The following is a 115,343-nucleotide window of genomic DNA, read 5'->3' on the forward strand; positions in this document are numbered from 1 at the left end:
AGCCTGTTCCGGCCTCTTCACTGGTACCATTGGTAGACAAATTTCCGGAAAGAGAAAAAATCCCTTTTTGCTTGGCTTGTTGTATGCCAATTCCTGTATCCTTAACATGTATAAATACGTTATCGTCTTCAATTGAGGAATAGCATTTAACCTCCCCTCCAATATTGGTAAACTTTATACCATTGTGAACCAAATTACGTATCACAAATTCTAACATATCCTTATCCAGAGTGAGGGCAATATCTTTGTTGATCCCGTTAACCAATTCAATTTTTTTCTTATTTGCCAGCATAGACATTTGCCCCATAACCTTCTCAACCAGCTCATAGAGGTTTAGGGAAACCAAAACCGGGGAAAGCTGTCCAAGCTGGGATTTGGACCATGTAAGCAGATCATCAAGTAGTTTGTACGTTTTTTCGGACACATCCGTAATCTGAGCCGACATATCCTTGAGTTCTTCAATGGAACTATTGCCCATCCCGTCATTAAGCAGTGTGGCAAAACCAATAATAGCCTGAAAAGGACTCCGCAGATCATGAGCAATAATACTGAAAATTTTATCTTTGGTTTCATTTAACTCCCGCAAATGAGCTTCACTTTTCTTCAGTTTTCTCTCCATCTCCAGCTGAGAACTGATATCACTGGCTAACAAACAATATTGACTGGTTCCCAGGCTAAACAACTTGAACTCAATTATTTTATCTTTAAGAACACTATTCCACTCAAAAACCAACTCCCCCTGCTGAATGGTTTTATGTTGTTGCAGAATACGCCGGATATTAATATTCCCAAGAATAAAGGATAGGTTGCAATCAATAAAAGAAATTCGGTTGAAAATAACGGAAGACCTCAAATTGGCACGTTTTATCTGGAAGTCATATATTTCATTTTCAGACTCCAACGCTTCCATTACAAAAATTCCCACCGGGGAATTTTCAAAAAGCTTCTCAAATAATTGCTCTTTGGCCTCCAGTTGTTCCTTGAGACGTTTTTTCTCGGAGATATTATGTTTGACTGCAACATATCCGGTAATTTTGTCCTCATCATCGGAAAAAATTGGTGAAATTGAGGCCTTTTCCACAATAAGTTCTCCGCTTCGGGAACGATTTATTAAATCCCCATTCCAACTCTTCCCGGAGGAAATTGTTGCCCACAAGTCTTGATAAAAAGCTTTAGAATGAAAGCCGCTTTTTAATATAGAGGGCCTTTTACCTGTAACTTCATCCCTAGTGTAGCCATATATTTTTTCGAAGGTTTTATTGACAAATAAAATGTGTCCTTCAGAATCAGTTATCACGATTATACCCTCCGAATTATCCAGGGCCTTTACCAGTTGCTGCTCTTTAATCATCTTTCCTTTTTTGCTTTGTTTTTGTTAATACGCCCGAAATCGTTAATAAGATTTCAAAATCGCCATGGTTTTGACGATCATACCATTTTCGAACGATAACCGACCTAAAAAAAAGGATGTATGATCAGGTATTAACCTCTTATATCCCCTCCCTTTTCCCCGAATTAGCCTTATCTTGTTAAAAATAAAAAGGTCTAAATTAAAAAGCAATCCTTATTTACGGTGTATAATGGAAATTACCATTCTTTGATTTTTTTTATCAACCATTATAATTCCAAAAACGGTGGCAACAATAATTCATAATACGAAGCAGTTAAACTTTTTTTTATTTATCAGAACAGCTCGGTTATTTCCCTTTCACTGCTTTTTCATTATTTTAGCAGAATAATGTATGCAAATGGCGATGGGTGACTTTTGCAGTAATTTAAAAGATTACTTTATTACTATAGATCGTTAGAATTTTAGATATCTGCCTGACGGCAGACAGGTAAGATGTAAGATGATTTGTAAAATATTTATATTCTGTATTTTAACAAATAAACGCCTGCAAATACAAATCACTGGCTTGCAGTGCATTACCAAAGTTTAACGGAGTATTGTTATAAAAAATTTGACATCGTCTGCGTTTATGTCTTACAATCCTAAGAAGGTCATTTTTTCCGGGAACAGTGATGTTCATATAGAAACAGGTTTAAGTCCCGGCAAAGACACATAAATAATTCTTAATGTACAAAAACATCAGAAGAACATATAACTCCTATGAAATACATTTTATTCATTTTTATTAGCCTGATTTCTTTTAACCTTCCAGAAATCGTTAATGCCCAAAACGATAATCTTAACGATTATACAAAAAGGGAAAACTTTGTTTTTCCGGGAAAACAATTCTCCGGCATTGAAGTAAACAACGAGCATGGCAATATTACGATATCTGCAAACACTGCAGACACGTTCCAGGTAAAAATTCTTATTTCTGTAAAGGGGACAGAAGAGGAATTTGCTTCTGAAATTTTGGACAAAATAAATATCAGAAAAAGCGAACGTGGCCAGAATCTATACTTAAGGACTGATTTTGGAGATAGTTTTCAACCAAACCACCCTTTCAGCATTCACTATGACATCCAAATGCCTGCTCAAAAAGCTTTGGATATAAAAAACCGGTTTGGCGACATCTCTATTAATTCAATTTCCGGAAATCAAACCATAAAATTGGAATACGGCCAGTTAGTGCAAAAAGGCATTGCAACCATTGACAGTTTAAATTGCGATCTTTCCTTTGTTGATGCTGAGTTTGTAAATATCAGAAATGCAAAATTGGATCTATACAATGTCAATGCCCAAACTAAATCTATCATTGACGGAGAAATATCCGGAAAATATTGTCAAATTGACCTTCTCAATGCGGGGAAAATTAAAATCAAAACCAGCACATCACGTTTTAGTATTGGCAGTATCAAAAGATTATCTTTAAAAGGGGATTTCTGTTTCACCTCCATAAAAAACCTGTCTGATACCGGTGATATTGAAATTGCAAATGGCCTTTTAATTATTTCATCTGTATCTTCAACCCTCAAAGAATTATCAATTTTCAACAACAATGCTCCAATTAATCTGTCCTTGCCAAATAATCTCTCTTACACGCTTCACGGTGAAGTAACTAACGGGCAGTTCAGGCACTATGCCGCCAAAAACTTCAGGATAATCCGGGAACTTGATAAAATTTCATTTTCCGGTACGATCAACAATGAACAAAGTGAAGCCTCAATAGTGTTATTTAATGAAAACGCAGAAATAATAATCGAAGAATAAAAAAATTAAGATATGCCAGACTATTCAGAGCGAATACAGGAATTACGTACTAAAATGGCCTCTGAAGGGATTGATGTTTGTATCATTCCCGGAAGTGATGCTCACATAAGTGAATATCTATCTGATCATTGGAAAGTCAGGGATTATTTATGCGGATTTACAGGTTCTGCCGGCACCCTTATTGTGGGGGGAGATGGAGCTTATTTATGGACAGATTCCAGATATTACCTCCAGGCAGAAGAACAACTTGCAGGAACAGGAGTAAAACTCGTTAAAGAAGGCTTACCGGATGTTCCGGATTATATTGAATGGATTACCGCTCAACTATCTCCCGGAAGCAAAGTAGCTATTAACGGGACTTGCTTTTCGGCCCAAAAAGTAAGGTCTATGAGCCGGACCCTGCGTCAAAAGCAAATTCAACTGGAAACCCGTTACTCACTTCCCGAAGATGTCTGGAATACTCAACCCGGAATTCCTGATAATCCTGTATTGGATTTTCCTGCTACTCTGGCAGGAAAAACCCGGAAAGAAAAAATTGAAACAGTCAGAAACAATCTTCGAGTAAAAAACGCAACACATTATGTAACCGGGGCGCTGGATGAAATTGCCTGGGTAATGAACCTTAGAGGAACCGACATTTCCTACAATCCTGTATTCCATGCATACCTTATTATCTCTCAAGATTATGTTTCGCTTTTTATCAACCCCAATAAACTAACTACCTCAATCGGGAAACAGTTGTCCAACGACAACATCCGGGTTAATTTGTACAACGATGTCTATTCTCATTTAAAGGAGTTACCAGATCACGCCACTGTATATATTGATCCAAACCGCAACAATTGGGCCCTTTTTTCAGCTATTCCATCTTCAATACCCAAAGTTGAAGGAACAGGAATCATTACCCATCTGAAGTCGATAAAAAATAACACCGAGGTTGCAAATATCAAGAAAACCATGATTAATGATGGTGTGGCCATGGTCAAATTTCTTAAATGGCTGGAGGAGGAAGTTCCCAAAGGCAATGTAAGTGAATTGTCGGCTGCCAAAAGGCTATATGATTTCCGAAATGAAAATCCGGATTTTAAAGGTGAATCTTTCAGCACAATTTCAGGGTATGGCGCACATGGTGCAATTGTTCACTACAATGTTTCACCCGAATCTGACACCCCTCTCAAACCCAAAGGGATTTATCTGGTTGATTCCGGGGGGCAATATCCAACAGGAACCACAGACCTGACAAGAACAATTGCATTAGGCCCTGTCAGGGATCAGGTAATGAAAGACTACACCCTGGTTTTAAAAGGTCATATAGCACTGGCCAAAGCTGTTTTCCCATCAGGCACAAGAGGCGTACATTTAGATGCACTGGCACGTCAGCCTTTATGGAATGAAAGGCTCAATTTCGGACATGGAACCGGACATGGAATCGGATATTTCCTCAATGTACATGAGGGCCCTCAAAGCATTAGGCCCCAAGACAATGGAGTCCTTATGGAAAAAGGAATGATTACTTCAAATGAACCAGGATTATACCGCCCAATGGAATACGGAATTCGCATCGAAAACCTGGTTTTAACCAAAGAAGCAGGAGATTCTGATTTCGGCACATTTTTTGAATTTGAGACATTGACGCTTTGTCCCATAGATGTTTCTTTAATAAAAAGTGAAATACTTAATTCGGAAGAAAAAGCATGGATTAACGATTATCATAAAAAAGTCTGTGAAAAATTATCTCCTGCACTTAACGAGGAAGAAAGGACATGGCTTGAATCGAAAACAGCCACGGTATAAATTTTTTCGAAATTGTAAAAAACAGAACCGAATGATAATACTCCGTTAAACTTTTGTAGAATACTATAAATCTAATTCTTGGAATTACACACATGGTTACTTCAAAGCTTTGGTTATTAGTATAACATGGTTCCTCTTAAATCTTGTATCTAAAAATCTAACGATCTATTGTAATGAGAAATATATTTTTATTTAGTCTGCTTTGCTTCCTTTTATCCTTTGCAAATAATTTGGTTGCCCAGGAAAATCAACAGACTAAAGGTTATAACATTGAGATAACGATTGATGCCCTGAAGGATACTTCTCTGATTCTGGGGCATTACTTTAATCAGCGCATGTATGTTGATGACACGACTCAAATTAATGATAATGGCAGGGCTGTATTTGAAGGAGAAGAACCTCTTCCCGAAGGTATTTATGTGGTTTACCTTCCAAGCAAAAATTACTTTGACCTGCTTATCGGGGATGACCAGCAATTCACTGTATCGGCCGAAACCGCAAATTTAGTAAGATCAATGTCTGTACAGGGAGCTGAACAAACCAAAAAATTCAACGAATACCAAAAATTCATCATGGCTCGTCAGGATGAGGCCAAATCCCTTCAGCAGAAACTGCAGGAAGCAGGTCCTAAAACTTCGGAAGGGAAGCAATTACAGGCTCAACTTCAGGACATAAATGAAAAAGTGAAAGAAAAATGGGAGCAACTCATTGGAGAAAACCCCGAAACAATGCTTGCAGTCTTTCTTAAGGGCATCCAGGAAGTCGAAATACCAGAGTTTGAAGCTCCGGAAAGTATGACAAATTCAGATTCCGTTATTAGAATAAAAAAATACAATTATTACAAAAATCATTACTTCGAGAATTTGGACTTATCGGACAACAGGTTTTTAAGAACCCCGTTTTTTGCGCGTAAGCTGGAGAATTATTTTTCCTCCGTTTTACCTCAAATTCCGGATACACTGCTCAAAGAAAGTATTGAAATCATTGAGCAATCAAGACCCGATGATGAGATGTTTCGTTTTCTTGTTTCCTACCTCTTTAATTTTGCTAACGACAGCCAAATCATGGGAATGGATAGGTTACTGGTTGGCCTGGCGGAAAAGTATTATTTATCAGGAGAGGCTGACTGGGCGGATGAAGAGTTTCTGGAAAAACTTGAAACCCGTGTAAAAGAGATCAAACCAACGTTATTAGGAAATAAAGCCCATGATCTTAAAATGCAGGATTACAAAGGACAATTTCACCGTTTGCACGAAATTGTGGCACCTGCAACAGTACTTGTCTTTTGGGAGACCGATTGCGGGCATTGCAAGAAAGCCATCCCCAAATTAAATGATATATACCATGAAAAGCTCATGGATAAAGGTGTTGAAGTATTTGCCATATATACACAAGGAAACCAGCCCGAATGGGGAAAATTCATTGAAGAACATGAGTTGTATGACTTCATTAATGTTTGGGATCCATATCGGCACACTGAATTCAGGGAATACTATGACATTAAAAGCACCCCAATGATTTATGTTCTGGGAGAAGACAAAAAAATAGTAGGAAAACGGATCGCTGTAGAAGACCTGCCCGGTTTCATAGACCATTATCTAAAAAGTCAAAAATAGCAACTGCCATGAGTTAATTTCATTGTAGTTTTTATCAAAACCATCCTAGTTTAGCAAATCTATGTTCAAAACAATACTTAAAGGCAATGGTCTTTCATCTATTGGAAAAATATTGGCTTTTTCAGTAGTTTTTGGAGCCTGTTCAGATCAGAAAAAGAATATTCCACCCCCTGAAATATTTCTGGCAGGAGAAGGAAATGAAATTGAAGTTAGTCTTGGCGATACTATAAAACTGGAACCCAGAATAACTTATAATTTTGATGCTTCTTACCAATGGGAAAAGAATGGTGAAATTTTAAACACCAATGAACAATTTCTTTTGGACTCAGCCACTCAACTTGGGTCGATTGAGTATTTATTCAGAGTAACCACCCCAAATGGAGCAGATTCAATGACCATTCCGGTGGATGTGATTGTTCTCGCTGATTTTGAAAACTTACAGCTAACAGAGAAAACAGATACTTTTTGGATTGGAGAAACGGCCATTGATGGTTTTACACACAGAGAGGTTTTCTTTCCAAATAATTATCAGAATAATGAAACCTGGCAGGGATTTGGCTACAGCAACATACAAAGTAATTCATCTGAACCGGAGTCCATTCAGGTATTTAGCACATACAATGGAGTAAACAGTGATAACATCTTTGGATTGATAAGTCAGCCAAACGACGCCGCTGAATTCATCCCAACCATGCAATTTTCGGACGATGATGACCATGAGCTAAAATCACTGGAAATCAACAATACTAATTTGGCCTATTATATGCTGAGGTTCGGTACTGATGATTTCGAGAGAATGGGTGGAAGCACAAGCTCAGATCCTGATTGGTGTAAAGTTACATTAACAGGGATAAATTCAGTTGGAAACATTACAGGGAAGATACAATTTTATCTTGCAGATTATCGCTTTGAGAATAACAAAAGAGACTATATTGTAAAGGAGTGGACAGAAATCGACCTTAGTGAACTCAATGCTGTAAATAAGGTTCAGTTTTCCATTTCTTCAAGCAGGAACAATCAAGATGGAGAAATGATCACACCTGAAATGTTTTGCATTGATAATATCAAAATTTTGAACTAATTTCTTTCACATTCATCTAAAAGCACAACAAATTCACAAACAAAACGCCCAAATTTGGCCTGAAGCACACCAAATTTGGGCGTTTTTATATCAATCCAATACTAGTGTCAAGTCAAGCATAGTCTGACGGCCCAAGCCTTGCTCTTTCTACCTTGTGCTTCTCAAAAAAAGACTCACGTAGCTACAGCTATGCTTACTTTTTTGTTGATTTGCACAAGGTGAAAAATAGCGGCGGCTTACCCGACATTCTACACTTGACTTGACACTTGGAGTCCTTTTCAAAAGATCACCACAAAAACGCTCCTGTTGGCTTACCAAATAAACTTCTTCACAACTTTCTCGCCTTCGATTTCAAGCTGAAGAAAGTAAACCCCGCGCATCAAAGAATGCTCAAATTCAAGTACGCCTCTGTTGTTAAAGATTCCAACGTAGCTTGAAAATATTTTGCGCCCGGCAAGATCGAAAACTGAAACGAGTCCTTCCCCATCCCGGTGATAACGAAAATTGATTAAATTAGATACTGGATTGGGCCCCAAAACCAGTTCTAAAGAAGAAAAATCGATGTCACTTGAATCGGTGAAAACGATTTCTCCAACAAGGGGTTCCATCCATAAAATAGCGGAACCATTGCCAGTCAAGTCTTCATAACTCTGCCAACCTGTAGCAGGATCATTTAAGAACAATGAATTATCACCCTCCGAAATTGGTGCCTGATAAACCGCAAAGTCATCCACAGGAGCTGTATTATCTATTTCGTAACCAACAAAAAACGGACCCGAAAACCTTACCGGTTCATCAAACAAGACCAGGACTTCCTTATCGGTACTTCCCTGAATTACGACACCTGATTTCTCTTCAATAAGAAGCTGGGGACTATCAACACCTGACCATATTTTGATAGTCACGTGGCCACTTCCGTTAACAATATTTTCTCCCGGCATTAAAAAAACACCATAAATCACTCCCGAAGCTAATTCATTATATCTTTCAGCAACATCTGTAATTTGGAGAGAATTTGGACCGGTATATTTCCCATATCCCCCATTTACAGAAACCAATTGAGGAATACCGCCATTCGGGAAATGGGAAAACCGTAATAAGGTGGCATTGTTTGGATCGTAACCTGCCTGGATGGAACGCCCATCACCGGAAGGGTTTAGCCAAACATCGACCCTGGCAGTATCATATGGCAAAAAATCCCATATCTTATTTAACCGCACAAAGTAATCATTAACCGGATTACTGCATGTGGCAGAACCGCCGGATAACAAACCGATTGTTTGGCCATCTTCATCAAACAGTCCGCATCCCGACGAGCCTCCTTCAGTGGTTCCCTCATTCCATTCAGCTATACGCCAATGTGAATTGGGCTCAAATGAATTTCCAAATACTGAATTGGCATTAAAAGTTGCATTTTCCGGATTAGAAAGAGATACCGCCAGTTTTTTGACATCGCCACTGGGGTGATGAATAGAATGTGCAATAGAGGAATGCGTTTCATTTATATCCCATCCCGAATAATAAGCACGGAAATACTCCGGTGGATAATCTGACATTTCAAGAAGAGCAAAGTCCAGTTGGTCTGCAAAAGCACGCAAATAAGACCCGGAAATACTTTGTGACATTGAACCCTGTATTTGGGTTTGACAAGATGGAACCTCATAGTTAAAGATGAATACAACAGATTCCGGCGACAGTTGAGATCCCAAGCAATGTCCTGCGGTTAAGACATAAGGAATTCCATCATTGTTACTGTTATTCATAAGGGTACCGGAACAATACTCTGTACCTCCCACAATTACCTGGCAAACTGATCTTCCATTCAGGACATAAGTGCCATTTTCGGAGCATGTTAAATCTGAATGACATGATCCACTGGCTCCAAACTCCCCTATTCCCGCATTCAGATATTTGTAAATATTGAGATAATCATGATTCACAGCACCTATCATAATACGGGTCCCCTCACGCAAAGAATTTGTTCCACGCCACTCAACAATCACTTCATCTCCTGGCACAGGAGCAGTCGCAAGTCCACCCCACTTCTTATTGTTTTGGTGTGTAAGGGCACCTATAACAAAGTCACCGGAAGGATTGTAAATAAAGACCGAGTCACCGCGGGAAAGAAAGAATTCATCAAATATCAGATTTATGGAATAAGCTCCTTCAGATTTAATCCTAAGCTGCCACAGAAGCCTTCCATCGTCCATGACTGTCGTTTCGCCTGAATTATGGGGTGAGAGTTTTACAAAATTAGGAAAAGCAAACTGAAGTGGCCTTCCTTTTTCATCACGATAACTATTCTCGGCAATTACCGAAGCCGGAGGCGGGGCAAAATCTACTCTGCCCTTTTCAGTCATGATCAGACTATTATATTGCCCTTGTAAACCCGAGGGTATACCTCCGTGCCCAATCTGCCCTGAAACCTCAAGACCGAAACAAATAAAAATTGCAAAAAAGAAAAGCCTGTTCATTCAATATCAGTTAAATTGCCTTAGTAAAAAACGGAAAAGCATAAAAAAGTTACCCCGCGATAAAACAAATTATGGCAGGATAACCCTATTTATGCAAAAAAGTTTTCATTTCGGTTCAATATACTTTGCATTCCCTCTCTCCACTTAATACCTCCAAAGCATTCATGGCAAGAGCTGACATTTCATCTTCCCCAGGATATATTTTTATATTACCAATCCAGTCGACATACCGACGAATATAACCTACTACTGTGTTATTCTGAGCCATTCCGCCAGTGATTAATACCGCATCCACTTCACCCTGCAGAACTGCCAGACAACCTCCAATCGTTTTACCTACCTGATAAGCCATGGCATGTAAAACAAGATCTGCCTTTTTATCTCCCTTAAGCGCCATTTCCTCCACTTCATGCGCCTGATTGGTACCCAGATGTGCCATCAAGCCACCTTTACCGGTCACCATTTTTCGCATCTCATCGTGGGTGTATCTGCCGCTAAAACACATGTCCACGAGACCTCCGGATGGCAGAGTTCCGGCTCTTTCGGGCGAAAACGGTCCGTATCCATCCAGTGCATTGTTTACGTCTATCACATTCCCTTTCTTATGAGTTCCAACGGAGATACCGCCTCCCAAATGCGCTACAATAAGATTCAAGTCCTCATATTTCTTTTCAGCAGAGCGAGCATAGTTACGGGCAACCGCTTTTTGATTCAAGGCATGAAAAATTGATTGCCGTGGCAAATCGGGGTGACCGGTAATTCTGGCGACATCCTGAAGTTCATCTACAACTACAGGATCTGCAATAAAAGCCCTTGCATCAGGCAAACTCCGGGCAATATCATCTGCAATTAGTCCTCCCAGATTACTGGCATGCTGCTGCTTACCACTCCGGTTTTTCAGGTCGTTTTTCATATTTTCATTGACTTCATAAACCCCTGATGGGATGGGCCTGAGAAGTCCACCTCGACCAACCACTGCGTTAATCTTATCGATTTCAATATCGGCGGCCATCAGTTCATTTAAAATAGCTTCTTTGCGAAACTCATACTGGCTGGGAATATCCGGAAACCTTGAAATTTCTTCTGAGGAGTGCCGTAGTGTTTTTAGGAGAATTGATTTAATATTCTCATAAACTGCAATTTTGGTCGAAGTTGAACCGGGATTAATTACAAGAATTCTAAACTTGTCCATTCGTAGATAGATTTTTTGTTTGGATTTGACTTATTATATGGATCTATAGACCTAACAAAGCTGATTAACAAAAACCGGCAATACCCTGCAAATTACATTAAGCCAGAGCCGCCAGTAAAATGCTGTTAAATTTACTTTCTTCAGTATCACTTCGTGAAGTCAGCACGATAGGTGCAGATGCACCCAAAATAACAGAAGCAACTTTAGCATTGGCAAAAAATACCAGGCTTTTATAAAGCACATTACCCACCTCAATATCAGGCATTAAAAGCAAATCAGTATCACCAGCCACTTCACTTTTTATGTTTTTGTGGTGAGCACTTTCAAAACTTACAGCATTGTCAAATGCCAAAGGACCATCCACAAGACAGTTTTTTATCTGGTCGCGCTGATTCATTTTACTAAGGAGAGCCGCATCTGTAGTAGCCTGCATACTTTCATTGACCATTTCAATAGCACCTAAAACAGCAACCTTGGGCTTTTCAATCCCAAGGGTATTGAGATATTTTACCGAGTTATTAAGAATCCCGATCTTATCTTTGAGGTTAGGTGCAATATTCATGGCCACATCAGTGACGGCAATTAGTTTATGGTAAGTGGCCACCTCAAAATATGCAAAGTGTGACAATAATTGCCCGGTACGCAACCCCCATTCTTTATTTAAAACTCCTTTCAACAAAACAGGTGTAGGCACTTTGCCTTTCATCAAGATGTCTGCCTCTCCGTCATTAACCATTCTGACGGCTATTTCGACACACTTTTCAGGATTTTTCTCATCAATGAATTTAACCCCATCAAAATCGTAACCTTTCTCATTGATTATGCTGAAGGTTTCCTCTCTGTCCCCAATCAGAATGGGCTGAACAAAACCCGCTTTAAAGGCTTTATGAAGAGCATTAAGAGAAAAAATATCCTGTGAGACTGCCAAAACCAGTTTTTTAGGTGGTCTGGCAGGATCTATCAAAGTTTGAAGATCCGAAAGGTGTTTAAACATACCTGCTTGTGTTAAAATATTTTTGTCGAATAAAATCTACGTACCAGGCAACCAAATATTAAAGATTGGCTAAACCTTCAACAATACCCTTTGTATCCTGAGCAATCACTAATTCCTCATTTGTAGGAACTACCATCACCCTTACTTTGCTTCCGGAAGTACTGATGTCCATCTCCTTACCTCTGAGATTGTCATTTTTGGAGTGATTAATCTCAATACCCAGAAATTCCAGATCTTCACAAACACCTTTACGCGTAACATCACCATTTTCACCTATTCCTCCTGTGAAAATCAGGATATCAACACCTCCCATGGCAGCTGCATATGCACCGATGTATTTCTTAATACGATAGTCATACATTTTCATCCCCAGCATGGCATTGTCATCACCCTTATCAGCGGCTTCTTCAATCTCCCTCATGTCCGATGAAATACCGGTAATTCCTAACATTCCACTGTGCTTATTGAAGAGTGTAGAGGCAGATCTTGTACCGATGGTTTCTTTGTCCATAATGTAAGTCACTGCACCAACATCAAGGTCGCCACAACGGGTTCCCATCATAAGGCCTTCGATTGGCGTAAATCCCATGGAAGTATCGACTGATTTCCCGTTTTTAATGGCAGCAACTGAGGCACCATTACCAAGGTGACAGCTAATAATTCGCTGAGTATTGTAATCCCTGTCCAAAATTTCACAGGCCCGACCAGTAACAAACCTGTGGCTTGTACCATGAAAACCATATCGGCGGATACCATATTTTTTATACAATGCCTGAGGTAAACCATACATGTAGGCATGTTTTGGCATGGTTTGGTGGAAAGCAGTATCAAAAACACCAACCTGGGGAACATCAGGTAAAAGTGAAGAAATAGCACCAATACCTTTCAAATTAGGGGGATTATGCAATGGAGCAAGATCAATGCATTCCTCCATATTCTTAATCACTTCATCGGTGATAAACACACTGGAGTTAAACATTTCACCACCATGAACCACACGGTGACCTACTGCATCAATCTCATTCAAATCTTTGAGACAACCATGACGTTCACTGTTCAAAACGCCAAGAATATAATCAATTCCGGTTTGATGATCGAGAATTTCCCCTTCAAGTAATACTTTCTCACCTGATGGTTTCTCATGCTTTAAAAAAGAGCCTTTGAGACCGACTTTTTCAACACCACCTTTGGCCAATACATCCCATTCGGAGTCGACCATACTAAACAACTGATATTTAATTGACGAGCTACCGCAATTAAGTACTAAAATTTTCATAAGTATATTATTGTTTTAAGCTGCAACTATAAATGGCAGCATCAACTTATTTTTGAAAAAAATCATTACGCTTCTTTCGAAGAACTTTCACTTATCTTATCCCCGTTTGCATCATATTTAAAGAAGCCATGTCCGGTAGAAACACCTAAACGCTTAGCACGAACAAGTCTTTTTATGAGCGGCGAAGGTTTGTATTTAGGACCACCAAATTCTTCATACAGATTTTCCATCCACTTTTCAACTTTATTGAGTCCAACAATATCAGCCATCTGAAATGGTCCGAAACGCATTCCCATACCGATAATGGTGGTTTTATCGATATTTTCAGCAGTTGCAACCCCCTCCATCAATGCCTCGCAAGCCTCATTCAAAAGGGTTACAAAAAGACGAATGCTCACAAGGCCGGCACTCTCTTCAACAGGGATAACCTCACGGTTAATCAGTTTAACGAAGGTGCAAACTTTTTTATAAACATCTTCTGTGGTATAAAGTCCTTTAACAACTTCAATAATGCGAGCCTCTGGAGAGGTAACGAAAAAGTGAAGGCTGACACAACGATCGGGATATTGTAACTCACTGGCAAGTTCAGTAATGATAATAGTTGTGGCATTAGTAGCAATAATGGCTTCTCGATCTACCACCTGCTCAATCTTGTTAAACACATCTTTACGAGCATCAATACTTCTGACACCTGTCTTTTCATCGGCCCTGACAGCCTCAATTACAAAATCACAACCAGCAAGATCTTTAAAGTCAAGTGATCCTTTTATACGGCCCATGATAGCCCTTTTCTCACCGGGAGTAAGTCCCCAGCTTTCAATCCGGTTATCGAGTTCTCTGCTGATATTATCCAAAGAATTCTGGATCTTTTCTTCACTGAGTTCAATAAAAACCACTTCTATGCCATGCCATGCCGCAATACGAACAATGTTCTGTCCTTCGTTACCACATCCTACAACCCCAATTCTGGAAAATAGCGTTTTTACGCGGTTTTTAGCACTTAGTGCGTATCTTTCAATAGGTTCAACAACAATTTCTGCCATTTTATATTTATGTTTTGTTTTTCTCTAAACTACAATCAAGTTTCAAACAACAACCTGATTCAAATAAAATTCAATTTTTCTTTCTGATGCTATGACGGGCTGCTCAGGGAATTTTATTGTACAAAAAAAGCCGGAAAACCCGGCCATTAAAATATTATCCAATAGCCTGATTAGCTGTAATAGCAACCAAACCTACTATATCGCTAACAGAACAACCGCGCGACAAATCATTTATTGGAGCTGCCATGCCCTGCAAGACGGGACCAATAGCTTCGGCATGAGCAAGCCTCTGAACCAATTTATATGCAATGTTTCCTGTTTCCAAAGTGGGAAAAATAAACACATTGGCATGACCGGCGATTTGGCTGTCGGGTGCTTTCTTGGACGCAATCTCAGGAATAATTGCAGCATCCACCTGCAATTCTCCATCAATTTTAAGGTCAGGATCCTTCTCTTTGGCAAGTTTAGTGGCATTTACCACTTTGTCTACCATCTCATGTTTAGCAGATCCCTTGGTGGAAAAGCTCAGCATGGCAACGCGAGGTTCTATTCCCAAAATTTTACGGGTAGTCTGGCCGGTAGAAACAGCTATTTCAGCAAGTTCTTCGGTTGTTGGATTGGGATGCACTGCTCCATCAGCAAAAACGATAATGCCATCCTCGCCAAACTCCTTGTCTTTAAGCGCCATGATAAAGGCACCTGAAACAACGCTGATACCAGGTTCAGTTTTCACAATCTGAAAAGCCGGGCGCAAAACATCCCCGGTAGCATTATCAGCTCCGGCAACTTCTCCATCGGCATCGCCGTTTTTAATCATCAAAACGGAAAGATAAAGAGGATTTTCAACCAACTCGGCAGCCTGCTCACGGCTCATGCCTTTATGCTTGCGGATATCGTGCAGAAGATCGGTATAAGCTTCTTTCTTCTCATGATTCTTCGGATCTACGATTGTCGCCTTTGAAATATTTTTTAAAACATGTCGACGACTTTCATCGGCAATTTCATCCGGATTGCCAATCAGGATAATATCTGCAAAACCTTCTTCTAAAATCACATCTGCAGCTCTAAGTGTGCGCTCCTCAACACCTTCGGGAAGCACAATGCGTTTTTTATTATCAGCAGCTTTTTTTTTGAGTTTTTCAAGAAAATCCATAGGAAGTTGATTTTTATTTTAATTTACTGCAAAATTAGCAGATTTAGCCCGATTTCAACTGCTTTTTATCATTATTTAAGATGTTTAATAACAGTTACAACCATATACTAAAAACAGCCATATGTTATCTTAGCCCTAAGGGGATTAACTTCTTTTAACACAAACCATCTTCACCCCCAATCGAGAAGAATAGTTTAACAATTTATCAGCCATAGTTGTTAACTTTGTCAAAAAATTGAAGGTTGTATATGAGTGGATATCCTCCATTGGCAGAACGCATGCGCCCCCGCGAACTTGATCAATACATTGGCCAAAAGCATTTGGTTGGTAAGGGTGCGGTATTGCATCAAATGGTCACTTCAGGAAGAATATCATCCATTATTTTGTGGGGCCCGCCGGGAGTAGGAAAAACAACTTTGGCTAAAATAATCGCCAATCAACTGGAAAGGCCTTTTTACGTTCTCTCAGCCATCAACTCGGGGGTAAAAGATGTAAGAGAAGCCATTGAAAAAGCCAGAAAATCAAGATTCTTCAATGCTGCTTCGCCAATTCTTTTTATTGATGAAATTCACAGATTCAGTAAATCGCAACAAGACAGCTTACTGGGTGCTGTAGAAGAAGGTGTTATCACCCTGGTTGGTGCCACAACTGAGAACCCCTCATTTGAGGTAATATCGCCTCTTTTATCACGATGCCAGGTCTATGTCTTAGAACCTCTTAACAAAGAAGATTTAATGGTTCTGTATAACCGCATAATGAAAGAAGACCCGGTACTAAAAAACAGAGAAGTTGAGCTAAAAGAGGAGGAAGCACTTATGCGCTTTGCGGGTGGTGATGCCAGAAAATTCCTAAACATCATTGAATTAATAACCAATTCTTTCAAGGATGATGAAAAGATAATTATCACAAATGATAATGTTACACGGCATCTTCAACAAAACCCTGCCCAATATGACAAAAACGGAGAGATGCACTATGACATCATCTCTGCCTTTATTAAGTCGATAAGAGGAAGTGACCCTGATGCCGCTGTGTATTGGCTGGCACGTATGGTTGAAGGAGGAGAAGATCCAAAATTTATTGCAAGAAGGTTGATCATTTCAGCGTCGGAAGACATTGGGCTGGCCAACCCAAATGCTCTGCTCCTCGCAACCAATGGTTTTGAGGCCATCAAAATGGTGGGATGGCCTGAAGCCCGGATCATTTTGAGTGAAGTAACCATTTATCTGGCAACAAGCCCCAAAAGCAACTCAGCATATATGGCCATCAATGAGGCCCAGGAACTCGTTAAAAAGACCGGCAATTTACCTGTTCCCCTGCATTTGAGAAATGCACCAACCAAGTTAATGAAAAGCATGGATTATGGAAAAGCTTATAAATATGCCCATAGCTATGAGAACAACTTTGTAATTCAGGACTATATGCCTGAGCAAGTAAAAAACCAGACACTTTTCACAGCTCAGAATAATCCGCAGGAATTAAAGATAGCAGAGCGAATGACCAGATTATGGAAAGGGAAAAGATAGCATTGCTTTAGGCAATTTAGATAAAGGAGATATTCAGATTAAGAAACTGAAAGGTTTCCAACCAATAACTGGATGTTTTTGAAATTAACAAATGCAATATAATTATCTTACATTGTCAAACCTGAACTTCTACCTCTTTTGAAAACGAAAACACAGATTCACAACATATTATTTAAAATAAAATCATGCAAATCAACACCATTCCACAAATAAAAAATTCCGATAGTGGCCAATTCTTTCTTTTTGCAGGTCCCTGCGCTATTGAAGGAGAAGATATGGCTTTAAAAATTGCGGAAAAAACAGCTAAAATCACTGAAGATTTAAAAATCCCCTATGTCTTTAAAGGCTCTTACCGCAAAGCAAACCGATCACGCATTGATTCTTTTACGGGAATTGGGGATGAAAAAGCATTGAAAGTCCTTCGGAAGGTTTCCGAGACGTTCAATCTTCCCACCATCACAGACATCCATTCTGCGCAGGAAGCAGAAATAGCTGCCGAATATGTTGATGTTTTACAAATACCTGCTTTTTTATGCAGACAGACAGACATTCTGGTTGCAGCCGCGAAAACAGGAAAATTAGTCAACATCAAAAAAGGTCAGTTTTTGGCTCCTGAAGCTATGATTTTTGCCATCAATAAAGTAAAGGATAGTGGAAATGACCAGGTAATGGTCACCGATCGCGGAACAACTTTTGGTTATCAGGATTTAATTGTGGATTACAGAGGCATTCCGACAATGCGCGAAATGGATGTTCCGGTTGTATTAGATATTACCCATTCTCTGCAGCAGCCCAATCAAACTTCGGGCGTAACAGGTGGCAAGCCTGAATTAATAGAAACGGTAGCTAAAGCAGGTATTGCTGTTGGTTGTGACGGCATCTTCCTGGAAACACATTTCGATCCTCAGAATGCCAAAAGTGATGGAGCTAACATGCTTCACCTGGACCATCTAAAAAACTTGTTGGAGAAGCTGGCAGCTATACGTGCTACCGTTAATAATTTTTAACCTGCCTATTAATGCAATAGATCGTTAGACTTTTAGATTTAAGAGATATCGTAAAATGCTGACAATGGGCATTTTAACACAATCAATCCTAGATTTTCAAATAACTGATTAAAAGCATATTGCAAAAGATCAACGGAGTATTGTTAATGTATTCCACAAAAAAAACGCTGGCAGTTCCGATTCTGTCAGCGTTTTCTTGTTTTATTTCAGTTCTTCCGGTAATATTTCATAGCCTCAGGCATAAACTCTCTCAAATTATTTATCCTGGTCTCATCAGAAGGGTGCGTACTCATAAATTCTGGAGGCTTTTGCCCTCCCTGATCAGCCATCCTTTTCCAGAAATCAACAGATTCTTGAGGATTATAGCCCGCCATTGCCATAAATATAAGGCCAAGTTTATCTGCTTCACTTTCATGCGTGCGAGAATAAGGCAACATGTACCCCAATTGGCTTCCAAGGCCGTAGGCAGCCATAAAAATATTTTGAGTTTTTTCAGGTTTCTCATCAATGGCTACAGAAAGGGCGGCTCCCCCCAATTGGACAGTCATTTGCTGACTCATTCTTTCATTTCCGTGTCGCGCCACTGCATGGGCTATTTCGTGTCCCATTACAACCGCTAAACCTGTTTCATCTTTGGTGATGGGTAATATTCCGGTATAAATAACGACCTTTCCACCAGGCATACACCAGGCATTCGGAGTATCATCTTTAACAAGATTAAATTCCCAATAAAAGTGCTCCAATCTCTTTTTCATTCCATGGTTGGAAAAATATTTCTCTACGGCAATAGAAATTTTCTCCCCTACCCTTTTTACCATTGCACTTTGAGAATCATTTTTGGCAACTTCATTATTCTCCAGAAACTTGTTGTATTGAGTGAGACTCATTGCTACCATATCCGACTCGGGATATAGATTCAGCTGCTTACGACCTGTAATAGGTACCGTAGCACATGAAATGGCTATAGTCTGAATTAAAGCCATAGCTACAAATATTTTCAAAAATCTTTTTTTCATTTCCTTACAAGTTTAATGGTTTTGATAGTATACAGAAGTCAAGCATATTAATAAATACCTAACAAACCTTATGCCTTTAGAGTTTTATCTTATAAAAATAGAAATAAAACCAGACTTAGCCTTCTTTAAAGATTAAATATCAGAAGACCAGTTACACGCATAGAGGGTTTTGGTAGTTAATCAGTAAAATATATCTTTGCAGCCTTCTTTTTGAATAGCCAAAATACTTTACCACTTACTGATTTATGGAAAGCTTTGGTAATTCTGTTTCTATAAATACCAGGACTTTTAAGATTAATCATCATTCATGACATTAATTTTTAATTAAATATTACGAATCATTATGAAAAAAAGAAATTGTAGAAACTCTATCACTGTTTTTGCAGCGCTGGCATTCATGTTAATCTCAGGTTGTAATAAAAAAAAGGAGGAAGTAACCCTGTATTATGCCAACTGGGCAGAAACAGTTGCAATGACTAAAATCACAGAACTGGCACTTGAAGATGTTGGAATTCCGGCAAAATCTATGCTTTTATCACCTGGCCCTGTATTTACCGCTTTGGCCCAGGGCGATGGAGATATATTTCTGGAAGCCTGGCTTCCGCAAACACATGCTCATTACTGGGAGAGATTTGGAGATAAAATAGATAAAGTCGGAGTTTGCCTGGATTATGCCTCTACAGGCTTGGTTGTTCCTAAATACGTGGAGATTGATTCTATTACACAACTCAATGAATATAAGGAAAAATTTAACGGAGAAATTGTAGGCATCGGGAGTGGTTCCGGCGTTTACAAGGACACAGAGCATGCCATTGAAGCTTATGGGCTGGAATTTGATCAGCTAACATCAAGTGGTCCGGCGATGGTAGCCAGCATAAAAAATGCCGCAGCAAGAGAAAAATGGATCGTTGTTACTGGTTGGAAACCTCACTATAAATGGGCAAAGTATGATTTAAAATACTTGAAAGACCCTAAAGGAATTTATCCTTCAGAGAAAGGTTATATTGTCACCAGACAAGGTTTCACAGATGAACGGCCTGGTTTCAAAAAGTTTCTTGGGAATTTTTATTTCAACGAGAAGCAAATGTCTGAACTAATGCTTCTGTTTGAGGAAGAAAATAACGATGATGCTGCCGCAAAAAAATGGTATAAAGAAAATAAAGATTTGATTCAATCATGGATGCCGGAAGAGTGGCTTAAATAAGCAAAGAATCTCCATTGCCTCTGAGGTAATGGAGATTTCATTATATCTTATAGGGTTATTGATGACGCAATGCTGAAAGGCACTATTTTTATATCCACAGCTTCTAACCTCCCCTCAACAGATTACAAAAATCAGGCTATTGGATGATTCTCGAATTAATTCCAAAGTTGCATAAGATCATCAACCAATAAAGTAAATAGAGGCTTTTGATTAGCCATTTTCATATAATCAAGTGCAAAGAAATCCGAATGTGATGTTTAATAGCCTTGAACTTAAGTGTTTGTTGATGTGATTATAAATTTTTCAGCAAATGAAATGTGCATTCTCCAGAGCCCCTAAATACGTGTATTTCAACACCCTCAGCAAGTATTTTTTTTACAAATCTTTTAACAATTGATTTTCAGGTAAACCAGAGAGTACCTGTTCGTAGTGATCGATTTTCTTTCTTACAAGGTTAGCTTCATCAGTTTTTTCAAGAATAGTTTCAGAGTACCCGGTATGCTCAATGCGATGCATCACATCTACAACGTTCATTTTATTGATATCATAGGCAGGCAATAAAATAATGTCATCTTTACTGTCGTTATCTACTTCTGCAAGAATTCCGGCTTCAAAAAGACTATAGACCAAATCGGTAACCAAACGAATGGGTAAGCGTAGTCTTTCTGCAATTTCAGATACGGAAAGATGAGCTTTCCCCTTTTCAAATTCCTTAACCACTTCCCTTACAATTAAAATGCTAACAAGCTTATGAGTATAAACACTCATATTGCGGGTATCAACTTCAAACTCAAAACTTTTTTCATTTTGATGGGCAAAGGCAAGCTCTGCACCAAAAAGCACAATCATCCAACTTGCCTGCATCCAGATAAGGAAAAGTGGTAATGCGGCAAAACTACCATATATCGCATTGTAGCGTGATACCCCAACCTGAAAATAGATATACCCATATTGGGTCGCAAGAAAGAGAGTTCCGGCAATTATACCCCCAAAAACAGCAGATATTGGCTTCACCTTGGTATTGGGCATAATCATAAAGAGCAAAGAAAAAACCAGCCACATCATTAAGTACGGTGCAACCCACATTAAAATACTACTGGCAAAGCTAACAACTTGAATGTCCCTAAGACTGTTGGCAACAAAAACAACCAACCCACCTGAGGTAGCCAAAAGAACAATTGCCACCATCATCATGGATACATAATCGCTGAATTTGCGGATAAAAGAGCGGGACCGTTTAACATCCCATATATCATTGAAAGACTCTTCAATGCCATTCATCAGCCGCATAACGGCAAATAAAACTACCACTAATGAAATCCCGGCGATCATTCCTCCTTTAGTATTATCAAGGTATTCAAGAGCAAAGTCCTGGATCCACTTAACAACCTCTTCATGTCCTATTAAACGCTTTTGAAGCTCCTCCTCCAGTGTTTCACGGAAACCAAACCCCTTAGCTATCCCAAAAGCCATAGCAGCAATTGGTACAACCGAGAGCAATGAAAAAAATGTAAGTGCCGATGCTTTAGTTGGCCCCTGATCAATAATAAAGCGACGAATGGCAAGCGAAGAAATTCGCAGGAACCGGATTAACCAAAAACGACTTTTGGTAATTTCATCCTTCCGCATTCTCCATATATCTTCAAGAAGAAATACTTTTATTTTATTTATTAGTGGCAACATGCTAAAAAGTATCAGAAAGTAAAAAAACAGCAAGCCTGTAAGCCGGATTCTGTCCCTGATAAAAAGGGGCTTGTCATTGATCTGCGGAACCAGTTACCTAATCCCTTTAGCGACCTACCCTTCGCGGCATCTGTAAAAAGAACCGGAACGAGCCATTCCGTACTCAAATGAGTACCGCGATATACATGGTCTTGCAACCTGCGGGGTGTACGGCACCTCATGTCACCACAAGATCCGGTGGGCTCTTACCCCACCTTTTCACCCTTACCTCTAAAGGCGGTAATTTTCTGCTACACCTTCGTGACTTTACAGCCACCTTCCCGTTAAGAAGCGCAGTGCTCTGTGTTGTCCGGACTTTCCTCCCCTTTGGGCGACAAGCCGGCCTGCTGTTAATACAAATGTAAAGAAAAATTATTCAATCTGAGAAGAGGAATATTTATCAAAAAGCACTAAATGCGCTTGAGGATATCCCATGGATTTAATCCTTTCAAGTTGTTCTTTGGCTTCATCCCCTCTGAATTTTCCGACGGTATAACGATAAATTCGATCATCCATATAGAATTCCATAACATCATCGAATTCTTTAAAATGGCTAACATAAACCGGATATCTGAAAGCGGCAAGTTGCACCGTATAAAATGCATTGTCATCCAGGGAAAATTGTTCGTTTCTGTAATTGCTGCCATTTAAGTTGTATTCTCTTAAATCAACAACAAAACACTCGGAATAGCCTTTTGCCTTTATTTCCGGGATTTTCTCCCGGGCAGACTCAGCGGAACTAAATTCTCCTATGGTATATCTTACATAGCCATCAGCACAATCAAACTCCCGGGCTTGATTGATGTTCTTAAAGTACCCCGGAAATTGAGGTGATTCCTGCAATGCCAATATCTGAATGGCAAAATATGGAGCCGTGATTTCCTTCACGGGAACAATCTTTTTAGTCGTTCGCAGATGGGCTAATTTATCAGCAATTGCATCAAATAACAACGATTGTGTAATTACAATAGCACCTAATAAAGAATATTTTATAATTTTCTTCATTGCTTTTGAGTCTATATTTTAAGTAAGGGTGGATTTCTACTGATTCAACATCTTCCACACAACAACTTCAATACGTCTGTTTTCCATATGTTTATTCTCATCGCATAATTTACCACGTTGGCAGTTATTGACAAGATAGCGCTCTCCATATCCCCTGGGAATCATATTTTGACCATCAATACCTTTGGTCATTAAAAATTCTTCAGCCTTCTCGGCTACTTTCTGAGAAGTCAGCAGGTTATTATATTTATTTCCACGAGCTTCGGTATGGGCGTTCAATTTTACAACAACATTGGGATTATTATTCAGATAAACAGCCAATTTATCCAATATTTTTCTTCCTTCATCCGTAATGGTTTCACCCCGATATGGAATGACCATTGTTCCTATATCATCCAATACCACATCATCAAAGACAGGTGTCAGAGCTACCCCGTTTTGAGAAATTTGCTCAAGTTCCATAATATCAACGATCATGCTCTTTCCTTTAAAATCATCTCCTTTGTTAATGGAAATTTCAAAAGTCTGGCCCTCTTTACGATACTCATCAGGAATAATCAAATGAATCTTACCATTTCGGCCCGTTGTTCCCTGAACAACGATTTGTCCATTGCTATTATCTTTGACAACGATTCTTGCATTTTCAATGGGGGTTCCATTAAAGGTACTATTAACCACTGTAGAAAATGCATCAGGAAACTGTGATAAATCAACCTCTGGTTCGGGTTCAGAATCCGGTTCAGTCTGTTCCTTTTCCTGAACAACCACCTGGCCGGTTTCATCATAAAGCAAGCCGCCCATAGGAGCCATCTCAGACTCTTCTGATGAACCTTCTTCGGTTTCTTCATCGCTCCTGGGTTCAACATAGAAAATAACATCAGTTCCACCGTTTCCGATACGATTGGAGGATAAGAAACCTTGTTCCGGATCATTTGGGTCAATAACGTATCCAAAATCATCCTTATTAGAGTTAAAAGGTTTCATCATGTTCTCTACATCACTCCATGAAGTTCCTCCCTGATGAATAGCTTTAAAAACATCCAGTCCACCAAAACCCAGATGCCCGTCACTGGCAAAATAAAGATCATAAGTATCACTTACAAATGGGAACCGTTCTTCGCCAAATGTATTAATTCTGGACCCGAGGTTTTGAGGTTGACCAAAACGGCCATTAGGTCTTCGCTCAACAATATAAAGATCCGTACCACCGTGTCCGCCTTTCATATTGGAAGAGAATAGAAGGTATTTGTCATCGGGAGTGACCGCCGGATAGGCGCAGTCATAATTATCACTATTAATACTTAATTCCTCTTCATTACCCCACTCAGATCCATCATAAGTAACCTGAAAGATCTTAATTCTGCTCCCCCCCCCTCTAACTCTAACTGCCCGGGTATAATACATGATTTTCTCATCTGAGGTAAAAGCAATAGCTCCGACGTGATAATCAAAAACCAGATTTTCTGAAAGCAACCGTTGATCCTGAATTTCGCCATCCTGAATAGGTGAATAGTATAAATTCAAAAATTCCTTCCCGTATCGGTCTACTTCGTCACTATCACCGGATGAGGAGGAATAGACAACTCCATTTTTGTAGTATTGAATTCCAAAAGACTGACCAAAAGTAAGCAGTTCAGAAGGGTTAACAAGAAAATCAGTAACAAAACTGTCATTCTCCAGTGCCCATTCACAAGATCTTATCAACTCACGAATCTGCGCAGGGTTACCAATGCCTTTGTCAAGGCATTCATTGTAAAGATCAATGGCTCCCTGATAAAAGCCAAAACCGTGAGTAGCGGAAGCATAAGTGAATAAATCCTGACCTTTAAGGTTGTCTTCCAGCTCCATAAAGAGGTTAAAGGCCTCGTCAATGTTATTCAATTCATAATAACAGTTCGCTATCCTGATACGTGTTTGAACGCTGAGGTCTTCTCCCGCATCGCGGGCTTCCTCAAACATTTCAAGGGCCTTAAAATATTCTCCGTCCTCAAAGAAACTATTGCCTCGTCTGACTTGTCGGCTTTGACCCATTGCCACATTCGAAATCAGAAAAAGGAGCAATATAAATGAGGTTATATTAATTGACTTCATACTCTCTAGGTTTCAGTATAGAAGGAATAATTAAAAATATCTGATTGAACGCATTCCCGGTCTTTTATTGAATGAAAAATCAAATTGAAGACTTATTTCATGCGTTCCATAATTATTGAATTGATTTAGTTCACTTATTGGATAATCAAATGAATACCTAACAGTAAACTGATCGTTGATAATGTATTCACCTAAAAACACTACATCAGAAATGGTTCTGTAAGATAATCCCACCCATAATTGATCCATAAACATAACATTTCCGGATATGTCAAACTGCAAAGGGGCTCCATAAACCTGTCTCATCAATAAGGTTGGTTTAATTCGGATATCTTCCAATTCAAATACATATCCACCATACAGGTACATATGCATATTTTTAGGATCGAGGTTGTTTTTAAATGTTTCGGAATCTCCATCAAACTGATCACTAAAAAATTTAGGGATAGAAAACCCTGCAAAGTAAGTATCTGAGAAAAAATAAGCACCAAATCCTACGTTAAAAGCGATTTTAGATTCCTTACTGTCAAAAACAGGATCGGACGGATCGTTAGTCTGAGCCTGAGTTCCGTCATAAACCAGTGAACTGGCGCCTAATTGAAGTCCAAAGGAAAGGAACCTTGAATCACGATCTAACTGCAGCTTATAGGAGGCAGCAGCAAATGCGTCTAAAGTGTTGCTTAATCCAATATGATCATTCACTATGGATAAACCAACACCCAGGTTCGTATCTTCTATAGGTCCATGAACATTTAATGCCTGGTTCATAGGTGCCCCATCGACTCCAAGCCATTGGTTGCGATGTATCAATAAACCACTAATGATATCGCGGGTGCCATTGTAAGCTGGATTTAAAAGTCCCTGATTGGCGATATAATGGTTAAATTGATACTGGTTCTGGGCCTTCAACGAAAGCCCAAGCCCAATAAACAAAATAAGTAAAATAAGTTGTCTTTTCTTCATAGACTTAGGGTTTATTAAACGAATCCCTATAGGTTATTATCTTCGTAATTCTATATAACCATTGAACTTCTTATTGACAATTTTGCCATCAACATTGGCAGTTATGGTATAAACATAGAAATAAACACCATTTGGTAAATCTTCTCCTATGGAAACCATAGAACTCATGTTGCTTGTACCATCCCAATCGTTGGCATAATTCTTTCCGTCTGAGCGATAGACGATGGTTCCCCAACGATTGTAAACTTCAAGAGATGACTCCTCGGTAATAGAATTATTACTTTTTATTTCGAAATACTCATTTTTGGTATCACCATTTGGGGAGAAAGCATTTGGAATAAAAATGGATTTGTCCTCTGAGAGGTCACTATTACCGACATAAACATAAATGAATGCGGTATCGACTCTTTCAGGATAATTAGTATTCCTTACTACATACTCAACTCCATAAGATCCATAGAATGAAGGCGCTTTATCGAAAGTGACAAGCCCTGTATGCCGATTAATGGTGAAATCACCAATAAATACTTCACTAAATACAGAATCAGGATCTTCACTTTTAGCAAAGAAATACTCTAAATACCCTTCATCAAATGAAGGATATTCAGCCTGGACAGTAATTGTATCCCTATTTTCTCCTTCCTTAAGATAAAGATGAACATCTTTGGCATCAATACTATCTTCAAGAATAGTTAAGGCATCATCTGTAACTTTTACAGATGGGCAGTCAGAGGAATAAATTCCATAAGTAAAATAGCTATCACCTCTCTGATCAATGGCGACCTCCCCATCTAAACCTACATTATAAACAGGTGAATCAGGAGAATCTTGTTTAACCACATATGTAAAATTATTATCTAATACAGCTAAATCCAGATCTAATGTAATATCGCCGCCAACCATATACTTAGTATTAATTTCAATAGGACCAATGAGATCATCCCAAGTGACAGAATATGGCAAAATATGAGACTCAACAACTACAGTATCACTATAATCTGAGAAACAACCATTAGAGAGATCCTCGCTCCTAATGAGATATTGACCTTCGGAAACCTCTTCAAATACCGGATTTGAAGCACCTCCATAAACAGGGGATAATTCTGTAAGTTCATTCAAAGAATCGTGGGCATACAAATGGTAAATAATAGAATTACCACCAGGTCCTTGAACATTGATATCTACTTTTTTAAAGTCATGACAATACCGAAATGTATCAGCAAGTAGTGTTGGTGCAGCAATCGGATCAGCAATCTCTATGGTGATTTTATTTGATGTTTCTTTCTCGCAACCACTAACAGAGACAAAATACTCTCCTGAATCATTAATGGTCCATAGAAGAGAATCACCATTCTGAGTCAATTCGGCATCTTCCTCTGTTTGGTATAAAACATCATTTCCTAAATCATCACGAGTAATAATAGAATAATCCCATCCTCCAAAATCTTCACTTATATCATATCTAATATAACCTCCTTCTGTGGCACAAACATAAGATTTATAATCAAATTCATTTACCAGTGGAATACTACCTTCTTCAATCCATATTGTATCAGATTGACTCATACAGGCACCATTTCTGGATGCAGAAATTGTATATTCCCCAGTTTCAACAATGCGAAATGGTGATTCTAAGCTGCCCGAATTAGCAAGAGACTCATCCAATTGTTCATTATTTGAATCAAAAAGATGGTAGGTAACTCCATCTCCTGGAGATTCAAGTAAAACTTCATGGTAAGCTTCACCACAGAGTGAGACCGTATCTTCATCTGCAATTACCGGGATATTGGGGCCACTGGCACTATAACTTACCTTAATGGTATCTTTCATGCTGGAAGTACAACCAGTATGCATATTTCTGGCGAAAACAGTATATACACCGCTATCAACCTCATTGAATAAGATAGTATCTCCACTGAACTTACCTTCTCTTACATCAATCAAGCCCTCATTTTCTTTAATCAAATTATATTCAACTTCAAATTCAGAACCAGTTAAACCGATAGAGGCGCCTTGACTGGAACCACAATATGTAGCATCTCCACTAAGCTCAAATGCTTTGGGTAATGGATTAAATACTATCCGAATACTATCCAAAACTTTTAAACAGCCACTACCATCGTTAGCTTCAAGGTAGAAATAGCTATCAGTTGAAACCTCAGGAGAGAAATCAATAGGATTACCTGAACCATCAGATTGTGTTATACTATCGTAAAGTTCTCCAGACGAAGCATACCTTAATGCATAATTCACACCTGCTTCACTTGAACTAGTACTAATAGTTACAGCACTGTCACCCTGACAAATATTTGAGTCAACCGGGGTTAAACCAACATTGGCCATAGAACCAACAGTTATAATGCCAGTTAAATCATCATCATCAATCCGGACGTTACAACCGGCCAGACTTTCGGCCATTACAAAGTAATCTCCATTATTATCCTGAATAGAATCGGGGAAACTTATATTTGGAAGTCCAGGACTTTCAACAGTAACACTACTACTTGGAGAACTATTGCTCTCTCTATATAAGAAATAAGAAATATCCTCTTCAGGAGCTTGGATGGTAATTACTGCTTTTTCAGTTCCACAAACATCACCGGTAACTGAAACTATATCAACGATTATATCAAGACTTCCATCCGGAGCAGTCAAATCATCAACAATTATGGTATCTTCAAATGCGGGTCTGATACAACCCGTTACAGTATTCACAGCTGAAATTGTGTATGACGAGCTATCGCTAACGGTAAAGTGCAACGCACCTCCATCACCATTTTGGGGGCTACCATAATCCGCATCAGGATCTGCCCCGACATCAATTAACTGATATTCAACGCCGGACTGTGTACTTTCGATAATTAATTCAACACTTCCTCCTTCACAAAATAAAGTATCACCTAAAATAGGACGATTTTCAGGAAGCGGAGTTGTGCTAATAGTAACGGTGTCACTAGGATCAGATGTACAACCAAGATCGTTGGTTTCCGCAATTACATAATATTCACCAGTGCTTGTAAAATACTCAGTGCCGTCAGCATCGTTAAGGAAATTAACATCACTGCCAGATGCATCACCAACATGGGTTGCAACAACGGAACCTTCATGCATTAAGTAATAGGTGTGATCTTCCTCCTGACCGGAGAGTTGTAAATTAACACCAATACCACCAATACAATATGTTTCAGGTAGTGCAGTAAGAACACCTGAAGAGGGCTTATCAACCATCTCAACATCAACTACTCCATTCATAGGATAAATGCACCCGCTGGAAGTATTAACCTGAACACTGAATTGCCCCTCATCACTATAATTTCCAAAGCTAATAGCATTTCCATCACCGGTGATTGTATCGACAGGAGTACCATCAAGGATTAATTCATAGTCGAGACCTGTTTCTGAACCAGATAATATCAACTCCACGCCATCAGCATCACCATCACAATACAAACCATTATCCTCACCTGTGAGGTCAAAGATTGTAACTGCTTCTCCTTCAATAGTAAAAGCACCAATGACATCGGTAGTACAACCGAACGAGGACTGAGCAATAATAGTGTATTCTCCAACGAGAGAATAAGAATTATCAAAAGTAAAAGCACTTGTTACTCCACTTCCGCTCTTGACTTCCAAAACCTGGGTACCATTAAGAAGCAAGGTATAATCAACGGATTGCCATCCATCATGTAATCCGATAGAATAACCTGAACCAGAGTTACAATCTGAAACTGTGATTCCGGATTCAGCAGAACCACCATCAACTGACATAATATATTGATTGGGAAGAGGATGTTCTGTTATATCAAAAGAATCACTTAATTGATCACCATCAGGTGTAAGAGTTGCCCAAAAGGCTTTAACCCTAAAAGTTGTTGGAGTACTAACTCCTCCATTATCATCAAGAACATCACTCCATGAAACAGAATTGGAACCATCATAAACAATTTGTGAATATCCGGCAACAGGAGTACCATCATCATAAACCAATTCATAGGTAACGTCTTGCTGTGGATTAGTCACTTCTACTGTTGCTCCGGTTGAACCTTCACAATATTCTCCATCGGTTACCTGAACAATTGGTTGATCTACAGAATCAAATACATTCATTATTACAGTCGAACTGTTCTCACATTGAACGGTTCCGTGATCTTCAGTCACAATTACGGTAACTTCGTCTCCGTCTTGTAATGTAGCATCCTGATAAACATAATCAACTCCGGGAGCTTGAACTGTAGAACCATTAACCTGAAACTCGTAGGATGTATAACCGGCGACAGCAGTAAATGTGACATTAGTTCCTTCAATAAAGAAAGCGGGATCAACATCAAGGGTAGCATCAGGGAGTTGGTGAATGACAACACTCAACGATTGAGCAGCACTTGAACATCCATTACCGTTATCATCAATAGCAACTACCTCATAAAGTCCGTCATTATTTCCATTGTTTCCAATAAAGGAATAATTCTGAGTTGAAACACCAGGAATGACCGTTCCTTCATAATACCAAACATACTCATAGCCAGAAGCATCGCTTCCGCTAATTACACCATCATCTCCCTGAGCAGAAAGTGTAACCTGGGTTCCATCACAATATTCATTGCTACTTCCATCACTGGAAATGCTAACTGTTGGAGCAGGATTAACTGTAAGATAAACAGTATCTTTAACACTTACACAATTATTGGCATCTGTAACTGTTACAACATACTCCCCTTCAAAACTATTATCCACCGCACTAATGGAATAAACGGTTTCATCCTGTCCACTTAAGACAGAGGTTCCTTCAAATTCCCACTCTACATTATATGGAGAGGCACCCCCGGAAATATTTGCAGTAAGATCATAATTCGGTGTTCCTTCACAAACAGAAATATCATTTCCCAAATCAACAATTGGCAAGTCATTAACAACTACGTCCGTTGTTGCCGAATTTTGGCAAGTATTACCATCCGTCACAACAAGAGTATAAGTACCTGCCTGACTTAAGGTTACTCCTGTAAGATCATGATCCATGTCAGTGGAAATCGGTAAATCAACAGAAGGATCATCTCCCGGGGCAAACCATTCGTAGCTCAATCCCGCATCGCCACCCTGAAGTGTAATTGTCTGTCCTTCACAAGAAGGTCCTGAATTGACAGCGGAAGCGTTAGGTAAACTGTGCACAACAATGGTTTCAGGATTAGAATCAGCAGTACATCCGGCTCCTGAACTAGCAGTTACATAAACTTCATCATTGTTTACAAATGAATTGGATGTATAAATATTACCAGCCCCATTCTGGACTTCAATGCCATTAACATAGAAAATGTAATTGCTGTACCCATTGGTGGCTTCAACAGAAAGATCACTGTTTTCGCAAACTTCATTAGTTCCTCCCGGGAACGAAAGATTAACAGTCGGGTTATCATTAACTGTCATTGTTACAGGTGCACTTGTGTTTTCACAACCATATTGATCAATTACCCTTACTGAAACTTCATCGCCATCAGCCAAGGTGCTGGTTACATATGTATTGTCTCCGGAAGGTGCAGCGATTGATGTACCATTAAGGAAGAATTCAAACTGATCTCCACCACCTGCAGTAAAAGTTACTTCATTTCCAATACAAATGGTGGTGGCAGAAGCAGATAAGGATGGAACAACTTCAGAAACAAAAATATCTACATATGCTGTATCTGAACAATTATTCCCATCAGTTACTACAACTCCAATTTCCATACTTCCGGTACCGGGGGCATTTTGAGTAAATGTTGGATCATTTGTTGCCGCTCCCGCAGAAATCCCATCAACAAGAAATTCATAAGTATCTCCCCCGGAAGCAGTAAAGGATACCAATTCATTGGGACAGGCAGTGTCATCAGTTTGATCGCTATTAATTGCTGCAGTAGGTAATGGATCAAAATTAATGGTTTGATTTCCTGAAGTTCCGGAACACCCTGCCCCACTTTCAGCGACAACATACACTACAGAACCATCGCTTAATGCATCTGTAGTAAAGATATTATTATTGCTATTCTGAACTTCTGAACCATTTACGTAATAAACATAATTAACAAACCCTGCTGTCGCTGTAAACTCAACAGTCTGCCCTATGCAAGGAGTATCGCCATTAGGAGAAGTAACAGAAAGGGCAACTACAGGATTTGAATTAACTGTCATTGTTATTGGAGCGGAAACGGCCTCACAACCATAAGTATCTACTACACGCGCAGTTACTTCATCCCCATCAGCAAGAGAAGAAGAAGTCCAGGTATCATTATTAGACAAAGCTTGTTGAACAGTTCCATTTAACAAGAATTCATATTGAGATCCTCCTCCGGCAGTAAATGTAACAGAGGTTCCATCACAAATGGTACTGGCAGTAGCTGTCAAAGTAGGCGTAACCTCATGAACATTTACCTGAACCTGGGCCATTGCAGAACAGGAGACACCATCTGTAACCGTAACGCTATAAACTCCCTGATCAGCAGTTGCAACAGGATCAATAACAAGTGAAGAACCTGTTTGAGTAGTTCCATTGGGAAGTTCCCATACGTAACTATTAGAACCTGCTCCACCTGTTACATTTGCAGTAAGCGTTAAATTACTACCAACACAAACATCCAAATCAGGGTCACCACTATTTATTTGAACAGTTGGATTTTCATTAACTGTAAGGGTCATATTGTCAGTAGTACTGACACAACCGTTATCATCTTCTACCGTGACATTATATGTTGCTCCATTATTGGTAAGTGCAACATCCGATCCGGTAAGAATCAATTGATTATTATTTTCACCCGAAATCACGCCACCGGCATCCGACCAAATAAAGTTAACATAATTGCCGCTTCCACCTGCAGGTACAGCAGTAAGAGTTGCATCACTCCCTTCACAAGTGGCAACATCATCAACACTAACCGTTGGAAGTTCGTTAACAATAACAAGGACATTACTAATTGTGGAACAACCTGTAATATTATCCAGAACAGTAACTTCATAGGTGCCAGCATCATTCAAATCAGCAGGATCAATGTCAAAAGTATTGGAAGTAAAAGGTAATCCTGAAGAAGCTCCCCCCCCATCAGGAGTAAATATCCAGCTGTAATTAAAATCACCTGATCCGCCGGAAGCATTTGCTGTAACAGTAAAGTTACCACCATCACAAACAGGCGCAACGGGGTCAATCGTAACAACAGGGTTCTCAAATACCTCAACATCAACCGTTGCAGAATTTGTACATCCCGTTGATGTACTTTGAGTGGTAAGGGTATATGTGTAAACACCAGGAGTACCGGTCGTTGCATCATCGGAAACAGTAACATCCTGACCAGAAACTGCGCCAGTCAAACCAGGTCCCGACCAGGAGTAAGTATAATCAGGATTATCAGGGCCACCCTCCAACAAAAGATCATTGTCAGGTGAAGCACAAATATCATTTCCGGAAGGACTGACAGAGGGTAATGGATCAATGGTCAGTATCATTGCATCGGAAGCACTGGCACAACCATTACCATCATTAACTACAACAGAATAAGTTGCCGCATCTGTATTATCAACAGATGTCAATGAATATGTATCTAAACCTATTCCGGAAGCAACCTGCACAGGACCTCCCCCATCATCTTTATACCAGGAGAAAGTATAAGGTCCTGTTGTCGTTGAACTGATTGTAGCCATAAGCGTTACATCACTATTTTCACAAGCAACTAAGTCGGGACCAATACCAACAACTGGAATTTCGTTTACAATAACTTCGGTGGTAGTAATATTTTCACAAGAATTTCCATCAGTTACTCTCAATGTGTAAATTCCACTATCATCAGGAAAAACATTGTTAAGTGTTAAATCCTGGGTACTTCCCAATAGATTATCATCGGGATCAAACCATTGATAAGAAACAAGTCCATCCGGATCACCAACAAGGTCAATACTATTATTTCCATTTCCACACACAGGTCCTGTATTGGTGGCACTTGGAGATGGCAATGAATTAACAACTACTTCAGTATCGTCAGTCACAATACATCCATTATCATCGGTAACGGTAAGAGTGTAGATTCCCGCACGGGCAATAGTTGCCGGACCAAAAGAAGGATCTTCATCAACGGATGAAAAACCATCAGGACCGCTCCAATTGAAGGAATAACTGCCTGATGTGGAAATGTCTCCTCCTGAAACTGAAGAGCTGAGCTGTATTGGATCATCGTCAATACAGTAAGGACCACCATTGCCAATGGCATCTATAACAGGAAGATCATTAACAATCATCGTTAAAGGGGAAGATTCAGCCTGGCATCCATTGGCATCTTCAACAAGCACTTTAACCAGGTCTCCGTTATTTAAGGTAACTGGTCCATATGTATCATCGGCCGAAAGCGCCTGAACTTCGACATATCCTGAACCATCGTCTACTGAGAATGCATAGTTTACACCACCTGTTGCAGTAAATTCAACTGGCGTACCCTGACAAACTTCAGTTCCGGGATTTGCAGAAATACCTGGTGTTACTGTATTCACTGTCAAATCCAGTTGAACCTGATCAGTACACCCAGTGGCATCATAAGTAATGTTTAATGTATAGGTACCGGAGTGTGTGGCATCGTTAACATTATTAATTGTAAAGGAATCTCCGGATTCACTTCCGTAAGGAGTGGTCCATGAAATAGTATAATCTGCAGGGAAAGCACCCGGTCCGCTTAATAAATTAGCATCAAAAGAAATATCATCACCGGCACATGCTTCGGTGGGACCAACAATTTCAACCTCTGGTTTCTCGTTTACAGTCAACTGAACACTATCCGTAGAAGAACAATTATTAGAAGTGGAAGTATCAATTACTTCTAACGAAACAGTGTGATTACCGACAGCAGGGAGGCTTGCACCAGTTATGGTCAAACTTGAAGAAGTCTCCCCGGCAATAGGGTTTCCGTCTAAATACCACTGATAACTATATGAACCGGAGCCTGTAACGTTGGTTGAAAAGGAGACATCTTCCGCCTGGCAGACAGTTTGGTCACCTTCAGGAATTGCAACAACAGGATTTTCGTGAATTATAAGTGTAGTAGACCCGGAAGAGGAAGCAGCACATCCTGTAATGTTATCAGTAACATCAACAATGTATTCAATATCATCAACACCATAAGTTACGGCAGCTAAAACAGGATTTTCATCAGTGGATGAAAAGCCTGCAGGATTGGAAGTCCAGCTAAAGGAATAGTCACCACTGCCTCCACTTGGGTTTGCATACAAACCGACATTTGTTGCCCCGTCACAAACGGGACCATCATTGGTAGGAACAACTGTTGGCCTCTGTAAAACAGTAACTGTAACAGTCGAAGTACTGGAACAACCTGTAGGTTTACTGGAATCAACAATTGTAAGGTCATAATCATAATCCCCGGCAGTACCAATGACCGAGGGGTCCGTAATGGTAATGCTGTGTCCTGTTTCACCTGCAGGATCAAGGCCTGGTCCGGACCAGGTATAAATATAATCGGCAGATTCAGGATTTCCATCCTCTAATTCAATGCTAATATTCTGACAAACAGGGTCATTAGTAGAAATTGGACTGGGGGATGGAACAGAATTAACGGATAAGGAAGGTGTTCCTGACATTTGTGTTTCGCAATCTACGTCATCATCATCCACATGTGCAACGACGTAGTAGGAATAATTACCTTCTGGTAAAGATGATTGAATAAAATTTATTGGATTTCCATTACCATTCCTGCCTACCGTATTTTGCAGAACACCATCTCTGTATAAATAATATAGATAACCAGACTCAGAGCCATCAAGTGTTAAAGTAGCTGTTTCACCTAAACAAATTTCAGAATTGTCTATCGTTAAATTAAAATCAGTCGGATCCTTTCGAACAATGGTATAATCAAAATCGCCACCAAAAGTACCAAGACCTCTGCTAAAGCTGTATTCAATAACAAGAAACGTATTAAATAATCCCTCCGACGAAATTTGGGCAATGTCTAATTCAATACCATTATTGGGAGAGGATCCAACGGGGTTTAAAAGATCATTTCGATAAACTTTGCTGCCTCCGCCGTCATAATAATACAAATCCCAAACGACAGAATTATAATCCCCAGGATCAGGCAAATTACCGGGATTAACATAAATCTCCGGAGATGAAGATGACTCACAATAAGCATCGGCTAAATCATTTATTTTTCCTTCCTGTCCTCTTAAAACAGGGGGTAAATCATTCTTCTTGCCACCACTTTCACGCCCCTGCCCATAGGCACTTCCATCAGAAAATGCTATCAACAAAGAAAAAATAAAAATAAAATACGGTAAACCTTTTCTCATGGCATATCGTTTAGGGTTTTGCTATTCCCGCCTGCACTAAATCTCCCCTACTTAACCTGCAAAATTAATTTTATTCAGTTATTATTTAGAACTTTAGCTTCAAATATTTATCAACAACCCGGCAATATTGGGTTTTAAACCATTTAAAAACGAGAAAAAAAATCGCAAATAAACATTCGGTTAACAGATAAACACAACAAAAGTAAAAATATCAATTATTTCTTACTTGCTAATATACAGCCTTCTAAAACCAGAGCCTGATTGATCACAGTACAATTTTTATCAGCAAGGGTTTTAAAAAATAAACCTATTTAGAAATCATCTAAATTTCCTCATCGTTTTTACGGGGCAAATCAGCTTTTAGTTTCAAAATGCCCTTTAAATAAAGGTTTTTGAAAAAAAGAAAGCTTATACACGATAAACATTTCTTTAACTTCGCCATAGCCTAATTCAATTTCATCAACTTTCTAAATGCGTTCACCAATATCCAATAAGCACATCAAAATTTCTTAATAACCTTTTAGTTTAACAATTTCTCCAAAAGTTGCGGTTGCTCCTCAAGAGCCAGTCGGGCAATTTTCAAATAATCACTCAACCAATCCTGAAGAAGCAAAAGTTGTTTACGCTTTTTTTGTGTCATTTCTTTTGACAGTGTTTTAGCATGTTCAAACCGTGTATTTAACTCTTCAAGTTTCTCAAGATCAATAAGAATATTCTTCAAATCAAGCTTTTTTACTCCATAATTGGACAAAACCTCCATCCACTTTTCTTCTGCTAAAAGGTTTTTGCAAAACATATAAACCTGTCGATACCAATCATCAAATTGCTTTTCCCTGGGACCTTCTAAGCCAAGTGTGCTTTTCACCAAATCTTCATGATCAAAAACAATTCTGCCAATTTTTACAATCCGCATGTATCGTTTTTGAATTTCCTTATACAGTTCATTCTTTTCTTTATTAAGCTGCTTACGTCTGCTTTGAGCGGCTTCCTGTTCCTGGTCAATCTGGCGAAGAAGTTCCAGCAACTCACGCCCACGCTCCATTTCTTTAAGGCCATAACCAAAAGAGGACAATGAAGAGACCAAGCTTTGATCGGAAAGACTCTGACCTAAAACATTATCTACTTTACTTACAAAGTTTTCAAAAGGTAACTTTGAATAATGCATAACTAACTTAAAATTATTATAGCTCTAATAATTTTTCAATATCTGAATAATATTTTTATAAATCAAATTATTTATAAAGTTTTCTGCAATAAATTAGCAAACAATATTTGTTTTTAGAAAAAATAATTTCTTAGTAGATCAATATTTTTTATAAAAGATACCTTGAAAAAGATTCTACCTTGTAAATCATTAGGTTAAAAAAATATTCCAAAGAAATTAAATGAGAAGCAAAACTTAAAAAAACACAACTCCCACTTAAAACACTGACAAACAATCTACTAAAACCAGTGAGCGTATTCACGACAGGAAAACATCAACTTAAAACACTGGTTAACAAGCAAAAACACCCTAGTGTCAAGTCAAGCATAGTCTGACGGCCCAAGCCTTGCTCTTTCGACCTAGTGCTTCTCAAAAAAAGACTCACGTAGCTACGGCTATGCTTACTTTTTTGTTGTTTTGCACAAGGTGAAAAATAGCGGCGGCTTACCCGACCTTCTACTCTTGACTTGGCACTAGGCATCTCATTACATTCACGTTAACCCACAGAATTAATTATCAAAAAAACCAAACACCACATCACACTCTGCAATAACCTGTATTTAAGAAACTTAAGCAACTTAAAAGCGGAGTATTTATAGTTATATAAGGACATGGGTCGCACCTTACAGGGACCTGATTCGGCCTTTCTTCGACCTCTGTTCGACTCCTTATAAGCCGAAGAAAGTTCGAAGAAGACTCGAAGAAGACTCGAAGAAAGTTCGAAGATGCATCGAATGAAACCCCAGGAAACCAATATTACAGTCGAAGAGGATTGCTTTAAATTAGGGGGCACTGAAAAATGCCTGGTGCATAATTTATAAAATTGAAATTACAGCTTGCTTAAACGATAAGTGCAAAGTAGAGAATGTTTTCCTTGCCCTCACCTAGAAGTTGATCGCGGCAGGCAAAATCATTTTCCCACCCCCGGTAGACTACCAGCATAAACCGGTATTAATAATTATATAAGAACGGCGGATCAGTATCCGCCGCATAGAATAATCCAAGAAGTAATATTTCATCAATCAGCTAACAAGACTCAGAAACTGTTTAAATTTTGTTTTTGGAGGACATTTTTGAATAATTGAGTTCTTGGACAAGTCAAAATTGACACCAATAGCAAAGCTATTTAGAGCCTGTCTATAAACTAAGCAAAATTTGGTTCTGGTCATGTGTTTGTCAAGAAAGTGCCAGTAACAAGGCTTGCGAAGCCCGGAAATACGCAGTTTACTTGAGTAAATGAGTAATTTTCGGGCAAGCGTAACGCAGTAAATGGTACTTTATGGACAAACACTATTTAAGGAAATTTTGACAAAGTATAAAAGCTCAAGACCAGAAAACATCCCAAAGGATAAAACTTAAACAGTTTCTCAAACTTAAATGATAACCATTGTAGCCCCATAGCCATATTCCCGAAAAGAAGCATCCTGGAAGTTGTGTTTTTTGTAACGAGTATTAAGCAGTCTTCTTACCTCATGCTTCAGGGTTCCATTACCAATACCATGTATAAAAACAATCTTTTGTCCCTTATTCTTTTCATTCTCCCGAATAACTTCATGAAAACGATCAACTTGCAATTTTAGCATATCCGCATTTGATAGTCCCCTGGTATCATCCAGAAGTTCATGAATATGAAGATCAACCTCAATTATATCTGTGCGTTTTTTCCGGACCGGTTGTTCATTTTTTATTTTAAACTCACCTTTCTCTTTTAATGCTTTGCTGGTTTCCTTTTTTGAAAGGTTTTCCATCTGCCGCTCCAGTTCATTTTTTATCAAAGGCATCATAACGGCTTTTTCATAGAAGAAATCATTCTCTTTAAACCCTTTCTCCTTAAAAAACTTTTCAGCTCGTATTTTCATCGTCTGATTGAGAGGATCGAATAATTGATAGGGCTTATCTCTTTTATAGAGAATCAACTGAACCATCCATTTGGAATCTAACTTTGAAGCAGGAAAACCTCCGAGGTATTCTTTTGTATTTGCAGGGATTCTACCATTAAAAACTTCTCTGGCAAGGCCATCCTCACCCATTTCGGCAAACAAAAACAAGCAGTGATAATTACTATCATTAACCAAATGAAGATCAACAGTCTGCACATCATCTTTTATACCCGCATCAAGAAAAGCCAGATAAATCCTTGGATTGTTATCGTCATGCTGAGGCTCTTCTTCCACAAATTCATCATCTTCAATAGTAACGGACTTTTCCTCTTCAACCTTATTAACAATAAGAGGAGAGCGAACAGGAACAGGCTCTTCCTGCGAAGGCTCTTCGAGGCGCTCAACGACTACAACTTCTGCAGATGGCATAGGAACTTCGAAACCTATTTCATCCTCCACATATATTATTTTTCCTTCGATTCTGGTAACATGGCCCCCACCAACATCATTTAAAAACTTGACTTTATCTCCTAGTCTAATATCCTGATTCTTCATAAATGAAAACTTTTTTCTTTCCGGATCTTTAAAAACATCAATTACTCTTCCTCAATACTCCGTTAGGCTTTTGTAAAAAGCTATAAATCAAATTTTTTGAATTATACCCATCATTATTTTTAAGCTCTGGTTATCGGCACCATATGGTTCGGCTTAAATCTAATGTCTAAAAATCTAACGATCTATTGCTTCCTGCAAAGGTAAAAAATATAAAGAGACATTTCAGATTTTGAATTTAACGGAAAGATAAGGTTCATAATACAATCAAATACCCCCATTGCATTTAGCAAAATCCTCCCCAGAAGTGAACCTCAATATTCTTTATTTTTTGATTAAATTTGCATCTGTAATAATTATCTGCAACGCCCCTGTTTTGAGGGCATATTTATTAAAAATATGGATATTTCAATCGAACAATATAACTATAGCCTACCCGATGAACGTATTGCCAAATACCCTCTGAAAAGAAGAGACCACTCAAGATTGCTGTTTTATAAAAACAATCGAATAACAGACAAACAATTCTACAATTTACCTGATTTGCTACCCTCTACGGCAATGATGATATTCAACAACACTAAAGTAATCAGGGCAAGACTGCCATTTCACAAGCATACCGGGGCCAGAGTTGAAATCTTCTGTCTTGAACCGGCTTCACCAACCGATGTAGCATTGGCTTTCGGGCAAACAGAGGAAGTTACCTGGAATTGCATGGTGGGAAATAATAAAAAATGGAAAGTAGGAACTCTTGAAAAAGAATTGCAAATTAACAGCAAAACCATTGTTTTAAAAGCATCCAAAGAGCAAAAAACTTCAGATGGATTTATTATAAGATTTTCATGGAACAATTCCGACTTCACGTTTTCGGAGCTTATGGAGGAGATAGGGAAAACACCAATTCCCCCATACCTGGAAAGAGAATCTGAAGAAATTGACACCGAGAGATATCAGACAGTATACTCTAAAGCACAAGGATCGGTAGCTGCACCAACAGCAGGACTTCACTTCACCCCCGAAATACTGGAAAACCTCAAAAGCGATGGCATAAAACTTGAAAATTTAACACTGCATGTTGGGGCAGGAACATTTCGTCCCGTAAAAAGTGAAACAATCGCAGATCACGAAATGCATACCGAACACTTCAGAATTTCATTAAACACCTTAAAATCTCTCAGAAGTCACAGGGGGCCAAAAATATCTGTTGGAACCACCTCCCTGCGCACCCTTGAATCATTGTACTGGGCTGGTGCATTAGCGGCTAAAAGTAAACCATTTCATCACATTGAACAATGGACCCCCTATAATAATAAAGATGTAAAACTTAGTTTCCGCGAAGCTATTGATTATTTGATTTCAGCGATTTCAAGCGAGAACAAGAACTATTATGAGGGTTCAACAGCCATAATAATTGTTCCAGGTTATCAAATCAGAGCTGTAGATGGATTACTCACCAATTTCCATCAACCAAAAAGCACTCTACTACTTCTGGTTGCTGCTTTGGTTGGTGAAAAATGGAAAGAAATCTACAAACACGCGCTTGAAAATGATTATCGGTTCCTCAGCTATGGCGATTCATCCCTTCTTTGGGCTTCAACCTCCATCTGATTCCTGTTTTTTCAATTCTACTTCCAGAATAGCCTCAATATCTGCGGCGCATGAACCGCAGATAGTGGCAGCATCTGTTTCATCCTGCACCTCTTCAAATGTAGTAAGATTCTTCTCTCTGATGGTTCGTACAATTTCATCTTTTGTTAGTTGCATGTGACGACAAACAATATCATTACCTTCAAAATCACTCATAGTTTAATATTTTAAGTTGGTTAACTATAAACATCAAATCGAATATGTGGTTCAATTGAACTCGTAATGTATATCTGGAAACACTTTACCTCTCCAAAATTGTAATTTTAACCCGATTTTTCTATATTTTATGATGAATAAAATCATTTATTATGGGCTCTTTAATTAGTTTCCTTATAATATTTACATTGTCGGTTTTAATTACCAAAATTGCATCGCAGGCTCTCATTCACACAGGGTTGTCTAAAGAAGTTGCACAATTTCAGGCACGATCGGCCTTTACCGGTGTTGGTTTCACCACAGGCGAGGCTGAAAATATCGTCAATCATCCCGTTAGGCGGAAAATAGTAATGTCTTTAATGTTGATAGGAAATGTAGGAATTATCTCTGCCATGGCTTCCCTTATCCTGACATTCGTAAATAACAATCTGGAAAGTCAGGAAAATATATTGAGATTAGCAATTATTTTGGGAGGACTATCCATTCTTTAATTTCTGGCCAAAAGCCAATGGGTTGAAAAAAGAATCGCCAGGATAATTGATTCTGCGTTAAAAAAATTCACCAATCTGGATATTAAAGATTACGTTGAACTCCTCAATCTAAACGGGGAATATGAAATTACGGTTATCAACACCCGCAGCTCTTCATGGATGAATGATAAAAAACTAAAGGATTGTAATTTGAGAGAAGAAGGAATTAACATTATTGGAATAAGACGTAATTCCGGAAATTATATCGGAACTCCTCATGGAGAAACAAAAATAACAGAAGGAGACGAGCTTATTCTCTACGGCCGTAAAAAGTCCCTTCATAATCTGGAACAGAGAAAACAAGATAGTTCCGGACAATATGAACATGAAAAGGCCAAAGAAGAGCAAAGCAAGGAAAGGTCTATTCAAGACAAGAAGGACGAGCAGTCTCAGACCTGATTTTCTGTTCACTTTAATTTTTTCATGGCCACTTCCGATCCCTGCAAACCTGAATCTAATATAGTTCGACATTGATCTCCATGAAATTTCCACCCAGTTAACATTCTAGATCTCAACTTACAAAACCAAACCAGGTGATAATAGTGCATTTTCCTCCCTATTCACCGCATGATTGGAACAATTTTTGATAATTTAGTGGCGGTTATAAAAAAATCATTCTTCACTGCTGTTTTGGCAGTTTATAAAAAATAAAATCAAAAAATATAAAACACATTAGCCACATGGATCAAACTGTTGATATCAAAGAGCTAAATGAGCGCATTAAGCAGGAAAGCTCATTTGTGGATCTTCTTACAATTGAAATGAACAAGGTCATTGTTGGCCAGAAACATTTGGTTGAAAGCCTTCTTATCGGACTTCTGTCTGATGGCCACATCTTGCTGGAGGGAGTCCCAGGGCTTGCAAAGACGCTTGCAATCACCACCCTCTCAAAGGCAGTAACTGCAGATTTCAGCCGAATTCAGTTTACCCCGGACTTACTTCCGGCCGACCTTTTGGGTACGATGATTTACAGTCAGAAAAACGAAGAGTTTGTAGTAAAAAAAGGGCCAATTTTCACCAATTTTGTCCTGGCCGATGAGATCAACCGGGCACCGGCCAAAGTTCAGAGTGCGCTATTAGAGTCCATGCAGGAACGCCAGGTCACCATTGGGGATCATACATATACTCTGCCTAAACCATTTTTGGTAATGGCCACACAAAACCCAATTGAACAAGAAGGAACCTATCCGCTGCCGGAAGCACAGGTGGACCGTTTCATGCTTAAAGTGGTCATTGACTATCCTCAAAAAGCAGAAGAGCAGATGATTATTCGCCACAATCTGGCTCAAAAATTCCCTGAAGCAAGCAGCATTATTAAGCCGGAAGACATCATAAGAGCACGGGAAGTAGTCAAAGATGTTTATATGGACGAAAAAATTGAAAAATACATCATCGACATCGTTTTTGCCACCAGGTTTCCCGATCAGTATAATCTTGATAAGTTTAAAGACATGATCAACTATGGGGGATCTCCACGTGCCAGTATCAGTCTGTCAATGGCAGCCAAGGCTTTTGCATTTATTAAGCGCAGGGGGTATGTAATACCGGAAGATGTGCGTGCTGTTTGTCATGATGTTCTGCGCCACCGCATTGGTCTCTCTTACGAAGCTGAAGCCAACAACATTACTTCCGAGGAAATTATCAGTGAAATACTCAACACAGTTGAAGTACCTTAAATAATGAGCAATTATCAATGAATAATGATCAATTTGATAGCTTTGATAATTGATTACTGAAAACTGGTAATTGAAAACTGACAACCATGGTGGAAGCAACTGATATAATAAAGCGCGTTCGTCAAATAGAAATTAAAACCCGCGGATTGTCCAGCAATATATTTGCCGGAGAATACCATTCTGCCTTCAAAGGTCGGGGCATGACTTTTAGCGAGGTACGAGAGTATCAATATGGCGACGACATTAGAAATATAGATTGGAATGTTACCGCCCGCTTTAACCATCCTTACGTCAAGGTTTTCGAGGAAGAGCGGGAGCTAACGGTGATGTTGATGATTGACGTATCAGGTTCACGCGAATTTGGTACAACCTGGCGTTTTAAAAAGAACGTTATCACAGAGATGGCAGCTGTTTTGGCTTTTTCTGCCATACAGAATAATGATAAAATAGGGGTGGTCTTTTTCTCCGACAGGATTGAAAAATTCATACCACCCAAGAAAGGACGCAAGCACATATTGCACATTATTCGTGAACTTATCAGCTTCACCCCTGAGCATAGAGAAACCAATATTTCTGAAGCTTTACGATATCTCACCAACGCCATTAAGAAACGCTGTACTGCATTTGTGATATCTGATTTCATTGACGAAGGCTTTGAAGATGCTTTAAAAATTGCTAATCAAAAACACGATGTAGTAGCTTTGAGGGTTTTCGATCCGCGTGAAGCTGAAATGCCAAACATAGGCTTCATAAAACTTAGAGATGCTGAAACGGGAGAAAATTATTGGGCCAACACCGCCAACAAAAAAACCCGTGAAGCCTATAAAAAATGGTGGCACGAAAATCAGGAAAACCTCAGGACTGCTTTTTCCAAAAGTGGTGTAGATAATGTGGCAGTACCAACGAACGAAGACTATGTTAGAGCACTCATTTCTCTTTTCAAAAAACGAGCATAAAATGGGGAAAAAGATATCAATCCAAAAAACATCCGTTTTCTTAATTTTTCTGGGGATGATGTGGATTGGAAATCCTGTACTAACCAAGGGCCAGGATTTCTCTGTCTCGGCAACCCCAGACTCCACGCTGATGGTGATTGGCGGTCAAATGAACCTGACTCTTGAAGTAGCCCAACCGCCAAATATTAATATAGTATTCCCCCAGTTTACCGACACCATTACCAAAAACATCGAAATAGTCGATACCAAAGGGCCGGACACTACTCAAATTGACCAAAACCGCATATTGATAAAGAAGGTCTTCCGGATTACATCTTTCGATAGCGGGTTGCACTATATTCCGCCCATGGAATTTGAATTGGCCTCGGCAGAGTTGGCCGGCAAAAAGAAAACCAGATCCATCGGTTTGATGGTTGCCAATCCCTTTGAGAATGTGGATCCGCAAAAAGGCATAACCGACATTAAAGCGCCACGGGAAACCCCATTTATTCTTGCAGAGTTATTAAGATTTTTACCCTGGATTCTTGGGGGATTAGTCATAGCTCTTCTCATTGCAGCCGGAATATGGTTTTACATCAAACGGAAAAATCCGCTTAAAGGGCTGATTAAAGAAAAGCCTAAAGATCCGCCTCATGTTGTAGCTCTTAGGGAGCTTGATCATATCAAAAGTGAAAAGCTGTGGCAAAAAGGGCAGGTCAAAGAATTTTATTCCGAATTGACAGATGTACTCAGAGAATATCTCGAAGAACGATACAATATACCGGCTCCTGAGCAAATCACTTCCGAGATTATGCAATCCCTGAAAACAGTGGATCTGCCGGATGAAAAGGTAAAAGATAAAATTCAGCAGGTACTTGAACTTGCTGATCTGGTAAAATTTGCAAAAATGGACCCTCTTCCTGACGAAAATGATCTGTCACTCATGAATTCTTATTTCTTCGTAAATCAAACCAAGTATGAAGAACAGAAATCAACTGAGCAACAAGCAAAAGAACTAAAGGAAAGAGAGGAAAATCAGCCTGTTGAACAATAGCAATGCTGGTTCAGATCCCCTTGCATAAGAAAAGGTTCTCAGATATATTGGAGTCGTTCAGGAATGCCATCTTTTCAAAAAGATATTGCTGGTTAGAAGACCTTAAAAGGAAAAACAAACATGAACTATACATTTCTGCATCCGCATTTTTTTTACTTTCTACTGCTTCTGTTGCCAATGATAGGCTGGTACATATGGAAACAGAAGGAGTTGAATGCATCCCTTCAAATTTCAACACTTAAAGGGTTCAGTCGGATAAAAAAATCCAGAAAAACCTATTTAAGGCACGTTCCCTTCGGACTAAGATGCCTGACCATTATATTTTTAATCATTGCTTTAGCCAGGCCACAATCAACAGACAGTCACCGTGATGTTACCACGGAAGGCATTGACATAATGGTTTCTCTGGATATTTCGGGAAGTATGCAGGCAATGGATTTTAAGCCCAATCGGTTGGAAGCTGCCAAAGATGTAGCTACTGAATTTATAGCAGGAAGACCAAATGACAAAATGGGCCTTGTAGTTTTTGCAGCCGAAAGCTTCACGCAATGTCCGCTGACTATTGATCATGCGGTGTTAACCAATCTAATTCAGGATGTACAAATTGGCATGCTGCAGGATGGTACTGCCATTGGACTGGGCCTGTCGACCGCTGTAAGCCGCATAAAGGAAAGTGATGCAAAAAGTAAAGTCATCATACTACTTACAGATGGCGTAAATAACCGTGGTGAAATTCATCCACTTACGGCTGCTGAAATAGCAAAAAGCTTTGGAGTCAGGGTTTACACAATTGGAGTGGGAAGTCATGGAACTGCCCCCTATCCCGTCAATACTGTATTTGGACAACAGGTACAGGACATGGAGGTTAAGATTGATGAAAACATGCTCCAGGAAATTGCCGACATCACCGGAGGTGAGTATTTCAGGGCAACCGACAAAAGCAAGCTTCGTCAGATTTATGAAGAGATTGACCAGATGGAAAAGACCAAAATTGAAGTAAAAGAGTACAGTAAGAGATCGGAAGAATTCCTGCCTTTTGCAATATTGGCATTGGCTTTCTTGCTGGCTGAAGTATTGTTAAGAAATACTGTTTTAAGAAATCTTCCATAACGCCGTTCTGACTTTGGAGTTTTGGATTCCGGGTTGTTAACTTTTAGAGGCTCAGGGCCATGCATCTTTGCCAAATTTCCGGCATATGTGAAATAAATAAACAACCGATTTTTAAGTTTAGCTAAATAAAAAACAACAATATGTTTCGATTTGGACATCCTGAATATTTATACCTACTGGTAATTATACCGGTTTTGGCATTTTTGCAATTGTATTTTCAGATTCAGCGCAAAAAGAAACTGCAAAAATTCGGAAACACTGAATTACTAAGCCATTTGATGCCTGATGTTTCATTCATAAGACCGGCAGTTAAGTTTTACCTGCTCTTACTGGCCATTGCTTCCATCATCGTCACATTGGCATCACCTCAGTTTGGCACAAAGCTTGAAACTGTAAAAAGAAAAGGAATAGAGTTAATTATAGCGCTGGATGTATCAAACAGTATGAACGCCACTGATGTTGAACCCAGTCGTCTGGACAGGGCCAAACTAGCCATTGAAAGATTAACGGGCAAACTAATCAATGACCGCATAGGACTCATTGTTTTTGCAGGTGAAGCGTACGTTCAATTACCAATCACAACCGATTATGCCTCGGCTCGGCTATTCCTGTCAAGCATAAATACCGATGTTGTACCCACTCAGGGAACTGCCATTGGTTCTGCCATCAGACTGGCTTCAAATTCTTTCAGCCAGCAGGAAGATATCAACCGTGCAATCGTTGTAATTACCGATGGTGAAAATCACGAAAACGATGCGATTGAAGCTGCAGAAACCGCCATGGAAGAAGGCATCCAGGTTTATACCGTAGGAATGGGAAGTCCGGATGGAGCTCCAATTCCGGTGGGTGCTAATAACAGAAGTAATTTCATGAAAGACAGGCAGGGAAATGTGATTATAACAAAGATGAATACCAACCTGCTTAAAGAAATTGCTCAGGCCGGAAATGGAGAATACATTGCAGCCAACAACATTCGACGAGGCATTAATAATCTGATCGACGAACTTGGAGAACTGGAAAAAGCAGAAATTGAATCCAAAGTTTATTCCGATTACGACGACCAGTTTCAATACATTGCAGCGCTTGCATTGCTTATTCTAATCATCGAGTTTATAATTTTAGAGCGTAAGAACAAACTGCTCAAAAAAATAGACCTTTTCACAGCAGAAGAGAAGCATAAAGAAGAATAACTATTAATCTATCAGAGATTATTTTTTTGAAGGAAGGACCAATAAACCGTTTTGCCATGCAACTAAAATATATCATCTTAGTGTTTTTAATGATTTTGGGCTTTACCGTCACCATTTCAGCCCAAAGCGAAAGACGATTTATACGAGAGGGGAACGATTATTTCGAAAACGAAAAGTACGTTGAATCGGAAGTAGAATTCCGAAAAGCCCTTGAGAAAACACCGGAAAGTTTTGAAGGACGCTTCAATCTGGGTGATGCCTTATTTAAGCAGGAAAAGGTAGATGAAGCCATTGAGCAATTTCAGGCTTTATCCAACAGCACAAAAGACAATAAACAGCTTTCGGATATCTACCACAATATCGGGAATGGCTTTTTCGCTAAAAAAGAACTGGAAAAGAGCATCGAGGCATACAAAGAAGCTTTACGAAATGATCCTACAGACGATGAAACCAGATACAATCTGATTGTTGCCCAAAAGATGCTGGAAAACCAGAAACAAAACCAGGAACAAAACAAGGATAAAAACAAGGACCAGGAGCAAGAACAGGAGAAAAAAGAAAAAGAACAACAAAAGCAAAACCAGCAACAACAGCAACAGAACCAACAGCAGCAAGAACAGCAGCAGCAACAACAAAGACATCAACAGCAGGAACAAGGCATATCCAAAGAAAATGCGGAAAGAATTCTGCAGTCTCTGGATCAGGATGAAAAAAAGTTGCAGGAAAAACTGAGGAAAGCCAAACAACAGCAGCAAAGACAGATTGAGAAAAACTGGTAATCCGACAAATAAACAAAGACCAAATAACGAAAGATGAAGTCTTACTTAATATACTTATTTGCAATTCTTATTTTCCCTGTTACAACAGGAGCACAGGATGTTGAATTTAAAGCCACCGGCCCAAATTCAGTTGTTCAGGGCGATCGCTTTCAATTGGTGTATAGCGTCAATCAGGAAGGCCAGGATTTAAGGGTACCGGATTTAAAGGATTTTCAAATCCTTATGGGTCCCACAACATCTCAGCGCTCCCAGATGCAAATTATAAATGGCAAAGTGAGCAGGGAGCAGGAATACTCCTATACCTATATTTTAAAAGCCAACTCAACGGGCTCTTATACAATACCCCCGGCTACCATTACTGTTGATGGAGAAAAATATAAGTCCAACAGTATTACCATAGAAGTAATAAAAGCCACTCAGCAACAAGAAAGACAATCTTCTGCCCCTTCCTCAAATAGCAACGGAGCGGTAGATGAGGATGAGCTTTTTATTACCATGAGGGCCAATAAGACCAGTGTTTATCAGGATCAGCCGGTACTTCTTACCACAAGAATTTATACCCGGGTAAACCTGGAGGGTATTTCGGATATTCAACATCCAACTTTTCGTAATTTCATTGCAGAAGACCTGTCAGGAACCGAAAACATTGAATGGTCTTTAGAAAATGTTAATGGTAAAACCTACAGAGTAGGCACTTATAACCAAAAGATTTTATTTCCCCAGAGCAATGGAAAACTAAAAATTGAGCCCACATCTATTGAATTTTTGGTTAGAATAAGGCAGACCAGACAATCGAATAACATCTTTGACAACTTTTTTGATACGCACAGAACCATCCGCAAAACAGTCACGTCTGATGGAGTGACCATCAATGTAAAACCACTTCCTTCTCCCCGCCCTGCTGATTTCTCCGGTTTTGTGGGAAAACTCACCATGGATGTTTCAGCTTCAAAAAAGAATGTTAATGTAAATGACGGAATTACCTTGAAAACGGTAATCTCCGGGACCGGTAACCTAAAAGTTGCAGGTGAACCAACAATGAATATTCCTCCCGATTTTGATGTTTTTGACCCCAATACTTCAAGTAACCTTAGCGCAACTTCCTCAGGTCAAAAGGGGAGCAAAACTTACGAACAACTTATAATCCCCAGACATTCGGGCACATTCACCATCCCACCTATAGAATACGTATATTTCGATCCCTCAATGGGACAATACAAAACCTTAAAAAGCCAGCCCATTACAATTGAAGTTGAGCAAAATGGTGAAGAAGTTGCTACCAGTGAATCAACAACAACGGGGCCTGCAGTAAGGAACAGGGAAAGTGTCCAGTTTGTAGGAAAAGACATCAGATATATTAAAACAGGTGAAGCAAAGCTTAAGCCCGCAAACTCCTTCTTTTTCGGATCCTGGAAATTTGCACTCGGCTATATCATTCCATTTTTATTGTTTATTATTATCTCAGTAATATATCGAAAGAAAATTAAGGAAAACGCCAACATTCAACTGAAAAAGACCAAACAGGCTAACAAAGTAGCAAGAAAGCGCCTTAAGAAAGCGGCCCACCATCTCAAGGCAGGTAACAACGAAGCATTCTACGAAGAGTTATCAAAAGGTCTTTGGGGTTACATTAGCGACAAACTTGTAATTCCTTTTTCAGATCTTAATCGTGACAATGTTCGTCAGGAACTCGAATCGAATGGAGCTCAAACAGAAAACACTGAAAAACTGCTTGAGATTATTGACACCTGCGAGTATGCAAGATATGCCCCTGCCGGGGAAGAAAGTAAACGGGAAGAGCTTTATCAATCCGCTATTGGCGTTATTAGCAAATTGGAAAGCAATCTAAAGAAAGCAAAATAAAGACCCTGATTATTATACTGTTTATATATTTTCAAAGATAAAAACAGGTGTTACTTTTCAGGAATTTATCTAATAAAATAAGAAATATGAAGACCAGAATATATTTTCTCATATTGTTATTCGCTATGGCATTTAACGGATTTTCTCAAGACAACCGTTTCATCCAGGGTAATGAACTCTATACTGAAGGAAAATATGAAGAAGCCATAGAGATGTACGAAGGCGTTTTACAATCAGGTCTCGAAAGTTCAGGGTTGTATTACAATCTTGGGAATTCATATTACAAATCAGGGCAGCTTCCGGAAGCCATCCTAAATTATGAGCGAGCGCTCTTATTAGCTCCCCAGAATGAAGATATCAGATACAATCTGGAGTTGGCATACAGTCAAACTGCTGATGAAATAGACCAGGTCGGTACTTTTTTCCTTACCAAATGGTTTCAAAACATCCGCAGTCTTAATGACTCTGATGGATGGGCCTTTTACTCAATTATAGCCTTTGTGATCTTTTTAATAGGCCTTGGTTTGTATTTGTTTGGCCGCAATGTTGCCCTCAAAAAAGCCGCGTTTGCCTTTGCAGTCATCTTTTTGATGGTTTCAGGGGCTACCCTCAGCTTTTCTTCACATCAAAAAACTAAGCTGGTGGAGAGAAGTCATGCCATCATTTTCACCCCAACTGTGAATATTAAGAGTTCTCCCGATCAAAGCGGTACAGATCTGTTTGTGCTGCATGAAGGCACAAAATTAGAACTGATCTCAAAATTGGGAGAATGGTGGAATGTCCGTCTTCAGGATGGCAGTGAAGGCTGGATCCATGAGTCGGATGTGAAAGTGATTTAGGGTTTAGTGATTAGTTGACAGTGTGATAGCACGGAAATTTTTCCATATTGCTTAACGGGAAAGGCCTTGAGTTTTGAGACAAATCAAAGAAATACAGGTCCTTATCCACAAAAAGTGCTGATGGGAATAAAAGCAATTATAATGTTTCAACTAATATCGCAAAGAACACATATACTTAGAGTCTGTCCATAATGTACCACTTGCTGCGTTATGCTTGCCGCCAAAATACTCATCTCGAAGCCTCGGGATTGCAACTGGCAAGTTCTGACCAGACACATGACTTTTAACAAACTTTCCCGACTTTATAGACGAGCACTACTTAGCGCCCGCAAGAAAACCTCTTTCTTATCAAAGCCTACTTATTAAAGGTCACAAAAAAGGGCTGAAATGGTTCAACCACCATCTCAGCCCTTTTTTGTATTCTCAGTGAGAACAGGCTCTTATTCAAACCCCAACTTCTCAAGCAAAGGATCAATAGAAGGTTCCTGTCCACGGAACTTTTTGTACTGTACCATTCCTTCTCCTTCGCCAACTTCCTCAAGACAGTGCTTACGGAATTTGGCAGCAAGCTCTTTATTGAAAAGGTCCCCGGACTCTTTAAATGCATTGAAAGCATCGGAATCAAGAACCTCAGCCCACTTGTACACATAATATCCGGCTGAATACCCTCCGCTGAAGATGTGTGCAAAATAAGTAGAGCGGTAACGAGGGAGGATTTCAGGAATCAGACCAATTTCATTCATAGAAGCATCTTCAAAAGCATTCACATCTTCAACCTTATCGTCAGTTGTCAATGTGTGCCAGTCCATATCCAAAAGTGAAGCTGCCAGGTACTCAACATTGGCAAATCCCTGATTAAACAGACTGCTGTTTTGAATTTTCTCAATCAAATCGTCAGGAAGCACCTCTCCTGTCTCATAGTGCTTGGCATATTGACGAAGTACTTCCGGTTCTCCACACCAATTTTCCATGATTTGTGAAGGAAGTTCAACAAAGTCGCGGGGAACATTTCCGGCAGTACGGTCATATTTTCCTTCAGTAAACAGACCGTGCAAGCCATGTCCGAATTCATGAAAAAGGGTGTTTACTTCATCCCAGGTCAATAAAGAAGGGGTATCTCCAGTTGGCTTAGTGAAGTTGCAAACAATCGAAACAAGGGGATCAACAACTTCATTGTTCTCATGATCATAGCCGGCATCGCGGAAACCAGTACACCATGCTCCTACTCTTTTGCTCTTGCGTGGAAAATAATCAAGGTAAAGCAAACCAATATGCGAACCATCAGCTTCTTTAACTTCAAAGACCTCAACATCCTCATGATAAACAGGGATATTGTTTACTGGCTCAAAAGTAATATCGTATAATTGATTAGCCACCCAAAACATACCATCCCGCACATTCTCGAGTTGAAAATAAGGCTTTAACTGCGATTCATCCAAATCATACTTCTGTTTCCTAAGCTTTTCTGAATAATACCACCAATCCCAGGGAGCAAGGTCAAAGTTGCCTCCCTCGGCATCAATTATGGCCTGCATTTCGGCACGCTCTTGCTTAGAACGGTCAAGGGCCGGTTCCCACAATTTCAGAATGAAATCATAAACAGCCTCAGGCTCCTTAGCCATATTCACATCAATCACATAGTCTGCATGGTTTTCAAAACCAAGAAGTTTGGCACGTTCTGCACGCAATGCAACAATTTTCTTAATAATATCCTTATTATCATACTCATCGTTGCGATCACCGCGCATAAAGTATCCACTGTAAAGTTTTTCTCTCAACTCACGTTTTTTTCCATAAGTCAGGAAAGGAATCCAGCTGGGTTTTTGAGGTGTAAACATCCATTTCCCTTTGTAACCTGCAGCTTCAGCAGTTTCTGCCGCCGCATCTCTCACTCCCTTTGGAAGTCCGGCAAGATCAGCCTCATCTTCAATCACCAACTCAAAATTCTCATTGGTTTCGGCCAGCAGGTTTTCGCCGAATTCCAATGTCTGAGATGACAATTTGGTGTTTATTTCTTTCAAACGCTCCTGATCTTCAGAATTAAGGTTCGCCCCGTTTCTTACAAAATCCTTGTAATATTTGGTGGTCACACGCTTTTGAGAGTCATTCAGACCAGCTTCGTCCATGTTTTCATAGACGGCTTTCACACGTCCGAAAAGATCCATATTCATCATTATTGCATCACTGTGCTGCGAATACATAGGAGATACTTCACGTGCTATTGACTGAATACTATCATTGGTATCAGCAGAACGCAAAGGATAGAAAACACTGGTAACTTTATCCAATAAAGCGCCGGATTGATCCAGGGCCAGAATGGTGTTTTCAAAATCAGGAGCCTCTGAACTTGATACGATTGCCTCAATTTCAGCTTTCTGTTGCTTCATACCCTCCTTAAAAGCAGGCATGTAATGCGATTCTTTAATTTTGTCGAATGGAGGCACCTGATGTGGTGTTTCGTACTCCGTAAAGAAGGGGTTCTCCTCCTCCTTTGGCCCGGACTGACAGGCTGCAAACATAAAAACAGCCACAGGCAGTAAAAACAATTTTCTCATAAATGATCATTTAATTGCCAAACCAGCAGAAAAGCCGGTTTTAGCAGGGTTATTTTTACAGTTTTTGTTGAACAACTTTCAAAAATAGATATTTAAAACTTTATCAACAATGACTTTTTGCAATAACCAAAACAAGCAAAAGGCAACCTGTTTTCGTTATTCCGGAGTTAAATAGGGGTTGCCAAAAAGTCAAAAATATATGCGTTTTTCAGCGCTCAATAAATAAATATAGATCGTTAGATTTTTAGATACCTGCCTGACGGCAGTCAGGTTAGATGTAAGATAATTCGTATCATGCTGACTTTCGGCACATCAATACAAAAGAAAGTGTTCTTACAATCAATTAATACCGAATCTATTGTAAAATTTTAACGGAGTATTGAATAAGATAACTCAAAAAAAACGTCCTCATGCAGTGATAATCTGGCCGAAGGTTCCGGAAAGTTATCGCATCAGACTTTAAATTTAAACCATTCCTGAAGACAGCAGAATTGAAGGTGGTATTTGGAGTGTAAAAGTAATCAATAGTATTCTCTTTTATTTGCTCGGGCTTCCGATGAACAGGTACAGGCTGCGCCGGCCTTTACTTTTTTTGTTCATGATTTTGCATACTTAAATAAGTAATCACGATTTCCGCTTCGCTCCAATTCTTCAGCAAAAAAAAGGAAATAAAAAATGCCATCGCTTATAGAATTTCAAAACGAGATCGTCTTGATGCGAAATGCAAGCCCAGAAAAACACTCTACTTCTGAAACGTTACAAAAAAGAAGCCCCTTCAATATCAATGTATTGAAGAGGCTTCTGGTGCCCAGTAAAGGACTCGAACCTTCACGTCCATAAGGACACTAGTCCCTGAAACTAGCGCGTCTACCAATTCCGCCAACTGGGCATTACCTTCGTTTGCTTCTGTTTCGTTCAACAGCGGTGCAAATATAGAAACTTATATTTTTCTGACAACACCACAACCGAACTTTTTTCCTCTACAAGAATGGTTATTATTACCGCATGTTCGAAATTACTTAATTATATTTGTGTAATATTTAATTTAAGTCTAAATTCTTATTGAAATTTTTACAATAATGAAGCACTGCAATATTAACTCCCTTAAAGGTCTTTGGATAATAGTTTTTAGTCTTATTATCATCCCCCTTCACGCCCAAGAGCATACCAATAACCGCGCTAAGTGGTTCACAGATGCCCGTTTTGGCATGTTTATTCACTGGGGTATATACAGCGGGGCCGAAGGAGTCTGGAAGGGGGAGCAGATTCGTCATGACAACGATTATGCAGAATGGATATTTTACCGTAACAGCATTGAAAAAGAAGAGTATTTAAGTTTACTCGACCGCATTAATTGGAATGAGGTGAATCCGGAGGAATGGGTCATTCTGGCCAAAAAAGCAGGCATGAAATACATTACCCTTACTGCCAAGCATCATGACGGATTTGCATTGTGGGACAGCAAAGTATCAGATTATGACATTGCTGATCAAACCAAAGACAAAAGGGACATAGTAGCCGAACTGGCGTCAGCCTGTCGAAAACACGGAATAAAGCTCGGCCTGTATTACTCTCATTGGGTGGACTGGGCACATCCCTATGGCTGGAATCACAGCAGGGAGATTTACCCTTTAACCGATGAGCAATACGATGAATACTGGCAGCAAAAGGTAATCCCCCAAATGCGTGAATTACTCACTAATTATGGGAAAATTGATTTGATTTGGTTCGATATGTGGATCCATCATTCCGAATCAATCATCACAAAAGACCAACTCGTGCAATTAAAAAGTCTGATTCGCGAATTACAACCACAATGCCTGGTTAATTCCAGACTCGGATTATCCATTGAAGAGGACAGCGATGTCGATTTCCGCACATTGGGAGACAACCAACTGGGTGAGGATAAGCTTGAATACCCTTGGCAATCTCCTGGTACCGTAGCCCATTCATGGGGCTATCATCGCAATGAATCCCAATGGAAATCAACCACCTCTCTTCTCAAAGCATTAATCGGAAACGTAAGTTTGAATGGAAATTACATGCTCAATATCGGCCCCAGGGCCAATGGAGATGTTCCGTATGAAATATCTCAACGCCTGTTGGACATAGGGCAATGGTTGAAAATTAATGGGGAAGCCATCTACGGAAGCGGTGCTTTTGATTTACCCAAAGATCAGCACGACTGGGGACATATGACTTACAGAGTGACGGATAACCACACACACCGTTTGTTTTTGCATGTTTACAACTGGCCGCTATCCAATCGTCTGCCGGTAACGGGAATTAATACAGAACCTAAAAAAGTTTATCTGCTAAGTGACAAACAAAAAGCTCCTCTCCCATTCAGCCACAACCAGGTTTTCACCGAGATCATGTTACCTCATCTTCATCCCGATAACTTAGCTTCGGTAGTGGTCATGGAATTTGACAGCAAACCCGACATCACATCAGATTTAGTGGCCGAAAACACTGATGGCGGGTTCTCTTTAACTCCCGGGAATACCATCTCTGAAGAAGGGGATTTCAAAAAAACTTCCAAACAAAAATATGGTACCATCCCATCTCATTTAGAAATATCCGGAACTTATAAAACTCTGTGGAAAGTGTTTATCGATAAACCCGGAAAATACTCACTGGATGTATCATACAGTTATCAGGCTAACGAATCAGGAGGAGCTATCTGCATTAAGGCAGGTAAGAATGTGATAAAGCAAACTTTTTCTCCAACCGGACTTACGGTGGGTGAACCCAATGAAAACTGGCACATTGAAAAGTTTATGTCGCCTGAAACAGGCACCGTTAAGTTTACCGAACCGGGTATTTATGAAATTTCAGTGAGAATAGAATCCGACAATGAACCGATTCATTTTCAGTATATATGGATGGAAAAGCAGTGAATCGTAAAAAACCGGATTTAGAAACTCAATTACGGTTATCGCCGGTCAATTGAATATTTGAGGTAGGTTACAAAGACTTTTTAATTTTTTAAATAAAATGAACTCCGTGGTGTCAGGATAAATCAAAAGGGTAACTTATTTCAGCAGTTTTACAATAGATTGAGCGGCTTTTTGCGCGCCGCCAACCGGAATATCCGGACATTCAACCTTCCTGCCAATTGTGCTCAATATTTTACCGGCTAATAATTCGGGGGTGGTTCCGGAAAGCATTAATTTAACACCTGCGCCACGCTGAGAAAGAATTCTGGAAACATTAGCCTGTTCGCAATGTCCTTCCAAAGGAAAATATATAAATGGTTTTCGCAGGGCGGTTAATTCAAAAGTTGAAGTAGCTCCACCCTGAACTATTGCCAGATCGCAAGCTGCAAAATGTTCATATAGCCCGGGCACATAACCTTTAATCTCCACATCATCGGGTAAATCCATCGATTCCTCTAATAATCTGGGCCCGGTTACAAATACAGCGCGTAGATTGGGTATTTCCTGTTTGACAATAGTTACAGCCCTGCCACATAATTCAAGCAATTCCTTGCCAATGGCTGTACCTCCAATCGAACAGATAAGCAATGGTTCGTCCCCATAGCCAAGCTTCTTCCTGATTAGGTACTTGTCACGATACTGAGAGACATCAAAGGGGAAAATATACCCCACAAATGTGTAAAAAGCTTTGGCATATTCCCTTCGGTTGGGCAACATAAAACCAAACTTTTTATCAGGTATATCCTCCAATTCCCCTACAAACACCCCCAAGTCATATGAAGGCTTTTGTTCTGTGCCATATTCATGCGACCAAACACGATTCCAATAGTAAACTCCGAATTGTTCGAAAGGATTTTTTGTCATTGCATCAAGCCCTACAAAGTCAAATATCATTACAAAAGGGAACTTTTTCTTTTCGGGGTGTTTCCGCAAAGCCAGACTGATCTCATAGGTCTCGTCTCCAATGACAAGGTCATAACTTTTCGTAGAAATAAGATCGAAAAAAAAGTCAATATTCTTTTTCCATTCGCCCCTCGACTTAAGTAAATAGCTCAACAAATTTAATTTTGACCCTTGAGCTACCTTTTCTGCTGATACATTTTCGTTGGCATAATTCTCTACTCCGGGAACCAGTTTTTCGCCTGCCTCCTTCAATAATGTGGTCGCGGGATCGGCTGCGAGCCACTCTATTTCGACTTCAGGCAGAAGTTTTCTCAACTGATTGGCAATGGCAATGTCTCTTGTAATATGTCCCAACCCAAGAGACCCGCTGATGTACAAAACATTTAATGGTCTCATAATGAAAGGTGTTTTTACTTAAGTTACACTTATACAATAACGACAGTTAAAAATTGAGACTCACCCCTCCTCCCTCTTATAAACAACAGAATACCAAAAAAATAACAGATGTTTTTTCAACAATAAATACTTCTGTTAGCCTGCTTTATTTATAAATTATCGTTAGGAGATGTTCAAATATCAAGAAATACAATCAACCGCAGATAAAATGGATGTAGGAAATAATGAAACGAGCAAGCTTGCGAGTTCAATACGACCATAAAAAATAAAAATAGTCGTATTAATTATTTTCAAATCCATTTTATTGAGGACGGTTGTATTTTGCAGATAGTTGGACATCGGAATAGATTATTTGTGAATAATGCAGTCCTCCCAAAAGCGAGGCTTTTTCCTTTTAGGTAAATACATTAAGTTTGAGGTGCCGTGCAGTAGAGGCCGTTTCTAACACTGTTATTTAAATAACCATATGCAGTTTGGCTCTGGTTGTCGGTGATCCTTTAATTGATTGTGAGAAATCGTAAGGTAGACCACCCTAATTTAAATTAGTCAACCGGGCACGGCATAATTTTCCTCAAACCTAATTTTTCAATTATGGGTAAAAGTACAAAAAAGACAAGAAGTAAAAAGCAAAATTTGAACGAGTTTAACATCGTTAACCCAAATGCCGCAGGTATTGATGTTTCAAGCAAAGATTATGTAGTAAGCGTTCCGGCAGATCGGGACAAAAAGCACATAAGAACATTTGGTGCATTTACCTGTGATTTGAAAATTATAGCCAATTGGCTTATTGAATGTGGGATAGACACAGTTGCAATGGAAAGTACCGGGGTGTATTGGAAGCAACTATTTGTAGTATTGCAAGAGCATGGTATTGAAGTCTTTTTGGTCAATTCCAGACATGTAAAGAATGTTACAGGCAAGAAGACAGATGAAGAGGATGCACATTGGATTATGCGATTGCATACCTGTGGTCTTTTAGTAAATAGTTTTCAGCCGGAAGAGGAAGTGCGAACACTAAGAGAAATTTTGCGGCAGCGGAAAAGTATAAATGATAATAAAAGCATTGCCGTAAACAAAATGGTCAAAGCTCTTAATAGCATGAATATTAAACTTAACATGGTTCTTAGTGATTTAACATCAGTCAGTGGACAAAAGATTATCAGTGCTATTAATTCCGGAGAGCGTTGTCCTGATGAGTTGATAAAATTAGTGCATTATAAAGTAAAAACTCCCAGAGAGGATATTTTAAAAGCATTGGAAGGTGTTTGGCGGGAAGAGTGCCTTTTTGAGTTAAAACTGGCTCAGGAGTATTATCAATTCCTTCAAAAACAAATGTCAGAATGTGACGAAAAAATAGAAGAGCAGCTGCTTCTAATTGCCGCCAAATATAATGATGGCGATATCTCTGAACTTAAAAAAAAGGCAGCAAAAAAACATACCCGAAAGAATGATTTCAGCTTTAGTGTCAGGCCATACTTAAAAGGAATACTTGGCATTGATGTTTGTGAAATATATGGTTTTAGTGATGAAACATCTTTGACTTTATTTGCAGAAACAGGAAGCAATCTTGATAGTTTTTCAACAGCAAACAGGTTTGCTTCTTGGGTGGGGCTTGCTCCAAATAATAAAATATCGGGAGGTAAAGTGATAAGTAGTCATCTACCGCGTAAAAAACATGCTATAAAAAGAGTCCTTATCCAGTCAGCAAATAGTCTTTACCGCAGTGATAATGCCTTGGGGGATTGTTATCGAAGGTTGAAGTCCAGAATCGGAGCAAAAGCAGCAAAATGTGCTATGGCCAGAAAATTAGCGATTATATATTACCATATGGTTACCAAAAAAGAGGCTTTTAATGTTGAGTTATTTGAGCAACATCAAGCCTCCTTTAAGGAAAAACGAATTAAATTTCTTGAAAAGCAACTATCTGAAATGAAGAAAGTTGCTTAGTTATGTATAAGGTAGGTTAAAACATTTTGACTATAATTTTCCTTCAGAGACTTTAATTTACTTTAATTTTGGCTTTAAATCAAGGGATAAAAGAGGCGTTGTATAAGCAAAAGGGAAATTAAAACCTGATCGATAAATAAAACCCAACCTCATCTCCCCCTAAAAAATTGAATAAAAAAAGATTTGTTTTTTCCGGCAGTCTTTTACTCGTGGAAAACAAGCACTTGAACAATTGCCAAATAACATTTAAAAAGCGAACCAAACTATAGTCCATAAAAAATCAGGAATACTTCCTTTTTAACCGGAACCTTTTCAGCCACACAACAAATCCCGTCACAGGTAATCCGGCCGCCATTAAAGCACCAATGAATACGATAATTTTGCCCCATATTCCAAGCACTGCCCCGGTGTGGATGTCGTAATTCATGCTGACAACTTTTTCTCCGTTATTCAGTTCTTCAAAGGATTTTTTACTCAATCGCGTGCCAGTTGATGTGTCATAGGTCTCGAGGGCAGAATCATAATATACCTCCCCTCTGTTCTTCACATAGGCAGCCACAGTGTTATCTTTTTTATTCAACTGGTAAATAAAAATATTGTAAGCATCAGGATGGTAACTTCGGGCATTCTGGTAAATAGTTTCGTAAACCTGAGTCATCTGATCGCCGGAAACTGCTGCAATTTTTTCAGCAGTGGCGGGTGGCTGGGTGCTGAGGTTAGCCACCATGTAGACCAGCGCCATAAACCACTTAAATGACCAGACCATTCCGGTGAGCGCCAGCAACAAAACAACCGGAAAACTGTAAATGCCGGTCACCACGTGCCAGTCACGGAAAATGACCATTGAAACGCCTCGCCATCTTATGGTGAATTGCCGTTTACTGAATTTATTCCGCCGGGGCCACCACCAAATGACACCGGAGATGAGGCACAAAACAAACAGCACTACCGTCCAGCCTACAATTGGCTGACCGATATCTGTGCGCAGCCAGAAACTCCAGTGAAACATTTTTACCAATTGAAAAAATTCATATTTGTGGTTAATTTTTTTCTGAATCTCACCATTGAATGGATTTGCATAAACCACGAAATCGTACTCGCACCAGGAAAAATAACTTACTTTTTCCGGATTATATTTATAAGCTTTAAAGCGCCAGGCACGATCCGGCTCCTTATAAGCATTCACATAATTCAATGGGTACTCACTTCCCAGGTCAGCCTGGACGATAGTCATCAGTGAATCCAGTGGCAACCTGCTCCCAGCAGGTTCTGCAACATGCATATCCTCCTCATACACGGCTTTGTATATCTCATCTTTGAAAGTATACATAGCCCCTGATATGCTAATCAAAAAGACCAATAGCCCGGTTCCAAGCCCGAGCCATTGGTGTATCTTTTTTATGGTCGCTTTAAATCTTGAACGCGCCATGCTTAACTTAATTTAAGTTGTAGATTCCTTTGGCTTCCAGACCTTCAATAACTGCGCCTTTTTGAGCAGTGGCAGTTTCAGGATCAATTTCATAAACATGCGCATCGGTTGGTGTGCTGATACTCATGTACACTTTACCATTCTCAACCAGTGCAGGAGTGGCGTACTGGGCGCCATGAAGCGGCACATCAGATATCCCGGTTACAGTCGCGGCATTCAAATCAACTATTACCAATTTGCAAATGGGATTGTTGGGTGAAAATGCGCCCCACAGTGCCGAGTCGTCCGTTACGATGCGGGCAATAGCTTTACCATTTCCAACATAAGAGAAATGGACAATTTTACCCCCATTGGTAGCCTCTTCAATATTTAGAAAATAATCAGGGTCAAACTCAGTAGTCCCGCTTTTTATCCTTAAAATACCTGATGGTCGCGTTTGTTTAGTGAACCCCGCAGCCAGGGAGGAGGATGAAAAGGTATACAGGTCACCGTTATCTGTTTCAAGCAATCCGGTAGCATTTCCGTAAACGCCTACCGGGCTGGTGCGGTTGTCGTAAATCGCTTTCTGAAACTCCATCTCCGGGTAGGAGAAAATGGCTACCTGTGCAGAATCTACGCTGGGGGTGGTGAAATCGCCAGAAGGTGAAAGCGGATAGAATGACACAAAAAGCCTGTCATCTCTTACCACCATTCCGGTAGGCCATTTCACCAGGGTGTCTCCCTCTGGTTTGTAAATATCAGTTTCCACTTTGCGTTTTACCGATACGTTATCCACATCAATAACATGTAGGACCCGTTTGCTGTCTCCTGAACGCGGCACTTCCATCGCGAGCAGTGTATTTTCGTCCGCTGGAGCCATACAGTCAAGTGTTTTCTCAAAAACAAAACGACCGTACTCCTCCAATTCGCCCTGAGCATTCAGCCTGTAACCGATACAGTTATTGTCATCATAATACCCAATGCTGAAAACCGATTGGTCCACCTGTGCAAAATACCGCCAACCAGTCTGCTCAACACCCTGACCTTCAGAAGTTATAATACCATTCTCCAGGTTTGCGGTCTGAACAAGATAATCTGCTGCTTCATCATTTGACCCTAAAACCTGAAGAGCAACGACATAAGGCTTATCTTCGGTGGTTGTATCCGAGATTGAATCTTCCTCAGTACAGGAAGTTAATACTCCAGCCGTCAATACAAACAAAACGGTGTAAAAAAATAAATTAAACTGATTCCTCATGATTTATTAATTTAATTGATTATTAACTAATTATAATCTTTATGTATAATAAGTAACGTTTGTTTTTAGACATGTATCTGATCATAAAGTGGTACTTTATGGACAGACAATAATTAAATTCATTTTGAGATATAACATCTTAACTTGACATAAAACGAGCGTCCGGGCTTTTGCAGACGAAAATGATCGTATAATTTGCCATCCAAGAGGTTTCTAACTTCAAAGGCCACATTGTACTTCCCGTCATGTAGTGAATAGGTCATTTCTGCGTTGTGTGAAATCTGCCGTGGAATCACATATTTCCTCTCCGGGTCGCCCTGGCTGGGCCATTTCAGAAAATATTCCTCTACGAACCGGGAGTTCAGTTGCCCGCTTATGCGATCGTGGTCGCATAAAACGCTGAAAAATTCGGCCCCAAGCGCCAGATTCCCGAAAAGGTAAGGGATATTAGGAATCCGGTCGAGATATACATTGCTTTTCCGCTGTCCTTCAAATTCTGTGTTATTGAGGATATTCTGGAAGGTACCGTTAATGCTGATAAAATAATTTCGCATCCAGGTATAGCGAATTTGAGCTTCCACTCCTGAACTCAGCACATCGCGTTGATTGACATACCGGCTGGTGGCTCCTTCAGCCTGGTTGCGGATGAAATCTTTGGCATCACGATAAAACAGGTTTGCTTCGGTTTCAAGCAGGTGAATCCCCTCACGATAGCTCCAATTGATACCAAAGTTGGCATTTAAACTTTTTTCAGGTTCAAGGGCAGGATTGCTCAACAAGTTTAAACCGTCGCCAAACATCTCGTACCCTTCGGGCAACCTGTATGCTTTCTCCACGGATGTCTTCAACTGTGCGGTTTCACTGAAAAACCAGGTGACCGCCGCACCATAACCGGTATTATTGTAATCAGAGGAATAATTGGTCCGTTCCCCACTCCAATCCACATCAATCATATGAGAATGAAAATCATAGAATTTGGCAAACAGTGTAGTGCGGAGTTTTTCGTTAAAAAACTTACCGGTATATGACAGACCGTAAATTGATTTATTCAGTTTGTTGGGCTGACTAAAGGCAGTTTCGTATCTGCTTATCGGATCGCTTCCTTTGCGGTTAACTAATGAAAGTGTATAATTAAAGTCGATGTGTTGAGTGGTTTTAAACTGATACCGTATACCGGCATTCCCGATAAGCGTTTTGTCGTTGAACCGGAACAGTGTTTTCTGCCAGCTTGCCTCGCCAATATTTTCATCATTGTTTAACTGATATTCCCCTCTCCAGTTGTACCTGCGCGAACTGGTATCCGCTACCAAAAACTGACCGTCGGTGTATGACAGGTAGCTTTTTACATCCAGTCCATCTATAAAAAGGTCATCTTTTTTATACTTCAAAAAAGGCGACAGCACTTCATCTTCCCGAAAAACCTCCCCATATGGCCGGTCCATACTCACACCATGCTGAATTTCGTTGTGATTGTCCGACAAGGTTGCCCCAACCAAAAACAGGTCAGTCCAGTTTCTTTGCCGGAAACCGCCCTCCACCTGGATCATTCGCGATTCGTATGCATCGTGAAAGCGAGGCAAATCCTGAGGTTCACCATAAGTTCCGGACTCAGGATCAACCACCTGTACCTCAACTTTGTAATCATTATCCGAATAGTTGTAAAAGCCTCTGGCATTAAAGGTCAATCCGTTGCTTTGGTTGTAATAATTGGCATTAAGAGCAACTCGGTGAGTATTAAATGACCCGAAGGAATAAGAGGCATCAATGAAATTTCTGATCGATTCTTTGGTAATGATATTCACGGCTCCGCCCAGAGCATCTGAGCCCAGATGAACCGGAACGACCCCCTTATACACTTCGGCACGGTCAATAAGATTAACGGGAATGTTATTAAATGTTAGTGATGTTCCGGCACTAACCAGTGGAATACCATCAACAAAGAATTTTACCTGATTGCCTGACAAGCCATTTATGGCAAAATCAAATCCCGAGCCAAGTCCGCCTTCCTCGCGAACAATGAGCCCGGTAGTTTTACTCAGCACAAGATTCAAATCCTGGTTACTGTTGTGCAGTGATTCTACATTCACAGAATTGATGGCATAGGCCATTTCTTTTGCTTGTCTCACCTTGCTTTTACCAGCCACAACCACCTCTTGTAAATCGACTGAAGACTCCTGTAAAACAATTTTAACTTCAGATGTTTTGCCTTCTATAACATCCACAATAACTTCATTGTCTTTGTAGCCGAGGTTTTTAATTTGCAGAATGTGTTTTCCCGGCTGGACATCATCAATAACAAAACGACCATCAACACCTGTGGCGGAACCATTTAATGACTCCGCTATAACTACCGAGACAAAAGGTAATGGCTGATTTTGTGTATCGGTAACAATTCCCTCAATACCGGCTCCGGAATTTTGAGCCTGAGTACCCGCAACTAATAATCCGAACAACAAGGCTGCAAACAACTTTTTCATGCAACCAATCCATGCACTTTTCATTTCCTGCATCAAACTTCCTTTTCTGAAATTGAACTGTGCAAACTTAAACTGAATAAAAACAGGCAACAATCCCCAAAAATTGGGGTTTAATTTTATCGCAAAACAGCCTTCAACAGAAAGCGAAATGCATTTTATCCACAATAAAAGTCACTAAAAAACTGACCATTAAACTTGCTCACATACTACTGGAAAGTGACAACGAAATAGCTGGCAACAACTCATTTTAATAGCCATATTTTATTACTTGATGTTTCGGATTTAATTGCGGAGGGCGCCAAATAGATATTCCCACCCTCACTTTTTCGAAACAAGAGAAAGAATAGGATACACTGTGAAGAGATGCTTTGAAGGTTTCGTATAAATCTTAATTACAGCCAAAAGCAGTTTATCCGACACCCCTCTGCCTGGCGAAGTTTCTTTCCTCGCAAAGAAACTTCGCCAGGCATAAATATTTACCCAACAGAAAACGACTAATTATTTATTAAAATAAAATACCAACACTCCGTTAAACTCTTATAAAAGCTTAAATATCAAGCTCTTGAGAGCAAATGAGTTTTTTATCTTAAAGCCCGGATTATCAGTGTTATATGAGTTATCTTAAATCTTATATCTAAAAGTCTACCGATCTATTGAAATGCAAAATCAGTTCATAATTCTTTTTCAAAAAGTCAAAAGGCATGCAACTAAAAGAAAAGTAAACCTTGATATAAAATAATTCAAATTTCAAAACCGAAAAACTATGGTAAGAATTACAAGTCTATTGACATTACTGTTAATCTTATTAGGGAATAATTCCTTAGCCCAGGACCTGGCACCCGGAACAGACATTGTCGGATATGGATATGACATTTTTGGCGAATATGCCAATCAAAAGAGCAAGAAACGTTACTGTTTGTTCGAATATACCAACAACGAAGAAAAAGTAATAACAAGCAAAACATATCTTGTACCTAAGAATGTCATAGTTGAAAACATATCCGAACACATTGTCAAAACCGTTTCCGGAGAAAGCATGCGCGAATATGCCCAAAGCCTTTCGGCCAAAGCCGGTCTGTCTGTCGACGCTTTTGCATTCAGCGGATCTGTTGAGTCGAGCTTTAACAAGTCCGGCTCAGGTATGAAAAAACATTATTACCATACATACATGGATGCCAACACCAAGTGGCGTATTTCACTGGACATTAGAGGCGATTATGTTGATCCACTAAAAGAAATGCTGGAGCCCCGATTTGCCAATGATTTGAAAAACATGCCCGCGAAAACCCTTTTCGAAACTTACGGCACCCATTATATTGCTTCAGCTTATTTAGGCGGACGAGCTGACTTTAAAACAAAAACAGTCATGAGCTCTAAAACAAATACAGAGGAAATTGGCATGGCTGTAGAAGCCAAATATCACGCTGTATCAGCCAATGCTTCGCTGGATAAAAAGCATAAACAAACTCTGTCTAATTCTAAAACCAAAACCCGATTAACGGTTGTAGGTGGAAATTCGGAATATGCCAATAACATCAACGATCCTGTCACTTATGAAAAATGGGCAAGTGGCATTGCTGAAGCACCTGTTCTTTGTGATTTTGAAGAAGGAAGTTTACGCCCAATATGGGAACTTGCCGAAACAGAAGCAAGAAAAAATGAATTAAAAGCCGCTTTTAATAAATTGCTGCAGGATTACCCTTTACCAGCAAAAATGGCCAATGTTGTTTCCCTAAAAGATGATGCCTACATGGTAAAAAACAAAGCCTGCGGCTTATTTTGGGATTTTGACGGCTCTAACCTGAATGCCAAAAAGTATTCGAAGTTAAAACTGAATAGAAAAGATTCCAGGTATGAAGACAAGCAGGGTTTTGATAGAATAATAAAATTAATTCCTAATGAAGAAAACCCTGAATTTGTCCGGATTCAGCCTCAGCATTACCCCACTTTCCTGCACCTGTCAAAAACTCAGGATTATATAAATCTGCATGCAGGTAATGAAATAAATCCGGGAAAAGATTTTAAACTTGAGCCCGTTGATGATGAAGATGGGTACTATTATATTAAAATTCGAAAAACAGACCAGTATCTTACAGCACCCGGAGGAACGGACACACAGGAAGATGCAGTAATTTCTCTAAACGATTTTACAGGGGAAGAAAACCAGAAATGGAAACTGGAAGAATTCGACCCCAAAAACATTGCATTCCCGGAAACAGCTTTTTATGCCGTCAAATCATTTGCAGCCGATAAATATTGGGATTTTCCCGGAAAATTTCCTGACATCAGTGGAAATAAACTCCGATCCTATACCATGGGTAAACAGGAGGGAGACAGGGTTTACAAATTTGCGCGCCTTTCAGAAAGTGATGAATTTTTGATTCGTCCCGGTCATGAAAGCAGCCGTGTACTTACTGCCAGAAAAGTTGGAGAACAATTGTTTGCATTCGACCAAAAGCGATCAGACAATCAGCTGTTTACCTTTGAATATGCCGGAAAACCAAGAGCATACAAAATCCGACACAAAGGAACCGGAAAATACATTCACCTAAGAAGCGACCGCACCAATATGAATGGCGCCGAGATAAAAATATACCATGGTCAAGCAAATAAAGATTACCAAATGTGGGAATTGATATTCCACAAGAAATAATAAGTGTTTGTCTCATAACCAATTGTGTACCGGTCGTTTTTTTTAAAAGGGCCGGTATTCTTTTTGATGAAATAGCATCTCTACAACTTCCAATTTTAATCAATCTATTGCTCTTTCAATTACTGCTCATCTCTATTTTGTATCAAATCAGCAAAATCCCTTCAATAAGGGGTTATTACCCCCTGCACAAGGGGTTTTTATCCCTTACACCAGGGTTTTATTTCCAGATACAATCGTTCATTTAAAAAAAAATGTGGAACGTCATCCGATGCTAATACTCCAATTGTCAGAGAGAAACCCAGCTCGTCGACGTTTATTAACTTAAAAGGGGCTGTCCCAAAAGTTTAAAACACCAAAAGAGTGTCATGTTGAGCGCAAGCAGAACATCTGTTTGTCGAACGAAAATATTCTTCGACAAGCACAGAATGACATCAAATATAGACTTTTGAGGCAGCCTTTTATCTATCATGAAAGTTAACTCATTACAACACTCTTACTCATATTTTGGAACAGCAACAACTTCAAATTCTACATCAGGATAACTTCCTGTTGGTGGAGCTACATCAAAATGTGCATTTACCAGATAAAGTCGGTCACCAAATTCGGCAACAGTGGTTGGGATACCAAAATTATCATCGGTTATGGTGCCTGCCAGGGTTCCGGAAACAAAGTATTCGTTCAGCCTTATTTCAGTTACCTGATTCAACATGTTCTGAACCACGTAAAGCATCTTACCGTCAAGCAGAATCCCATCTGCGAAAGGAAGCAATGCTCCTCCCAAATCAATCAGCGAAGCTTCTCCTGTAGAGGGATTTATGTTATACAATTCACCCCGGCCGGTATTAGCCAGAATTAAATGCTTGCCGTTGGGTGTCGCATCGATTCCGTTGGCAAAAGCCCCAAGTTGTGGAATCGCCGGATTTGGTTCCATACTGAAATCGCCGGTTAACGGCAAAGCAATTGCTTCAGCAGTTTCGGGCAAATTTCCATTGTTTAAAAGAGGAACTTTATATAGTACCGGCTCAAGTGAACTGGAGAAGTAGACCGCCTCCCTTGTAACCACTACATCGTTGATCATTGCAGTAAAGGGCTCTGCGAAGGGAATAGATGCAACGAGGTCACCTGTATTTGAATCATACACCGCACCCGATCCCCAAAAACCTTTGGCCGCATACAAATAGCCGGTTCTGGGATCAAGAGAAAGGCCTACTGTCTGATCCATTCCAGCTGGAGCGTAAAGAATCTTTCCTTCTCCGGTTTGCAGGTTACCCTTGTAAATCTGTCCACTTGCCAGGGAGCCCACATAAAAGCAGTGTCTGGGGCCAGTAACAATTCCTTCCGGCTGAAATCCGTCGGGGAGCTCAATAACATCAGGGAATGCTTGTTTCGTAGCCGACTTAGTCATTTCCTGTAACTCGTCTTCGAAAAAGGTGTTTTCGTTATCGCAAGATACAAGAAGTATCAATGCGATCAATAATACTAATCTTTTCATGGTAAAGGTATTTTTAGTTTCACCGAAAAGTTAGCTGAATACCAGAAAATTACCTTGCACTATTGTTGCAAAGCCTTGCACATAACCCTGAATTCTGGACGAGAGGTTAATTTCGAGTTGCTAAGTGGTGAGGAGACTAATTCGAATGTTTTTGACGCAAAGAATTTGGTGTCACCCCAAATTCTTTGGTAAAAATCCTTGAAAAATAAGCAGGATCTTTAAACCCAACCTTGTAAGCTATTTCCGAGATACTTAAATTGGTTTTTTGAATTTTTTCCCAGGCAACAGATATCCGGTAGAAGCTTATAAGATTTGATGCCGACAAGCCAGTTAATGCTTTTATTTTTCGGAACAGTTGAGAGCGAGACATCCCCAGCTGCCTGGAAAGTTCAACAGGATTAAAATCTTCATCCGAAAAACGTTTTTCAAGCACTTCCCTGGTTTTCATCAGAAACTGCTCATCGGGCCCCGGTTCTTTTTCCTGATGAATATCTGATACTATGGCCAGCGTTTTATATTTGGCTTTTAATTGATTGCGGTTTTCAATCAGCTTTTGCAAACGCACCAATAGTTCGCGGGGATTAAAAGGCTTGGTAATATAGGCATCTGCCCCCGTTTCAAATCCCTCAATCTGTGATGACTCATCACTCTTAGCTGTCAAAAGAACAATTGGAATATGACTTGTTTTGAAGTCTTTTTTCAGCGTTTTGCACACCTCGTACCCATTTTTACCGGGCATTAAAATGTCAGAAACAATAATGTCAGGAACTCTTTTAAGTGCGATATCAATTCCCTGAATCCCATTTACAGCCCGCTCAATTTGATAATATTTGCTGGTCACCGTTTCCAGATAGGAAACTACGTCATCGTTATCTTCAATCAATAATAAATGCGGTAGTTCCTTTCGGGATTTCGTTTGGGGGGTTTGGAATTCCGGATTTTTTAATTCATTGCCTGCGCTTTGAGCATATTCATTGGTTGGTTCTGTTTGAGCAGCCTTATTTGTGACGGGCAGCAGAACAACAATTGTAGTTCCTTCACCGGGTTGGCTGCTAATAAATAAATTTCCGTTTAGCAACTTTACAATTTCTTTTACTAAAAGTAATCCAATTCCAGCCCCCTCATTATGTTCTTCATTGTTTCTGTTAACCCTGTAAAACCGGTTAAATATAAAAGGAATTTCCTCTTTTGAAATGCCAATTCCGGTATCTTTTATTACCAGTTTCAGTACACGACCCTGGAAGTATCTTTTATGGGGAAATAATGAATATCCCAGACCATCAAGCTTAAAATCTTCACTGAGTTCCGAAACCTTAAAACGGATGTGCGCATTCTCCTCAGAATACTTAATCGCATTTATTAAAAGATTCCCCACTAAAGATTCCAGCTTTTCAGGATCAAAATCCATAATTAACTCCTTTGACGCAGTTTGAAAATTTAAGTCAATATTCTTTCCATTGGCTAAATGCTTATAAGGTTCAATAAGCTGACGAAAATAGAGGATAACATCAGTTTGGGTATTATTGACCTCCATCGTTTGTGCTTCAAGTTTTGAAAGATCGAGCATCTGATTAATCAATTGAAGAAGCCGGATAGCATTTCTTCGGATCATTGGAATAGGGTTCGAAAAACTTGTTTTCGATATTTTAGTATCCGGGTTGGTTAACCCAAGAATTACAGTAAGAGGCGTTTTGAATTCATGAGTTATCCCGGTGTAAAAGTTGGTTTTTATTTTATCCATTTCTTTTAAATGCTCGGCTTCCATTTTTTGGGCACGAATACGCTCCTGAATGTAATTATTAAGATGGTCGTAAAAAACTTTGGCCACAACAAGCAAGTGAAGTACAAAAAGAATATGATTTATGGTCGGTGTAATTTCGGGAACTTTAGTAAGAAACGGCTGTAAGAATGCTGCAACAATAACCGAAGAAATATAAACAATAAAGATATACCGGATTTGACCTGGTTTCAAAAAAGATAAGGCATTAAGGGCACCTGCAAGACCAATAAAAACAACTCCGCCCGAGTATAAAATACCTCCAAAATAAAGCACCGCAGCAAAGGAAAAAAGCACATAAAAATAGAGGTTAACCAGTGCAAATATGTTTGTTTTACGATTTATAATCAGAAATAGCATCAAAATAATCAATTCAATGAGTATGAAAATGCTCATCCAGACAGTAAGTTTATACAGTTGCAAATTCCAGAATACAAATGCCATAAATATCAGGAATGGAATGCCCGGAGCAAGAAAGTATACGAAGCGTTTTTTTTGAGCGAGATCCTCTAAAGAATCTCCTGTTGAAGAAAAGTGTTTCTCCAACCACTTACCCATCCCACTATCTGCAAATTGAAAGTTCATGAGCGGATTTGAGATTATTGATTCAACTCATGGTTAGTGCCTGTACAATTTACGAAAAAAATCTGCGTAAAAGTGGATTATCGGATTATGAACACGCCTCCTAATACACATAGTTCTCTATTCCCTTAAACAAGGGGTTGATTTTTGCTGAAGCACCTACACTGCAGTTTTGCCCTTCACTTCACGGAGCTTTTATGTCGACTCATCCAGGCAATGGCCCCCTGAATGGTCGAGAAGGGAGTAATGAACAAGTTGTTGTCAGCATGTCCAAGCATCATAATTAGCACCACATTGTGTGGATCATTGGATACTACGGCTATTTTGAGGTTGTTATACAAATTTGCTCTTGTCCGCAAATTATTGGTTAGGAGATTTTGCTCATCTAAGTCATAATCCAGCAAAGCATTCCGGCAATCGAAAATCAATCCCGCCGTTTCTTTAAGAACATTGTCTTTTTGGGCCAGGTGATTGGAGAAAGACAATACATCTTCAATGGAAACTGAGCCGGTTTGCTCCTTAATCAAAATCTTTAAATCACTTTTATATTCAAGACTGGATGACATCTATACCAATTTTTAACAAAGTATTCAATTAGTATAGACGACCGGTTGACCAAACCGTTGGAATATTGTTCCAAATTTGTTTTACAATTACTATTCATCATTATACTACATGCCGATTAGTTTGGTGTATATAAATACTTTATCCTCCAAATCATTAAACATATATTAAAAATAATTGTCTGCCCGGCCCACTCCCCCTCGTTTGCAACGAGGGGGCAGGATAAAATGCAATGCCTTTCCGGATATTTTTTTGAGCCAATGCACATGTGCAATCTGCTTATGGAGATTTTTTTGAGACAAAGCAGACGTGTAATTTGTTTTTGGAGATTTTTTTGAGCCGATACACGCGTGCAATGCCTTTCCGGAAAGTTTCTTTGAACCAATGCTCATGTGCAATCTGTTTACGGAAACTTTTTTAAGCCAAAACAGACGTGCAATGTGTTTAGGGATATTTTTTTGAGCCAATGCACGCGTGCAATGCCTTTTCGGAAAGTTTTTTTATTCAAGGCGGGGTTACAATATATTTTTGGAGCTTTTTTTTGGTTTTGGGTTAAGAGCTTCGGGTTTTGTGACACTGCCCTTCCACCCTGTACCCCTTTTTTTCTTTTTTTCTTTTTTCTTAGCCCGTGGAACCTTATTTTTGCAGCGCATCCAATAAAATACCTATAAATGACAGGAACTTTGGTCAATGTAGCGACTGTAATTGCCGGTAGCTTGCTCGGCATTATGTTCAGGCACCGTTTGCCCCGACGGGTGGTAACAGTTGTATTTCATGGTATCGGTCTCTTCACCATCGGCCTGGGTGTTTCCATGTTTCAGGAGAGCCAATGGATCATAGTAGTGGTATTGGCGCTTTTGTTTGGCGGCATCACCGGTGGCGCTATCCGGCTTGAAGAACGCATCGAAGGCCTGTCTGAGTCTCTAAAACATAAGTTTCGTTTTCAGGACGAACGTTTTACCGAGGGGTTGATCACTGCGTTTCTGCTATTTTGCATGGGGTCTCTCACCATTTTGGGCGCCATCGACGAGGGTGTGGGTAACGGTCCCGAATTGCTCATTACCAAAGCAGTGCTCGACGGATTTGCAGCCATGGCCTTGTCTGCCGCTATGGGCATAGGCGTATTATTCTCTATTGTTCCGCTACTGGTTTACCAGGGGGGCATCACACTCTTGTCGATGTGGCTGGGTAATTTCTTTGCAGAGCAGGTGGTTAATGAACTAACCGCCACAGGTGGTGTTTTGCTGATAGGCTTGGGCATCAACATTCTTAAACTGGGAAAAATCAAAGTAACTGATTTGTTGCCGGCACTGCTTTTTGTGGTACTGTTTGCCTGGATGAAATACATTAACCTTTTTCCATTCTCACTTTTTTAAACCGATATCATTTTGAAAAATTCATATCCTCCTCAACTAAAGCAACTGTTTAAAGAATGGGCCGACGAATCGGTTGAGAGCTTTACGGCATTGCCCCCATCGGGTTCAAGCCGACATTATTTCCGCATTACAAGTGCCTCCAAAAATGTACTCGGAGCCATCAATAACGATGTGAAAGAAAACCGGGCATTTCTGGCTTTCAGCAATCATTTTAGAAAACTGGGATTTCCGGTTCCGGAGATCTATCGTGTCAACGAATCAGAGGATTGCTACCTGCTTGAGGACTTTGGCAACACGACCCTCTACGACTGGCTTTCGACTTCCCGAACCGGGAAAACCATTCCGGATAACATTATAGATTTTTACAAACAATCGCTCGAGAACCTGATCCTGTTTCAGGTAGAAGGTGCTAAAGGCCTGGACTTCGGATACTGCTACCCGCGTCACAGCTTCGACAAACAATCCATGCTGTGGGACCTCCACTACTTTAAATACTATTTCCTTAAGCTGGCCAAAATCCCTTTCGATGAACAGTTGCTGGAGGATGATTTCAATGCTTTTGCCGATTATCTGCAACAGGCCGAAAGCAATTATTTTCTCTACCGCGATTTTCAGTCGAGAAACATCATGGTCACCGAAAATGGTCCGGCCTTTATCGACTATCAGGGCGGGCGCCGGGGAGCTTTGCAGTACGATCTGGCCTCGTTGCTTTACGATGCCAAAGCCGACCTGCCACATGAGGTGCGTGAGGAATTGCTCGATTTTTACATCTCGAAAGTAAAAGAAAAAACCAATATTGATGAAGATGCTTTTCGTAATTTCTTTACGGGATATGTCCTCATCCGCATTATGCAGGCCATGGGAGCGTATGGCTTCAGGGGCTTTTACGAAAAAAAAGAACATTTTCTGAAAAGTATTCCCTATGCCCTTGAGAACCTGAAATACATTCTTAATAATTTCTCGTTACCGGTAAAATTGCCGGCACTGATGGATGCCCTCGAAAAGGTGACTCTTTCCGAACAATTGCAACAGATAAGTGTCTCCACCCAATTAACGATTAGCATCAACAGTTTTTCATACCGCAGAGGAATTCCTGTTGACAGCTCGGGGCATGGGGGTGGATTTGTGTTCGATTGCCGATGCATTCATAACCCCGGACGTTACGAAGAATATAAAAGTAAAACCGGACTGAGCCCCGAAGTCATTGCCTTTTTTGAGAAAGAAGACGAAATGAGTACTTATCTAAAGAGCGTATTTACACTGGCCGACCAGTCGGTAACCAAATACCTCGAACGTGGGTTCAAGAATTTGATGTTTAACTTTGGATGTACAGGAGGCCAGCACCGCTCGGTTTATTGTGCCGAAAATCTGGCCCTCTACTTACGCAAGAATTATCCTGTAAAGGTAGAGCTCAAACATATGGAAATGCCGGCATGGCCAAGGGAATAAAGCAAATTATTCCGTACCCCAAACAAAAGAAACACTTCAGGAGTTAAAGGAGAGTAAGAAATTCGGAGGTATCAAACCCGAAACCTCCTTAACAGGGAACGACAAAAGAGAACGATTATGAGTAAGAAGAAGTGTAAATCAAACAAAGAAAAAGAATTGAAGCCCTCACATAAGTTTGAATGCAAGAAGTGCGGGCACACAGCCAAGAAGAAAGACAAACTTTGTAAAGCAGAAAAAATTTAACCATAACATATGGAACAACTGGCGATAGTATTGATAGGCTTAATATTTCTGATGGGCCTGATGGTGCCCCTTTTGCGCCCCTTGTTTAAGAACTATACGGGACGAATTCTTGCTCTTGTTCCATTTGCGTTATTTGGTGCACTTACCATCCTGTTTTTTACCCTCCCCGACCAGACTTCCCGCATAATAGAAACAGGCTTCGGCTTTTTACCGGAGATGCAGTTCACTTTCCGCATTGACGGGGTAAGCCTTATTTTTGGTATGATGGTCAGTGGTATTGGGGGCCTGGTATTGGGCTATTCGTCATTTTATATGGCCAAATATGCCGGGCGTACCAAGTTTTACTTTTTTCTTGTATTGTTTATGGGAGCCATGCTGGGTCTGGTTTTTGCCGACAACCTGCTGGCTCTTTTTATTTTCTGGGAACTTACCAGTATCACCTCGTTTTTCCTCATAGGGTTTGATCACGACAAGGAAAAACCGCGACAAGCTTCACTTCAGGCACTTTTACTGACAGCCTTTGGCGGACTGTGTCTTTTGTTTGCCGTGATACTTATTGGCAATCTGGCAGGCACATACAGTCTGAGCGAACTGTATGATAAAGGATTTCGCTTTGGCGCTCATTCCGATTACCATCTGGTATTTCTGCTGGTCTCTGTGGCCGTTGCCACCAAATCGGCACAGTTTCCCTTTCATTTCTGGTTACCTGGCGCCATGAATGCTCCAACCCCCATAAGTGCTTATCTGCATTCAGCCACCATGGTCAATGCCGGCATCTTTCTGTTATTGAGACTAAACCCCGTTCTGGGGGGCACTATTTTGTGGAAAAGTGCCCTTATTCTGGCGGGAGGTATCACTATGTTTATTGGCGCTTTCTTCGCATTGGGTCAAAAAGATTTAAAACGCATTTTGGCATTCACAACCATCAGTGCACTGGGTACCATGGTTATGCTGATAGGAATGAATACTTCTGCCTCCATAAAAGCGGCACTGATCTTTTTCATTGTGCATGGTCTGTACAAAGGTGGTCTTTTCATGGTGGCCGGTATCATAGACAAAAACACCGGAACCCGCGACATCGACAAACTGGGAGGATTGCTAAAAACCATGCCCATAACCAGCATTGCAGGTATTTTGGCGCTTTTGAGCATGTCGGGACTTCCGCCCATGCTGGGTTTTATCGGCAAAGAGCTGATTTACGACGCAAAAGTGCAGATACCCGAACTCTCCTGGTTGGTCATCCCCCTGGGAGTAGCAGCCAATATGATGATGGTTGCCATATCTGTGCTTGTGTTTTATGAAATATTTTTGTCCCGTCGCAATAAAAAACCCATTGCCCTGAAGCAACCGGAAAAACGACTGCCCGGCAACTTTCTCGCTGGTCCTGTAGCCCTGGCACTTGTAGGTCTGGGATTAGGGATGGCCCCGGGCTGGCTTGAAGACACAATGGCCAATGCCATGTACTTCATTCAATCGGAAGTAGTAGATATAGATCTGGCGCTCTGGCATGGTTTTAACCAGGTATTACTGCTCAGTATATTCACTGTTGCAATGGGTGTATTAATATTTGTATTCCGACGCCCAATTGGCAAACTGGTACGAATCATTATTGGTTGGACCGACCAGTATCACCTGCCCGACCATTTCAACAAACTCATTAAGAATTATCTCAGTTTTGCAGGTAAACACACCAATCGTATTCAGCATGGTTATCATCGATATTACCTGATGACCTTCTTTGCAGCCACTTTTGTACTTGTGATATATCAGCTGTTTAGTGCGGATGACGGCTGGTTTCCTGTCAAACAAGTCTCTCCACTTCAAATACACGTAATCGTGGTTTTATTGGTGGCCATGATGGGGGTAATCTTTGCAATTTTCACAAAGTCCCGCATTTCCGCCATCATATCACTCGGAGTACTCGGATATGGCATTTCAGTTCTTTACATGCTCTATGGTGCCGTAGATTTGGCCATCACGCAGTTTCTGGCCGAAACCGTTATAATGGTCATTTTTGTGATGGTGATTTATCATCTCCCCGACTTTGCAGTTCTCTCAAGTAAAAAGAGCCGTGTACGGGATGCTCTGATTGCTGCCGGAGTGGGTGTTATGATTACATTGATCGTACTGAAGGCGCGATTCATCAATCTGGAAACTCCGGTATCAGAATTCTTCGCTGAAAATAGTTTTCTTGAAGGTCATGGACGAAACATTGTCAATGTGATATTGGTGGATTTTAGAGCCCTGGATACGCTCGGAGAAATAACCGTTCTTGGATTGGCAGCAGCCGGAGTATTCTCCCTGCTGAGATTTGATCTGAAAGACAAAAACACAAAAAAATGAAAAACCTTATACTGGAAAAAATAGTCACACTGTTTCTTTACATTATGGTTGGGTTTGCTTTCTTCCTTTTATTCAGAGGGCACAACCGGCCGGGTGGAGGATTCATTGCAGGCATCATTGCTTCTGCCGGATTTCTGCTGTATGGCATTGTGTTTGGCTCCGAAAAAGTTTTGGAGAAGCTTCGCACAAACCCACGCTACATCATCGGCTCCGGTTTGCTGATTTCGTTTATTGCGACCATACTTCCCATGATGTTTGGCAACCCGCCACTAACAGGGATGTGGTTTGATGTTGCAGGATTGTATTTGGGCTCCCCGCTTTTGTTTGACATTGGCGTTTTTGTTCTGGTGTTTGGAGTCATTGTTTCAATTTTTACTAACATAATGGATGTACTGAAATGGAACTCGTAATAGCCATATTTATCGGATTACTATATGCCTGCGGCGTTTACCTTCTGTTGCGTCGCAGCATCGTTAAGTTAATTCTCGGGGTTTTTGTCATCAGCAATGCCACAAACCTCATTATTTTCCTCTCCGGAGGCGTTACCAGGAGCGGCGTCAGTTTCATAGGTTCCGAAGCAGAAAAAGCTTCATTAGAAACAATGACCGACCCGCTGCCACAAGCATTGATACTTACAGCCATCGTTATAGGTCTGGGTATTGCAGCCTACATCCTGGCGCTGAAATACAAATATTTTGAAACCACGGGAACTCACGATTTAGACCAACTCAGTAAGACCGACCAGAAATGATAACAGCTTTACCCGTTTTTCTTCCACTGGCATTTATGATATTTGCCTTGCTCTTCCGCCATTATCATGGGCGCGAATACATTGCCGTTGCTGCTTCAGGACTCAATGTTCTACTCTCCGTATTTTTGGTGTTTAAAGTCCATCAGACAGGCATGATAAGTGTCCAGATGGGCGACTGGCCAGCCCCCTACGGCATCACACTGATTGCCGATCGTTTCAGTGCCCTGATGGTATTGGTGGCTTCCATTGTATTTATGGCAGCCATGGCTTATTCCGTCCATTCTCTGGATACACGCCGTAAAAGTTTCGGATTTTACATGTTTTCGTTTGGTATTCTGATGGGAGTCAATGGCAGTTTCCTTGCTGGCGACATCTTCAATTTGTATGTATGGTTTGAGGTTATGCTGATGGCTTCTTTCATTCTCATGAGCCATGGAGGGGACCGAAATCAACTTGAAGGTTCCATCAAATACCTCATCCTGAATTTGATTTCGTCATTTTTATTTGTGGCCGGCATTGGATTGTTATATGGAAAACTGGGCACCCTAAACATGGCAGACATTGCCCAAAAACTCATGAATTTTGGCACCATGCCATCGGAGTTGAATCCGGCCTTTATACTGATATTTGTGGGTTTTGCCATTAAAGGGGCTTTGGTACCGTTCTTCTTCTGGCTGCCGGCTTCATATCACACTCCGCCTCCGGTGGTCACAGCCCTTTTTGCAGGGCTTCTAACCAAGGTTGGAATTTATTCGCTTATCCGGTTTTACACCTTATTCTTTCACCAGAATGCTGAATTTTGGCAGCCCCTGGTACTTTTAGTGGCCGTTTTAAGCATGGTTATCGGAGTAATCACCGCCACTTCGCAATTCGAATTCCGCAAAGTTCTCTCCTTCCACATCATCAGCCAGGTAGGTTATGTGGTTATGGGACTTGGTTTTTTCACCGTTGCAGGACTGGCAGGCGCCATATTCTTTCTGGCGCACAACATGATATCAAAAACCAACGCCTTTCTGGTAGCAGGTTATGTTCACAAACAGAAAGGCACTTTGGATCTTAAAACACTTGGTGACTTTTACAAACAACACCCATTGTGGGCTGTTTTCTTTTTCATATCGGCCTTCAGTCTTGCAGGTCTTCCACCACTGAGTGGTTTCATTGGCAAGTATTTGCTGATTAAAGCCGGTATTGAAGCCGAATATACCATCATTGCCCTGATAGCACTATTTGTAGGTTTCTTTACCCTGTTCTCTATGGTTAAGATATGGATGGAGGTATTTTGGAAAAAAACACCTGAAAATGAAGAAATAACTATTAAAAAAGAACAAAACGAAATTCCGGAAAACGTGAGATGGATGACCTGGGCATCAGGAGCCATGGCTCTGATTATAGTGCTTGCAGGGGTTTTTGCCACACCTGTTGTGGACTATTGTACCCAGGCCGCCCAATCTCTTATTAACCCTGAAGAGTATATTAACTTTGTTTTGAAAGGACAATAAATTATTTGTACGACAAAGGCAGGATAATAAAAAGGGAATTGTAAGCAAAAGTGCCCGAATGGAAGGAAAAATACGTATTTTATCAGGCTAAATAGTGCCAGCAAGAAAACTCATGCTTTTCATCTGTGTTTGCATGAAGGCGTCAAGTGCAAGGCTTGCGATGTCTGAAATTCAGGAGTTTACTTTCGTAAATGACTGTTTTAAAGACAAGCATAACGCAGCAATTGTCATTTTCATGCAAACACTAAATAGGAGCTGATGGAAAAGTCAAAAAAGGCAGAATTTCAAAGCCGCCCAATCGAAGGAGTATTGAGATACTTCGAGATTGTGGCGGTGAAGTAAATTTTGTTCTTTTGATTAGCCATTTTCATATAATCAAGTGCAAAGAAATTCGAGTTTATTTTGAAATAACCTTGCACTTAAGTGTTTATTGAGGTGTATTAAGGTTCAATAGATCGTTAGACTTTTAGATATAAGATTTAAGATAGATCATATAACACTGATAATCTGAGCTTTAAGACATAGAGTTATTCATCCGCAAGAGCTTGAACTTTAGACTTTTATAAAAGTTTAACGGAGTATTGAAGGTTTTAACAGCTAATAGTATATGCGCTTTTCAGCGCTCCCTAAATAATTGAGGGTAGGTATCTTACCCCTGAATCCTCCCAAACGAGGTCCAATCCGGATAATTCCGGTGATGCTAAGGGCAGGGGATTTTGCCAAAAATTAAAAAGTCAGCCACGGAACAAAGGAAACAAATGCAATCGAAAATTAACATCAACGATCAATGAAGCCACTATATTTTATTTACTTTTTCATCTATTATGCTTTCAAGGTGATAGAATCCGGATATGCCATTGCATGGCAGATTCTGCGAGGCAGTAAGGGAAACGATGGGATGTTGATTGAATACCGTCCCGGCCTGAAAAAAGATTGGCACGTGGTGCTGTTGTTTAACCTCATCAGTATGACACCAGGCTCAATGAGTATTGACATCAACGAAACCAATGACTCCATACTGGTTCACCTGCTGAACCGGAGCGACCGAAACAACTTCCTGAAAGTAACCGGAAAAATAGAAAGTTTACTTGCAAAAGCCTTGTGATATGGAAAATGCTGATCTCTTTTTAAAAAACGCAGCGCTTATTGCGTTATATATTTTTTCGCTGAGCCTGATATTTCCCTTTTTCAGACTTTTTAAAGGACCGACATTACCGGACAGAATTGTGGCACTTGATCAAATAGGGGTCATCATTATAGGAATGATGATCTGTGATGTTCTCTACGCACGTGAGAAATTGCTATTGGATGTGGTACTTGTTGTAGCCTTTATCCTTGCATTTGGTTCCATGATCATCGCCCGATATCTTTACAAACAAAAGAAAGAACAATGACTGAATACATTGCAGCTATTATGCTACTGGTAAGTGCCCTAACCGTTCTGGTTGCCTCAATCGGCATCTGGCGGTTTAAGAATCTGTATGCCCGCATGCACGTGGTTACCAAAGTATCGTCTCTGGGACTTCTCCTCCTTTTGGTAGCCGTAAACCTTATTTTTCTTGATTGGTTCGTGTTATTTGAATCCGCTGTAGTATTTGGCGTTCTGGTATTTCTTTCGCCTGTTGCAGCACATGTTATCGCCCGGGCAGCCCGCAGTATTGGCACTCCCGGGACCACAGGGAAAGCGGAACGTGAAGAAGAAAGTAAAGAGGAGCCTGGAACTTAGAGTCAGGAGCAAAAGACAAAGAAAGAAAGTTATAAAGGTTGGATAATGGAATGGCAGAAGGGTAATATGGCAGAAAAATGCAACATCTTGAACTGAAAAGGAAAGTATTTCAAAATCAAAACGCTAATAACCAACCCCCTCTGCCTTGAGCCCTGTACCTTTTATCCACTTCATAAAACCTGAAAACCAAAAAATGAACGCAATGATATTTGCCGCAGGCCTGGGAACTCGTCTGCGCCCTCTTACCAGCGACAAACCAAAGGCACTTGTTGAAGTTAACGGCATTACCATGCTTGAAATGGCTTTGCGAAAAATAGAAAATGCCGGCATTTCCAGGGTGGTTGTAAATGTTCACCATTTCAGAGATAAGATGGTCGAATTTATTAATAACTATCAACCCCAAAATATGGAAGTGGTTGTTTCCGATGAATCAGAAGAACTTCTTGATACCGGAGGGGGCTTGCTCAAAGCCAAAACTCTATTTACCCCCAATCAACCAATATTGTTATACAATGTTGATATTGTAACAACTGCCAATCTCCCCCTCTTCATACAATTTCACCAAAAATTTGAACCACTTGTAAGTATGATGGTCAAACAGCGACCAACATCCCGCTATCTTTTGTTTGATGAGAAGATGCAGCTGGCTGGCTGGCAAAACATTAAATCCGGAGAAAAAATCATCTGCCGGGAAACTGAGCAATATAAAAATTTTGGTTTCCAGGGTATTCACATTGTCAGTCCGGAAATCTTTAGCCTGATAACAGAAACCGGAAAATTCCCCATCATGGAACTATACCTTCGTCTTGCCGGATCAAATACCTTCAAAGGTTACGAAAGCAAAGACGATCTATGGTTTGATATCGGCTCGCCTGAGAAACTTGAGCATACCAGGGAGCAGTTATCTCTGCTTTCTGATAAAGAGAAAAGGGCAATTTATTAAATCACCCTTTTCCTGCTTTCGTACTTCATTGCTTCTAGTGTCAAGTCAAGCATAGTCTTACGGGTCAGGCCTTGCTCTTTCTACCTTGTACTTCTCAAAAAAAAGACTCACGTAGCTACGGCTATGCTTACTTTTTTGTTGATTTGCACAAGGTGAAAAATAGCGGCAGCTTATCCGAAATTCTACACTTGACTTGACACCAAGCTCTCCTGCGGCCTTTATGCTGCTATGCAAACATCAATAAATATGTACCTGCTCCGGCCAGATAACCAATTAATGCCAGCAAACTGATGCGCTTTACATACCAAAAGAATGGGATACCTTCCATGCTCATGGCAGCCACTCCGGCAGCCGACCCGATAATCAGTACACTCCCGCCAGTTCCGGAACAATAAGCCAGAAATGACCAGAAGTTGCCATCCACAAAGAAATGTGACATAGTCGCCATATCTGCAACCTGAGGAACCTCATACATTCCCATAGAAGCAGCAACCAGCGGAACATTATCCACCACAGCCGATAAAAAGCCAATTATAATATTAATACCGTAAATATTAGATACATTATTATCCAGCCACTGAGCCACCAAATTAAGGTGCCCCGCCGTTTGCAGAGCAGCTACAGCGAGCAAGATACCAAGAAAGAAGAGAATGGAAGCCACATCAACCCGCTCCAGTATTTTTACGATACTCAATTTCCTCTTATCCAAAACATTGGTTCTTTTAAGTCGACTGTCGGTATACATCCAAAGTGCCCCCAGGCCAAACAACATCCCAAGAAAAGGAGGCAATTGGGTAAGGCCTTTAAATACGGGTACCGCAACAAGAGCCATAATCCCCAGAATGAGAATAACAAGACGATCATTAAAAGGAACAAATTCTGCTGATTCATCGGCTTCTAAAAGTGGTCTGTTAGTAGCACCCTTCATAACAACAGATAAAATGCCAAGTGGTACCAGCATGGTAATCAAACTTGGAAGGATAAGTGTTTTTACAATGCCTGCTGCCGTTATTTGTCCGCCAATCCATAACATAATGGTTGTGACATCACCCATAGGTGACCATGCCCCACCTGCATTGGCTGCAATAACCACCATACCCGAGAACAACCAGCGATTATCCTGTTTGGACAGCAATTTTTGAAGCAGGGCGATCATTACAATGGTAGTAGTAAGATTATCTAATACCGCTGAAATAAAAAATGTAAGAATACTGATAATCCAAAGTAACTTAATGCGATTAGTGGTATGAATGCGGTCTGTGATGATCCTGAATCCCTGGTAGCGGTCAATAACTTCAACAATAGTCATTGCCCCGAGCAGAAAGAAAATAATGGACGCGACATCTCCCAAATGCTCAATCACGGCATGCTGGGTTATAAAATCCATAACATGCTCCGGTCCCCCCATCCCAAATTCGGAGGAATATTCCATCCAATTGGAATTAAGATGCAAATGCATGATGGAGGGCGCATCTATCACCAATAAAGTCCACAAAAGAGCCCCTGTAAACAAGGCTGTGGCTGCTTTATCTATTTTGTTGACATGCTCAAAAACGATAAGTCCGTAGCCCACAACAAAGACTACGACCATTGCATAGAAGATAAACATAAACTAAAGATTTAAAAAAGAGAAGTAACTTTTTGACAGGCGCAAAGGTAAAAGGGTTCGTACCTCATTATCCTGTCAGATCTTTCTTTTAGGATAGTTTAACGCAACAGCGGGATCGAGCATTAAAATATCAACAAATGGGTAGCTTTTTGTTAACAAACCTTCATAATTCAATTATATCCGTCTATATTTGCATCCTAAAATATACATATGGACATTTATGCATAATTTAATAATCAATTCACCAAAAGACCTGGATGACATGAAGACATAGAAACACTTTATTGAACAGACCTAAACGAAAATTTTATTAGCGAGCTTTTAAAGTCAAATCTACCTTAAATGAACCGAGTTCCGATTGCTCGGGACGAGTTCCCTGTTTGCCGACAGGGAGGCATACGGCCATAAAAAGAATTTTTTTACGCATGAAAAACAAAAGAATCCGTCTCAACTCTAACCTGGTTGATCCTTTCCAATGGTTTATTCGCAACGTCACCAGTGGTGGCGTACTATTGATGTTTGTTACATTTCTGGCTTTATTATGGGCCAATTCCCCAATGAAAGAATATTACCAGTCAATGTGGGAATACGACTTCATACTGGGACTTGAACCTTTTGAACTAAAAAAATCCGTACTTCACTGGATCAATGATGGCATGATGGCCATCTTCTTTTTTGTAGTCGGTCTCGAAATAAAAAGAGAATTTGTGGCAGGAGAATTAAGCTCCTTCAGGCAAGCCATATTCCCGGTATTTGGAGCCATTGGAGGGATGGTAGTACCGATAGCCATTTTTCTGAGCTTTGGGTTTACAGGCGAAATGAGCCAGGGCTGGGGAATCCCCATGGCCACAGACATTGCATTTTCCCTGGCAATACTGGGCATCCTGGGCAAGAAAGTGCCGCTAAGTCTTAAAGTATTCCTGACAGCACTGGCTATTGTTGACGATTTAGGAGCGGTACTGGTCATTGCGCTGTTTTACAGTCATACAATTTTGTGGTATTACCTCTATTTTGCGCTGGGACTGCTGGTCATTCTTTTTATTGCCAACTATTTCAATATCCAGAACCTATACTTCTATACCTACCTGGGCTTTATCATTTGGCTGTTATTCTTAAAATCCGGAATTCACCCCACTATCGCCGGCGTTTTAGTAGCTTTTGCAATTCCCATGCGCCCCAAGATTGCCATCAATGAATTTATGCCAAAAATAAAAGAAGGGCTCAAACACTTTTCATCACTTCCGAAGGATGACCGAAAGTTTGTGATGAGTAACAAACAACTGGCAGCTATCGACCATGTAGAAACCCTGGTAAAAAAGACACAAAGTCCTTTGCAAATGATTGAGCACAATCTTAGCGGGGTTGTCAATTACCTAATCCTGCCCCTATTTGCGCTTGCCAATGCCGGGGTTACCATTTTTGCCCCGGGCTCCCCCCTCTCAAGCGGAGCCATATTAAATGAGTTTTCAATTGCAATTGCTGTCAGCCTGATAATGGGTAAAGCCGTTGGCATATCTCTCTTTTCATGGTTAGCAGTAAAACTTAAACTGTCTGTAAAACCTCGAAAGATTCCTTGGAAAGCTTTTATTGGATTAAGTTTCCTGGGTGGCATAGGATTCACCATGTCCCTGTTTATTTCCAGTCTGGCATTTGAGACCCGCGGACTGATGGATCAGGCCAAAATTGGTATCTTCTTCGGTTCAATCGCTGCAGGTTTCATTGGATTCTATATTCTAAAATCAGCTCTAAAGAATAACAAGCCAGAAACAACGCATTAAATTAAAAACAAGAGAAGCCACAATTCAAAACCTAAAGAACTGTGGCTTCTTTCTATTTCCGGGATATCAATTGGTCGTCAGCATCCAAGCTTCGGGATAGATAAAACATCTACGACAGGACGCGCTAAAAAAACAAAAACCACGTTGATTACTAACCTATTACATTGATACAAATTCATTCAGATGCAATGCTTTTTGAAGCAACATGCAAATAACCTTGCGCTTGAAACAGCAATATTCTACAGTCAGAAGGACAAAATTTACTTCACCTCCAAAATCGCAAGGTAATCCAATAATCTTCGATTTACCGGCATGTAAATTAAGCCCATCCAATTTTTTCAGCAGGCTCTGCGATAAACCATATTTTACTGAAAAATAAGCTTTACCCCAATTACAGCTTTAACTTCAAACAATTGATTTTTGGCCCTTTACTAAAACGCAAAGAGATAATGTGAAATAAAACATCTATTATAATATCATGCGCTATCGAAACAAATTGTAGCGTATAATGCAGTAAATAGCCTTTAATCCATCTTTCCAGTTTATCTTCTTTCCTTCATCATACGTCCGACCGTAATAAGAAATTCCAACTTCATATATCCTTATTCCGGGGATGCGCGCAATTTTAGCGGTTACTTCAGGTTCAAACCCAAACCGATTTTCTTTTAAATCAATAGATTTTATCAGATCTGCTCTGAACATTTTGTAGCAAGTCTCCATATCTGTAAGATTCAAATTGGTAAACGCATTTGACAAGGACGTTAAAAACTTATTTCCAATTGAGTGCCAGAAAAACAAAATACGATGGGGATTATTTCCTTGAAAACGGGATCCGTAAACGACATCAGCAACTTCCTCCATAAAGGGCCGTAATAAGTCGTTATACTCTCTTGGATCGTATTCCAAGTCCGCATCCTGAACTATGATAAAGTCTCCTGAAGCTTTTGCAATCCCCTCTCTAATTGCGGCCCCTTTCCCTTTATTAACGGATTGCTTCAGATAAACCAACTGGCAATCTCCATAAGACTTTTGAAAAGTTTTTATCTTTTCTTCTGTAGCATCAGTAGACGCATCATCAATAACAAGAATTTCCGTTGAAACATCGAAGGCGAATTCAACATTTGCCACTTTTTCCAAAAGCCTGTAAATAGTTGATTGTTCATTGTATGCCGGAACAACTATTGAAAGAGTTTTACTCATACTTTTTACGTTCTTGCGTTACAAACTGTAAATCTCCATTAAAATAATCAGATACAATTCTTCCCCACAGGAGAGCTAAAACAGGTGTTAAAAGGAACAACATCCTTGCCAGATCGGTTGAAATAACGGCCTGAAGCAATATGGAAAATACATACCACCATTCAAAGCCATGCAGAGAAAGTAAATGGGACTTCAAAGTCTTGCTCAAAAGAGCAGGAATTAATAACAGCACCCAAAAACCAGTCACAGAAAAGAGTTCATATACACCATGAAATGAAAATAAACGCTCCAGTGAAACAGCAATGTTATTAAAGTGGTCAAAATCTTCTTCAAGAGCAGCAAATGTTGAAGCTCCGGAATTGTAATCTATTAATAGGCGGCTGGCAAAAACCAGTATTCCTGAAATAAAAAAATACAAAATTTGTTTTTCCTTCTTTATAGGGGCATAAAAGAAAATTATAGGGGCTATAAAAATAAAGGACTCTTTAGCCCATGGACCTAGAAATATGGCCCATAGAATAAGTCTGGAATTCCGGTTTCTAAGGCCTAACAATACCATAACCAAAACCAGGAAGTAAAGACTATCAACGAGTGGTAATCCGGCAAGATATCCTGTCCATCGACAAGTCAAAACACTTATTAACCCAACAAACGAGGCAAACATCTGACCTGTGGAATTGTACAAATATCTAAAAACAAAAACACCTGCAAGAGCAAAAAGAAGATTATTAACAATCAGAAAACTCATCCCCATCGAAAAATCACCGTTAAACGTCCAGGGTGCCAAATAATCAAATATACCTCCAAACAGAAAGTCTAAACCGGAGGCAATAAAAGGAACAAGAATCCGGTATTTCCGAACCACGTATTGGTCAAAATCAAACTCTGCTAATCCTAAATATGTTACGCAATCAACATTATCTGTAGCTGTGGTAACATCCATTACATGAAAAGACACACCATGCAGGGCCGCCAAAGAAACGATAAAAACCCAAAAATCAAGACTTCGCAAAAAAGAAAAATTAATTTTCATTGTCGGTAAAGAATTGGAAATAATCTGTTCAAACAGAAATATTAATTAATTCGAGTAAAAACTTATGCTAATATAATCAGTATTTTTTCTATAAATCTAATTAGCATAATTAATCAAACGTTTCTGTTTCAATATTATTTTCCAAAGGATTTTACTTTTAAAAATCTCTATGGGGCACAAAAAAAAGCGTCACCCAATCGGGCAACGCCATTTTTCATAAAATGCGATATTAAAAAACCCCACCGACAAAAGGCAAGGTCATTCAATCAATTACTTAAGTGCACTTCTCGCTTTCCTTCTATTATTTCATTGGCCATATCCAGAATGGTAGTATCGTCCAACTCAACTATACCCCCATCAGGGCCTTGTTCCAAATGAATTCCTATACTTCTACCCCGATCGTAGTTGGCCCCTCCAAAGTAATTACGAACTGTTTCTACGTCGAGGTTTAACGTGCCGGCAATACTACGCATGCTTCCTTCAGGTAGACTGTCTTTGATCTTCCTGAGTTGATTGAATGTTATTGTTGTTGTACTCATAACAGAAATGTTTAAGAGGTTATTGATATTGATGTGATATAAAATTAAGGAAAAAAAGACAGATTTAAAACTGATTTAACATCAAAAAATTAGGTTTTAACAAATATTAAATTACTCCCCATATCCACAAATCAAAACTTCCTCAAAATCAACAACAAACAATTACCAAACTCCCAAAACATCAAACTAAATCAACTAAAAGCTTAGCTGACAAAAATATAACAACAATTATCAAAATTCCTGTAAATATTATTTGTGAGACAGAAGAAAAAGAGAATTCCCTTTCTCTCGAAAGGGGCAAAATATCTTCCTGAATCGGCATAAACCTTGATGATACACGCTTATATAGCCAATAAACAAACCACCCTATGAGGGAACCTAAAATTAATCCGCCTAAAATATCCCCTGGGTAATGAACCCCCATATAGATGCGTGAATAACTATTCAATAAAGCCCAGATCAAAATAAAAGCTGAATACCAACGATAGCGAAATAACAAAAGAGAGAAAACAGCCAATCCAAAAGAATTGGTGGCATGTGATGAAACAAAACCATACTTCCCGCCCCTTTTCCCGTTTATTAAATCAACCACACCCTCAAGAGCCGGATTTCGGGAAGGTCGCAATCGTTCAAACCCCTCCTTAAAAATATTAGTCGAGATCTGATCGCACAGAGCCACCATTACGGCAAGAGCAATAATGGTAAAAAAACCCTTCAATCCCTGATTTTTAAAGATAACATACAAAATTACGGCATACAGGGGAACCCATATGCTTTTACTGGTAACTACCCAGAAAAAATTATCAAAAAGGGGGCTTGTAAGCGAATTAAGACTTAACAATAAATCCTGGTCAAACTGAAGTAATGTTTCCACTTTTTTTATTCAAAGAAAATAAAAATATTAGATTTAAATTAATATATCCACACAAAAAAATATATGTATATCTTTACCCCCGAAAGAAATTGATTTAAATTAAAGCAAAAGCGTGTAACCCTGACCCCATGTTTGAAGTAAAGTAGTTTTCCATTTTGCAGGGCTTAAGAAAATCTCTAACGATAATAAAAACATATTTGACAGCATGAAGAGAACGGCTTTATATATCATTAATCCCGCTTCGGGAATTGGACGTCAGAAAGACCTCGAAAAACTCATCAGAAAAGAAACTGATGACACGCGCCTGGATATTGAAGTGGTTTTCTCCGAAAGACCAGGGCATGCTTTTACTTTAAGTCAGGAAGCTGCCGGAAAGTACGACGTTGTGGTTGCTGTGGGTGGTGATGGAACAGTCAACGAAGTTGGCCGCGGACTTATCCACTCTTCAACCGCACTTGGCATTATACCAACCGGATCCGGCAATGGATTGGCACGTTTTCTTGAAATGCCCTTCAAAGTTAACAAAGCCCTGGAAGTCATAAATAAAGGCACGATTAAGTCCATTGATGTAATCAAACTTAACGATTACTACTCACTTAACGTTGCCGGTGTTGGTTTTGATGCCTACATAAGTCACCGCTTTGCCGGTAAAAAGAAAAGGGGCCCCCTGGCATATATGCAGCTTATTTCCAAGGAGTTTCCAAAGTACAAGTCAGACCGTTACACACTTGAAATAGATGAAGAGAAATTGGAATTGGATGCCTTCCTTATCAGCTTTGCCAATTCAAGCCAATATGGTAACAATTTTCACATTGCTCCCCAGGCACGAATTGATGACGGATTGATTGACGTTTGTCTAATTAAAGATTTCCCCAAATATACCGCACCGGCTCTTTTAATCAGCCTGGTGGATCAATCTATTGATAAGAGTAAATATGACAAAATAGTAAAAGCTCGAAAAGTAACTCTCAAACACCCAACTCCTCTTTTGGGACATGTTGACGGTGAACCCGTTGAATTTGGGAAAGATGTTGATATTGAAATATTACCTCTTGCCCTCAAGGTGGTCATTCCGCCGGTCCATCTCCGACAAAGTTCTAATATACTGCAACCCTTAATGGAAATGATCCCCATTGGAATTTAAGATTCAATTACCTCAAGCAAAGAAATTTACTGCTCACCAAAAATAGTTGCAACACCTCCCCTGCAAAATCAGGGTTTTGATGATTTGAATGAGCCACTCAACTATTTTTCCTCTATTAACTCTACTACAAAATACATAAACACTCATTATCAAATAAATATGGTTTTTTAAAACTTTTTTGGAATCCCGTCGTTATAACATCTAAATAGTTAAACATCAAAATATAATGATCTATGAAAAAGTTTAGCAATATTTTCAAAATAAGTTAACTTTATATCTTATACTTTACGGCAGTAAGTTTTTTTTGAAAAAGAAATTTCAAATTGAAAAGACATTTCCCTGCCAGAATATCCAGTACTTCCATAAAAACTAATTTAAATCACAGCATAAAAAGTTTTAAAAAAGATTTCAAAGTATTTTTAATTTATCTTTTTTTACTACTTTTGCTATAGGATAAATAGTTAAATATTTTATTTGAACATGGTTAAAAAAACAATCAAAACAGGTCTGATCATCTTTCTGATGATGTTCCCCTTTTTACTGCAAGGACAGACCATAAAACTATCGGGAACCGACAATAGTGTAGGTGTTTCCGGAACATCGTCGTTACATGACTGGGACATGGAGCTGAAAGAATTTGAAGCCACCGCACAACTGACAACCAATGAAGAAGGAAAATCCTTCATTGAAAAGGCAGCTTTCTCGGGAGATGCAAATAATCTTTCCAGCGATAACTCCATCATGGATAATAAAGCCCACGATGCACTGGATGCAGAAGATCATCCGGAGATTCTGTTTAAGCAAAAAGGATCTGCACCAATGGAGGTCGCCAATGGAGAACAAGTCACGCTTAAAGGCACGCTCAGTATTGCCGGCGAAATCAAAACAGTGGAGGTAACGGTAAATTACTCACTCACACATGAGAAACAACTAACCATCAACGGTGAATCCGAACTAAATATGACTGATTTCGGAATGAAGCCACCCAAAGCAATGTTTGGCACTATAAAAACCGATGATTTGGTAAACGTTAAATTTAAAATGAATCTGAAACCATAATTACACTGAGTTTTTTGATAAAGAGCAATTGTCTCTGAATATGTCTCACACAAAAGATCTATTAAATATGAAAAATGTATTTCAATACTTTGTTGTCCTGATGCTGGCTGCATTGGGATTAAACGCACAAGCCCAGGGTGACAGGGATTTGAATTATTACCGCTTTCCTGACAAGCGTGGAATCAATGTTTTTGAAGCCCCCAAAGATACTGTCACTGAATTTGACGGTGTTAAAGTCAGAATTGGTGGCTCATCAACTCTTCAGTTTCAAGCACTTGATCATGAAAACTCAGGAAGCGTGGAATTGATCGAGATTGGCGATAATTTCAATCTCGCCACCGCTAATCTGGATTTGGATGTAGCGCTTTACGACGGAGTAAGAATGCACCTGAGAACATATCTCTCCTCTCGTCACCACACTGAAACCTACGTGAAAGGCGGATATTTCCAAATCGACAAACTGGACTTCATTCGTGAAGGCTTCATGGAAGATTTAATGAGAAATGTAACCCTCCGCATTGGCCACATGGAGAACAACTATGGTGATGCTCATTTCAGAAGAACTGATAATGCCCAAGCCATGTACAATCCTTTTGTTGGAAATCTCATCATGGATGGTTTCACAACAGAAGTGGGCGGAGAAGTTTATTTCCGTAAAAATGGCTTTATCAGCATGGTTGGTTTAACAAACGGCAAACTTAACCAGTCTGTAACAAATCCAGGATCGACAAAAGCTTCTTTTGTTGCCAAGTTAGGGTTCGATGATCAGCTGAGTGAGGATTTCCGTCTTCGCTTAACAGGTTCAATCTATTCAACCGGCAAAGCCAACAGAATTTATTTGTACTCAGGGGACAGAGCTGGTTCGCGTTACTATTACGTAATGGAAAACACAGAAGCCCGTGCTTCCTCAGATTTCCGCTCAGGACGATTTAACCCTGGTTTCAGCGGTGAACTTACTTCTCTGATGATTAACCCCTTCTTTAAATACAAAGGCCTTGAGTTCTTTGGTGTTTACGAGAACGCTTCAGGTAAATCAGGCGAAGGCACTGAGTCAAGAAGCTTTAATCAAATTGCAGGTGAACTATTGTACCGCTTTGGAAAAAACGAAAACTTCTACATCGGTACCCGCTACAACACAGTTTCAGGAGAACTAGCCTCAGGAGAGGATGTTGACATCAGCCGTTTACAACTTGGTGGTGGATGGTTTATGACCAAAAACATTCTTGCAAAGCTGGAATATGTAAATCAGACTTATGATGGATTTCCTTCAGACGATATTTTGAATGAAGGAAAATTCAGCGGATTGATGTTGGAGGCTGCTATCAGTTTCTAAACACTGAAAATTTCTGAAAAGAAAATAACAGGCGTTTGTTAGAATAACCAACAAAAAGCCAAACAATGGAACCACTGTCGCAAAAAGCCCCTTTAGAAAATGTTTTCATTTCTTGCTTTTTTTTCAGATTCAAAGCAAAAATGAGCGACACAGGGTCTTTCTATATCCTTTTTGCGACAGTGGTTCTTTTATTCTTCTTTCCTTTTAAAGTCCCGGCACAGCCAATGCCTGAGAAAAGCTCACCGCACCACTACATTATTGACGCCAAACAATGTGATGATTACATAAAAATCAACGGATCAACCAATATTAATCATTTCCACTTTGAACAACGGCTGAACGATCAAAAAATCCTTGCTAACAAAGAACCATCCTCGGGACAAAAATTAGCACTTAAAATACCTGCACACGATTTCAAGCCTTCTAACCCCATGATGTATAAGGATTTCCTCGAATTCATTAAAGCAGAGGAATATCCTTACATTAACATTACGATATTTTTTGAACAGCTACGCCTTCCAGCGGGAAGTCCGCAAACAGTAATACCTAAGATAGAGGTAGGTCTGGCAGGGGAAACCAAAACCTATAAAATCCCCGGCGAGATATACGAGTGTAGAAAAAGCGGGATACACCTTCAAGGAAAAGTCAATATTGATTTAAAAGATTTCGGACTGGAACCACCCACCAAATTTATGGGCATGGTAAAAGTAAACAAAGAAGTTTTTATTAATTTTGGCCTGACAATAGACAACGACTAAAATTCAACCAACCTTGAAGTTCAACACAAAGACACGATACGGCCTGAGAGCAATGATTGAGATTGCACGAGAAACTGCCGAAAAAGGTATATTTCAAAAGGAAATTTCAGAACGACAGGACCTCTCCAATAAATACCTTGATCACATCATCTATGCGCTTAAAGTAGCTGGCCTTATTACCAATGTAAAAGGCAAGAAAAGCGGTTATATTTTAACCCGTCCAGCCAATGAAATCACTATTCTTGATATTAACAATGCCTTTGAGCGTGGCATATGTGTTATTGATTGCATTGATTTGAATTACCAGTGCGAGAGGGAGAATTTCTGTTCATCCAAACAGTTCTGGCAAGGACTAAATGATTTGATTTTAAACTATTTCAAATCAACAACCCTTTCAGATCTTCTTACCAGGCAAATTGAACTGGAAGATATTGCAGGAATTGAACCAACAAAATAAAAGGTATTTCTCTACAATTAAATCACATCATAAAATCCCGGCACCATACTCACTGAATTTTTTTTATTCAGAAAGGTGGATAACTTTTCCGAGTTCAACTTCGTAAAGTGGCTCCCCCATTGTGATGTTGGTCTCAGGATTTCCGGAATAGTAAAGATCACCGGAAGAGAACATTCTTACCGATAAATTATTAATAGCTCTTACGCAACTGGTATTAACAGATTTCTGAACATACGTTACGTCACCGGCGTCAAGGTCAAAGGCATCAACAGAGGTAAGCCCCTCGGATACTACGTTAAATTTTTGTGCCTTCCCCTTAAAAACATGATTTCCCACATTACTTCCGTAAGCCGATAATGACAAGGTACCTGCATCCACATTCAAATTACATTCAGTAAAAGTACCCCTGCCATTTATTACAATTCTTAGGTTTTCAAAATCCAATGTATCTTCAGATGTAATTTTAGCTGGAAAATTTGAAGTAATTCTTTTTATATTTCTTACCCCAAGTTTTAAAATTGGCATCTGTTTCTCGCGAAACCCAATCATTCCCTCAGAGTCAATAATCAACACATTGTTCTCCTGATTCAAATCCAGGCGAGGTACAATAAAATCAAGCCCCTCAATGACTGCAATATTAGTGGTATCATTGGTCAGCACTAACCTGACAGAGGTTTCTATATCAACGGACTCAAAATTATTAAGCAATACTTCCTTCTGAACAGGCTTTCCGTCTTTCAGCAACGCGTCAGTATAATCGCAACCAAACAACAGGAATGCAGAGAATATGATCGTCAAACAATTTAAATACTTTCTCATAACGAATTTTCTTTATACGGAATACGATAACCTATTCCAAACTCCATAAATTCCGAACGGAAAAAACTTGCTTTGACACTAAAGTTGGCCACCAGACGATCGGTAATATTATGACGAATCCCCAGTCGCGGATACACCGGTTGCGGGGGATCAATCTTTGAATACACATAAACCCCCATTTGCACAAACAATGAAGTTTCACCCATTATCCAGTGCCGGCCCCCAAAAACACCGTAAAACATACGGTCAATGTGTTGTACATACTCTTTATTCTCGGGATAAGCATATGGGGCAGCTCCAAAATATATAGCATCAACCCCGGCACTCCATGCTGATTTCACCGATTTATACCATAAATGATTAATACTCAAACTACCTGAATTGTAAATATTAAAGTTATAATCGTTGGCCTGGCTCCGGCCAAAACTGGCAAATATCTGGATATCCCTGTTATTCACCTTCGGGGCATCATGTTTCCTGAGCTGAGGCAATTCATCGTCCAGAAAATGATAGCGTGTGCCTAAGCTGAATGTAAGCGTATTAATTCCATTATTGGGTTTTCTTATGGCTCCGTTTGACATGTGATTCAGGGAAGCCGACCCGTATATTGACCAGTTATCCAGGATGCGGAATCCGGAATAAAGGCCAAAGCCAACATAGGCATTCAGCCTTGCGCCAAATATCTGATTCCATGGATTATTATCAGGTTCAAAAGGGTTATTGGTATATCCCAGCCCCAATGCAACTTTATTCTTCAATGTAAACCGAGGGGTGCGAACAATCGGAAAATGCAGATACGGATAGAGGGCCATTCCCTGCCCGTAAATATCCGGATTTCCATAAGAGTTGTAGAAAAACCCAATTCCGACTTCGGGATAATTGTAAAATTGCTGCCAACCTTCGCGGTCAAATCGCCACAATCCATAATTCACCTCAAATCCACGCGAAAAGTCATCAATAAAATAAATCATATTGGCATGATGCGGAATAACAATTCCGTGGTGATACAATACCGTAAGATGCTTTTGATTGGGTGGCAAACCAACTTCCGAAACAGGTGTAAACTGGGCACGGGTTGAAAGGAAACATCCCATCAAAAGAAAAACAATAACTACTAATCTTTCCTTCACTTTAAATCACTTTTCTGATAAAAATCAGATGCAAAAATGCACATTTTGTGTGGAACCATAAACTTCCCATGTCATTATTTCGTATCTTTGTATCCAAATTCAGAGACAGTTCGAAACCATCCTGTCTGTAAAAAAAACTATGGGCCATGGAAAACGTGCGCAGAAATGCCGGACAATCGATCGGAAAACCGCTAAACTCTCCTTTTACGGTTGCCTGTCCTCTCGGATTTTCTTCAATGCATTACCATCTCCCCGTAGTTTTTTTAAAGACAGAAATTATAGCTGTTTCATAAATCACTTAGTAATAGTTATGAAAAAAGCTGTTGTTTTACTTTCGGGGGGACTCGACAGTGCAGTAACCCTTTATATGGTAAAATCTCAGGGCTATGAGGTTCATGCCCTTTCTTTTGATTACGGACAACGCCACAGCCGGGAACTAAAAGCCGCAAAAAGCTTGGCCCAGGAGGCAGGTGTTGTTTCGCACCAGGTTGTTTCGCTCAGACTTGACCAGTGGGGTGGCTCCTCACTAACCGATTCAACCATGCAGGTTGAAGACGGGAATGTAAATCGAGAGGATATACCTGTTACATATGTCCCGGCCAGGAATATGGTATTTTTGTCTGTTGCAGCTTCTTTTGCCGAGGCCGTTAAAGCACAGGACATTTTCATTGGAGTCAGCCAGGTAGATTATTCAGGCTATGTAGACTGCCGCGAAGAATTCATTGAAGCCATGGAAAATGCAGTAAACAAAGGGACCGTAATGGGTGCCGAACAAAACATTCCCATCCGCATACATGCTCCTTTTATTCACAAAACAAAATCAGAAGAGATTCAAATGGGAAAAGAGCTGGGTGTTCCCTTCGAATTGACCTGGAGTTGCTATCGAGGAGGAACAAAACCCTGTGGAACCTGCGATAGCTGTTTGCTTCGGGCCAAAGCATTTGAAGATGCCGGCGTTGTGGACAAAGCGTTAGTATAATCCATTCAATTAACATCTGAGAAAACAAACATAAATTGCACTACACTGGAATGAGCAAGCTAGTTCTGGCCAACGAAGGCGTATTCCCCATCACAAAAGATCAAAACGGACAAGCTCTAAAGGATTGTCCAGCGACAGGATTGTCTATCTCGGGCACCATACAGGGTGAGGGGAAATTGGCAGGGGTCCCCTCCTTATTCATCCGCCTGGCCAGCTGCAATCTGAGGTGCATGTGGGAATTGCCCGATGGCTCCTTGTGCCGCTGCGACACCCCTTACGCATCTTTTGAAGCTGAGCAGGATCTGCAACTTGATACTGAGGCTGTTTTCAATTTGGTAAAAAACAATATTGGCGACCTTAAACACGTTGTATTGACCGGTGGTGAACCAATGCTTCAGCATAAGGCTCTTTCAACTTTAGCCGGAAGATTAAAAGAAGAACTCCGGCTTCATTTATCAATTGAAACAAACGGAACCATTTTCGCTGAAGATGTTGCCAAATACATTGATTTATTCAGCATTTCACCCAAGTTATCAAACTCCGATCCCAATCCGGGAAAACTTGACCATTACGAACTTAAACAATCAGGCCCCCTGAATTACCATCCTCAAAAAAGAAAAAACATTGCAGTGTTGCAGAAATTTATTGCTTACTGTAAGGATAACGGCAAAGAAATGCAATTAAAATTTGTGGTTGGTAAGCACGATGACCATCAGGAAATCAAAGAGGAATTTATTGCCCCTTTAAATGACTTACCCCCCACTGATGTTATGCTGATGCCACTGGGAGCTACAAAAGAAGAACTGGCTTTGACCTCTAAAATGGTACTGGAAATGGCCATAAAAAATGGATGGAGGTATGCCCCACGTCTTCACATTGATTTATTTGGCCCAAAGGCCGGCGTCTAAAAAATTTAATTTCGCCCATATCACAACTACTGCCCCAGCACAAAAGGCCGAAAAACAAAAATCATGAATGAAGATAAATACCTGGGTAAAGTTACGAGTTACCCGCAAAAATACAGTCCGGAGATATTAATTCCCGTACCCCGCCACCTTAACCGAAAAGATTACAATATAAAAGAAAACAATCTCCCTTTTACTGGTTACGATACCTGGCACGCTTACGAACTAAGTTTTTTGACTGAGAAAGGTTTGCCGGTGGTAGGCCTGCTAAAACTGGTATACCCTTCCGACAGCACTTTCCTTGTTGAGAGTAAGTCGTTTAAGCTCTACCTCAATTCGTTTAACATGGAACGATATGGAAAAACACCGGCCGAAGGACTGGAAATAGTCTTAAGTACTATTCGCTATGATTTGAATCAGACATTAAAGACCAATGTTACCACCCATTTTTTTCAAGGAGATGAATCTCAAAGTCATTTTGATTTTGACGACTTTGAAATACTTGAAAATTCAGAGGTCGCGGTATCCTCAGACTTTAAGAATTATACTGAAACACCCGAGCTTTTAGCTCAATCGGAAGATTTGAAAAAGACAATAAAAGTAGCCACACATCTTTTGAGAAGCAACTGCAAGGTGACCCATCAGCCCGACTGGGGAAGTGCCTACATACATTTAAAGGGAAATCAGATTCCTGACAAGATTAGTCTTCTTAAGTACATCGTTTCAGTTCGAAATGAGAATCATTTTCATGAAGAAATATGTGAAATGATTTACAAGCGACTAATGGATATCTTTTCTCCCCAGGAGCTAATGGTTACCTGTATTTATACCCGACGGGGAGGTATAGACATTTGTCCTGCAAGGGCCAGTCGTACAGACCTGTTACCAAAATTCCTTATTTCGCCCGGGGTTTTAACCAAAAAACTACTAAGGCAATAAAAAAGGGACATACGCTTTACAAACCGTATGTCCCTATGCTTCTTCATCATATCATTTACCACTATATTTGGTAGCTGCTTGATAAAACAGAGTATTAATCCTTCTTGCTTTTCAACTCCTTAGGATAAACAAATAGTTCTGTCCTACCGGAATGTGGTTTTATTTCGTCCCATTCACTCACTGAAAAAGCAATGACAGCAGTAGCAGCAGTAGGGAAATGAAAGAAATCATCACCCGATAACTTCATGGCCATAGTCGCAATATCGGGATTATGTCCAACGACCATTACCGATTGACTTGCTATGCCTGCCTGATTTACATGCGTCACCAACTCCTCATGCGTAAGGCCATCATATATTCCAGGAACCTGAACAATTTTTGATTCAGGAATACTAAAAGCACCAGCCAAAATTTTGGCCGTTTGCATAGCTCGTACAGCAGGACTGGAAATAATAATCTCAGGTATCTTATTATTTCCAATCAGATGGTCTGATATTAAGCGAATATCCTTACGTCCCCTCTTTTTAAGTTTGCGGTCAAAATCACTTTCCGCCTCTGTCAATGGTTGCGTTTTTGCGTGCCTGACTAATATTAATCTCTTCATAATACCTAAAGTTACGACTTTTTAACCGAAGGTACCAACTGTGAGATCTGCAAAACAACTTCCATGGCTTTTTGCATTGATGGAACAGGGAGAAACTCAAAGCGGCCATGAAAATTATGGCCTCCTGCAAAAATATTTGGTGTAGGCAACCCCATATAAGCCAGTCTGGCACCATCGGTGCCTCCGCGAATGGGTTTTATATTAGGTTCAACGCCAACATCTTTCATAGCCTGCTCCGCCAAATCCACAATATGCATAACAGGTTCTATCTTCTGGCGCATATTGTAATATTGATCTTTTATTTCAAGCTCCATGGTACCACTTCCAAACTCTTTATTCACCTTGTTTACCAAATGTTCCATTTCTTTTTTCCGGTCTTCGAAACGATCTTTTTTAAAGTCACGAATGATAAACTGCATTTCGGTCTTTTCAACATCTCCATTAAAGGACATAAGGTGGTAAAATCCTTCATATCCGTCGGAATGCTCGGGTGTCTCATGCCGGGGTAACATCGCGACCAATTGGTTAGCTATCCTAATAGAGTTACGCATCTTATTTCTGGCATACCCTGGATGAACATTGCGACCATGTGCTACCACTTTGGCCAGGGCAGCATTGAAATTTTCAAACTCCAGTTCCCCTATTTCGCCGCCATCAATGGTATAAGCAAAATCAGCCCCAAATTTTTTAACATCAAAAAGGTCAGCCCCTTCTCCGATTTCCTCATCCGGTGTAAATCCAACACGGATTTTGCCGTGCTTTATTTCCGGATGCTTAATCAAATATTCCATTGCAGAGACAATAGCAGTCACTCCGGCTTTGTCATCAGCGCCCAAAAGAGTTTTACCATCGGTTGTAATAATGGTTTGGCCTACATAGTTTTTTAACTCAGGAAATTCAGATGGTTTGAGAACTATATTATTTTCAGCATCAAGCTCTATCTCGCCTCCATCATAATTCTCCACAATATTTGGAGAAACATTCTTTCCTGAAAAGTCCGGACTGGTATCCACATGGGCTATAAAACCTACCACAGGGGTGTCTTCATCAATATTCGATGGCAACGTAGCCATCACATAGCCATTGTCATCCAGATCAACATCCTGAAGCCCAATCTCTTTTAATTCTTCAATCAATGCCTGAGAGAAGATCATCTGCCCGGGCGTACTTGGAGTTAAACCAGTATTAGGATCAGACTGGGTATCAAACTTGATATACTTGATAAATCGGTCAGTTATAGAAGTCATATGATTTTATGTTTTATTATGATTTTGCAAGATAGAAAAAATAAGAGAAAAGAAAGGGTGAGGATGATCATATGAAATGAAAAAAGCCTGAACAAAAAATGCTCAGGCTTAATCTAAAAACTTATGGTGAAACCATTAATAAGCTCTTGCAAAAACCACTCTTCTTTCAGATGGCTTGCCGGTTACCATGCATTTTCCGGGTTCAATGGGCCCGTCAATAGGCAGACAACGAATAGTCGCTTTGGTTTCCTGTTTTATTTTTTCTTCTGTTTCTTCGGTGCCGTCCCAATGGGCCATTATAAATCCACCCTTTTCGTCCAGTACTTTCTTAAACTCGTCATAGGATTCAACGGTTCTGGTATTCTCCTCACGATAAGAGATGGCTCTGTTGTAAATGCTCTCCTGAATATCATCCAGCAATTTGCTGATGTGTTTTTCAATGCCTTCTGCAGAAATCACCTCTTTGGTAAGTGTATCGCGGCGAGCCAACTCAACAGTTCCGTTTTTCAGGTCACGTGGACCTATTGCCAAACGCAAAGGAACACCCTGGAGCTCATATTGAGCAAACTTCCATCCCGGTTTATGCTTATCATCGTCGTCTACTTTTACCGAAACACCAAGTTTCTTGAGTTCAGCGGCGATCTCATCGGCCTTCTCAACAATTTGCTTCAGTTCTTCTTCCTTCCTGTAGATAGGCACAATTACAACCTGTATCGGGGCCAATTTTGGTGGCAACACCAATCCATTGTCATCAGAGTGACACATAATTAAGGCCCCCATCAACCTCGTAGAAACACCCCAGGAAGTAGCCCAAACATATTCTTCATGCCCTTCTTTGCTGGCATATTTCACGTCGAATACTTTCGCAAAATTCTGCCCTAAAAAGTGAGATGTACCTGACTGCAATGCTTTTCCATCCTGCATCAAAGCCTCAATAGTCAGTGTTTCAACAGCACCGGCAAAACGCTCACTGGCAGTTTTGTATCCCTGAATTACCGGCATCGCCATAAAGTTTTCCGCAAACTTAGCATATACTTTCAGCATAGTCTCGGTTTCCTCAATCGCTTCTTCTCGGGTTGCATGGGCTGTATGTCCTTCCTGCCATAAAAATTCAGCTGTACGCAAAAAAAGACGTGTGCGCATCTCCCAACGCACCACATTAGCCCACTGATTTACTTTAATAGGCAAATCACGGTAAGATTGTATCCAGTCCTTGTAGGTATTCCATATGATGGTTTCGGAAGTTGGTCGCACAATATACTCCTCTTCCAGTTTGGCTTCAGGATCAACGACGACCCCATTCCCATCGGGATTATTTTTCAAACGATAGTGGGTTACCACAGCACATTCTTTGGCAAACCCTTCAACATGATCCGCCTCTTTACTAAAAAATGATTTGGGAATAAAAAGAGGGAAATAAGCATTTTGGTGACCTGTCTCTTTGAACATGTCATCCAATACACGCTGCATCTTTTCCCAAATTGCATAACCGTACGGTTTAATAACCATACACCCGCGGACCGCAGAATTTTCGGCAAGTCCGGCCTTTATCACCAAATCATTATACCACTGCGCATAACTTTCGCTTCTCGGGGTCAAAACTTTTGCCATGATGTACTTTTATCCTTTAGAAGTTAGATTATCAGCCAACGTCAAACTATTAAGACCGGCCGGGTATTATCTCTTTTAACATTGAGAGAAAGTCAATCTTAAAAAAACTGTTAAACATCAAAATTATTTCCGGATTATATTCACCTCAGACCTCTGGTAATGAAACCAATAACATCCTGACACCCGGAAAGCGCCACGAAATTAATAAAAATGGGTAAACTTTTTGTGATTTTGATGTTCTAATTTAGAAGAACCTTACATTATCTGAATAATCGAGTATAAGAAGGTAATTTTTTAAAACCCTAAACAACAAGAAGCAAAAACACTACTAATGGCGCGGTTATTGTTATTAATAAAGAAAAACATGTATAAAAATAACATCCTAAAAACATTTTTTAACATCTCAGCAAAAAACTTACCTTTTGGTACAAATTTTGCTTCATTATCTATAAGAAATTAACAGGAGGATGCCTTATGAAAAAGTTAATATTAATCACAACAACAGCTGTTTTGCTGATAGTGGCAGGTGGATGTTCTACCTCCAGCCGGATGGCATCAACCGGAGTATATTACGACGATATTTACTATGCACCGGATTTGACCCAGAATAACAAGGAACAAGCTTTTGCCCCGGTACCTGAGATTGCAAATGAAGAAAAAAAGCAATTGAGAAAGGAAGAAAACCGTCAAATTCGCCAATATGAGAATAGCGATGAGGACAGGGCACAAAGAGACATGCGTGACTTTTCTGAAATTCAGAAAAAATATGCCTCAGTTCTAGCCAACGAAGAACAACAAGAAGTAGATACACTAATTTATTACAACGACGAAACCGGATATTGGGTAGATGGGTTTGATGGCAGTGAAATGGACCGCGATTATGCTGAAAGACTGATTCGCTTCCATGGACCATTCACACGAATCCCTTATTGGTCTCCACTTTACGATCAGTTTGTTTACTTTAACGATCCTGACTGGAACGTTTATGTGGATGGCAATTATGCGTATGCTGTTCCAACATGGACCAATCCAATGTATGACCGGTTTAGATTTAACAGATATGGGTCGCCATGGAGAAGCAATTTCTATTTTGGATACAGCTCATATTGGAACAATCCATGGTACGGATATGGTTATTATGATCCATTCTACTCTCATTTCAGCTGGGGATACGGATGGCCCAATTACTATCACCGGCCTTATTATTACCACCATGGGCACTACCCATATTACAACCATGGATATTACAGCCAAAACAAAGACCAACAAAACATACATAAAGGGCTGAGACCTTCCATGAGCAGTAATACAAGATATTCAAACACCTCGTCCGGAAGCAACACCCTGAAGAGATCTGGTAGAGAAGATGGACGTACCGTTCGCACAACTTCAAGTGGCACACGGATAATTCGAAATTCTGATGGTTCAACCACTGTGACTAACTCTGACAGAAACACGCAAAGAGTGATTCGCGGATCAGCAACCCTAAAATCTGAGAACCAGGACAGAAACGCTCGCAGTGTAAGCCGTTACCAGGGAAGTGGTGCATCTACAGGAACAGTTCAAACCCGGAGTAGAAGGAGTTCTACCCCGACTTACAGTCAACCTGAGAATGCATCGAAACCTTCCTATAACAGAACCAGCAGTTATACTCGTCCTTCAAATAGCAATACCCGTTCATACAATAATAGTCGGGATTTGAAATCGGGAAGTTCTTCAAGCGAGCGGAGTGTAAGGACTCAGAACAGAACATACAACAGTGGAAGCAGTACACAACAAAGATCGAATGTAAGAACACGGAGCTATACACCTTCCCGGAGCAGCAGTTCTTCATCCAGAAGCTACAATAGTTCAAGCTCAAGTAGCAGGAGTTCCAGCTCATATTCTGGTAGCAGCAGCCGTTCGTCCTCTTCTTCCAGAAGCAGCAGTGGATCAAGTAGTGGAAGTACTGTTCGCGGTGGAAGACGTTAAAATATGCATCCTCAATTAACAACTAATTCCCATGTTTATATGATCTAAGCATGGGAATTTTTAAACCCTGTCAAAATGAAACTAAATAAACACAGAATACTAACAGCAACCTTTTTAGCCTTTATATTCACAAGCTTTGTAACGGCTCAAACCATCGACGAAGCTATTAAATATTCATTAACCCAACCTACCGGAACAGCCAGAAGCATTGCACTGGGTGGAGCGATGGGTGCCCTTGGAGGGGATTATTCAGCCATAACGATTAACCCCGCAGGGATTGCAGTCTATCGAAGTAGCGAGTTTTCTTTTACGCCATCCCTCATTTTTAATCAGACGGATAGCTGGTACGACAGAGCCGCTGATAACATTAGTTATAGCTCCAATACAGCTAGTAGCGATAAATTCAGCTTCCCTGTCAACCAGATTTCCTATGTTGGAACCTTAAAATCGATGAGGGAAATCGACCGGGGAGTTGTCAGCTCCCATTTTGCAATTGGATATAATCGAACGCAGAATTATAACAGAGAAACCTTCATACAAGGAAACAACATTCAATCCTCCTTTTTGGATGAGTTTGTGGATATAGCGAACAACTCGGGACTAACTCCTTTTTATACACAATTGGCATATAATGCTTTCCTTTTAGACCCTGTTTCGGAAGATGAAAACAATGGATATTTCAATGCCTTCGAGTATTTGGATAACGGTACTCCATTGTGGGGGCCTGATAATGGTCTTAATCAGAGAAGAGTAATTGATGAAAGCGGGTATTCAGGTGATTTTAACATCACCTACGGTATCAACATCAGTAACAAACTTCTTCTTGGGGGGACCTTATCATTAGCAACTTTGAATTATGAGAAGAAGTATGAACACTATGAAGAAGTTGCTCCCTCTGAAAACCAGTGGACTTATCTAAACAACTACTCATTTTCGGAAAATTTATCTACTAACGGAACGGGAATTAACCTAAAACTGGGAGCCATTTTTAAACCAATTAATTCCGTTAGAATTGGAGCCAGCTTTAAAACCCCAACATTTTACTCCATCAATGAAGAATACTGGACCGAAATAAATATCCCAAAAAGTTTTGCTGATCAAAATACAGAGGGAAAAACCCAATTTGAGTCAGATTATGGAGATTACTCTTATAATTTTCGTACCCCATATCAGGCAACCGGTAGTTTTGCCTATATTTTTGGAACCAAGGGATTGATAAGCATAGATTACGAATATACCGATTTTGCGAATATGAACTTTAAAAGCAAACAGGCGGTCACTAATGATATCACAGCTTTAGAAGATTTAAACAACCAAATATCGGATGTTTACAAACCAACGCACAATATTAGAATTGGAGCTGAGTATAAGCTCTTACCAACTATAGCATTAAGAGCAGGTGCAGCCAGCTTTCAGTCCCCATATAAAAACCAATTAATCATCAACAAAGAAGATGGAACATCTGAAAAGTTTGATTTTGAAAATGAAAAATATGATATAACAGGCGGTATTGGTTTCATGCATCAAAATATGAGCATTGATATTTCTTATCTTTATAGAAACATTTCATACATCAACTCATTATATTATGCCCCGCACGTTTCAGATGAAAGTCAATATCCAGCAAAAATCACCTCAACTGATCACCAATTAGCGGTAACTCTTGGATGGAGATTTTAATTGAAAACAATTGATTTTTCATAAAAGGCTTGAATCGAAATGATATTTGAGATTCAAGCCTTTTTTATATCTTGATAACAACCGTCCCTTAAGTAGCCCCCTCTACTCCTATAAAAAATCATTATTGTCTGTTAAAACCATAACACTGTTCTTTTTACGCTCAAGCCGCATTCCCGATTACTGGTTACCAGCTACATAGACTTAATACTGTTGAAGTAAAAAGGCCCGTTAGGGCTGCAATGCCGGTAGAAATTAAACCTTCAATCAGGGCTTAAGTCCTATAGGATGTAAATACTGTTTCGTACCCTCGGCACTCATTCTTCATGGGGAGAAGATTCTAACAATATTTCGTTCCTCCGGGACTTGGGAGTAAATTAGTATTTCTGATAACTAAGCAATCAAATCGAAACCAGAACTTCGGTTTAGAAATCAAAAGCCTTAAAAAACTGAAATCGGGATCAGCAAAAAAAGACTTTTCAACCCTATTTTCACTTCCCTTGATTGGTTCACAGGCCAAGGCCCATCCTTTGCTGCAGGCATGTTATTAATTTAGGTTAAAAACGGATGATCAATAAAAAAGCTGCCCAAAACTAATTGAACAGCTTTTCCCTGTTATGATAAAATCTATTACACTATCATTCCGGCAGCAACTGTCTCATTAGTTGATTCATCAATAAGCACAAGGCTTCCGGTATTTCGGTTAACATTGTAAGAATCGAAAAACAAAGGCTTTGTTGTGCGTAGCTTCACACGAACGATGTCATTCATTCCAACGTCTAGGTCATCCGAATCTTTCTCAAGGGTATTGATATTCATTTTGTAATCGACACTCTTGACCATGCAACGCATCTCAGAAGTTGTCTGACGCAAAGTATATTTACCTCTTGGCACCATCTTCCGGTCATTAAACCAGCACAACATTACATCAATATCCTGGCCTATCACGGGTTCGTGACCATTGGTCTCTTTTACCAACATATCTCCACGGCTGATGTCAATATCATCTTCCAGTTGAACAGACACGGACTGCGGAGCGAACGCGGTCTTTAGACTATCCTTAAAAAGGTCAATGGTTTTAACTTTTGAAGTAAAACCTGATGGTAATACTTTTACTGTATCCCCCACATTGAGACTTCCACTTACAACACGGCCACCATATCCCCTATAGTCGGGATACTCTTTAGATTGTGGTCGAATCACATACTGAACAGGCATTCTGAAATCAGATCGGTTAAGATCACTTCCGATATGCAGGTTCTCCAACAAATACATCAAAGTAGGCCCATCGTACCATTCCATCTTTTCGGAACGGGTAACCACATTATCTCCTACCAAGGCACTGATGGGAACATAACGAACATCTTTAACGCTCAGTTTTGAGGAAATATCTTCAACATCAGCCTTAATTTGCTCAAACACTTCTTCCTTGTAATCAACCAAATCCATCTTATTCACACAAATAATGATATGAGGAATTTGCAACAAAGAAGCAATATAAGTGTGGCGACGAGTCTGTTCCAAAACACCATGACGGGCATCAACCAAAATAATGGCTGCATTAGCAGTGCTTGCACCAGTCACCATATTACGGGTATACTGAATATGTCCGGGAGTATCTGCAATAATAAACTTACGTTTAGGGGTAGCAAAATAACGATAAGCTACATCTATGGTAATCCCCTGTTCTCTTTCAGCTTTAAGACCATCTGTAAGCAAGGCCAGATTAACATCTTCACCACCTGAGCGAATACTTGCTCTTTCGATGGCCTCCATTTGATCTTCAAAAATGGCTTTTGAGTCGAATAATAAACGACCGATCAGGGTACTTTTGCCGTCATCAACGCTACCCGCGGTGGTAAACCGCAAAAGCTCCATATCTAAATATCCGGATTCTTTTCCACTCATTTTTTTCAATTATCTATTTACAATGACCAATAAACAATGATCAATTATCAGTTTCTATTTTTTTTTGGAACTCAAAACCCCACATCTTTTTGTCCCCCTTGGGGGGATTTAGGGGGCCCTAGAAGTATCCTTCACGCTTACGGTCTTCCATTGCAGACTCAGAACGTTTGTCATCAGCACGGCCACCACGTTCAGTCACACGTGTTGCAGCGACCTCCTGAATAATATCCTGAATATTATTGGCCGTTGAAAGGGTTACACCGGTACAGGTAACATCTCCAATAGTGCGACAGCGTACATCACGCATTTCCAATTTCTCTCCTTCTTTTAATTGCATAAAAGGAGCTTTGGCCATCCAAACGCCATCACGTTGGAAGACCTCACGCTTATGCGTAAAATAGAGAGAAGGCAATTCAATTTCTTCCATATAAATATATTGCCAAACATCCATCTCAGTCCAGTTACTAATAGGAAATACCCTGAAATGTTCACCCATATTTTTCTTAGCATTGAAAAGATTCCAAAGCTCCGGACGCTGGTTTTTAGGATCCCATTGTCCAAACTCATCCCTGTGGGAGAAAAAACGTTCTTTGGCGCGTGCTTTTTCTTCATCGCGTCGCCCCCCTCCCATGGCTGCATCAAACTTTTCCTGTTCAATAGCATCCAAAAGAGTAATGGTTTGCATTTTATTCCGGCTGGCATTGATTCCGGTTTCCTCCACTGCCTTACCCTGGTCAATGGTGTCCTGAACATACTTAACAATACAGCGTGCACCGGTTTTCTCCATCAGGTTATCGCGGTATTCGATAGTTTCAGGGAAGTTGTGCCCCGTATCGATGTGCATCAATGGGAAAGGCACCTTTGCAGGCCAAAAAGCCTTGCGGGCAAGGTGAAACATAACAATCGAATCTTTACCCCCCGAAAAAAGCATAACAGGATTCTCAAACTGGGCGGCCACCTCCCGAATCACGAAAATCGATTCAGCTTCAAGTTCTCTAAGGTGGTTAATCTGGTATTTATCCATTTATCTGATTTTTTTCTTTTTTAGTAAAAGAACTCTTCTATTTTTTTTACTTCAGGCTCAACAAATTAAAAGGGCTCCTTTGGAATAACTTTTTGGTCTGAAAATCGCGCCAAATATACTCAATAAAAAAGCCATTCCCAAAAAATGGAATGGCCTTGTTAATTAAGTTCTGATGAAATGAGATCATTTCATTTTATCTGACTTCATTTCCTCAATAAAGGTCTTCTATTTCTCCCGAATCAAAGCTCTTATTATATTGCTTCATCGCCCTCATACTCATACCCATACTGGAAAAACCACCATCATGATAAAGGTTCTGCATGGTCACTTTTCGAGCATAATCGGAGAACATCATCAGACAGAAATTAGCACAATCTTCAGCATCTGCGTTGCCGAGTGGTGACATACGATCGGAGAAGTCGATCAAACCATCAATACCTTTTACCCCGCTACCGGCAGTTGTAACTGTTGGCGACTGACTAATGGTGTTGACACGTACTTTTTTCTGGCGTCCGAAAATATAACCAAAACTACGGGCAATGGACTCAAGCAATGCCTTGGCATCGGCCATATCGTTATACCCATAAAGTGTACGTTGAGCAGCAACATAGGACAAAGCCAAAACAGAAGCCCATTCATTCATGGCATCCTGCTTAAATGCTACCTGCAACATTTTATGGAATGAAATAGCTGAAATGTCTAATGTTTTCTGAAGATAGTTGTAATCCAAATCGTGATAAACCCGTTTCTTACGAACGTTTAGCGACATCCCGATTGAGTGGAGCACAAAGTCAATCTTTCCGCCTAAAACCTCCGTAGATTTCTTGAAAACATTTTCAAGATCTTCCACATTGGTGGCATCTGCAGGAATCAATTCTGCTCCTGTTTTTTCGGCCAATTTGGTGACGTCTCCCATCCGGCAAGCCACATGGGTGTTGGACAAAGTAAAAGTAGCGCCTTCTTCATGGGCCAACTCTGCTACCTTCCAAGCAATTGACATATCATTGAGGGCTCCAAAAATAATCCCTCTTTTCCCTTTTAACAAGTTATTTCCCATATCGATAAAATTGTTTTTCAGGCTGCAAATATATTGCAAAATCGTAATCAGCGAAACAATTACGAACTCTTGTGTTTATAGAATCTATTTAAAAACAAGTCAAACGACTTACTAACAACTATTTATCAAATAAAAAACGATGCATATTTAACAAAAATACACACCATTAAAGGATTTATAGTTAAGTCAGACCTTAATTCTCCATTAAAAACCGAGCATTTTCAAGTGCAGCATCCGTAACCCGGGCACCACTCAACATTCCGGCTATCTCTGCCAATCTTTCATCGGTACCTAACAACTTAACCGAAGAAATAGTTTGATGATCCGTTTCAGTCTTAAAAACTTTGAAGTGTCGCTGACCTTTACCGGCAATTTGCGGAAGATGTGTAATGCTCACCACCTGGATGTTTTGCCCCATTCCCTGCATAATTCGCCCCATACGATCGGCTATTTCTCCTGAAACTCCGGTATCAATCTCATCGAAAATAATGGTAGGTAAACCTTTGGCAGAGGACAAAAGCGATTTAATACAAAGCATCACACGCGATATTTCACCTCCGGAGGCTACTTTAGGGATATCTGTGAGGCCGGCACTTTTATTGGCAGAAAATAAAAATGCTATTTCGTCCCCTCCGTTCTGTCCGTATTCTTTCACAGGGGTGTTATTCACAGAAAATCTTGCATGAGGCATTCCAAGCTCCCTTAATTGGCCCTGCACCGTGTTTTCTATATTACTGAACACTTTTTCTCTGCTCTTTGTCAGCGCAACAGCATGTTTATCGAGAGCCGTTTCAGCTTCTTCAATTTTTTTCTGAATAGCAGACAGATCCTCATCAAAAGAGGCCAGTTGCCGGAGCTTAGCCGAGAGGTCCTCTTTTAGACCCAACAAAGCTTCCACCGAATCAACATGATGCTTTTGCTGGAGCGAATAGATCATATCCAAACGGTCCTGAACTACCTGCTGACGTGCAGGATCATATTCAACATCGGTTCCCCGTTCTGAAATTTCTTCAGCAATGTCTTTCAGTTCAATATAAGCTGATTCAAGACGGGACGCCAACTCTTCTCCATCAGAAAGATATGCAGCAATTTTCCGAAGTTCATCCTTGAGGTGAAACAATTCCTGGATCATAGGCTGTTCCCTCTCATAAAGTATATGCGAAGCCTGTGAAAGGACCGATTTTATGTCTTCTACATGGGTTAATTGCTCAAGTTCCTGCTCCAGCTCGTCCTGTTCGCCAGACTGCAAATTGGCTTCTTCAAGTTGCTTAAACTGAAAATCCCAATAGTCCTGATCATCCCTTTGGCGGGCATTCATATCCTCAAGCCGCTTTTTCTCAGAAAGTAATGACCTGTATTGTCGATATGTTTCCTGATAAGTCTCAAGTTTTTCAGAGTTTCCGGCAACCGTATCTACTACATTAAGTTGAAAACGATTATCTCCCAGAAGTAAATTCTGATGCTGAGAATGGACATCTATCAACTTGCCAGATAGAAGTTTCAGGAAGTTTAAATTAACTGGAGTATCATTTACAAAAGCCCTGGATTTTCCTGATGGTAAAATCTCACGGCGCAAAACAGTTTCATCCTCATAATCCACATCTTCTTCTTCGAAATGTACTTTTAGGCCATACCTTGAAACATCAAAAACGCCTTCAATTACACACTTCTTCTCTTTGTCCCCAATAACAGAAGCATCGCTTCGTTGGCCAAGCACCAAACCCAGGGCACCAAGCATAATGGATTTACCGGCACCGGTTTCTCCTGTAATTACAGTAAAGCCTGAACCAAATTCAATTTCAGTTTTATCTATAAGGGCGTAATTTTTTATGGATAATGATTTCAACATATCGATACTAGTTATCTTTCAGCAATTTCTCATAAGCATCGGAATTGGTCGGATTAATCTCTGTTAATATATTGACCACTTCTGCTTTTTCCATGGAGAAAGATTCTGAAAAAATATTAACCAACTCTTTTTGTTTAGCGTCGAAAAACACCTGTAACGCGTAAGAACTTGGATCTGTTCGGTAAACGTCCCGCAGCAACTCTAGAGATTCTGCAATATTGGCCCTTCCCTCTTCCGGATCGTCAGACATCCGGTCCAGCCCGTTACGGTGGTATTCATAATAGCATTCGCGTAAGGGATGATGGTCCTCCTCAAGCAAGTTATCAATTAGCCAATACCTGTTTTGACGGCTTTCAAACTGTTTCCAACCTGCTTCTCTGGCGTTCTGCATCATATTCACAATTTTTTCAGCCTCTTCAAAATATGGGTTACCAGCTTCCGGACTAAAAGTATCATAATCATATCCCAGAACTACGTAGGCGTAATAAGAAAGAATCGCTACCAGATTGGATTCGATATTATTCTCTTTAAATACAAGTGTTTCAAACTCCCCGTATTGAAAATCAATTTTATCGTCTTTCAGATTTAAAGTTGTTGTAGTGTAAGCAGAGTTAAAAACCGGCCTGCGAGCCTGAATTTGCAAAGATCCTTTAAATTGATCTACACCAATAAGTTCGTCAATGGTAAAATGGAAAGTACATTCAATACGCTCCGAAGTCTCATATACATGATTGGTCCACTGCTGGTTGTTCATAAACTCAAAAATGGACTCTCTGAGATTTTTAAAAACATTGCGATTGGTTCCCTGAACTGATGGTGCCACAACCTGAACTGCACACCTGAGCTCTTGTGCTTTCGCAGCAGACAAAGACACAAAAAGAATAACAAGGCACAAAAAAAGTTTCTTCATGAGCAAATTATCTTTTTAGGCCTGTAAAGAAAATGAGAACAAAGTCTTCAAAACTCAAGAACCAAGTGATTACACTTAAAAAATCCTTTATGACAAGAGTTTTTGCTCCAAGACATTTACTATATCACAAGCCACTTCCTGTTTACTCTTTAACGGAAAATTTTCCTTTTTATGATCGCGGTGAATGATTGAAATGCGATTTGTATCCGTCATAAATCCTTCCCCTTCATTATTCGGGGAATTCAAAACAATAAAATCAAAGTTTTTAGTTTGCACTTTTTTTGCTGCATTGACCTCCTCATTATTGGTTTCAAGTGCAAAGCCAACAGTTATCTGTCCTTTCTTCTTAATAATTCCGGCACGTGCAGCTACATCAGGATTAGGCCTGAGCTGAAGAGAAATATTATCAGAGGAGCGTTTTATTTTATCTTCCGATTTGTTTTCCGGTGCATAATCAGAAACTGCGGCAGCAAATACAGCAGCATCACAATCTGGAAAAATTTCCTGACATACCTGATCCATTTCATTTGCTGAAACAACATCTGTCCGGTTAATCAGGGAATTTCGAGCATTCAGCGAAACCGGCCCGGCTATCAAGGAAACCTCAGCTCCCCGAGTGGCAAGTTCTTCGGCAATAGCAAATCCCATTTTGCCTGATGAGTAATTGCCGATAAACCTGACCGGGTCAATGTTTTCGTAAGTGGGACCGGCAGTTACAAGCACTTTTTTACCGCTCAGAGACTTTTTTTTTTCAGAGCCAAGAATTTCCTTCAACCGTTCAACAATCCCATCTGGTTCTTCCATGCGTCCTTTTCCTTCAAGTCCACTTGCCAATTCTCCCGTCCCAGGTTCAACAATGTGAGCCCCAAACTGACGCAAAACATCAACATTTCTTTGATTGGCCGGATGTGCAAACATATCCAGATCCATCGCCGGAGCGACAACAACCGGGCACTTGGCAGAAAGATAAGTGGTAATCAGCAAATTGTCGCAAATGGCATTTACCATTTTACCCATAGTATTCGCCGACGCAGGAGCCACTACCATAATATCAGCCCAAATTCCCAAATCGACATGACTGTGCCAGGAACCGTCTGTATTTTCAAAAAATTCAGAAAGAACAGGCTTTCCTGACAAGGCTGACAGTGTAACAGTTGTGATAAATTCCTTTCCGGCAGGTGTAATAATAACCTGAACCTCTGCCCCTTCTTTAACAAGGAGGCGAAGTAAGTATGCGGCTTTGTAAGCAGCTATACTACCGGTAATTCCTAAAATAACTTTCTTTCCTTTAAGCATTCAGCAAGCGAATTTTCCTGCAGGATATTTTAAAAAAGCAACAATCAACTAGATGTTTTTCAATGACACGTCATGGGTATTTAGGTCAAAAAACTAAAATCAATGCCTGTCAAAAATAAAATCATCCCCCTTTAAATGACTATACCTGCCTTACGGCAGGCAATAGCACCTATATCATTAAAAAATTAATAAAGCATGAGGAACTATTCTTCGTCTTCCTGCTTATCTTTTGTGGGATTGCGATAATATACTTTACCTTCGGTAAATTCCTGTGCCGATAATAAAGAAGGCTTGGGAAGACGTTCATAAAATTTA

Annotated in this window: 83 protein-coding genes, 1 tRNA gene and 1 other RNA gene (2 of these 85 only partly in view); 42 read left to right on the forward strand and 43 right to left on the reverse strand. The window is 40.0% G+C overall.

Annotation, left to right across the window (positions count from 1 at the left end):
• Positions 1 to 1,351 carry the 5' portion of a sensor histidine kinase gene (locus DDZ16_RS03780; RefSeq protein ID WP_109263096.1) on the reverse strand. It extends 110 nt beyond the left edge of the window, so only the first 1,351 of its 1,461 coding nucleotides appear in the window; the start codon lies at positions 1,349 to 1,351; its stop codon lies off the left edge, out of view.
• 759 nt (positions 1,352 to 2,110) lie between these two features.
• Here DDZ16_RS03780 and DDZ16_RS03785 point away from each other — a divergent pair.
• The 4 genes from DDZ16_RS03785 (at position 2,111) to DDZ16_RS03800 (ending at position 7,651) form a co-directional block, all read left to right on the forward strand.
• Positions 2,111 to 3,160, forward strand: coding sequence for a hypothetical protein (locus tag DDZ16_RS03785; protein ID WP_109263097.1), 1,050 nt, complete (start codon positions 2,111 to 2,113; stop codon positions 3,158 to 3,160).
• 12 nt (positions 3,161 to 3,172) lie between these two features.
• Positions 3,173 to 4,954: an aminopeptidase P family protein gene (locus DDZ16_RS03790; protein ID WP_109263098.1), complete on the forward strand. Its 1,782-nt coding sequence runs from the start codon at positions 3,173 to 3,175 to the stop codon at positions 4,952 to 4,954.
• A 173-nt stretch (positions 4,955 to 5,127) separates the two neighbouring features.
• A complete protein-coding gene (locus tag DDZ16_RS03795) occupies positions 5,128 to 6,570 on the forward strand; it encodes a redoxin domain-containing protein (RefSeq protein ID WP_109263099.1) in 1,443 nt (480 codons plus the stop codon).
• A 61-nt stretch (positions 6,571 to 6,631) separates the two neighbouring features.
• Entirely contained in the window at positions 6,632 to 7,651 is a 1,020-nt protein-coding gene (locus DDZ16_RS03800; protein WP_109263100.1) for a DUF4465 domain-containing protein, read from the forward strand.
• Positions 7,652 to 7,962: 311 nt separating this feature from the next.
• On the opposite strand, the gene DDZ16_RS03805 is transcribed toward DDZ16_RS03800, so the two are convergent.
• The 6 genes from DDZ16_RS03805 to pta form a co-directional block, all read right to left on the reverse strand.
• A complete protein-coding gene (locus DDZ16_RS03805; RefSeq protein ID WP_232526544.1) occupies positions 7,963 to 10,011 on the reverse strand; it encodes a T9SS type A sorting domain-containing protein in 2,049 nt (682 codons plus the stop codon).
• Between the two features lie 229 nt (positions 10,012 to 10,240).
• On the reverse strand, positions 10,241 to 11,317 hold the full coding sequence (gene buk / locus DDZ16_RS03810) for a butyrate kinase (RefSeq protein ID WP_109263102.1): 1,077 nt from the start codon (positions 11,315 to 11,317) through the stop codon (positions 10,241 to 10,243).
• Positions 11,318 to 11,414: 97 nt separating this feature from the next.
• Complete coding sequence (locus tag DDZ16_RS03815) at positions 11,415 to 12,311, reverse strand: bifunctional enoyl-CoA hydratase/phosphate acetyltransferase (protein WP_109263103.1); 897 nt, start codon at positions 12,309 to 12,311, stop codon at positions 11,415 to 11,417.
• A 58-nt stretch (positions 12,312 to 12,369) separates the two neighbouring features.
• On the reverse strand, positions 12,370 to 13,587 hold the full coding sequence (locus tag DDZ16_RS03820) for an acetate/propionate family kinase (RefSeq protein ID WP_109263104.1): 1,218 nt from the start codon (positions 13,585 to 13,587) through the stop codon (positions 12,370 to 12,372).
• Between the two features lie 65 nt (positions 13,588 to 13,652).
• Positions 13,653 to 14,630, reverse strand: a complete 978-nt coding sequence (locus DDZ16_RS03825; RefSeq protein WP_109263105.1) for a 3-hydroxyacyl-CoA dehydrogenase family protein — start codon at positions 14,628 to 14,630, stop codon at positions 13,653 to 13,655.
• 154 nt (positions 14,631 to 14,784) lie between these two features.
• Complete coding sequence (gene pta, locus DDZ16_RS03830) at positions 14,785 to 15,783, reverse strand: phosphate acetyltransferase (RefSeq protein ID WP_109263106.1); 999 nt, start codon at positions 15,781 to 15,783, stop codon at positions 14,785 to 14,787.
• 248 nt (positions 15,784 to 16,031) lie between these two features.
• Here pta and DDZ16_RS03835 point away from each other — a divergent pair, with 248 nt between their 5' ends.
• Both DDZ16_RS03835 and kdsA read left to right on the forward strand, forming a co-directional pair.
• A complete protein-coding gene (locus DDZ16_RS03835) occupies positions 16,032 to 17,309 on the forward strand; it encodes a replication-associated recombination protein A (RefSeq protein ID WP_109263107.1) in 1,278 nt (425 codons plus the stop codon).
• A gap of 185 nt (positions 17,310 to 17,494) precedes the next feature.
• On the forward strand, positions 17,495 to 18,316 hold the full coding sequence (gene kdsA / locus DDZ16_RS03840) for a 3-deoxy-8-phosphooctulonate synthase (RefSeq protein ID WP_109263108.1): 822 nt from the start codon (positions 17,495 to 17,497) through the stop codon (positions 18,314 to 18,316).
• Positions 18,317 to 18,522: 206 nt separating this feature from the next.
• On the opposite strand, the gene DDZ16_RS03845 is transcribed toward kdsA, so the two are convergent.
• Complete coding sequence (locus DDZ16_RS03845; protein ID WP_109263109.1) at positions 18,523 to 19,332, reverse strand: M48 family metallopeptidase; 810 nt, start codon at positions 19,330 to 19,332, stop codon at positions 18,523 to 18,525.
• A gap of 343 nt (positions 19,333 to 19,675) precedes the next feature.
• Between DDZ16_RS03845 and DDZ16_RS03850 the strand changes: the two genes are divergently transcribed.
• Positions 19,676 to 20,536 carry a glycine betaine ABC transporter substrate-binding protein gene (locus DDZ16_RS03850; RefSeq protein ID WP_109263110.1) on the forward strand — a complete coding sequence of 287 codons (861 nt, stop codon included), beginning with the start codon at positions 19,676 to 19,678 and terminating at the stop codon, positions 20,534 to 20,536.
• 375 nt (positions 20,537 to 20,911) lie between these two features.
• Here DDZ16_RS03850 and DDZ16_RS03855 read toward each other — a convergent pair whose 3' ends face one another.
• The 8 genes from DDZ16_RS03855 to DDZ16_RS03890 form a co-directional block, all read right to left on the reverse strand.
• Positions 20,912 to 22,219, reverse strand: coding sequence for a YhjD/YihY/BrkB family envelope integrity protein (locus DDZ16_RS03855; protein ID WP_109263111.1), 1,308 nt, complete (start codon positions 22,217 to 22,219; stop codon positions 20,912 to 20,914).
• 22 nt (positions 22,220 to 22,241) lie between these two features.
• Positions 22,242 to 22,609, reverse strand: an RNA gene (gene rnpB, locus DDZ16_RS03860) — RNase P RNA component class A.
• A gap of 21 nt (positions 22,610 to 22,630) precedes the next feature.
• On the reverse strand, positions 22,631 to 23,263 hold the full coding sequence (locus DDZ16_RS03865) for a hypothetical protein (protein ID WP_109263112.1): 633 nt from the start codon (positions 23,261 to 23,263) through the stop codon (positions 22,631 to 22,633).
• Positions 23,264 to 23,299: 36 nt separating this feature from the next.
• Complete coding sequence (locus DDZ16_RS03870) at positions 23,300 to 25,354, reverse strand: OmpA family protein (RefSeq protein WP_109263113.1); 2,055 nt, start codon at positions 25,352 to 25,354, stop codon at positions 23,300 to 23,302.
• 30 nt (positions 25,355 to 25,384) lie between these two features.
• Complete coding sequence (locus DDZ16_RS03875; RefSeq protein WP_109263114.1) at positions 25,385 to 26,317, reverse strand: PorP/SprF family type IX secretion system membrane protein; 933 nt, start codon at positions 26,315 to 26,317, stop codon at positions 25,385 to 25,387.
• A gap of 36 nt (positions 26,318 to 26,353) precedes the next feature.
• The gene (locus DDZ16_RS03880) at positions 26,354 to 36,622 is read right to left on the reverse strand and encodes a T9SS type B sorting domain-containing protein (protein ID WP_109263115.1); all 10,269 of its coding nucleotides are present in this window, start codon (positions 36,620 to 36,622) and stop codon (positions 26,354 to 26,356) included.
• Positions 36,623 to 37,142: 520 nt separating this feature from the next.
• Positions 37,143 to 37,787 (reverse strand): hypothetical protein, encoded by a 645-nt coding sequence (locus tag DDZ16_RS03885; RefSeq protein WP_109263116.1) that lies wholly within the window; start codon positions 37,785 to 37,787, stop codon positions 37,143 to 37,145.
• A 1,412-nt stretch (positions 37,788 to 39,199) separates the two neighbouring features.
• Complete coding sequence (locus DDZ16_RS03890) at positions 39,200 to 40,261, reverse strand: DUF2027 domain-containing protein (protein WP_109263117.1); 1,062 nt, start codon at positions 40,259 to 40,261, stop codon at positions 39,200 to 39,202.
• A 396-nt stretch (positions 40,262 to 40,657) separates the two neighbouring features.
• Here DDZ16_RS03890 and DDZ16_RS03895 point away from each other — a divergent pair, with 396 nt between their 5' ends.
• Positions 40,658 to 41,866, forward strand: coding sequence for an S-adenosylmethionine:tRNA ribosyltransferase-isomerase (locus DDZ16_RS03895; RefSeq protein ID WP_109263118.1), 1,209 nt, complete (start codon positions 40,658 to 40,660; stop codon positions 41,864 to 41,866).
• Here the strand turns inward: DDZ16_RS03895 and DDZ16_RS03900 are convergent.
• A complete protein-coding gene (locus DDZ16_RS03900; protein WP_109263119.1) occupies positions 41,852 to 42,061 on the reverse strand; it encodes a (2Fe-2S)-binding protein in 210 nt (69 codons plus the stop codon). The two genes, DDZ16_RS03895 and DDZ16_RS03900, sit on opposite strands and share 15 nt — an antisense overlap.
• Before the next feature lie 152 nt (positions 42,062 to 42,213).
• On the opposite strand from DDZ16_RS03900, the gene DDZ16_RS03905 reads away from it, so the two are divergent.
• From DDZ16_RS03905 to DDZ16_RS03950, 10 genes are all read left to right on the forward strand, one after another.
• The gene (locus tag DDZ16_RS03905; protein WP_109263120.1) at positions 42,214 to 42,552 is read left to right on the forward strand and encodes a hypothetical protein; all 339 of its coding nucleotides are present in this window, start codon (positions 42,214 to 42,216) and stop codon (positions 42,550 to 42,552) included.
• Between the two features lie 135 nt (positions 42,553 to 42,687).
• A complete protein-coding gene (locus tag DDZ16_RS03910; protein WP_262511933.1) occupies positions 42,688 to 42,990 on the forward strand; it encodes a TrkA C-terminal domain-containing protein in 303 nt (100 codons plus the stop codon).
• A 281-nt stretch (positions 42,991 to 43,271) separates the two neighbouring features.
• Positions 43,272 to 44,267: an AAA family ATPase gene (locus DDZ16_RS03915; RefSeq protein ID WP_109263122.1), complete on the forward strand. Its 996-nt coding sequence runs from the start codon at positions 43,272 to 43,274 to the stop codon at positions 44,265 to 44,267.
• A gap of 86 nt (positions 44,268 to 44,353) precedes the next feature.
• Entirely contained in the window at positions 44,354 to 45,223 is an 870-nt protein-coding gene (locus tag DDZ16_RS03920; protein WP_109263123.1) for a DUF58 domain-containing protein, read from the forward strand.
• 1 nt (position 45,224) lies between these two features.
• Entirely contained in the window at positions 45,225 to 46,256 is a 1,032-nt protein-coding gene (locus tag DDZ16_RS03925) for a hypothetical protein (protein ID WP_232526546.1), read from the forward strand.
• 120 nt (positions 46,257 to 46,376) lie between these two features.
• Positions 46,377 to 47,366 (forward strand): vWA domain-containing protein, encoded by a 990-nt coding sequence (locus tag DDZ16_RS03930; protein ID WP_109263124.1) that lies wholly within the window; start codon positions 46,377 to 46,379, stop codon positions 47,364 to 47,366.
• A 140-nt stretch (positions 47,367 to 47,506) separates the two neighbouring features.
• The gene (locus DDZ16_RS03935) at positions 47,507 to 48,556 is read left to right on the forward strand and encodes a vWA domain-containing protein (protein ID WP_109263125.1); all 1,050 of its coding nucleotides are present in this window, start codon (positions 47,507 to 47,509) and stop codon (positions 48,554 to 48,556) included.
• Positions 48,557 to 48,612: 56 nt separating this feature from the next.
• Positions 48,613 to 49,335: a tetratricopeptide repeat protein gene (locus tag DDZ16_RS03940; protein ID WP_109263126.1), complete on the forward strand. Its 723-nt coding sequence runs from the start codon at positions 48,613 to 48,615 to the stop codon at positions 49,333 to 49,335.
• 33 nt (positions 49,336 to 49,368) lie between these two features.
• Entirely contained in the window at positions 49,369 to 51,198 is a 1,830-nt protein-coding gene (locus tag DDZ16_RS03945) for a BatD family protein (RefSeq protein ID WP_109263127.1), read from the forward strand.
• A gap of 86 nt (positions 51,199 to 51,284) precedes the next feature.
• A complete protein-coding gene (locus tag DDZ16_RS03950) occupies positions 51,285 to 52,037 on the forward strand; it encodes a tetratricopeptide repeat protein (RefSeq protein ID WP_109263128.1) in 753 nt (250 codons plus the stop codon).
• A gap of 440 nt (positions 52,038 to 52,477) precedes the next feature.
• Here DDZ16_RS03950 and DDZ16_RS03955 read toward each other — a convergent pair whose 3' ends face one another.
• Both DDZ16_RS03955 and DDZ16_RS03960 read right to left on the reverse strand, forming a co-directional pair.
• A complete protein-coding gene (locus DDZ16_RS03955) occupies positions 52,478 to 54,592 on the reverse strand; it encodes a M3 family metallopeptidase (protein WP_109263129.1) in 2,115 nt (704 codons plus the stop codon).
• Positions 54,593 to 55,394: 802 nt separating this feature from the next.
• A tRNA-Leu gene (locus tag DDZ16_RS03960) sits at positions 55,395 to 55,481 on the reverse strand.
• Positions 55,482 to 55,671: 190 nt separating this feature from the next.
• Between DDZ16_RS03960 and DDZ16_RS03965 the strand changes: the two genes are divergently transcribed.
• Positions 55,672 to 57,492, forward strand: coding sequence for an alpha-L-fucosidase (locus tag DDZ16_RS03965; protein ID WP_109263130.1), 1,821 nt, complete (start codon positions 55,672 to 55,674; stop codon positions 57,490 to 57,492).
• A 135-nt stretch (positions 57,493 to 57,627) separates the two neighbouring features.
• Here DDZ16_RS03965 and DDZ16_RS03970 read toward each other — a convergent pair whose 3' ends face one another.
• Positions 57,628 to 58,830, reverse strand: coding sequence for a glycosyltransferase (locus DDZ16_RS03970; RefSeq protein WP_109263131.1), 1,203 nt, complete (start codon positions 58,828 to 58,830; stop codon positions 57,628 to 57,630).
• 591 nt (positions 58,831 to 59,421) lie between these two features.
• Between DDZ16_RS03970 and DDZ16_RS03975 the strand changes: the two genes are divergently transcribed.
• Positions 59,422 to 60,777 carry an IS110 family RNA-guided transposase gene (locus DDZ16_RS03975; RefSeq protein ID WP_109263132.1) on the forward strand — a complete coding sequence of 452 codons (1,356 nt, stop codon included), beginning with the start codon at positions 59,422 to 59,424 and terminating at the stop codon, positions 60,775 to 60,777.
• Between the two features lie 280 nt (positions 60,778 to 61,057).
• On the opposite strand, the gene DDZ16_RS03980 is transcribed toward DDZ16_RS03975, so the two are convergent.
• The 3 genes from DDZ16_RS03980 to DDZ16_RS03990 all read right to left on the reverse strand — a co-directional run bounded on the left by DDZ16_RS03980 (position 61,058) and on the right by DDZ16_RS03990 (position 65,953).
• Positions 61,058 to 62,206 (reverse strand): PepSY-associated TM helix domain-containing protein, encoded by a 1,149-nt coding sequence (locus DDZ16_RS03980; RefSeq protein WP_109263133.1) that lies wholly within the window; start codon positions 62,204 to 62,206, stop codon positions 61,058 to 61,060.
• A 7-nt stretch (positions 62,207 to 62,213) separates the two neighbouring features.
• Positions 62,214 to 63,443: a DUF4374 domain-containing protein gene (locus tag DDZ16_RS03985; protein ID WP_109263134.1), complete on the reverse strand. Its 1,230-nt coding sequence runs from the start codon at positions 63,441 to 63,443 to the stop codon at positions 62,214 to 62,216.
• 119 nt (positions 63,444 to 63,562) lie between these two features.
• On the reverse strand, positions 63,563 to 65,953 hold the full coding sequence (locus DDZ16_RS03990; RefSeq protein ID WP_146192193.1) for a TonB-dependent receptor: 2,391 nt from the start codon (positions 65,951 to 65,953) through the stop codon (positions 63,563 to 63,565).
• Between the two features lie 730 nt (positions 65,954 to 66,683).
• Between DDZ16_RS03990 and DDZ16_RS03995 the strand changes: the two genes are divergently transcribed.
• Positions 66,684 to 68,573 carry an MAC/perforin domain-containing protein gene (locus tag DDZ16_RS03995; protein ID WP_109263136.1) on the forward strand — a complete coding sequence of 630 codons (1,890 nt, stop codon included), beginning with the start codon at positions 66,684 to 66,686 and terminating at the stop codon, positions 68,571 to 68,573.
• A 493-nt stretch (positions 68,574 to 69,066) separates the two neighbouring features.
• Here DDZ16_RS03995 and DDZ16_RS04000 read toward each other — a convergent pair whose 3' ends face one another.
• The 3 genes from DDZ16_RS04000 to DDZ16_RS04010 form a co-directional block, all read right to left on the reverse strand.
• Positions 69,067 to 70,065, reverse strand: coding sequence for an SMP-30/gluconolactonase/LRE family protein (locus DDZ16_RS04000; protein WP_109263137.1), 999 nt, complete (start codon positions 70,063 to 70,065; stop codon positions 69,067 to 69,069).
• A gap of 136 nt (positions 70,066 to 70,201) precedes the next feature.
• Positions 70,202 to 72,427, reverse strand: coding sequence for a hybrid sensor histidine kinase/response regulator transcription factor (locus tag DDZ16_RS04005; RefSeq protein WP_109263138.1), 2,226 nt, complete (start codon positions 72,425 to 72,427; stop codon positions 70,202 to 70,204).
• Between the two features lie 176 nt (positions 72,428 to 72,603).
• A complete protein-coding gene (locus DDZ16_RS04010) occupies positions 72,604 to 72,990 on the reverse strand; it encodes a hypothetical protein (RefSeq protein WP_109263139.1) in 387 nt (128 codons plus the stop codon).
• A gap of 669 nt (positions 72,991 to 73,659) precedes the next feature.
• Here DDZ16_RS04010 and DDZ16_RS04020 point away from each other — a divergent pair.
• The 10 genes from DDZ16_RS04020 to DDZ16_RS04065 all read left to right on the forward strand — a co-directional run bounded on the left by DDZ16_RS04020 (position 73,660) and on the right by DDZ16_RS04065 (position 83,318).
• A complete protein-coding gene (locus DDZ16_RS04020) occupies positions 73,660 to 74,364 on the forward strand; it encodes a DUF554 domain-containing protein (protein ID WP_109263141.1) in 705 nt (234 codons plus the stop codon).
• Between the two features lie 12 nt (positions 74,365 to 74,376).
• Positions 74,377 to 75,813 carry a RapZ C-terminal domain-containing protein gene (locus DDZ16_RS04025; protein WP_109263142.1) on the forward strand — a complete coding sequence of 479 codons (1,437 nt, stop codon included), beginning with the start codon at positions 74,377 to 74,379 and terminating at the stop codon, positions 75,811 to 75,813.
• 252 nt (positions 75,814 to 76,065) lie between these two features.
• The gene (mbhE, locus tag DDZ16_RS04030) at positions 76,066 to 78,399 is read left to right on the forward strand and encodes a hydrogen gas-evolving membrane-bound hydrogenase subunit E (protein ID WP_109263143.1); all 2,334 of its coding nucleotides are present in this window, start codon (positions 76,066 to 76,068) and stop codon (positions 78,397 to 78,399) included.
• Positions 78,396 to 78,809 carry an MnhB domain-containing protein gene (locus DDZ16_RS04035; RefSeq protein ID WP_109263144.1) on the forward strand — a complete coding sequence of 138 codons (414 nt, stop codon included), beginning with the start codon at positions 78,396 to 78,398 and terminating at the stop codon, positions 78,807 to 78,809. The genes mbhE and DDZ16_RS04035 overlap by 4 nt, the downstream gene beginning before the upstream one ends.
• Positions 78,797 to 79,150, forward strand: coding sequence for an NADH-quinone oxidoreductase subunit K (locus tag DDZ16_RS04040; protein ID WP_109263145.1), 354 nt, complete (start codon positions 78,797 to 78,799; stop codon positions 79,148 to 79,150). The genes DDZ16_RS04035 and DDZ16_RS04040 overlap by 13 nt, the downstream gene beginning before the upstream one ends.
• Positions 79,147 to 80,649: a proton-conducting transporter transmembrane domain-containing protein gene (locus DDZ16_RS04045; RefSeq protein ID WP_109263146.1), complete on the forward strand. Its 1,503-nt coding sequence runs from the start codon at positions 79,147 to 79,149 to the stop codon at positions 80,647 to 80,649. The genes DDZ16_RS04040 and DDZ16_RS04045 overlap by 4 nt, the downstream gene beginning before the upstream one ends.
• A 787-nt stretch (positions 80,650 to 81,436) precedes the next feature.
• Entirely contained in the window at positions 81,437 to 81,754 is a 318-nt protein-coding gene (locus tag DDZ16_RS04050) for a Na+/H+ antiporter subunit E (RefSeq protein ID WP_109263147.1), read from the forward strand.
• A 1-nt stretch (position 81,755) separates the two neighbouring features.
• The gene (locus tag DDZ16_RS04055) at positions 81,756 to 82,043 is read left to right on the forward strand and encodes a monovalent cation/H+ antiporter complex subunit F (protein WP_109263148.1); all 288 of its coding nucleotides are present in this window, start codon (positions 81,756 to 81,758) and stop codon (positions 82,041 to 82,043) included.
• Positions 82,040 to 82,375 (forward strand): monovalent cation/H(+) antiporter subunit G, encoded by a 336-nt coding sequence (gene mnhG / locus DDZ16_RS04060; protein ID WP_109263149.1) that lies wholly within the window; start codon positions 82,040 to 82,042, stop codon positions 82,373 to 82,375. The genes DDZ16_RS04055 and mnhG overlap by 4 nt, the downstream gene beginning before the upstream one ends.
• A 193-nt stretch (positions 82,376 to 82,568) precedes the next feature.
• Positions 82,569 to 83,318, forward strand: coding sequence for a nucleotidyltransferase family protein (locus DDZ16_RS04065; RefSeq protein ID WP_109263150.1), 750 nt, complete (start codon positions 82,569 to 82,571; stop codon positions 83,316 to 83,318).
• A gap of 226 nt (positions 83,319 to 83,544) precedes the next feature.
• Here the strand turns inward: DDZ16_RS04065 and nhaD are convergent, their stop codons facing one another.
• Positions 83,545 to 84,927, reverse strand: coding sequence for a sodium:proton antiporter NhaD (gene nhaD, locus DDZ16_RS04070; RefSeq protein ID WP_198416671.1), 1,383 nt, complete (start codon positions 84,925 to 84,927; stop codon positions 83,545 to 83,547).
• Positions 84,928 to 85,352: 425 nt separating this feature from the next.
• Between nhaD and nhaA the strand changes: the two genes are divergently transcribed.
• Positions 85,353 to 86,705 carry a Na+/H+ antiporter NhaA gene (gene nhaA, locus DDZ16_RS04075; RefSeq protein WP_109263151.1) on the forward strand — a complete coding sequence of 451 codons (1,353 nt, stop codon included), beginning with the start codon at positions 85,353 to 85,355 and terminating at the stop codon, positions 86,703 to 86,705.
• Positions 86,706 to 87,188: 483 nt separating this feature from the next.
• Here the strand turns inward: nhaA and DDZ16_RS04080 are convergent, their stop codons facing one another.
• From DDZ16_RS04080 to DDZ16_RS04095, 4 genes are all read right to left on the reverse strand, one after another.
• Complete coding sequence (locus DDZ16_RS04080) at positions 87,189 to 87,905, reverse strand: glycosyltransferase family 2 protein (RefSeq protein WP_109263152.1); 717 nt, start codon at positions 87,903 to 87,905, stop codon at positions 87,189 to 87,191.
• On the reverse strand, positions 87,898 to 88,938 hold the full coding sequence (locus tag DDZ16_RS04085) for a hypothetical protein (RefSeq protein WP_109263153.1): 1,041 nt from the start codon (positions 88,936 to 88,938) through the stop codon (positions 87,898 to 87,900). Before DDZ16_RS04085 ends, DDZ16_RS04080 begins: the two co-directional genes overlap by 8 nt.
• A 266-nt stretch (positions 88,939 to 89,204) precedes the next feature.
• Complete coding sequence (locus tag DDZ16_RS04090) at positions 89,205 to 89,477, reverse strand: DNA-binding protein (RefSeq protein ID WP_109263154.1); 273 nt, start codon at positions 89,475 to 89,477, stop codon at positions 89,205 to 89,207.
• 181 nt (positions 89,478 to 89,658) lie between these two features.
• Positions 89,659 to 90,351, reverse strand: a complete 693-nt coding sequence (locus DDZ16_RS04095) for a phosphatase PAP2 family protein (protein WP_109263155.1) — start codon at positions 90,349 to 90,351, stop codon at positions 89,659 to 89,661.
• Between the two features lie 205 nt (positions 90,352 to 90,556).
• On the opposite strand from DDZ16_RS04095, the gene DDZ16_RS04100 reads away from it, so the two are divergent.
• The 5 genes from DDZ16_RS04100 (at position 90,557) to DDZ16_RS04120 (ending at position 95,102) form a co-directional block, all read left to right on the forward strand.
• Positions 90,557 to 91,495 (forward strand): diacylglycerol/lipid kinase family protein, encoded by a 939-nt coding sequence (locus DDZ16_RS04100; RefSeq protein WP_109263156.1) that lies wholly within the window; start codon positions 90,557 to 90,559, stop codon positions 91,493 to 91,495.
• Between the two features lie 480 nt (positions 91,496 to 91,975).
• Positions 91,976 to 92,554: a YceI family protein gene (locus tag DDZ16_RS04105; RefSeq protein WP_109263157.1), complete on the forward strand. Its 579-nt coding sequence runs from the start codon at positions 91,976 to 91,978 to the stop codon at positions 92,552 to 92,554.
• 67 nt (positions 92,555 to 92,621) lie between these two features.
• Positions 92,622 to 93,887: a hypothetical protein gene (locus DDZ16_RS04110; RefSeq protein WP_109263158.1), complete on the forward strand. Its 1,266-nt coding sequence runs from the start codon at positions 92,622 to 92,624 to the stop codon at positions 93,885 to 93,887.
• Positions 93,888 to 93,952: 65 nt separating this feature from the next.
• Complete coding sequence (locus tag DDZ16_RS04115) at positions 93,953 to 94,645, forward strand: YceI family protein (protein WP_109263159.1); 693 nt, start codon at positions 93,953 to 93,955, stop codon at positions 94,643 to 94,645.
• Positions 94,646 to 94,658: 13 nt separating this feature from the next.
• Positions 94,659 to 95,102 carry an RrF2 family transcriptional regulator gene (locus DDZ16_RS04120; RefSeq protein ID WP_109263160.1) on the forward strand — a complete coding sequence of 148 codons (444 nt, stop codon included), beginning with the start codon at positions 94,659 to 94,661 and terminating at the stop codon, positions 95,100 to 95,102.
• A gap of 63 nt (positions 95,103 to 95,165) precedes the next feature.
• Here DDZ16_RS04120 and DDZ16_RS04125 read toward each other — a convergent pair whose 3' ends face one another.
• The gene (locus DDZ16_RS04125; RefSeq protein WP_109263161.1) at positions 95,166 to 95,921 is read right to left on the reverse strand and encodes a GIN domain-containing protein; all 756 of its coding nucleotides are present in this window, start codon (positions 95,919 to 95,921) and stop codon (positions 95,166 to 95,168) included.
• Positions 95,918 to 97,051, reverse strand: a complete 1,134-nt coding sequence (locus tag DDZ16_RS04130) for an acyloxyacyl hydrolase (protein ID WP_232526547.1) — start codon at positions 97,049 to 97,051, stop codon at positions 95,918 to 95,920. Before DDZ16_RS04130 ends, DDZ16_RS04125 begins: the two co-directional genes overlap by 4 nt.
• A gap of 310 nt (positions 97,052 to 97,361) precedes the next feature.
• Between DDZ16_RS04130 and queC the strand changes: the two genes are divergently transcribed.
• From queC to DDZ16_RS04145, 3 genes are all read left to right on the forward strand, one after another.
• Entirely contained in the window at positions 97,362 to 98,030 is a 669-nt protein-coding gene (gene queC, locus DDZ16_RS04135) for a 7-cyano-7-deazaguanine synthase QueC (RefSeq protein WP_109263162.1), read from the forward strand.
• Positions 98,031 to 98,080: 50 nt separating this feature from the next.
• Positions 98,081 to 98,938 (forward strand): 7-carboxy-7-deazaguanine synthase QueE, encoded by an 858-nt coding sequence (locus DDZ16_RS04140; RefSeq protein ID WP_109263163.1) that lies wholly within the window; start codon positions 98,081 to 98,083, stop codon positions 98,936 to 98,938.
• Positions 98,939 to 99,001: 63 nt separating this feature from the next.
• Complete coding sequence (locus DDZ16_RS04145) at positions 99,002 to 99,874, forward strand: NADPH-dependent 7-cyano-7-deazaguanine reductase QueF (RefSeq protein ID WP_109263164.1); 873 nt, start codon at positions 99,002 to 99,004, stop codon at positions 99,872 to 99,874.
• Between the two features lie 94 nt (positions 99,875 to 99,968).
• On the opposite strand, the gene DDZ16_RS04150 is transcribed toward DDZ16_RS04145, so the two are convergent.
• From DDZ16_RS04150 to proS, 3 genes are all read right to left on the reverse strand, one after another.
• Positions 99,969 to 100,478: a SixA phosphatase family protein gene (locus DDZ16_RS04150; protein WP_109263165.1), complete on the reverse strand. Its 510-nt coding sequence runs from the start codon at positions 100,476 to 100,478 to the stop codon at positions 99,969 to 99,971.
• 11 nt (positions 100,479 to 100,489) lie between these two features.
• Positions 100,490 to 101,725: a peptidase T gene (pepT, locus tag DDZ16_RS04155; protein WP_109263166.1), complete on the reverse strand. Its 1,236-nt coding sequence runs from the start codon at positions 101,723 to 101,725 to the stop codon at positions 100,490 to 100,492.
• A 135-nt stretch (positions 101,726 to 101,860) separates the two neighbouring features.
• Entirely contained in the window at positions 101,861 to 103,336 is a 1,476-nt protein-coding gene (gene proS / locus DDZ16_RS04160) for a proline--tRNA ligase (protein ID WP_109263167.1), read from the reverse strand.
• A 474-nt stretch (positions 103,337 to 103,810) separates the two neighbouring features.
• Here proS and DDZ16_RS04165 point away from each other — a divergent pair, with 474 nt between their 5' ends.
• Positions 103,811 to 105,307, forward strand: coding sequence for a hypothetical protein (locus DDZ16_RS04165; protein ID WP_109263168.1), 1,497 nt, complete (start codon positions 103,811 to 103,813; stop codon positions 105,305 to 105,307).
• A gap of 75 nt (positions 105,308 to 105,382) precedes the next feature.
• Complete coding sequence (locus tag DDZ16_RS04170) at positions 105,383 to 106,987, forward strand: OmpP1/FadL family transporter (RefSeq protein ID WP_109263169.1); 1,605 nt, start codon at positions 105,383 to 105,385, stop codon at positions 106,985 to 106,987.
• Between the two features lie 627 nt (positions 106,988 to 107,614).
• Here the strand turns inward: DDZ16_RS04170 and DDZ16_RS04175 are convergent.
• The 7 genes from DDZ16_RS04175 to DDZ16_RS04205 form a co-directional block, all read right to left on the reverse strand.
• On the reverse strand, positions 107,615 to 108,892 hold the full coding sequence (locus tag DDZ16_RS04175) for a sulfate adenylyltransferase subunit 1 (protein WP_232526548.1): 1,278 nt from the start codon (positions 108,890 to 108,892) through the stop codon (positions 107,615 to 107,617).
• A gap of 118 nt (positions 108,893 to 109,010) precedes the next feature.
• The gene (cysD, locus tag DDZ16_RS04180; RefSeq protein WP_109263170.1) at positions 109,011 to 109,916 is read right to left on the reverse strand and encodes a sulfate adenylyltransferase subunit CysD; all 906 of its coding nucleotides are present in this window, start codon (positions 109,914 to 109,916) and stop codon (positions 109,011 to 109,013) included.
• A gap of 211 nt (positions 109,917 to 110,127) precedes the next feature.
• Positions 110,128 to 110,973, reverse strand: coding sequence for an enoyl-ACP reductase FabI (locus DDZ16_RS04185; protein WP_109263171.1), 846 nt, complete (start codon positions 110,971 to 110,973; stop codon positions 110,128 to 110,130).
• A gap of 193 nt (positions 110,974 to 111,166) precedes the next feature.
• Positions 111,167 to 112,822 (reverse strand): DNA repair protein RecN, encoded by a 1,656-nt coding sequence (gene recN, locus DDZ16_RS04190; protein ID WP_109263172.1) that lies wholly within the window; start codon positions 112,820 to 112,822, stop codon positions 111,167 to 111,169.
• Between the two features lie 7 nt (positions 112,823 to 112,829).
• Complete coding sequence (gene porD / locus DDZ16_RS04195; RefSeq protein ID WP_109263173.1) at positions 112,830 to 113,732, reverse strand: type IX secretion system protein PorD; 903 nt, start codon at positions 113,730 to 113,732, stop codon at positions 112,830 to 112,832.
• An 87-nt stretch (positions 113,733 to 113,819) separates the two neighbouring features.
• Entirely contained in the window at positions 113,820 to 115,028 is a 1,209-nt protein-coding gene (gene coaBC / locus DDZ16_RS04200; protein WP_109263174.1) for a bifunctional phosphopantothenoylcysteine decarboxylase/phosphopantothenate--cysteine ligase CoaBC, read from the reverse strand.
• A gap of 203 nt (positions 115,029 to 115,231) precedes the next feature.
• Positions 115,232 to 115,343, reverse strand: partial view of a DNA-directed RNA polymerase subunit omega gene (locus DDZ16_RS04205; RefSeq protein ID WP_109263175.1) — the end only. 227 nt of this gene lie beyond the right edge of the window; the window shows 112 of its 339 coding nt (coding positions 228-339); its start codon lies beyond the right edge, outside the window — the gene reads right to left on this strand; it ends in the stop codon at positions 115,232 to 115,234.

The organism is Marinilabilia rubra (assembly GCF_003121985.1).
Taxonomy (GTDB): domain Bacteria; phylum Bacteroidota; class Bacteroidia; order Bacteroidales; family Marinilabiliaceae; genus Marinilabilia; species Marinilabilia rubra.

What these genes read in the sequence shown, in the direction of transcription:
- DDZ16_RS03800 (WP_109263100.1), top strand. Translation starts at nt 6,632, where the DNA reads ATGTTCAAAACAATACTTAAAGGCAATGGTCTTTCATCTATTGGAAAA.
- DDZ16_RS03925 (WP_232526546.1), top strand. Translation starts at nt 45,225, where the DNA reads ATGGGGAAAAAGATATCAATCCAAAAAACATCCGTTTTCTTAATTTTT.
- DDZ16_RS04050 (WP_109263147.1), top strand. Translation starts at nt 81,437, where the DNA reads ATGAAGCCACTATATTTTATTTACTTTTTCATCTATTATGCTTTCAAG.
- DDZ16_RS04140 (WP_109263163.1), top strand. Translation starts at nt 98,081, where the DNA reads ATGAGCAAGCTAGTTCTGGCCAACGAAGGCGTATTCCCCATCACAAAA.
- DDZ16_RS03825 (WP_109263105.1), bottom strand. Translation starts at nt 14,630, where the DNA reads ATGGCAGAAATTGTTGTTGAACCTATTGAAAGATACGCACTAAGTGCT.
- DDZ16_RS03940 (WP_109263126.1), top strand. Translation starts at nt 48,613, where the DNA reads ATGCAACTAAAATATATCATCTTAGTGTTTTTAATGATTTTGGGCTTT.
- proS (WP_109263167.1), bottom strand. Translation starts at nt 103,336, where the DNA reads ATGGCAAAAGTTTTGACCCCGAGAAGCGAAAGTTATGCGCAGTGGTAT.
- DDZ16_RS04065 (WP_109263150.1), top strand. Translation starts at nt 82,569, where the DNA reads ATGAACGCAATGATATTTGCCGCAGGCCTGGGAACTCGTCTGCGCCCT.
- DDZ16_RS04085 (WP_109263153.1), bottom strand. Translation starts at nt 88,938, where the DNA reads ATGAAAATTAATTTTTCTTTTTTGCGAAGTCTTGATTTTTGGGTTTTT.
- DDZ16_RS03835 (WP_109263107.1), top strand. Translation starts at nt 16,032, where the DNA reads ATGAGTGGATATCCTCCATTGGCAGAACGCATGCGCCCCCGCGAACTT.
- DDZ16_RS03815 (WP_109263103.1), bottom strand. Translation starts at nt 12,311, where the DNA reads ATGTTTAAACACCTTTCGGATCTTCAAACTTTGATAGATCCTGCCAGA.
- recN (WP_109263172.1), bottom strand. Translation starts at nt 112,822, where the DNA reads ATGTTGAAATCATTATCCATAAAAAATTACGCCCTTATAGATAAAACT.
- DDZ16_RS03905 (WP_109263120.1), top strand. Translation starts at nt 42,214, where the DNA reads ATGGGCTCTTTAATTAGTTTCCTTATAATATTTACATTGTCGGTTTTA.
- pepT (WP_109263166.1), bottom strand. Translation starts at nt 101,725, where the DNA reads ATGACTTCTATAACTGACCGATTTATCAAGTATATCAAGTTTGATACC.
- kdsA (WP_109263108.1), top strand. Translation starts at nt 17,495, where the DNA reads ATGCAAATCAACACCATTCCACAAATAAAAAATTCCGATAGTGGCCAA.
- DDZ16_RS03935 (WP_109263125.1), top strand. Translation starts at nt 47,507, where the DNA reads ATGTTTCGATTTGGACATCCTGAATATTTATACCTACTGGTAATTATA.
- DDZ16_RS04115 (WP_109263159.1), top strand. Translation starts at nt 93,953, where the DNA reads ATGGAACCACTGTCGCAAAAAGCCCCTTTAGAAAATGTTTTCATTTCT.
- DDZ16_RS04010 (WP_109263139.1), bottom strand. Translation starts at nt 72,990, where the DNA reads ATGTCATCCAGTCTTGAATATAAAAGTGATTTAAAGATTTTGATTAAG.
- DDZ16_RS03865 (WP_109263112.1), bottom strand. Translation starts at nt 23,263, where the DNA reads ATGAAGAAAATTATAAAATATTCTTTATTAGGTGCTATTGTAATTACA.
- DDZ16_RS03900 (WP_109263119.1), bottom strand. Translation starts at nt 42,061, where the DNA reads ATGAGTGATTTTGAAGGTAATGATATTGTTTGTCGTCACATGCAACTA.
- DDZ16_RS04100 (WP_109263156.1), top strand. Translation starts at nt 90,557, where the DNA reads ATGAAGAGAACGGCTTTATATATCATTAATCCCGCTTCGGGAATTGGA.
- DDZ16_RS03965 (WP_109263130.1), top strand. Translation starts at nt 55,672, where the DNA reads ATGAAGCACTGCAATATTAACTCCCTTAAAGGTCTTTGGATAATAGTT.
- DDZ16_RS03875 (WP_109263114.1), bottom strand. Translation starts at nt 26,317, where the DNA reads ATGAAGAAAAGACAACTTATTTTACTTATTTTGTTTATTGGGCTTGGG.
- DDZ16_RS03850 (WP_109263110.1), top strand. Translation starts at nt 19,676, where the DNA reads ATGAAAAAAAGAAATTGTAGAAACTCTATCACTGTTTTTGCAGCGCTG.
- nhaD (WP_198416671.1), bottom strand. Translation starts at nt 84,927, where the DNA reads ATGTTTATCTTCTATGCAATGGTCGTAGTCTTTGTTGTGGGCTACGGA.
- DDZ16_RS04170 (WP_109263169.1), top strand. Translation starts at nt 105,383, where the DNA reads ATGAAACTAAATAAACACAGAATACTAACAGCAACCTTTTTAGCCTTT.
- DDZ16_RS03795 (WP_109263099.1), top strand. Translation starts at nt 5,128, where the DNA reads ATGAGAAATATATTTTTATTTAGTCTGCTTTGCTTCCTTTTATCCTTT.
- DDZ16_RS04090 (WP_109263154.1), bottom strand. Translation starts at nt 89,477, where the DNA reads ATGAGTACAACAACAATAACATTCAATCAACTCAGGAAGATCAAAGAC.
- DDZ16_RS03990 (WP_146192193.1), bottom strand. Translation starts at nt 65,953, where the DNA reads ATGCAGGAAATGAAAAGTGCATGGATTGGTTGCATGAAAAAGTTGTTT.
- DDZ16_RS03805 (WP_232526544.1), bottom strand. Translation starts at nt 10,011, where the DNA reads ATGACTGAAAAGGGCAGAGTAGATTTTGCCCCGCCTCCGGCTTCGGTA.
- DDZ16_RS04185 (WP_109263171.1), bottom strand. Translation starts at nt 110,973, where the DNA reads ATGGGAAATAACTTGTTAAAAGGGAAAAGAGGGATTATTTTTGGAGCC.
- nhaA (WP_109263151.1), top strand. Translation starts at nt 85,353, where the DNA reads ATGAAAAACAAAAGAATCCGTCTCAACTCTAACCTGGTTGATCCTTTC.
- DDZ16_RS04055 (WP_109263148.1), top strand. Translation starts at nt 81,756, where the DNA reads ATGGAAAATGCTGATCTCTTTTTAAAAAACGCAGCGCTTATTGCGTTA.
- DDZ16_RS03920 (WP_109263123.1), top strand. Translation starts at nt 44,354, where the DNA reads ATGGTGGAAGCAACTGATATAATAAAGCGCGTTCGTCAAATAGAAATT.
- DDZ16_RS04000 (WP_109263137.1), bottom strand. Translation starts at nt 70,065, where the DNA reads ATGAAAAGATTAGTATTATTGATCGCATTGATACTTCTTGTATCTTGC.
- DDZ16_RS03870 (WP_109263113.1), bottom strand. Translation starts at nt 25,354, where the DNA reads ATGAAGTCAATTAATATAACCTCATTTATATTGCTCCTTTTTCTGATT.
- pta (WP_109263106.1), bottom strand. Translation starts at nt 15,783, where the DNA reads ATGGATTTTCTTGAAAAACTCAAAAAAAAAGCTGCTGATAATAAAAAA.
- DDZ16_RS04145 (WP_109263164.1), top strand. Translation starts at nt 99,002, where the DNA reads ATGAATGAAGATAAATACCTGGGTAAAGTTACGAGTTACCCGCAAAAA.
- DDZ16_RS04005 (WP_109263138.1), bottom strand. Translation starts at nt 72,427, where the DNA reads ATGAACTTTCAATTTGCAGATAGTGGGATGGGTAAGTGGTTGGAGAAA.
- DDZ16_RS04080 (WP_109263152.1), bottom strand. Translation starts at nt 87,905, where the DNA reads ATGAGTAAAACTCTTTCAATAGTTGTTCCGGCATACAATGAACAATCA.
- porD (WP_109263173.1), bottom strand. Translation starts at nt 113,732, where the DNA reads ATGAAGAAACTTTTTTTGTGCCTTGTTATTCTTTTTGTGTCTTTGTCT.
- DDZ16_RS03885 (WP_109263116.1), bottom strand. Translation starts at nt 37,787, where the DNA reads ATGCATTATTCAAAGTTACCTTTTGAAAACTTTGTAAGTAAAGTAGAT.
- DDZ16_RS04165 (WP_109263168.1), top strand. Translation starts at nt 103,811, where the DNA reads ATGAAAAAGTTAATATTAATCACAACAACAGCTGTTTTGCTGATAGTG.
- DDZ16_RS03950 (WP_109263128.1), top strand. Translation starts at nt 51,285, where the DNA reads ATGAAGACCAGAATATATTTTCTCATATTGTTATTCGCTATGGCATTT.
- DDZ16_RS04175 (WP_232526548.1), bottom strand. Translation starts at nt 108,892, where the DNA reads ATGAGTGGAAAAGAATCCGGATATTTAGATATGGAGCTTTTGCGGTTT.
- DDZ16_RS03785 (WP_109263097.1), top strand. Translation starts at nt 2,111, where the DNA reads ATGAAATACATTTTATTCATTTTTATTAGCCTGATTTCTTTTAACCTT.
- DDZ16_RS03890 (WP_109263117.1), bottom strand. Translation starts at nt 40,261, where the DNA reads ATGAAGAATCAGGATATTAGACTAGGAGATAAAGTCAAGTTTTTAAAT.
- DDZ16_RS04040 (WP_109263145.1), top strand. Translation starts at nt 78,797, where the DNA reads ATGGAACTCGTAATAGCCATATTTATCGGATTACTATATGCCTGCGGC.
- coaBC (WP_109263174.1), bottom strand. Translation starts at nt 115,028, where the DNA reads ATGCTTAAAGGAAAGAAAGTTATTTTAGGAATTACCGGTAGTATAGCT.
- DDZ16_RS03880 (WP_109263115.1), bottom strand. Translation starts at nt 36,622, where the DNA reads ATGAGAAAAGGTTTACCGTATTTTATTTTTATTTTTTCTTTGTTGATA.
- DDZ16_RS04035 (WP_109263144.1), top strand. Translation starts at nt 78,396, where the DNA reads ATGAAAAACCTTATACTGGAAAAAATAGTCACACTGTTTCTTTACATT.
- DDZ16_RS04020 (WP_109263141.1), top strand. Translation starts at nt 73,660, where the DNA reads ATGACAGGAACTTTGGTCAATGTAGCGACTGTAATTGCCGGTAGCTTG.
- DDZ16_RS04045 (WP_109263146.1), top strand. Translation starts at nt 79,147, where the DNA reads ATGATAACAGCTTTACCCGTTTTTCTTCCACTGGCATTTATGATATTT.
- mbhE (WP_109263143.1), top strand. Translation starts at nt 76,066, where the DNA reads ATGGAACAACTGGCGATAGTATTGATAGGCTTAATATTTCTGATGGGC.
- DDZ16_RS03945 (WP_109263127.1), top strand. Translation starts at nt 49,369, where the DNA reads ATGAAGTCTTACTTAATATACTTATTTGCAATTCTTATTTTCCCTGTT.
- DDZ16_RS04125 (WP_109263161.1), bottom strand. Translation starts at nt 95,921, where the DNA reads ATGAGAAAGTATTTAAATTGTTTGACGATCATATTCTCTGCATTCCTG.
- buk (WP_109263102.1), bottom strand. Translation starts at nt 11,317, where the DNA reads ATGGACAAGTTTAGAATTCTTGTAATTAATCCCGGTTCAACTTCGACC.
- DDZ16_RS03845 (WP_109263109.1), bottom strand. Translation starts at nt 19,332, where the DNA reads ATGAAAAAAAGATTTTTGAAAATATTTGTAGCTATGGCTTTAATTCAG.
- DDZ16_RS03975 (WP_109263132.1), top strand. Translation starts at nt 59,422, where the DNA reads ATGGGTAAAAGTACAAAAAAGACAAGAAGTAAAAAGCAAAATTTGAAC.
- DDZ16_RS03855 (WP_109263111.1), bottom strand. Translation starts at nt 22,219, where the DNA reads ATGTTGCCACTAATAAATAAAATAAAAGTATTTCTTCTTGAAGATATA.
- DDZ16_RS03980 (WP_109263133.1), bottom strand. Translation starts at nt 62,206, where the DNA reads ATGGCGCGTTCAAGATTTAAAGCGACCATAAAAAAGATACACCAATGG.
- DDZ16_RS04110 (WP_109263158.1), top strand. Translation starts at nt 92,622, where the DNA reads ATGAAAAATGTATTTCAATACTTTGTTGTCCTGATGCTGGCTGCATTG.
- DDZ16_RS03915 (WP_109263122.1), top strand. Translation starts at nt 43,272, where the DNA reads ATGGATCAAACTGTTGATATCAAAGAGCTAAATGAGCGCATTAAGCAG.
- DDZ16_RS04150 (WP_109263165.1), bottom strand. Translation starts at nt 100,478, where the DNA reads ATGAAGAGATTAATATTAGTCAGGCACGCAAAAACGCAACCATTGACA.
- DDZ16_RS03895 (WP_109263118.1), top strand. Translation starts at nt 40,658, where the DNA reads ATGGATATTTCAATCGAACAATATAACTATAGCCTACCCGATGAACGT.
- DDZ16_RS03970 (WP_109263131.1), bottom strand. Translation starts at nt 58,830, where the DNA reads ATGAGACCATTAAATGTTTTGTACATCAGCGGGTCTCTTGGGTTGGGA.
- DDZ16_RS03820 (WP_109263104.1), bottom strand. Translation starts at nt 13,587, where the DNA reads ATGAAAATTTTAGTACTTAATTGCGGTAGCTCGTCAATTAAATATCAG.
- DDZ16_RS03995 (WP_109263136.1), top strand. Translation starts at nt 66,684, where the DNA reads ATGGTAAGAATTACAAGTCTATTGACATTACTGTTAATCTTATTAGGG.
- DDZ16_RS03985 (WP_109263134.1), bottom strand. Translation starts at nt 63,443, where the DNA reads ATGAGGAATCAGTTTAATTTATTTTTTTACACCGTTTTGTTTGTATTG.
- DDZ16_RS03790 (WP_109263098.1), top strand. Translation starts at nt 3,173, where the DNA reads ATGCCAGACTATTCAGAGCGAATACAGGAATTACGTACTAAAATGGCC.
- DDZ16_RS04105 (WP_109263157.1), top strand. Translation starts at nt 91,976, where the DNA reads ATGGTTAAAAAAACAATCAAAACAGGTCTGATCATCTTTCTGATGATG.
- cysD (WP_109263170.1), bottom strand. Translation starts at nt 109,916, where the DNA reads ATGGATAAATACCAGATTAACCACCTTAGAGAACTTGAAGCTGAATCG.
- queC (WP_109263162.1), top strand. Translation starts at nt 97,362, where the DNA reads ATGAAAAAAGCTGTTGTTTTACTTTCGGGGGGACTCGACAGTGCAGTA.
- DDZ16_RS03955 (WP_109263129.1), bottom strand. Translation starts at nt 54,592, where the DNA reads ATGAGAAAATTGTTTTTACTGCCTGTGGCTGTTTTTATGTTTGCAGCC.
- mnhG (WP_109263149.1), top strand. Translation starts at nt 82,040, where the DNA reads ATGACTGAATACATTGCAGCTATTATGCTACTGGTAAGTGCCCTAACC.
- DDZ16_RS03930 (WP_109263124.1), top strand. Translation starts at nt 46,377, where the DNA reads ATGAACTATACATTTCTGCATCCGCATTTTTTTTACTTTCTACTGCTT.